At 72.8% G+C, this 113,437-nt stretch carries 108 protein-coding genes, 2 tRNA genes and 2 pseudogenes (2 of these 112 cut by a window edge); 66 read left to right on the forward strand and 46 right to left on the reverse strand.

Annotation, left to right across the window (positions count from 1 at the left end):
- The 3 genes from OG990_RS34395 to OG990_RS34405 all read left to right on the forward strand — a co-directional run.
- A protein-coding gene (locus OG990_RS34395; RefSeq protein ID WP_406078366.1) for an ATP-dependent DNA helicase UvrD2 crosses the window boundary here: on the forward strand, positions 1-215 show its 3' end. The gene continues 1,951 nt to the left of window position 1, outside the view; 215 of the gene's 2,166 nt are visible here — the last part of the coding sequence; its start codon lies off the left edge, out of view; the stop codon is at positions 213-215.
- Between the two features lie 124 nt (positions 216-339).
- Positions 340-588, forward strand: coding sequence for a hypothetical protein (locus OG990_RS34400; protein ID WP_328420095.1), 249 nt, complete (start codon positions 340-342; stop codon positions 586-588).
- A gap of 130 nt (positions 589-718) precedes the next feature.
- Positions 719-1,084, forward strand: a complete 366-nt coding sequence (locus OG990_RS34405) for a WhiB family transcriptional regulator (RefSeq protein ID WP_328420094.1) — start codon at positions 719-721, stop codon at positions 1,082-1,084.
- 301 nt (positions 1,085-1,385) lie between these two features.
- Here the strand turns inward: OG990_RS34405 and OG990_RS34410 are convergent, their stop codons facing one another.
- From OG990_RS34410 to OG990_RS34420, 3 genes are all read right to left on the reverse strand, one after another.
- Entirely contained in the window at positions 1,386-2,732 is a 1,347-nt protein-coding gene (locus OG990_RS34410) for an AarF/ABC1/UbiB kinase family protein (RefSeq protein ID WP_328420092.1), read from the reverse strand.
- A gap of 10 nt (positions 2,733-2,742) precedes the next feature.
- On the reverse strand, positions 2,743-3,840 hold the full coding sequence (locus OG990_RS34415; protein ID WP_328420090.1) for a TOMM precursor leader peptide-binding protein: 1,098 nt from the start codon (positions 3,838-3,840) through the stop codon (positions 2,743-2,745).
- Positions 3,841-4,078: 238 nt separating this feature from the next.
- Positions 4,079-4,249, reverse strand: coding sequence for a DUF5679 domain-containing protein (locus OG990_RS34420; RefSeq protein WP_167457767.1), 171 nt, complete (start codon positions 4,247-4,249; stop codon positions 4,079-4,081).
- 513 nt (positions 4,250-4,762) lie between these two features.
- Between OG990_RS34420 and OG990_RS34425 the strand changes: the two genes are divergently transcribed.
- The gene (locus OG990_RS34425; protein ID WP_328420088.1) at positions 4,763-5,293 is read left to right on the forward strand and encodes a M48 family metallopeptidase; all 531 of its coding nucleotides are present in this window, start codon (positions 4,763-4,765) and stop codon (positions 5,291-5,293) included.
- A 172-nt stretch (positions 5,294-5,465) separates the two neighbouring features.
- Positions 5,466-6,074 carry a hypothetical protein gene (locus OG990_RS34430; protein ID WP_328420085.1) on the forward strand — a complete coding sequence of 203 codons (609 nt, stop codon included), beginning with the start codon at positions 5,466-5,468 and terminating at the stop codon, positions 6,072-6,074.
- A gap of 78 nt (positions 6,075-6,152) precedes the next feature.
- On the opposite strand, the gene OG990_RS34435 is transcribed toward OG990_RS34430, so the two are convergent.
- Entirely contained in the window at positions 6,153-7,448 is a 1,296-nt protein-coding gene (locus tag OG990_RS34435; RefSeq protein ID WP_406078368.1) for a zinc-dependent metalloprotease, read from the reverse strand.
- A gap of 114 nt (positions 7,449-7,562) precedes the next feature.
- Here OG990_RS34435 and OG990_RS34440 point away from each other — a divergent pair, with 114 nt between their 5' ends.
- The 7 genes from OG990_RS34440 (at position 7,563) to OG990_RS34470 (ending at position 14,107) form a co-directional block, all read left to right on the forward strand.
- Positions 7,563-8,576, forward strand: coding sequence for a PDZ domain-containing protein (locus OG990_RS34440; RefSeq protein ID WP_406078369.1), 1,014 nt, complete (start codon positions 7,563-7,565; stop codon positions 8,574-8,576).
- A 97-nt stretch (positions 8,577-8,673) separates the two neighbouring features.
- Complete coding sequence (locus OG990_RS34445; protein ID WP_328420081.1) at positions 8,674-11,673, forward strand: UPF0182 family protein; 3,000 nt, start codon at positions 8,674-8,676, stop codon at positions 11,671-11,673.
- Positions 11,674-11,860: 187 nt separating this feature from the next.
- Positions 11,861-12,370 (forward strand): RNA polymerase sigma factor, encoded by a 510-nt coding sequence (locus OG990_RS34450; RefSeq protein WP_406078370.1) that lies wholly within the window; start codon positions 11,861-11,863, stop codon positions 12,368-12,370.
- The gene (locus OG990_RS34455; RefSeq protein ID WP_406078371.1) at positions 12,360-13,298 is read left to right on the forward strand and encodes a hypothetical protein; all 939 of its coding nucleotides are present in this window, start codon (positions 12,360-12,362) and stop codon (positions 13,296-13,298) included. Before OG990_RS34450 ends, OG990_RS34455 begins: the two co-directional genes overlap by 11 nt.
- Before the next feature lie 88 nt (positions 13,299-13,386).
- Positions 13,387-13,463 (forward strand) — tRNA-Met (locus OG990_RS34460).
- Between the two features lie 179 nt (positions 13,464-13,642).
- A tRNA-Met gene (locus OG990_RS34465) sits at positions 13,643-13,719 on the forward strand.
- A 136-nt stretch (positions 13,720-13,855) separates the two neighbouring features.
- Complete coding sequence (locus tag OG990_RS34470) at positions 13,856-14,107, forward strand: hypothetical protein (protein WP_328420078.1); 252 nt, start codon at positions 13,856-13,858, stop codon at positions 14,105-14,107.
- A gap of 77 nt (positions 14,108-14,184) precedes the next feature.
- Here the strand turns inward: OG990_RS34470 and OG990_RS34475 are convergent, their stop codons facing one another.
- Positions 14,185-15,516 (reverse strand): ABC transporter substrate-binding protein, encoded by a 1,332-nt coding sequence (locus OG990_RS34475; RefSeq protein ID WP_406078372.1) that lies wholly within the window; start codon positions 15,514-15,516, stop codon positions 14,185-14,187.
- Positions 15,517-15,664: 148 nt separating this feature from the next.
- Between OG990_RS34475 and OG990_RS34480 the strand changes: the two genes are divergently transcribed.
- Positions 15,665-16,498 (forward strand): phosphoribosylaminoimidazolesuccinocarboxamide synthase, encoded by an 834-nt coding sequence (locus tag OG990_RS34480; protein WP_328420076.1) that lies wholly within the window; start codon positions 15,665-15,667, stop codon positions 16,496-16,498.
- Between the two features lie 16 nt (positions 16,499-16,514).
- Here the strand turns inward: OG990_RS34480 and glpK are convergent, their stop codons facing one another.
- The gene (gene glpK, locus OG990_RS34485) at positions 16,515-17,999 is read right to left on the reverse strand and encodes a glycerol kinase GlpK (protein WP_406078374.1); all 1,485 of its coding nucleotides are present in this window, start codon (positions 17,997-17,999) and stop codon (positions 16,515-16,517) included.
- Between the two features lie 102 nt (positions 18,000-18,101).
- Here glpK and OG990_RS34490 point away from each other — a divergent pair, with 102 nt between their 5' ends.
- A complete protein-coding gene (locus OG990_RS34490; protein ID WP_328420072.1) occupies positions 18,102-19,040 on the forward strand; it encodes a ribose-phosphate pyrophosphokinase in 939 nt (312 codons plus the stop codon).
- A 22-nt stretch (positions 19,041-19,062) separates the two neighbouring features.
- On the opposite strand, the gene OG990_RS34495 is transcribed toward OG990_RS34490, so the two are convergent.
- A complete protein-coding gene (locus OG990_RS34495; protein ID WP_328420070.1) occupies positions 19,063-19,521 on the reverse strand; it encodes an ATP-binding protein in 459 nt (152 codons plus the stop codon).
- A 120-nt stretch (positions 19,522-19,641) separates the two neighbouring features.
- Here OG990_RS34495 and macS point away from each other — a divergent pair, with 120 nt between their 5' ends.
- Positions 19,642-20,808, forward strand: a complete 1,167-nt coding sequence (macS, locus tag OG990_RS34500; RefSeq protein WP_406078375.1) for a MacS family sensor histidine kinase — start codon at positions 19,642-19,644, stop codon at positions 20,806-20,808.
- Between the two features lie 14 nt (positions 20,809-20,822).
- Positions 20,823-21,482, forward strand: coding sequence for a response regulator transcription factor (locus tag OG990_RS34505; RefSeq protein WP_328426085.1), 660 nt, complete (start codon positions 20,823-20,825; stop codon positions 21,480-21,482).
- Positions 21,483-21,502: 20 nt separating this feature from the next.
- On the opposite strand, the gene OG990_RS34510 is transcribed toward OG990_RS34505, so the two are convergent.
- From OG990_RS34510 to OG990_RS34520, 3 genes are all read right to left on the reverse strand, one after another.
- Positions 21,503-22,075, reverse strand: a complete 573-nt coding sequence (locus OG990_RS34510) for a DUF5709 domain-containing protein (RefSeq protein WP_386987384.1) — start codon at positions 22,073-22,075, stop codon at positions 21,503-21,505.
- Positions 22,076-22,164: 89 nt separating this feature from the next.
- Positions 22,165-22,950, reverse strand: coding sequence for an ATP-binding protein (locus tag OG990_RS34515; RefSeq protein WP_406078376.1), 786 nt, complete (start codon positions 22,948-22,950; stop codon positions 22,165-22,167).
- Between the two features lie 83 nt (positions 22,951-23,033).
- Complete coding sequence (locus tag OG990_RS34520; protein WP_406078377.1) at positions 23,034-24,032, reverse strand: SDR family oxidoreductase; 999 nt, start codon at positions 24,030-24,032, stop codon at positions 23,034-23,036.
- Between the two features lie 235 nt (positions 24,033-24,267).
- Here OG990_RS34520 and OG990_RS34525 point away from each other — a divergent pair, with 235 nt between their 5' ends.
- A complete protein-coding gene (locus OG990_RS34525; RefSeq protein ID WP_406078378.1) occupies positions 24,268-25,467 on the forward strand; it encodes a glycosyltransferase in 1,200 nt (399 codons plus the stop codon).
- Here OG990_RS34525 and OG990_RS34530 read toward each other — a convergent pair.
- The 4 genes and pseudogenes from OG990_RS34530 to aroA all read right to left on the reverse strand — a co-directional run bounded on the left by OG990_RS34530 (position 25,425) and on the right by aroA (position 29,711).
- Positions 25,425-26,373: pseudogene (locus tag OG990_RS34530) on the reverse strand (hypothetical protein). The gene OG990_RS34525 and the pseudogene OG990_RS34530 overlap by 43 nt on opposite strands.
- A 59-nt stretch (positions 26,374-26,432) precedes the next feature.
- On the reverse strand, positions 26,433-27,251 hold the full coding sequence (hisN, locus tag OG990_RS34535; protein ID WP_406078379.1) for a histidinol-phosphatase: 819 nt from the start codon (positions 27,249-27,251) through the stop codon (positions 26,433-26,435).
- 28 nt (positions 27,252-27,279) lie between these two features.
- Positions 27,280-28,440 (reverse strand): ribosome small subunit-dependent GTPase A, encoded by a 1,161-nt coding sequence (gene rsgA / locus OG990_RS34540; RefSeq protein WP_328420054.1) that lies wholly within the window; start codon positions 28,438-28,440, stop codon positions 27,280-27,282.
- Positions 28,410-29,711, reverse strand: a complete 1,302-nt coding sequence (gene aroA, locus OG990_RS34545) for a 3-phosphoshikimate 1-carboxyvinyltransferase (protein WP_406078380.1) — start codon at positions 29,709-29,711, stop codon at positions 28,410-28,412. The genes rsgA and aroA overlap by 31 nt, the downstream gene beginning before the upstream one ends.
- Before the next feature lie 102 nt (positions 29,712-29,813).
- Here aroA and OG990_RS34550 point away from each other — a divergent pair, with 102 nt between their 5' ends.
- The 5 genes from OG990_RS34550 to rsrA all read left to right on the forward strand — a co-directional run bounded on the left by OG990_RS34550 (position 29,814) and on the right by rsrA (position 33,183).
- Complete coding sequence (locus OG990_RS34550; RefSeq protein WP_406078381.1) at positions 29,814-30,524, forward strand: SOS response-associated peptidase; 711 nt, start codon at positions 29,814-29,816, stop codon at positions 30,522-30,524.
- A gap of 196 nt (positions 30,525-30,720) precedes the next feature.
- Positions 30,721-31,113, forward strand: coding sequence for a WhiB family transcriptional regulator (locus OG990_RS34555; RefSeq protein ID WP_328420048.1), 393 nt, complete (start codon positions 30,721-30,723; stop codon positions 31,111-31,113).
- A gap of 52 nt (positions 31,114-31,165) precedes the next feature.
- Positions 31,166-31,783, forward strand: coding sequence for an alpha/beta family hydrolase (locus tag OG990_RS34560; protein WP_406078382.1), 618 nt, complete (start codon positions 31,166-31,168; stop codon positions 31,781-31,783).
- 283 nt (positions 31,784-32,066) lie between these two features.
- Complete coding sequence (locus OG990_RS34565) at positions 32,067-32,894, forward strand: sigma-70 family RNA polymerase sigma factor (protein WP_355613646.1); 828 nt, start codon at positions 32,067-32,069, stop codon at positions 32,892-32,894.
- Between the two features lies 1 nt (position 32,895).
- The gene (gene rsrA / locus OG990_RS34570; RefSeq protein WP_328420042.1) at positions 32,896-33,183 is read left to right on the forward strand and encodes a mycothiol system anti-sigma-R factor; all 288 of its coding nucleotides are present in this window, start codon (positions 32,896-32,898) and stop codon (positions 33,181-33,183) included.
- A gap of 119 nt (positions 33,184-33,302) precedes the next feature.
- Here rsrA and OG990_RS34575 read toward each other — a convergent pair whose 3' ends face one another.
- Positions 33,303-33,377, reverse strand: coding sequence for a 50S ribosomal protein bL37 (locus tag OG990_RS34575; RefSeq protein WP_386988480.1), 75 nt, complete (start codon positions 33,375-33,377; stop codon positions 33,303-33,305).
- Positions 33,378-33,598: 221 nt separating this feature from the next.
- Here OG990_RS34575 and OG990_RS34580 point away from each other — a divergent pair, with 221 nt between their 5' ends.
- Both OG990_RS34580 and OG990_RS34585 read left to right on the forward strand, forming a co-directional pair.
- The gene (locus OG990_RS34580) at positions 33,599-33,820 is read left to right on the forward strand and encodes a biotin/lipoyl-binding carrier protein (protein WP_355613643.1); all 222 of its coding nucleotides are present in this window, start codon (positions 33,599-33,601) and stop codon (positions 33,818-33,820) included.
- On the forward strand, positions 33,817-34,326 hold the full coding sequence (locus OG990_RS34585; protein ID WP_386987357.1) for a GNAT family N-acetyltransferase: 510 nt from the start codon (positions 33,817-33,819) through the stop codon (positions 34,324-34,326). The genes OG990_RS34580 and OG990_RS34585 overlap by 4 nt, the downstream gene beginning before the upstream one ends.
- A 44-nt stretch (positions 34,327-34,370) precedes the next feature.
- Here the strand turns inward: OG990_RS34585 and OG990_RS34590 are convergent.
- A pseudogene (locus OG990_RS34590) lies at positions 34,371-34,989 on the reverse strand (TetR/AcrR family transcriptional regulator); the annotation flags it as partial.
- A 111-nt stretch (positions 34,990-35,100) separates the two neighbouring features.
- Between OG990_RS34590 and OG990_RS34595 the strand changes: the two are divergent.
- Positions 35,101-36,678, forward strand: coding sequence for an MDR family MFS transporter (locus tag OG990_RS34595; RefSeq protein ID WP_406078383.1), 1,578 nt, complete (start codon positions 35,101-35,103; stop codon positions 36,676-36,678).
- Here OG990_RS34595 and OG990_RS34600 read toward each other — a convergent pair whose 3' ends face one another.
- Positions 36,679-38,517, reverse strand: a complete 1,839-nt coding sequence (locus OG990_RS34600) for a tetratricopeptide repeat protein (RefSeq protein ID WP_406078384.1) — start codon at positions 38,515-38,517, stop codon at positions 36,679-36,681.
- 189 nt (positions 38,518-38,706) lie between these two features.
- Here OG990_RS34600 and OG990_RS34605 point away from each other — a divergent pair, with 189 nt between their 5' ends.
- Together OG990_RS34605 and OG990_RS34610 are read left to right on the forward strand one after the other, a co-directional pair.
- Positions 38,707-39,738, forward strand: a complete 1,032-nt coding sequence (locus OG990_RS34605) for an SIS domain-containing protein (protein WP_406081972.1) — start codon at positions 38,707-38,709, stop codon at positions 39,736-39,738.
- 24 nt (positions 39,739-39,762) lie between these two features.
- Positions 39,763-41,367, forward strand: a complete 1,605-nt coding sequence (locus OG990_RS34610; RefSeq protein WP_386987349.1) for a histidine kinase N-terminal domain-containing protein — start codon at positions 39,763-39,765, stop codon at positions 41,365-41,367.
- Positions 41,368-41,549: 182 nt separating this feature from the next.
- Here the strand turns inward: OG990_RS34610 and OG990_RS34615 are convergent, their stop codons facing one another.
- Positions 41,550-43,103: a glycosyltransferase family 39 protein gene (locus tag OG990_RS34615; protein ID WP_406078385.1), complete on the reverse strand. Its 1,554-nt coding sequence runs from the start codon at positions 43,101-43,103 to the stop codon at positions 41,550-41,552.
- Positions 43,104-43,151: 48 nt separating this feature from the next.
- Complete coding sequence (locus OG990_RS34620) at positions 43,152-44,159, reverse strand: aldo/keto reductase family protein (protein WP_406078386.1); 1,008 nt, start codon at positions 44,157-44,159, stop codon at positions 43,152-43,154.
- Positions 44,160-44,221: 62 nt separating this feature from the next.
- On the opposite strand from OG990_RS34620, the gene OG990_RS34625 reads away from it, so the two are divergent.
- From OG990_RS34625 to OG990_RS34645, 5 genes are all read left to right on the forward strand, one after another.
- On the forward strand, positions 44,222-45,133 hold the full coding sequence (locus OG990_RS34625; RefSeq protein ID WP_406078387.1) for an ArsR family transcriptional regulator: 912 nt from the start codon (positions 44,222-44,224) through the stop codon (positions 45,131-45,133).
- A gap of 292 nt (positions 45,134-45,425) precedes the next feature.
- A complete protein-coding gene (locus OG990_RS34630) occupies positions 45,426-47,138 on the forward strand; it encodes a nitrite/sulfite reductase (protein WP_406078388.1) in 1,713 nt (570 codons plus the stop codon).
- Positions 47,135-47,296 (forward strand): hypothetical protein, encoded by a 162-nt coding sequence (locus OG990_RS34635; RefSeq protein ID WP_328420022.1) that lies wholly within the window; start codon positions 47,135-47,137, stop codon positions 47,294-47,296. Before OG990_RS34630 ends, OG990_RS34635 begins: the two co-directional genes overlap by 4 nt.
- Positions 47,293-48,054, forward strand: a complete 762-nt coding sequence (locus tag OG990_RS34640) for a phosphoadenylyl-sulfate reductase (RefSeq protein WP_406078389.1) — start codon at positions 47,293-47,295, stop codon at positions 48,052-48,054. Before OG990_RS34635 ends, OG990_RS34640 begins: the two co-directional genes overlap by 4 nt.
- Positions 48,036-48,848 carry a sirohydrochlorin chelatase gene (locus tag OG990_RS34645; protein WP_406078390.1) on the forward strand — a complete coding sequence of 271 codons (813 nt, stop codon included), beginning with the start codon at positions 48,036-48,038 and terminating at the stop codon, positions 48,846-48,848. The genes OG990_RS34640 and OG990_RS34645 overlap by 19 nt, the downstream gene beginning before the upstream one ends.
- Positions 48,849-48,914: 66 nt before the next feature.
- Here the strand turns inward: OG990_RS34645 and OG990_RS34650 are convergent, their stop codons facing one another.
- Both OG990_RS34650 and OG990_RS34655 read right to left on the reverse strand, forming a co-directional pair.
- Positions 48,915-49,172 (reverse strand): WhiB family transcriptional regulator, encoded by a 258-nt coding sequence (locus tag OG990_RS34650; protein WP_007072794.1) that lies wholly within the window; start codon positions 49,170-49,172, stop codon positions 48,915-48,917.
- Between the two features lie 449 nt (positions 49,173-49,621).
- Complete coding sequence (locus OG990_RS34655) at positions 49,622-50,572, reverse strand: diacylglycerol kinase family protein (protein ID WP_328420012.1); 951 nt, start codon at positions 50,570-50,572, stop codon at positions 49,622-49,624.
- A gap of 43 nt (positions 50,573-50,615) precedes the next feature.
- On the opposite strand from OG990_RS34655, the gene OG990_RS34660 reads away from it, so the two are divergent.
- A complete protein-coding gene (locus tag OG990_RS34660; RefSeq protein ID WP_355608516.1) occupies positions 50,616-51,005 on the forward strand; it encodes a hypothetical protein in 390 nt (129 codons plus the stop codon).
- A gap of 50 nt (positions 51,006-51,055) precedes the next feature.
- On the opposite strand, the gene OG990_RS34665 is transcribed toward OG990_RS34660, so the two are convergent.
- The 3 genes from OG990_RS34665 to sodN are packed head-to-tail and all read right to left on the reverse strand — an operon-like array spanning position 51,056 to position 52,427.
- The gene (locus tag OG990_RS34665) at positions 51,056-51,463 is read right to left on the reverse strand and encodes an ATP-binding protein (RefSeq protein ID WP_328420008.1); all 408 of its coding nucleotides are present in this window, start codon (positions 51,461-51,463) and stop codon (positions 51,056-51,058) included.
- On the reverse strand, positions 51,460-52,026 hold the full coding sequence (locus OG990_RS34670; protein ID WP_406078391.1) for a GNAT family N-acetyltransferase: 567 nt from the start codon (positions 52,024-52,026) through the stop codon (positions 51,460-51,462). The genes OG990_RS34665 and OG990_RS34670 overlap by 4 nt, the downstream gene beginning before the upstream one ends.
- The gene (sodN, locus tag OG990_RS34675) at positions 52,023-52,427 is read right to left on the reverse strand and encodes a superoxide dismutase, Ni (protein WP_328420004.1); all 405 of its coding nucleotides are present in this window, start codon (positions 52,425-52,427) and stop codon (positions 52,023-52,025) included. The genes OG990_RS34670 and sodN overlap by 4 nt, the downstream gene beginning before the upstream one ends.
- Positions 52,428-52,511: 84 nt before the next feature.
- Here sodN and OG990_RS34680 point away from each other — a divergent pair, with 84 nt between their 5' ends.
- The 3 genes from OG990_RS34680 to OG990_RS34690 all read left to right on the forward strand — a co-directional run bounded on the left by OG990_RS34680 (position 52,512) and on the right by OG990_RS34690 (position 55,184).
- Positions 52,512-52,862, forward strand: coding sequence for a S24/S26 family peptidase (locus OG990_RS34680; RefSeq protein ID WP_328420002.1), 351 nt, complete (start codon positions 52,512-52,514; stop codon positions 52,860-52,862).
- Positions 52,863-53,005: 143 nt separating this feature from the next.
- Positions 53,006-54,184, forward strand: coding sequence for an NADP-dependent malic enzyme (locus tag OG990_RS34685; RefSeq protein WP_328420000.1), 1,179 nt, complete (start codon positions 53,006-53,008; stop codon positions 54,182-54,184).
- A gap of 37 nt (positions 54,185-54,221) precedes the next feature.
- Positions 54,222-55,184: a zinc-binding dehydrogenase gene (locus tag OG990_RS34690; protein WP_386987329.1), complete on the forward strand. Its 963-nt coding sequence runs from the start codon at positions 54,222-54,224 to the stop codon at positions 55,182-55,184.
- Between the two features lie 108 nt (positions 55,185-55,292).
- Here OG990_RS34690 and OG990_RS34695 read toward each other — a convergent pair whose 3' ends face one another.
- Positions 55,293-56,261, reverse strand: a complete 969-nt coding sequence (locus OG990_RS34695) for an alpha/beta hydrolase family protein (protein WP_406078392.1) — start codon at positions 56,259-56,261, stop codon at positions 55,293-55,295.
- Between the two features lie 92 nt (positions 56,262-56,353).
- On the reverse strand, positions 56,354-57,262 hold the full coding sequence (locus OG990_RS34700) for an alpha/beta hydrolase family protein (protein WP_406078393.1): 909 nt from the start codon (positions 57,260-57,262) through the stop codon (positions 56,354-56,356).
- A gap of 158 nt (positions 57,263-57,420) precedes the next feature.
- Here OG990_RS34700 and OG990_RS34705 point away from each other — a divergent pair, with 158 nt between their 5' ends.
- Positions 57,421-57,588, forward strand: a complete 168-nt coding sequence (locus OG990_RS34705; protein WP_328419992.1) for a hypothetical protein — start codon at positions 57,421-57,423, stop codon at positions 57,586-57,588.
- A gap of 106 nt (positions 57,589-57,694) precedes the next feature.
- Here OG990_RS34705 and OG990_RS34710 read toward each other — a convergent pair whose 3' ends face one another.
- From OG990_RS34710 to OG990_RS34725, 4 genes are all read right to left on the reverse strand, one after another.
- The gene (locus OG990_RS34710; RefSeq protein ID WP_406078394.1) at positions 57,695-58,810 is read right to left on the reverse strand and encodes an acetate/propionate family kinase; all 1,116 of its coding nucleotides are present in this window, start codon (positions 58,808-58,810) and stop codon (positions 57,695-57,697) included.
- Positions 58,807-60,876, reverse strand: coding sequence for a phosphate acetyltransferase (gene pta / locus OG990_RS34715; RefSeq protein ID WP_406078396.1), 2,070 nt, complete (start codon positions 60,874-60,876; stop codon positions 58,807-58,809). Before pta ends, OG990_RS34710 begins: the two co-directional genes overlap by 4 nt.
- 190 nt (positions 60,877-61,066) lie before the next feature.
- Positions 61,067-61,246, reverse strand: a complete 180-nt coding sequence (locus tag OG990_RS34720; protein WP_328419986.1) for a DUF6104 family protein — start codon at positions 61,244-61,246, stop codon at positions 61,067-61,069.
- Between the two features lie 107 nt (positions 61,247-61,353).
- Complete coding sequence (locus OG990_RS34725; protein WP_406078397.1) at positions 61,354-65,091, reverse strand: multifunctional oxoglutarate decarboxylase/oxoglutarate dehydrogenase thiamine pyrophosphate-binding subunit/dihydrolipoyllysine-residue succinyltransferase subunit; 3,738 nt, start codon at positions 65,089-65,091, stop codon at positions 61,354-61,356.
- A 266-nt stretch (positions 65,092-65,357) separates the two neighbouring features.
- Between OG990_RS34725 and OG990_RS34730 the strand changes: the two genes are divergently transcribed.
- Both OG990_RS34730 and OG990_RS34735 read left to right on the forward strand, forming a co-directional pair.
- Entirely contained in the window at positions 65,358-65,705 is a 348-nt protein-coding gene (locus tag OG990_RS34730) for a hypothetical protein (RefSeq protein ID WP_406078398.1), read from the forward strand.
- Positions 65,702-66,109, forward strand: coding sequence for a hypothetical protein (locus tag OG990_RS34735; protein WP_355608544.1), 408 nt, complete (start codon positions 65,702-65,704; stop codon positions 66,107-66,109). The genes OG990_RS34730 and OG990_RS34735 overlap by 4 nt, the downstream gene beginning before the upstream one ends.
- Before the next feature lie 93 nt (positions 66,110-66,202).
- Here OG990_RS34735 and OG990_RS34740 read toward each other — a convergent pair whose 3' ends face one another.
- From OG990_RS34740 to OG990_RS34750, 3 genes are all read right to left on the reverse strand, one after another.
- The gene (locus OG990_RS34740; protein ID WP_328419978.1) at positions 66,203-67,015 is read right to left on the reverse strand and encodes an ABC transporter permease; all 813 of its coding nucleotides are present in this window, start codon (positions 67,013-67,015) and stop codon (positions 66,203-66,205) included.
- A complete protein-coding gene (locus OG990_RS34745) occupies positions 67,012-67,947 on the reverse strand; it encodes an ATP-binding cassette domain-containing protein (RefSeq protein WP_328419977.1) in 936 nt (311 codons plus the stop codon). The genes OG990_RS34740 and OG990_RS34745 overlap by 4 nt, the downstream gene beginning before the upstream one ends.
- A 141-nt stretch (positions 67,948-68,088) precedes the next feature.
- Positions 68,089-68,736 (reverse strand): hypothetical protein, encoded by a 648-nt coding sequence (locus tag OG990_RS34750; RefSeq protein WP_406078399.1) that lies wholly within the window; start codon positions 68,734-68,736, stop codon positions 68,089-68,091.
- A gap of 180 nt (positions 68,737-68,916) precedes the next feature.
- Between OG990_RS34750 and OG990_RS34755 the strand changes: the two genes are divergently transcribed.
- The 9 genes from OG990_RS34755 (at position 68,917) to OG990_RS34795 (ending at position 78,316) form a co-directional block, all read left to right on the forward strand.
- Positions 68,917-69,699: a GNAT family N-acetyltransferase gene (locus OG990_RS34755; RefSeq protein WP_406078400.1), complete on the forward strand. Its 783-nt coding sequence runs from the start codon at positions 68,917-68,919 to the stop codon at positions 69,697-69,699.
- The gene (locus OG990_RS34760) at positions 69,696-70,649 is read left to right on the forward strand and encodes a lysophospholipid acyltransferase family protein (RefSeq protein ID WP_406078401.1); all 954 of its coding nucleotides are present in this window, start codon (positions 69,696-69,698) and stop codon (positions 70,647-70,649) included. The genes OG990_RS34755 and OG990_RS34760 overlap by 4 nt, the downstream gene beginning before the upstream one ends.
- A gap of 134 nt (positions 70,650-70,783) precedes the next feature.
- Positions 70,784-71,608, forward strand: coding sequence for a DUF4097 family beta strand repeat-containing protein (locus OG990_RS34765; RefSeq protein ID WP_328419970.1), 825 nt, complete (start codon positions 70,784-70,786; stop codon positions 71,606-71,608).
- Positions 71,605-72,228 (forward strand): PadR family transcriptional regulator, encoded by a 624-nt coding sequence (locus OG990_RS34770; protein ID WP_406078402.1) that lies wholly within the window; start codon positions 71,605-71,607, stop codon positions 72,226-72,228. The genes OG990_RS34765 and OG990_RS34770 overlap by 4 nt, the downstream gene beginning before the upstream one ends.
- Before the next feature lie 98 nt (positions 72,229-72,326).
- Positions 72,327-73,028, forward strand: coding sequence for a response regulator transcription factor (locus OG990_RS34775; RefSeq protein ID WP_030336721.1), 702 nt, complete (start codon positions 72,327-72,329; stop codon positions 73,026-73,028).
- Complete coding sequence (locus tag OG990_RS34780; RefSeq protein ID WP_406078403.1) at positions 73,025-74,581, forward strand: ATP-binding protein; 1,557 nt, start codon at positions 73,025-73,027, stop codon at positions 74,579-74,581. The genes OG990_RS34775 and OG990_RS34780 overlap by 4 nt, the downstream gene beginning before the upstream one ends.
- 62 nt (positions 74,582-74,643) lie before the next feature.
- Entirely contained in the window at positions 74,644-76,254 is a 1,611-nt protein-coding gene (locus tag OG990_RS34785) for a trypsin-like peptidase domain-containing protein (protein ID WP_406078404.1), read from the forward strand.
- A gap of 180 nt (positions 76,255-76,434) precedes the next feature.
- A complete protein-coding gene (locus tag OG990_RS34790) occupies positions 76,435-77,106 on the forward strand; it encodes a BON domain-containing protein (RefSeq protein ID WP_406078405.1) in 672 nt (223 codons plus the stop codon).
- Between the two features lie 154 nt (positions 77,107-77,260).
- A complete protein-coding gene (locus OG990_RS34795) occupies positions 77,261-78,316 on the forward strand; it encodes a glycosyltransferase family 4 protein (protein WP_406081973.1) in 1,056 nt (351 codons plus the stop codon).
- 31 nt (positions 78,317-78,347) lie between these two features.
- Here the strand turns inward: OG990_RS34795 and OG990_RS34800 are convergent, their stop codons facing one another.
- On the reverse strand, positions 78,348-79,826 hold the full coding sequence (locus tag OG990_RS34800) for a protein kinase domain-containing protein (RefSeq protein ID WP_406078406.1): 1,479 nt from the start codon (positions 79,824-79,826) through the stop codon (positions 78,348-78,350).
- A 154-nt stretch (positions 79,827-79,980) separates the two neighbouring features.
- Between OG990_RS34800 and OG990_RS34805 the strand changes: the two genes are divergently transcribed.
- The 7 genes from OG990_RS34805 to OG990_RS34835 all read left to right on the forward strand — a co-directional run bounded on the left by OG990_RS34805 (position 79,981) and on the right by OG990_RS34835 (position 88,562).
- Positions 79,981-80,814 (forward strand): patatin-like phospholipase family protein, encoded by an 834-nt coding sequence (locus tag OG990_RS34805; protein ID WP_386987287.1) that lies wholly within the window; start codon positions 79,981-79,983, stop codon positions 80,812-80,814.
- On the forward strand, positions 80,814-81,830 hold the full coding sequence (locus OG990_RS34810) for a 1-acyl-sn-glycerol-3-phosphate acyltransferase (RefSeq protein ID WP_406078408.1): 1,017 nt from the start codon (positions 80,814-80,816) through the stop codon (positions 81,828-81,830). Before OG990_RS34805 ends, OG990_RS34810 begins: the two co-directional genes overlap by 1 nt.
- 9 nt (positions 81,831-81,839) lie before the next feature.
- Positions 81,840-82,160 carry a divalent-cation tolerance protein CutA gene (cutA, locus tag OG990_RS34815; protein ID WP_328419954.1) on the forward strand — a complete coding sequence of 107 codons (321 nt, stop codon included), beginning with the start codon at positions 81,840-81,842 and terminating at the stop codon, positions 82,158-82,160.
- Between the two features lie 48 nt (positions 82,161-82,208).
- Entirely contained in the window at positions 82,209-85,787 is a 3,579-nt protein-coding gene (locus OG990_RS34820; RefSeq protein WP_406078409.1) for an SCO7613 C-terminal domain-containing membrane protein, read from the forward strand.
- Positions 85,788-85,921: 134 nt separating this feature from the next.
- Complete coding sequence (locus OG990_RS34825) at positions 85,922-86,974, forward strand: fatty acid desaturase family protein (protein WP_406078410.1); 1,053 nt, start codon at positions 85,922-85,924, stop codon at positions 86,972-86,974.
- Positions 86,975-87,117: 143 nt separating this feature from the next.
- Entirely contained in the window at positions 87,118-87,411 is a 294-nt protein-coding gene (locus OG990_RS34830; protein ID WP_355608580.1) for a 4a-hydroxytetrahydrobiopterin dehydratase, read from the forward strand.
- Positions 87,408-88,562, forward strand: coding sequence for an FHA domain-containing protein (locus OG990_RS34835; RefSeq protein WP_406078411.1), 1,155 nt, complete (start codon positions 87,408-87,410; stop codon positions 88,560-88,562). Before OG990_RS34830 ends, OG990_RS34835 begins: the two co-directional genes overlap by 4 nt.
- A gap of 56 nt (positions 88,563-88,618) precedes the next feature.
- Here OG990_RS34835 and rocD read toward each other — a convergent pair whose 3' ends face one another.
- The 4 genes from rocD to OG990_RS34855 all read right to left on the reverse strand — a co-directional run bounded on the left by rocD (position 88,619) and on the right by OG990_RS34855 (position 93,763).
- Entirely contained in the window at positions 88,619-89,821 is a 1,203-nt protein-coding gene (rocD, locus tag OG990_RS34840) for an ornithine--oxo-acid transaminase (protein WP_386988466.1), read from the reverse strand.
- Positions 89,822-89,832: 11 nt separating this feature from the next.
- The gene (gene ddaH, locus OG990_RS34845) at positions 89,833-90,648 is read right to left on the reverse strand and encodes a dimethylargininase (protein ID WP_355608722.1); all 816 of its coding nucleotides are present in this window, start codon (positions 90,646-90,648) and stop codon (positions 89,833-89,835) included.
- Between the two features lie 350 nt (positions 90,649-90,998).
- The gene (locus OG990_RS34850; RefSeq protein ID WP_328419944.1) at positions 90,999-91,727 is read right to left on the reverse strand and encodes a DMT family transporter; all 729 of its coding nucleotides are present in this window, start codon (positions 91,725-91,727) and stop codon (positions 90,999-91,001) included.
- Positions 91,728-91,837: 110 nt separating this feature from the next.
- Entirely contained in the window at positions 91,838-93,763 is a 1,926-nt protein-coding gene (locus OG990_RS34855) for a ricin-type beta-trefoil lectin domain protein (protein ID WP_406078412.1), read from the reverse strand.
- A 180-nt stretch (positions 93,764-93,943) separates the two neighbouring features.
- On the opposite strand from OG990_RS34855, the gene OG990_RS34860 reads away from it, so the two are divergent.
- Positions 93,944-94,753, forward strand: a complete 810-nt coding sequence (locus OG990_RS34860) for an Fpg/Nei family DNA glycosylase (protein ID WP_406078413.1) — start codon at positions 93,944-93,946, stop codon at positions 94,751-94,753.
- Positions 94,754-94,928: 175 nt separating this feature from the next.
- Here the strand turns inward: OG990_RS34860 and OG990_RS34865 are convergent, their stop codons facing one another.
- The gene (locus OG990_RS34865; protein ID WP_406078414.1) at positions 94,929-95,795 is read right to left on the reverse strand and encodes an aminoglycoside phosphotransferase family protein; all 867 of its coding nucleotides are present in this window, start codon (positions 95,793-95,795) and stop codon (positions 94,929-94,931) included.
- A gap of 276 nt (positions 95,796-96,071) precedes the next feature.
- Between OG990_RS34865 and OG990_RS34870 the strand changes: the two genes are divergently transcribed.
- Together OG990_RS34870 and OG990_RS34875 are read left to right on the forward strand one after the other, a co-directional pair.
- On the forward strand, positions 96,072-97,337 hold the full coding sequence (locus tag OG990_RS34870; RefSeq protein ID WP_406078415.1) for an AGE family epimerase/isomerase: 1,266 nt from the start codon (positions 96,072-96,074) through the stop codon (positions 97,335-97,337).
- Entirely contained in the window at positions 97,334-98,281 is a 948-nt protein-coding gene (locus OG990_RS34875; RefSeq protein WP_406078416.1) for a carbohydrate kinase, read from the forward strand. Before OG990_RS34870 ends, OG990_RS34875 begins: the two co-directional genes overlap by 4 nt.
- A 102-nt stretch (positions 98,282-98,383) precedes the next feature.
- Here OG990_RS34875 and OG990_RS34880 read toward each other — a convergent pair whose 3' ends face one another.
- From OG990_RS34880 to OG990_RS34890, 3 genes are all read right to left on the reverse strand, one after another.
- Positions 98,384-99,364 carry a LacI family DNA-binding transcriptional regulator gene (locus tag OG990_RS34880; RefSeq protein ID WP_355608725.1) on the reverse strand — a complete coding sequence of 327 codons (981 nt, stop codon included), beginning with the start codon at positions 99,362-99,364 and terminating at the stop codon, positions 98,384-98,386.
- Positions 99,365-99,436: 72 nt separating this feature from the next.
- The gene (locus OG990_RS34885) at positions 99,437-100,816 is read right to left on the reverse strand and encodes an FAD-dependent oxidoreductase (protein WP_386987264.1); all 1,380 of its coding nucleotides are present in this window, start codon (positions 100,814-100,816) and stop codon (positions 99,437-99,439) included.
- A 23-nt stretch (positions 100,817-100,839) separates the two neighbouring features.
- Positions 100,840-101,976 carry a glutamate--cysteine ligase gene (locus OG990_RS34890; protein WP_386987261.1) on the reverse strand — a complete coding sequence of 379 codons (1,137 nt, stop codon included), beginning with the start codon at positions 101,974-101,976 and terminating at the stop codon, positions 100,840-100,842.
- Positions 101,977-102,188: 212 nt separating this feature from the next.
- Between OG990_RS34890 and OG990_RS34895 the strand changes: the two genes are divergently transcribed.
- The 4 genes from OG990_RS34895 to OG990_RS34910 all read left to right on the forward strand — a co-directional run bounded on the left by OG990_RS34895 (position 102,189) and on the right by OG990_RS34910 (position 106,355).
- Positions 102,189-102,482 carry a DUF6412 domain-containing protein gene (locus tag OG990_RS34895; RefSeq protein WP_355608605.1) on the forward strand — a complete coding sequence of 98 codons (294 nt, stop codon included), beginning with the start codon at positions 102,189-102,191 and terminating at the stop codon, positions 102,480-102,482.
- A 100-nt stretch (positions 102,483-102,582) separates the two neighbouring features.
- Entirely contained in the window at positions 102,583-103,338 is a 756-nt protein-coding gene (locus OG990_RS34900; RefSeq protein ID WP_406078417.1) for a YidC/Oxa1 family membrane protein insertase, read from the forward strand.
- Between the two features lie 71 nt (positions 103,339-103,409).
- Complete coding sequence (locus tag OG990_RS34905) at positions 103,410-104,819, forward strand: carbohydrate-binding protein (RefSeq protein WP_406078418.1); 1,410 nt, start codon at positions 103,410-103,412, stop codon at positions 104,817-104,819.
- 147 nt (positions 104,820-104,966) lie between these two features.
- Positions 104,967-106,355, forward strand: coding sequence for a chitinase (locus tag OG990_RS34910; protein WP_406078419.1), 1,389 nt, complete (start codon positions 104,967-104,969; stop codon positions 106,353-106,355).
- A gap of 43 nt (positions 106,356-106,398) precedes the next feature.
- On the opposite strand, the gene OG990_RS34915 is transcribed toward OG990_RS34910, so the two are convergent.
- Positions 106,399-107,070 (reverse strand): DedA family protein, encoded by a 672-nt coding sequence (locus tag OG990_RS34915; RefSeq protein WP_328419924.1) that lies wholly within the window; start codon positions 107,068-107,070, stop codon positions 106,399-106,401.
- A gap of 97 nt (positions 107,071-107,167) precedes the next feature.
- Positions 107,168-107,782, reverse strand: a complete 615-nt coding sequence (locus OG990_RS34920; protein ID WP_328419922.1) for a DUF1349 domain-containing protein — start codon at positions 107,780-107,782, stop codon at positions 107,168-107,170.
- Between the two features lie 94 nt (positions 107,783-107,876).
- Between OG990_RS34920 and OG990_RS34925 the strand changes: the two genes are divergently transcribed.
- Positions 107,877-109,529, forward strand: coding sequence for an alpha-amylase family protein (locus tag OG990_RS34925; protein WP_328419920.1), 1,653 nt, complete (start codon positions 107,877-107,879; stop codon positions 109,527-109,529).
- Between the two features lie 43 nt (positions 109,530-109,572).
- On the forward strand, positions 109,573-110,331 hold the full coding sequence (gene fabG / locus OG990_RS34930) for a 3-oxoacyl-ACP reductase FabG (protein WP_406078420.1): 759 nt from the start codon (positions 109,573-109,575) through the stop codon (positions 110,329-110,331).
- 96 nt (positions 110,332-110,427) lie between these two features.
- Here fabG and OG990_RS34935 read toward each other — a convergent pair whose 3' ends face one another.
- Complete coding sequence (locus OG990_RS34935) at positions 110,428-110,844, reverse strand: hypothetical protein (protein WP_406078421.1); 417 nt, start codon at positions 110,842-110,844, stop codon at positions 110,428-110,430.
- Positions 110,837-111,229: a hypothetical protein gene (locus tag OG990_RS34940; protein ID WP_406078422.1), complete on the reverse strand. Its 393-nt coding sequence runs from the start codon at positions 111,227-111,229 to the stop codon at positions 110,837-110,839. The genes OG990_RS34935 and OG990_RS34940 overlap by 8 nt, the downstream gene beginning before the upstream one ends.
- Positions 111,230-111,718: 489 nt before the next feature.
- Here OG990_RS34940 and OG990_RS34945 point away from each other — a divergent pair, with 489 nt between their 5' ends.
- Together OG990_RS34945 and erm are read left to right on the forward strand one after the other, a co-directional pair.
- Entirely contained in the window at positions 111,719-112,621 is a 903-nt protein-coding gene (locus tag OG990_RS34945) for a Gfo/Idh/MocA family protein (RefSeq protein ID WP_386987235.1), read from the forward strand.
- A gap of 427 nt (positions 112,622-113,048) precedes the next feature.
- On the forward strand, positions 113,049-113,437 hold the beginning of the coding sequence (erm, locus tag OG990_RS34950) for an ErmE/ErmH/ErmO/ErmR family 23S rRNA (adenine(2058)-N(6))-methyltransferase (RefSeq protein WP_406078423.1). The gene runs 409 nt beyond the window's last position; 389 of the gene's 798 nt are visible here — the first part of the coding sequence; its start codon is at positions 113,049-113,051; its stop codon lies off the right edge, out of view.

Genomic DNA, 113,437 nt, shown 5'->3' on the forward strand with positions numbered 1-113,437 from the left:
CCGGGGCGCAGAAGGTGCCGGCGTACGTGATCTTCACGGACGCCACGCTGACCGCGCTGGCCGAGCGGAAGCCCGGCCGGCCGGAGGAGTTGATCGCCATCGCTGGTATCGGCCCCCGCAAGTTGGGCCTCTATGGGGAGTCGGTGCTGGCGCTGGTGGGGGGCGCGGGGGTGGACGATGTCTGCCCGGAGAAAACTTTCGAAATCTCGTCGTAAATTCGTTTGCCCTCGCCCCGGCGCGAGGAATAGCCTCAGAACACACCACGCGAGCGGCGCCATTCCGGCTGCTCACGGGGGGTTGGTCCAGTCGATCCGAGGAACGTTGAGGGAGGTGGCACCCGTGAAGATCTTCACCTATGAGCGTCTGGCGGCGATGCCAGCTGTCCACGCTCCGCTGTCGGCTGTCCGGGTGGCCCTTGTGGCTGCACGACCGTCGGTTCCGCAGGTGCACCAGGTTCAGGCCGAGCTGAACCTGACCGTTGCACCCACCGGAGTCGAGGGGACCAGTGGCTTCACGGGCATGGGCATTCAGGGCGCCAAGAAGCGCATGGATGTCCGCGGCGTTCCACCTCGAGGTAGACCGGTCTGACCATCAGACACCGGCTCACTTCGAGGCCGCGGAACCCGCATACCGGGATCCGCGGCCTCAGTTTTTTGCCCTGCCGAAGTACGTCGGAATGCGATCCACGAGATCGAAGTGAGAGAGAGGTGACCGGGCGATGAGTCTGGCGTTGGCCCCCCTCGACGTGAGCGTCGAGATGGAGGCGAACCTGCCCTGCCGGAAGTTCGACCCCGACCTGTGGTTCTCCGACTCGCCTGCCGAGCTCGAGCTGGCCAAGTCGCTCTGCGGGGACTGCCCGCTGCGCGTCGAGTGCCTGGCCGGAGCGGTGGAGCGAGCGGAGCCGTGGGGCGTCTGGGGCGGCGAGATCTTCGAGCGTGGCGCGGTCGTCCCGCGCAAGCGGCCCCGTGGCCGTCCGCGCAAGGAGGACGTCGCCCGTGACGCCGAGCTCCGGGTCGAGGCCGAGGCGCGCCTGGCGGCCAGTGGGCTGTCCGAGGTGCGTGGCGCGGTCCGGCTGGCAGCCTGACATGTTCCCGATCCGTCCCAACTACGCCGGTGTCACACCGGCAGCGAGTGAGAAAACGATGTTGCACGTACCGACTGGAGCCTTTGAGATGCAACTACTCCACGAAGCGTTGTCCCGGGCTCGAATGCGGCGGCCTCAGGCCGGTCGTACCACCACGAGCACTGAGGCAACCCGATCCGCCCGTACCGTCGCCATGAACAGCCGTAACCAGTCGGCGCGCGACCTGGGCGTTCTCTAGTACCACCCCACGCAGAAGGGCGGGTGCCACCGGCACCCGCCCTTCCTGGCGTCAACGGCGTGTTCAGGCGACGGGGGCGAAGCCCGGCAGCCAGCGCTCCAGGATGCTCCGGTACGGGGCCTTCGCCTCCAACTGGCAGAGCACCCCGATCGACCCGAGCGTCACCCGGTGGATGAGCAGGTACGACGGCGGCAGGTTGAGCTGCCGGCTCAGCTGGTAGGTGGGGGAGCGGGGGCTGGCCAGTCGGGCCGCCTCGGCCCGCAGCCACGCCCGGGTGAATCGGAACCCGTCGGCGGCGATGGGCTCCAGCATCGGCCGGAGGAAGTCGAGCACCCCCTCGGCGTCGATCTCCGCCGTGGGGCTGATGAACCCCTCTGACCGCAGCCCGGCCACGACCCCGTCGGCGTCGCTGCGCAGGGCCAGCGCGGCAATGCGACCGATCGGCTCCGGTGTGCCCTCGGGCATCCGGGCCACCGCACCGAAGTCGATCACCCCGAGCCGGCCGTCGGGCAGCAGCCGGAAGTTGCCCGGGTGCGGGTCGGCGTGCAGAAGGCCGGCCCGCTGCGGCGCGGAGAGGTGCAGGGTGGCCATCAGCCGGCCAGCCTCGTCCCGCCGCTCCTCGGTGCCCTCCCGGATGATGTCGGCCAGCGGCGTGCCCGTCACCCACTCGGTGACCAGCACCCGGGGCGACGTGGAGACCACCGCCGGGATGTAGATCTCCGGGTCGTCGGCGTACGCGGCGGCGAAGGTGCGCTGCGACTCGGCCTCCAGCTCGTAGTCCAGTTCCTCGGTGATCCGCTCGCGCAGCTCGGCGAGGAGCGGCTTGACGTCCAGGCCGGGCTGGATGGCCCGGAACATCCCGCCCAGCCGGGAGAGCTGCTTGAGGTCGGCGAGCAGCGCGTCACCGGCGCCCGGGTATTGGATCTTGACTGCCACGTCGCGGCTGTTCGGTTCGCCCGCCGGGCCGTACCCCGGCTCGCGCCACCGCGCCCGGTGCACCTGCCCGATGCTGGCCGCTGCGGCCGGGGTGTCGTTGAACTCGACGAACCGGTCCCGCCAGTCCGGGCCGAGCTGCTCGGTCAGCACCTTGTGCACGCTGGCGACGGGGAGTGGCGGTGCGGCCTCCTGGAGCTTGGTCAGGGCCTGGCGGTAGGGGGCGGCGATCTCCTCCGGCAGGGCCGCCTCGAAGACCGACAGCGCCTGGCCGAACTTCATAGCGCCGCCCTTGAGCTGGCCCAACACGCTGAACAGCTGCTCGGCGGTGCGCTGCTGGATCTCCGCGGAGATCACGTCGGAGGCGAGCCCGGTGACGCGCTTACCCATGCCGAGGACGGTCCGACCGGCGAAGCCGAGCGGCAGAGCGGCGAGCTTGGCGGTCCGGGACACGGCCCGGCGCGGGATGTCGGTCACACGGTCATTGTTACCGACCGGAGGGCTCCGTTGCTGCTCTGCGGCTGGGCTGGTGCCCACGCCCGCTCCGCGAGCACCCGCACGCGGGATGTGGCGGCCAGCCCCGGCGGCGGAAGCGGCCGGCGCCGATGATCTCCATGGCACCGCCGAGCGTCTCCGGACTGCCGCCGTCGAGCTGCGCCAGCGCTTCGGCCAGCGCGTACCCGGTGGCCGCGAGGAGCGTGCCGGCCGCGCCGGCCGCCATCGGCTCGGCGGCAGCGAGTTGGGCGGCGAGCCGTGGCCAGGCCGGGTCGCGGTCGGCCCGGTGCAGCTCGACGCAGTGCAGGCAGGGCCCGGCGGGCGGGCGGACCAGCGGCCCGATGACCGGTACGCCCTCGCGCACGGTGACCAGCAGGTGCGGCTGGCGGCGCTGGGCGAGACCGGCGGCGAGCAGCGCGGGCGGACGGTCCGTGCCGAGCTGGATCACCAGGTCGAAGCGGGTCGGCCGGCCCGGGTGGGTGCCGGTCCCCGGCGCGACGCGGTTGACCGCGGCCCGTACCGCCGGTGCCAACGGCTGGCCCAGCTCGCTGGCGGGGATGCCGGTGCCGACCAGGTCGACGGGGCGTACCGGGCCGGTGAGGTGCGGGATCACCTGCCCGATGCCGGACTGCGCCAGCGCCACCGCCAGCGACCCGCCGAGCGCCCCGGCGCCGGTGAGCAGCACCCGGGCGGCCAGCCGCTGGCGGAGGACCTGCGCGGGGGTGCCGGGCAGCCGGGCCGCGGCCAGGGCCAGTGCAGCGGCCTCCGCGGCGAGCCGGGCCCGGACCGGGCCGGCCAGGTCGCGGGGGAGCAGATTGTGTGCGGGCACCAGCAGGCCCGCCGCGCGCAGGGCGTCGAGCAGGCTGTACGCCTCGTCGGTGGAGACCTGGGTGGCGGCTGGGTGCGCCAGCACGGCGCGCTCGCTACGGGTGCCGTCCAACAGGTCGAGCAGGCGGGCAGCGCGCGGGTTCGCCAGCTCCAGCAGGACGGCGGGCCCCGGGCCGACGCCGAGCTGGAGGGTGTGTCGGTCCCGCCAGAGCCGGCTGAGGCCGGGCAGCAGCGTGGGGCGGGGCAGCGCGGTACGGCTCATGATGACGAATCGTGACCGCGTCCGTGCGCTCGGTCGATCGTTGTCCACAGGTGGCCGGGCCGCTGTCCAGCGCTGTCCACAGGATTTGCCGGGTTATCCACAACCCGCCGGTAACGGTGTCGGTCACCCGACAGACCGTCGATGACCGGGCGGCCGCACGGCGGTGATCACCGTCCGATACGGCAACGGGGGCGGGGTGGCCGTCGCTGGCCACCCCGCCCCCGTCCACCCGTACGGGTCAGACCTTGGCCTTGCCGAGGATGCGGTTCACTGTTGTGCCGCAAACCGGACACTTGCCCTTGGCCATGTTCATCCCGGTCTTCGAGACCTCGACGTGCCCCTCGAAGTCCCGCTTCTCCTTGCACTTCACGCAGTAACCGTTGTAGGTCGTCTGGGCCTGGTCGGCCACGGTGCCCTCCTCGTCTCGTCCGCCGGTCAATACCGTCCCGGCGGGGTGCCCGGCGGCGGGCCACAGGGGGCGCCGGCGCTGGGTCTCACTCCGCAGCCACCATCGTGACCGCTGGTCCGCGGACCCTACCCAGGTCTGGGCGGTTCCATGTCAGCTGTGCATCGACACTGTGAGCTAGTCGACGTCGAGAGTGTGCATGGCGAATTAGGTCTGATAAGTCAGTTTGGCGGGGACACGCCGGCCAAACCCTCTCAGCCACCCGTGCGGGTGGCCCCGCGGAGGCGCGAGCGGGGGTGATCACCTACGGTGGAGGGGAGCCGCACAGCGCCGCCATCGGTGTTCACGAAGGGTGACGAGATGGCCTGGCGGCAACCCGACCAAGAAATTTTCGGGACGCCGGGCGACCAATCGCCATTTTCTGGGCGCGTGTCGTGCGGTTGACTCTTGCGGACCCCTGGTCAGTACGCATTAGCTTTCCTTCGTGACACGTAGCCGAGGCTGCGCGGGCCAGTGATGGCGGGGACGCGCAAGCCGGTCGTCGAGGTGCGGCGCAGCCAGCGCCGACGACGTACGGTGTCTGCGTACCGTGACGGTGAGCGGGTCGTCGTCCTCATCCCGGACCAGTTCTCCCGGGCCGAGGAGAGCGAGTGGGTCGACCGGATGCTGGCCCGGCTCGCGGCCAGGGAGGGTCGGCTGGCCCGCTCCGACGACGAGCTGTTGGCCCGGGCCACCCGGCTGATCGATCTCTACCTCGTCGGGTACGGCGCGAAGGCGGTGCCGGCGAGCGTCCGGTGGGTCACCAACCAGAACGGCCGATGGGGCTCCTGCACCCCCGCCGACCGCAGCATCCGGATCTCCCATCGGGTGCAGGACATGCCCGAGTGGGTCATCGACTACGTGCTGCTGCACGAGCTTGCCCATCTCATCGTGCCCAGCCACAACGCCCGGTTCTGGGCGCTGGTCGGCCGCTACCCCAAGGCGGAACGAGCCCGCGGCTACCTCGAAGGCGTCGCCGCCGCCTCCTGCGCCCCGCTCCCCACCTGATCCCCCCGCCCTGATGGGCTGGCTGGCCTCCGGCGCCCTAGATCGACTCCATGTCCGCGATATCGCGCTGTCCGCGCTCCGGGACACCCCACCATCGCCGATATGGAGTCGATCATGGGGGAGGGCCGGGTCGGGCCGGGCTGGGCCGCGTCGGGGGCGCTAGGGTCGGGGGATGGCGCGGCGGGTGGTGGTGGCGTTACTGGGGCCGGTGCACTGGTCGCCGCCCGGCGTCGACCGGGAGGACTGGCGCGCGGCGCTCGCCGAGGACGTCGTCGACCTGTTCGCCACGCTCAACGAGGTGGAGGTCGCGGTCGCGGTGACCCCGGCCGACCGTGCTCTGGCGGACGCGCTGGTCTGGCCCGGCACCGCCGTGTACGAGGTGCCCGAGCCGACGCCGAACGCGGTGTTCGCCGCGCTGGAGGGCTACGACCAGGCGGCGGTGCTCGCTGGCGACGTACCCGACCTGCCCGCGCTGACCGTCGGCAAGCTGCTGCGCCCGCTCACCACCCGGCCGGTGGCGGTCGCTCCGGTGGAGGGCGGCGGACCGGGCCTGCTCGGGGTGGCCGTACGGCTGCCCGTGCCGGGTTGGCTGCCTCCGCTGGACCTGGAGACCGCGAGCCCGGCCGACGCGCGGGCCGGTGCCCCTCGACCGCAGGACGTGGCGGTCACCGCCGGCTGGCGCCGGCTGCGCGGCCCGGCCGACCTGGCCACCCTGGACCCGGCCTTCGAGGGCTGGGAGGCCACCCGCGCTCTACTCTCGGGCTCGGGCCGCCCTGCCTGACCGGTCAACCAGCCTGACCGGCCGCGAGAAGCCCGGTGTCGGGTGCCCGCGGTGATCTGCGGGCACCCAACGCCGTCATCAGGGCTTGGCGTCGCCGTCGGTCTCGCCGTCGGTGTCGTCGGGCTGGCCCGGGGCCTTCTCCTCCACCCCGCCGGGCGCGGTGAAGTCGAAGTTGTCCAACTCGCTCAGGTCCATGTCGTTCATCGCGAACGCGACCGGGTCGGCGAAGTCGTCGTCCGACGGGAGCAGGTCCGGGTGGCCCCAGACGGCGTCCCGACCGCCGATGCCGCGGTGCTCGGTGAGCGCGGCCCAGAGCGCCGCCGCCTCGCGCAGCCGGCGCGGGCGCAGCTCCAGGCCGACCAGCGCGGCGAAGGTCTGCTCGGCGGGACCGCCGGCGGCCCGGCGACGGCGGAACGCCTCACCCAGCCGGACGACGTTGGGCAGCCGGTCGCTGGCGGCGCTGTCCACCACGTGGCACACCCAGCCCTCGACCAGGGCGAGCGCGGTCTCCAGCCGGGCCAGCGAGGCCTTCTGGGCCGGGCTGTCCTCCGGCGTGAAGATGCCCTCCAGGGCGATCGCCTGCATCGACTCCGGGTCGGTCGGGTCGACCCGGCCCATCGCCTCCTCGATCGCCTCCCGGTTGACCCGGATGCCCGCGGCGTACATCTCGACCGCGCTGAGCACGTGCCCGCGCAACCACGGGACGTGCTGGAACAGCCGCTGGTGGGCGGCCTCGCGCAGCGCCACGTAGAGGCGTACCTCGTCCTCGGGAAGCTCCAGGCCCTCGCCGTACGCCCGGATGTTGGCCGGGATCAGCGCGGCCGTGCCGGCCGGGCCGAGCGGTAGCCCGATGTCACCGGCGGAGAGCACCTCCGCGGCGAGCGAGCCGAGCGCCTGACCCAACTGGCCGCCGAAGAGCGCGCCACCGAGGGTGGCCACCATCGACTGCATCGGGCCGAGCTGGGCGCGCGCCTCCGGCGGCACCAGGTCGCCCATCGCGCCGACCATCCGGCTGGCCACCGGGTCGCAGAGCTTGCGCCAGACGTCGAGCGTCTTGAAGATCCACTCGTTCCGGTTCCACGCCACCGGGGACTGGATGCCGGAGGGCCACGCCGAGGCGGGTTCGAGCCACAGGTCAGCGAGGCGCAGGGCCTCCTCGACCGCGTTGCGCTCGTACGGCGACACCGCCGGGTCGCCGGCAGCCGCCAGTTGGCTGGCCGCCACCTGCCGGGCCAGGTCCCAGTTGACCGGCCCGCTGCCCGGCGCGGAGAGCAGGTGCTGCAACTGCGACATGAACTGCTGCATCTGCGCGGGATCGTTGGGGTCTGGTGGTTGCCCACCCGGGAGCGCGAAACCGAACGGAATATCAGGCACGACGTCTACGGTACGCGCGCCGCGCCCCAGGTCGCCGCCGCTGGCGTTGCGCTGAGGGCGAAGTCGTGCGCGCATCCGGCAGCCGCGCTCTGGGCGGTCGGTACTCTCTGGCGCATGAGACGTCGTGGCCTGACGGTCCTGCTCGGTGCCCTGTTCACCGCCCTGCTGAGCATCGGGGTGCTCCGGGTGCCGATCCCGTACGTGGTGCTCGGCCCGGGCCCGACGGTCAACACCCTCGGCACGGCCGACGGCAAGGAAATCATCCAGATCTCCGGGCGGGAGACGTCGACCTCCGCCGGCCAGCTCCGGCTGACCACGGTGGGGGTGCAGCCCACGGTGCGGCTCCGGGCGGCGATCGCCGGCTGGTTCTCGGACGACGAGGCGGTGGTGCCGCGGGAGCTGGTCTACCCGCCGGGGGAGTCGACGGAGCAGGTCGAGCAGCGCAACGCCGAGGACTTCCAGGCGTCGGAGACCAGCGCTGAGACCGCCGCACTGCGCGAACTGGGCTTCCCGGTGCAGGTAGTGGTCAAGACGGTGACCGCGGACGGCCCGTCCGCCGGGGAGCTCAAGGTCGGCGACGTGGTCACCTCGGTCGACGGCCAGCCGGTGCCGGTCGCCACGAAGCTCACCGAGCTGATCCGGGCCAAGCCGGCCGGCACGGCCCTGGCCATCGGCTACACCCGTGACGGTGTGCCGGCCACCGCGACGGTGACCAGTCGCGAGCAGGACGGCCGGCCGCGGATCGGCGTCGAGATCGACCAGCAGCAGCCGCACCCGTTCACGCTCGACATCGACCTGGAGGACATCGGCGGGCCGAGCGCCGGCCTGATGTTCGCCCTGGGCATCATCGACAAGCTGACCCCGGCCGACCTCACCGGCGGCAAGGTCATCGCCGGCACGGGCACCATCGACGACGAGGGCGCGGTCGGCCCGATCGGCGGGATCGCCCAGAAACTGGTCGGCGCGAAGCGCGCCGGGGCCAAGGCATTCCTGGTACCGGCCGACAACTGCGCCGAGGCGGTCCGCAATCCACAGCCCGATCTGCCGCTGCTGCGGGTGGGCTCATTGGACGAAGCATTGACCGCGCTGGAGACGCTGCGCGCGGGGGGCCAGCCGACCCGCTGCTGACTCGTGTGACCGTGCCCCGCCACGTTCAGGAACACCCCGTACTCTGGGTGCCTGGTCGGAGCCGATCATATTCGAGCGTGCGGAGCCAACAGTGGTAATGCGTAGCAGCAGCCCCCTTCCGAGGATGAGCCGGCGCGGACGCGTCACCATCGCCGTGCTGGTCGGGGTGTTCGTGCTCTTCACCCTGCTCGGGTGGGGTGTTCAGGCGTGGACGGACTGGCTCTGGTTCGACGAGGTCCGCTACACCGAGGTCTTCACCGGTGTGCTGGTCACCCGGCTGCTGCTCTTCCTCGCCGTCGGCCTAGGCATGGCGCTGATTGTCGGCGGCAACCTGTGGCTGGCCCACCGGCTGCGCCCGCGGCTGCGTCCGCACTCGGTCGAGCAGGCGACCCTGGAGCGCTACCGGATGGCGCTCAGCCCGCGCCTCGGCACCTGGATCGCGCTGACCGCCGCCGTGGTGGGGCTCTTCGCCGGTCTCTCCGCGCAGAGCCGGTGGAACCAGTGGCTGCTCTTCCGCAACGGCGGCGACTTCGGGATCAAGGACCCGGAGTTCGGCGTGGACATCGGCTTCTACGTCTTCCAGTTGCCGTTCTGGCGGTACCTGCTCGGGGTCGCCTTCACCGCCGTGGTGCTGGCCGTGATCGGCGCGCTGGCGGTGCACTACCTCTTCGGCGGCGTCCGCCTCCAGGGCGTCGGGGACCGGATGAGCAACGCGGCCCGGGCCCATCTGAGCAGCCTGGTCGCGGTCTTCGTGCTGCTCAAGGCCATTGCGTACGTGCTGGACCGGCGCGCGATGCTGCTGGAGTACAACGAGGGCGCCAAGCTGTACGGCGCCGGCTACGCCGACGTCAACGCGTTGCTGCCGGCGAAGGAGATCCTGGCCTACATCTCCATCGTCGTGGCGATCGCGATCATCGTGTTCTCCAACGCGTGGATGCGGAACCTGGTCTGGCCGGGCATCTCGCTGGCCCTGCTCGGCGTCTCCGCGGTGGCCATCGGCGGCATCTACCCCTGGGCGGTGCAGACCTTCGAGGTCAAGCCGAGCGCCAAGGACAAGGAAGCGCCGTACATCCAGCGCAGCATCGACGCGACCCGGGCGGCGTTCGGGCTGGCGGCCACCGAGACCACCCCGTACGCGGCGAGCAACCTCACCCCGCCGGCCAACCTGGCCACCGACACCTCGGTGGTGTCGAACGTGCGGCTGCTCGACCCGCAGCTGGTCAGTGAGACGTACACCCAGCTCCAGCAGGTGCGTGGCTTCTACGACTTCGGCCCCAAGCTGGACATCGACCGGTACGGGGTGAACGGCAAGACCTCCGACTACGTGGTCGGCGTCCGGGAGATCAACTACGGCGAGCTGACCGACCAGCAGAACACCTGGATCAACCGGCACACCGTCTACACCCACGGGTACGGGCTGGTGGCCGCCCCGGCCAACCAGGTGGTCTGCGGCGGGCAGCCGTTCTTCGTCTCCGGCTTCCTCGGCGAGAAGGCCCAGGAGGCGTGCTCCTCGCAGACCGAGCAGATCCCGGCGAAGCAGCCGCGCATCTACTACGGCGAGCGGATGGCCGCCGACGACTACGCGATCGTCGGCCAGGCCGACCCGAACAAGAAGGCCGAGTTCGACCGGCCGGTCGGTGAGGGTGGCGGCGAGTCCTACACCTACACCGGTGAGGGCGGCGTGGAGATCGGTTCCTTCCCGCGGCGACTGCTGTACGCCATCAAGGAGCAGGAGTCGAACTTCCTGCTCTCCGAGGCGGTCAACAAGGACTCCAAGCTGCTCTACGTGCGCAACCCGCGGGACCGGGTGGAGAAGGTCGCGCCGTTCCTCACCCTGGACGGCGACCCGTACCCGGCGGTGGTCGACGGCCGCGTGCAGTGGATCGTCGACGGCTACACGACGGCGGCGACCTACCCGTACGCCGAGCGGGTCAACCTGCAGACCGAGACCACCGACGAGTTGACCAACCGGGGCACCTTCCAGCTGGCCCGGGAGAACGTCAACTACATGCGCAACTCGGTGAAGGCCACGGTCGACGCGTACGACGGCACCGTGAAGCTCTACGAGTACGACGACACCGATCCGGTGCTCAAGGCGTGGAACAAGGCGTTCGGCGGTGACCTGGTGCTGCCGAAGGAAGAGATCCCGGTCGAGCTGACCGAGCACCTGCGCTACCCGGCGGACATGTTCAAGGTGCAGCGCAACCTGCTCACCAAGTTCCACGTGACCAACCCGGGCGACTTCTACTCCGCGCAGGACTTCTGGCAGGTACCGAACGTGCCGGACGCGCCGGACAGCGGCCAGAAGCAGCCCCCGTACTACCTGTTCACGCAGTTCCCGGGGCAGGAGGGCCCGCGGTTCCAGCTCACCTCCGCGGTCACCCCGAACGGCCGGCAGAACCTCGCCGCGCTGATCTCCGGGTCGTACGTCGACGGGAAGCCCCGGCTGGAGGTGCTGGAGCTACCGGACCAGACCCGGATCTCCGGCCCGGTGCAGGTGCACCAGCAGATGACGAACAACGCCAACATCCGCCAGCAGCTCAACCTGCTCTCCAGCAACCAGGCGCAGGTGCAGTACGGCAACCTGCTCTCGCTGCCGTTCGCCGACGGCATGCTCTACGTCGAGCCGGTCTACGTGAAGAGCAACCAGCAGGACGCGTACCCGCTGTTGCAGAAGGTGCTGCTCTCGTACGGCGACGGCGGCTCGTTCGTGGCGCTCGCCGACAACATCAACGACGGCATCAAGCAACTGGTCGACCAGGGCAAGCGGGCCGGACAGGGCGCGCCGCCACCCCCGACCACCGGTGGCAACCCGACGACACCGACGCCGGCACCGACGCAGACGCCGACACCGACGCCGAGCGCCGGCACCGGCACTCCGCCGCCGACCGGCGAGCTGGCCACCGCTGCGGATCGGGTGCAGGCCGCCATCACCGAGGTCCGCGCCGCGCAGACCTCCGGTGACTTCGAGCGGTACGGTCGCGCGCTGAAGGCGCTGGACGAGGCGCTCACCGCCTTCCAGCAGGCGCAGCAGGCGGCCAACCCGGCCGGTACGCCCACCGGTGGTCCGGCGCCGAGCGTCAGCCCGACCGGCTGACCCGCACTACCCGGAGCACCCTTTTCGGAGCCCTCGGCGTCGGACCCATCCGGTCCTGACGCCGGGGGCTCCGCCGTACCCGCAGCCGGTCCCGTTGTCGCCTCTCCGACAGGGTCCGGCCGGCCCGCAACCTGCGGCACCGGTTCGCCGTCCTCACTGCAACGGGGTGCGGACGAGGGGGGCAGTCGTGAGGGACGCGCAGAGCTTCGACGACTTCTACCGCAGCACCGCCCGGCGGATGTTGCGGTACGGCTACGCGGTCACCGGCGACCACACCGAGGCACAGGATCTCGTGCAGGAGGCGTTCGCCCGGGCCTGGCGGCACTGGGGGCGGCTGGTGGCGCATCCGGCGCCCGAGGCGTGGCTGCGGCTGGTGGTGGCCCGGCTGGCGACCGATCGCTGGCGCCACCTGCACCGATGGCGGGCGGTGCTGAGCCGTACCGGCCCCCCGCCGGCAGCCCCGCCACCGAGTGAGGACGGGGTGCTGCTGGTCCACGCGCTCCGCCAACTGCCGGCCGCCCAGCGGCAGGCGTTGGCCCTGCACTACCTCTTCGACATGTCCGTGGAGGAGATCGCCCGGGAGACCGAGGTCCCGGTCGGCACCGTGAAGTCCTGGCTGTCCCGGGGCCGGTGCCGGCTGGCCGCGCTGCTGCCCGACCTCTCCGCAGTGGAGCTGGAGGCGAACGATGTCAGCTGAACTCTCCGACCTGTACCGGTCGCTCACCGCTGTCGCCGACGGCCAGGAGCTGACCCAACCGGAGCTGGTCCGGCGGCGCGCCGACCGGCAGGCCCGGGTCCGGATGGCCGGCACCGCGCTCGCGGTGGCTCTGCTGCTCGGCGGGGTGGCCGCCGGGGGACGGGTGGCATTTCCGGCGGACGGCCCCGCGCCGCTGCCGCGGCCCGCCGACACCCCCGGCCCGCTGCCGAGCGGCCCGGCTCCCCGCCCGTCCCCGTCCGCGCCGCCGTCCCGGTCCCCGACGCCGCCGTCCCCGACGCCGCCTCGCAGCACGCCGAGCGCCACGCCGTCGGCCCCGACAACCGGTACGGCGACGACCCCGCAGCCCACCTCGATCCCGGACCGTGCCTTCTTCGTCCTGGCTGCTGCGAACCAGACGGGCCTGGAGTCGCAGGTGGACGGGCCAGCGCTGCCGGTGCTCTGCGCGGCCCGCTATCCCAGCGACTCCGCCGTGGTGCAGCGCCGCGGTCGGTACCTGGCCTACAAGCGGCCGGAAACCCCGCCGGGGTACGTGCCAGCGGGCAGTTACCGGCACACCATCACCATCTACCGGGCGGGCCGCGCCGACGATGCGCTGCGGGAGCTGCGGCAGGCCGTCCGCGGCTGCCCCGAGCAGAGGTTGCCCGACGACACCAGGACCTGGCGGCAGCGGCTGCTGGACTCGGGGAGGTACGGGGACGAGTCGGTGCTGTTCGAGATGCGGGCGCCGTACCCGGAGGGCAGAGGCGACCCGGGCGAGGACGAGGTCCGGTTGGTCCGGGCGGTCCGGATCGACAACGTGGTGACGGTGCTCTGGGAACAGGGCTGGGAGGACACGGCGGCCGAGCGTGCCCAGGTCGATGCCGACAGCCAGCGGGCGGTGGCGGCGATCGAGAACTGGCTCGACTGACGGAAGCCCAGGTCAAGGCGGTGGGCGGCGGCGGTATCGGGGTCGCTTTGCGGTGCCCCGGGTCGGTGCGCTACGGTTATCGAACCGACGCGGGGTGGAGCAGCTCGGTAGCTCGCTGGGCTCATAACCCAGAGGTCGCAGGTTCAAATCCTGTCCCCGCTACCACGACGAACGGCCCTCGAGGATCTGATCCTCGGGGGCCGTTTCGCATCTCCCATCCGGCTCGACCGGCCGTCGCCGACCGGCCGCCGGCCCGCCTGATGTGGCCGCTCCGCCGGCCTCCGGGGCGGATGCCGGCCCCGCTGATCATCGCCAGAACGGATGGGTTAAGGTTAACCAGTCGACGCGGGGTGGAGCAGCTCGGTAGCTCGCTGGGCTCATAACCCAGAGGTCGCAGGTTCAAATCCTGTCCCCGCTACCACGACGAACGGCCCTCGAGGATCAAGTCCTCGGGGGCCGTTCCGCATGTTCGGCCCAGTCCGGTCCGCGCGGTCTCCGTCCCGCGATTCGGCGTGGACCAACATGCCGAGGTTGCGTCCTTCGGCGAGGATGGGCGCATGTCTTCATTCAGCAAGTGGTGGGGCCGGCTCAGCGCGGTCCTCGGTGCGGTCGTGCTGGCGGTCTTCGTGCCCGTCGCGGCCTGGGCGTCCACGGGTACCGGCGAGCTGGTGGTCGAGGCCGCCCGGCGGCGGTCCCGCGGCGGCGGCTTCGGTTTCCTCGGCCTGCTCTGCTGCCTGGTGGTGGTGGCGATCGTCGTGTTCCTGCTGCTGCGGCTGACGCGCAGCCGTCGGGGTGGGCCGCCGCGCTGACCCGGTCGTTCGCGCCGTGCCCGACCGTCGGGGGGCTACCGGCTACCGGCTACCGGCGGCGGGCCACCGGCCAGCGGTCACGCCGCCAGGGCGGCGTTGGCCTGGGCGACGAAACGGGAGGTGGCCGCGCGGGTGCCGGCCCGTCCGGCGCGAATGCTCTCCGCGGCGGCGACCAGCAGGGTACGCACCGTGGCGTGCCCCTTCGGCGGTGGCGCCGGCGCCGGCCCGAGCTGGTCGGCGATGCTGGCACCGAACGCGGCGGCGCGCTGCTGGGCCGGGTCGGTGATGCTGCCCTCGGTGTACCGGCGGACGGCGAGACTGGCGTTGAGGCCACGTTCGTGGCCGAGGACGGTGCCGGCCTCGCCGTTCGTGGTCAGGAAGTCGATCACGTCGATGACGGTGTCCGGGTGACGGGTGCCGCGGAACCCGGCCCAGTACATCGAGGCCCGCGCCCACTGTGCACCAGGCGGCCCCGGGACGCCGATCACCCCAAGCTCGGCTTCGGTGAGCCGCTGCAGCTCCGGTAGCTGGTGGGACCAGGCGAAGGACGCGGCGGTCAACCCGGTGACCACCAGTTGCCGGGCCGGCTCCCCGCTGTCGGCCTGCTCGACCAGCGCCGCGCCCGGCGTGGCCCGCCCGGCGCGAGCCCGCTGCCACAGCTCGAACCAGGCGATCAGCTCGTCCGCGCCGAAGCCGAGCTGGCGCCCCCGGTAGAACTCGCCGCCCTGCGAGCGCAGCCAGAGCCAGAGTGCCCGGTAGTCGCCGGACGGGTCCGCGGTGCCGGCCACCCGGCCGTCGCTGGCGTCGGTGACCTGCTCCGCCCAGGAGATGTAGTCAGCCCAGGACATCCCGGCGCGCGGCTCCGGCACCCGGAACTCCCGGAGCAGGTCCCGGTTGAACACCACCGCCGCGAGGGTCTGCCCACCGGCGACGGCCATCGTCCGCCCCTCCACGGCGCCGTAGCGGATCAGGCCCTCCGGCAGGCCCCGCAGGTCCAATCGGTGGTCGGCCACCCGCTCACTCAGGTCGAGGACGATCTGGCGTTGGGCGTACTCGGTCAGCATGGCGTCGTCGAGCTGGATCAGGTCCGGCACGTTGCCGCCGGCGGCCTGGGTGGCCAGCCGGTCGTAGTAGCCGTCGGCGCCCTGCCAGGTGACCCGGAAGGTGACCCGGGGGTTGCGTTCCGAGTAGAGCCGCAGCACCTTCTCGGTGAGCTCGGCCCGCTTCGTCCCTCCCCACCAGAAGACCGACAGCTCGACCGGCCCCTCCTCGGTCGAGGTCGCGGTGCCGTCGCTGCATCCGGCGAGGCCGCCGGAGGCCAGCAGGGGGGCACCGAGCAGCGCGGTGAGCACTCGGCGCCGGCCCGGGTCGGCGCCGAAGCGGTCGATCGGGGGTCGAACAAAGGGCACGGGGTCTCCTGGCACCTGCGGGCGGCGGTCGGACCATTCACGCAGGAGGCGCGGGGAGGTGTCAACGTCCGTCCGGTCACCCCTGCGATCGGCCCCGGCTCGGGTGGCCGGAACGGGGCCCCCGGTGCCACGTGGTGTACTAGGGCGCGTGGAACTTCTGCACTCGGGCAAGGTCCGGGACGTCTACGCCGACGGTGACGACCTGATCCTGGTCGCCTCGGACCGCATCTCGATCTACGACGTGGCGCTGCCGACGCCGATCCCGGACAAGGGCCGCCTGCTCACCGCGCTCTCGCTGTGGTGGTTCGAGCAGCTCGCCGACCTGGTGCCGAACCACGTCATCTCGGCCACCGACGTGCCGGCGGAGTTCGCCGGGCGGGCGATCCGCTGCCAGCGGCTGGACATGGTCCCGGTCGAGTGCGTCGCCCGGGGTTACCTCACCGGCGGCGGCCTGCGGGAGTACGAGCGCACCGGCGCCGTCTCCGGCGTACCGCTGCCCCGGGGGCTCGGTGAGGCGTCGATCCTGCCCGAGCCGATCTTCACGCCGTCCAGCAAGGCGCCGGTGGGCGAGCACGACGAGCCGATCACGTTCGCCGACGTGGTGGACAAGGTGGGCCAGGCCACCGCCGAGCGGCTGCGGCAGATCACCATCGACATCTACCGGCGCGGCGCCGAGCTGGCCGCCGACCGGGGCATCCTGGTCGCCGACACCAAGATCGAGCTGGGCTGGGCGCCGGACGGCACCCTGGTCCTCGCCGACGAGCTGCTCACCTCCGACTCGTCGCGGTTCTGGCCGGCCGAGTCGTACCAGCCGGGGCGGGTGCAGTTCTCCTACGACAAGCAGTACGTGCGGGACTGGGCCACCGGCAGCGGCTGGGACAAGCAGGGCCCGGCGCCGGACATGCCGGCCGAGGTGGTCGAGGCGACCCGGGCCCGCTACATCGACGTCTACGAGAAGCTCACCGGCAACCGTTGGGAGTGATCGCCGGGACCGGCGGTCACTCCACCCAGTCGAGGGTGCGCTGTACGGCCTTGCGCCAGTTGCGCAGCTCCCGGTCGCGCAGCTCCGGGGCCATGGCCGGCTCCCACTGCGCGTCGGAGCGCCACTGCGCGCGCAGCGTGGCCAGGTCCGGCCAGAAGCCGACCGCCAGGCCGGCCGCGTACGCGGCACCCAGGCAGGTGGTCTCGGTGATCCGGGAACGGACCACCGGCACGTCGAGCACGTCGGCGAGAAACTGCATGAGCAGCCCGTTGGCGGTCATGCCGCCGTCCACCCGGAGTCGGCGCAGCGCCACGTCGGAGTCGGCGTTCATCGCGTCGACGACCTCGCGGGTCTGCCAGGCCGACGCCTCCAGCACCGCCCGGGCCAGGTGCCCCTTGGTGATGTAGCCCGTCAGGCCGGCGATCACGCCGCGCGCGTCGCTGCGCCAGTGCGGGGCGAAGAGCCCGGAGAACGCCGGCACCACGTAGCAGCCGCCGTTGTCGTCCACGGTGCCGGCCAGCTCCTCCACCTCAGCGGCCGTGGAGATCAACCCGAGGTTGTCCCGCAGCCACTGCACCAGCGACCCGGTGACCGCGATCGCGCCCTCCAGGGCGTACGCCGCCGGTTGGCCGTGGATCCGGTAGGCGACCGTGGTGAGCAGGCCGTGCGTCGAGGGGACCGGGCTGGCGCCGGTGTTGAGCAGCAGGAAGCTGCCGGTGCCGTAGGTGCACTTCGCCTCGCCCGGCTGGAAGCAGGTCTGCCCGAACAGGGCGGCCTGCTGGTCGCCGAGCGCGCTGGCCACCGGCACCCCGGCCAGCACTCCGGTGGCCGTGCCGTAGACCTCGGCGGAGCAGCGGATCTCGGGCAGCATCGCCGCCGGTACGCCCATGGCGTCCAGCAGTTCCGGGTCCCAGTCCACGGTGGCGAGGTCCATCAGCATGGTCCGGCTGGCGTTGGTCACGTCGGTGACGTGCTCGCCGGTCAGCTTCCAGATCAGCCAACTGTCGATGGTGCCGAAGAGCACCTCGCCGCGCTCGGCGCGCTCGCGGAGGCCGTCCACCTCGTCCAGCAGCCAGCGCAGCTTCGGCCCGGCGAAGTAGGTGGCCAGCGGCAGGCCGGTGCGGGCCCGGAACCGTTCCTCGCCGTACGCCGCCGCCAGCTCGCGCAGCAGCGGCCCGGTCCGGGTGTCCTGCCAGACCACGGCGTTGGCCACCGGGCGGCCGGTGGCCCGGTCCCAGACCACGGTGGTCTCCCGCTGGTTGGTGATGCCGACCGCGGCCAGCCCCGCCGCGTCGGTGCCGGCGGCCTCCAGCGCCTCCCGGACGACCTGCTGGACGTTGTCCCAGATCTCCTCGGCGTCGTGCTCCACCCAGCCGGGTTGGGGGAAGATCTGCCGATGCTCGCGCTGGGCCGCGGCGACGATCTCCCCGGCCCGGTCGAAGACGATGCACCGCGAGGAGGTGGTGCCCTGGTCGATGGCGGCGACGTACTGGGGGGTCACCGCAGCACCGTACCCGGACCTGCGGCGCCGGTCGACCGGTGTCACGGCCGGTTCCGGCCCGCTGCCGTCCGCCACCAAACGCTTCGCCTACGATGTGCGAACGTGCGCGACATCGCCGTTTTCAGTGGAACCGCCCATCCCGACCTCGCCGCCGAGATCTGCGCCCACCTGGGGGTGCCGCTGCATCCGGTGCGGGTCTCCCGGTTCGCCAACGACTGCCTGGAAGTGCAGTTGCAGGCCAACTGCCGGGAGCGGGACGTCTTCCTGATCCAGCCGTTGGTGCCGCCGGTGCAGGAGCACCTGGTCGAGCTGCTGCTGATGATCGACGCGGCCCGGGGCGCGTCCGCCGGCCGGATCACGGTGGTGCTGCCGCACTACGCGTACGCCCGCTCGGACAAGAAGGACGCGCCGCGGATCTCGATCGGCGCCCGGCTGGTCGCCGACCTGCTCACCTCGGCCGGGGCGGACCGGGTGCTCGCGCTGACCCTGCACTCGCCGCAGGTGCACGGCTTCTTCAGCGTCCCCGTGGACCACCTGCACGCGTTGCGCGAGCTGGCCACCCACTTCCGGCAATACGACCTCAGCAACACCGTGGTGGTCTCGCCCGACCTGGGCAACGCCAAGGAGGCGGCCGCGTTCGCGCGGCTGCTCGGCACGCCGGTCGCGGCCGGGGCGAAGCAGCGGTTCAACGACGACCTGGTCAAGATCAGCGCCGTGATCGGTGAGGTGACCGACAAGGACGTCATCGTGCTGGACGACGAGATCGCCAAGGGCAGCACGGTCGTCGAGCTGATGGAGCACCTGCGTGGCCTGAAGGTCCGCTCGATTCGGCTGGCCTGCACGCACGGCCTCTTCTCCGGCGACGCGCTGCAGCGGCTCGGCGATCAGGAGGGCGTACTGGAGATCGTCTGCACCAACACGGTCCCCATCCCGACCGCCAAGCGGGTCCCCAAACTGCAGGTCCTCTCGGTGGCACCGGCCCTGGCCGAAGCCATGCGGCGGATCCACAACGGGGAGTCCGTCTCCGCCCTCTTCGCCTGACCCACCACCCGTGGGCGTGGCGTCAGCGTGCGGTGTTGTGGTTGTTGCTGGTGAGGGCCGTGGTGATGCGGACGGTGGTGCCGGCGGTGCCGGTGGCGACCTCCATGGCGTCGGTCAGCTCGCGGGCCAGCCAGAGGCCCCAGCCGCCGGCGGTGTCCGGGGCCGGCCGGCGCCGGTCGCCCAGCCGCTGCGCGCTGATCCCGCGCCCGTGGTCGGCGACCTCGCAGACCAGCATCCCCGGCTCCAGCCAGAGCCGCAGCCATCCCCGCCCGCCGCCGTGCCGCACCGCGTTGGTGATCAGCTCGTTGATCGCCAGCACGAAGTCGTCCAGCCGCTGCCCGGTCAGCCCGGAGGCATGCGCGCAGGAGGTGACCGAGTGTCGAATCTCGGTCACCTGGGCCTGGTCGAAGGCCTCGGCGATCAGGAGGGCAGGTTCGATGGGCACAACCGTACGCGGTGCGTGCGGATCTGCGTTCGTCATGGCCCCGTCCCGACGGCCGATCGCGGAGTATTTCGCGGCATTTCCACCGTACGTCAGGGTTCCTCGGACCGCACTTCGCGCTCCCCGCCCGGCGGGCCCGGTTGTGACATCCTGACCGCCATGTCGTCACCGCCGGGTGGTTTCGAGGTGCCGCTCTGGCGGGCGCTCACCGTGTTCCGGCTGGCGTCCCTCGCGTACGTCTGCGCGCTCGCGGTGCGCGACGCCGACCGGTACGCCCATCCGTTCCTCGTCGGCGCCCTCGTCCTGGTGATGATGGCCTGGACCGCGGCGACCGCGATCGGGTACGCCCGGCCGGCCTGGCGGCGCTGGCCGCTGCTGCTGGCCGACCTCGGGGTGGTGATGGCCCTCGTGCTGGCCACTCCGTGGGTGGTCGGCCGCGCGGCGCTCGCCGCCGGCGTGCCCACTCTGGGGGTGGCCTGGATGGCCGGCCCGGTGCTGGCCTGGGCCGTCTCTGGCGGCCGGCGGCGGGGCACGGTGGCCGCGCTGCTGGTCGCTGGCGCGGACCTGGCGACCCGGGAGCGGATCGGCCAGTCCTCGTTCACCGGGGTCATCCTGTTGCTGCTCGCCGGAGTGGTGGTCGGGCACGTGGCCCGGCTCGCGGTGACCGCCGAGGAGCGGCTGCAACGCGCGGTGGAGTTGGAGGCGGCCACCCGGGAGCGGGAGCGGCTGGCCCGGGGCATCCACGACTCGGTCCTGCAGGTGCTGGCGCTCGTGCAGCGGCGCGGCGCGCACCTGCCCGGCGAGGCCGGCGAACTGGCCCGGCTGGCCGGCGAGCAGGAGGCCGCGTTGCGCGCGCTGATCGCCGGCGCCGCTCCGGTCGGTGACGCCGTCCCGGCGGGTGACGCCGGCCGGGGCGGCACGGACGTGGCCGATGCCGGCGCGGTGGACCTGCGGACCCTGCTCGGCCGGTACGCCTCACCGGCGGTGTCGCTCTCCGCGCCGGCCACCCCGGTGCCGCTGCCCCGGCGTACGGCCGGGGAACTGGCCGCCGCGACCGGCGCGGCCCTGGACAACGTGGGACGGCACGCTGGCGGGCGGGCCTGGGTGCTGATCGAGGACGAGGGGGAGACGGTGACCGTGTCGATCCGTGACGAGGGGCCGGGCATCCCGGACGGCCGGCTGGCCGAGGCGGCCGCCCAGGGGCGGCTCGGCGTGACCCAGTCGATCCGGGGCCGGGTGGCGGACCTGGGCGGGACGGTCCGGATCGTGTCGACCCCCGAGGTCGGCACCGAGATCGAGCTGACCGTGCCGAGGGCGGACCGGTGACCCCGGTACGGGTGATGGTGGTCGACGATCATCCGATGTGGCGGGAGGGGGTGGCCCGCGACCTGACCGAGGCCGGTTTCCTGGTGGTGGCCACCAGCGGCGAGGGACGGCAGGCGATCCGGGTGGCCGCCGCCGCCCGACCCGACGTGGTCGTCCTCGACCTGCAACTACCGGACATCTCCGGTGTCGAGGTGGTCCGTGGGCTGCGCGCGGCGCTGCCCGACGTGCGGGTGCTGATGCTCAGCGCCAGTGGCGAGCAGCAGAGCGTGCTGGACGCGGTCAAGGCGGGGGCCACCGGGTACCTGGTGAAGTCGACGGCGCCGGCTGAGTTCCTCGACGCGGTACGCCGCACGGCGGACGGCGCGCCGGTCTTCACCCCCGGCCTGGCCGGGCTGGTCCTCGGCGAGTACCGCCGGCTCGCCGCCGGCACCGGGTCGGGGTCGGGGGCCGGCCCGGCCGACGGGTCGGAGCCCGGGGCGCCCCGGCTCACCGATCGGGAAACGGAGGTGCTGCGCCTGGTGGCCAAGGGGCTGTCGTACAAGCAGATCGCGCAGCGGCTCGGGCTGTCGCACCGCACGGTGCAGAACCACGTGCAGAACACGCTGGGCAAGCTGCAACTGCACAACCGGGTCGAGCTGACCCGGTACGCGATCGAGCGCGGTCTCGACGACTGACTCGGCGGCGGGCCGACGGGTCAGACCGAGCGCGGTGGCTCCGTCTCGTGGATGGCCAACTCCTCGGCGGTCGCCCCGCCCCCGGCTGAACCGGCGTCGTACGCGACGGAGTCGGTCTCCTGGTCGGTGTGCGCCCCCTCGTCCGGTTCCACCAGCCGGCCCACGGTGGCGTCGGCCACCGTGCCGAGCTGGCCGTGGTCGTAGAGGGAGACCGGGGACTTCGGGTCCGAGGTGGGCCCCGGGTCCATCACGTCGGCGTCCAGTTGGGCCTCCGCTGCCGCCGCCTCGTTGTCCGCCTCGAAGGCGATCTTCGGGTCGACCGGGCCGGCCAGCGGGTCGTCGACCGGGCGTTCGAAGGTCTCCCGCTGGAGCTTGTAGTCCAACGACTCACCGTCGAGCTGCTCCTCGGCGGTGGTCCCGAACCGGTCCACCGCCACGGGCGTCCGGTCGCCGGGCAGCTGGGCCGGATCCGGGCCGTCCGCCTCGCGCCCGGTGAGCACGTCGTCGTTGGCGGTCGAGTCGTCGTCGGCGGTGTCGGGCAGCCCCTGCGCCTCGGTGTCGGACACGGGGGTCGGGAACTCGTTGTCGCGCATGTCTGATCACTACCCGCTGCCCTCCCGGCATAACCGGGGCACTGCCGGCCGTGCGGTGTCGAGTTGGACAACAGGGCCGCAACGGCCCGTCAGCCGAGGGCGCTCGCCTCGTCTGCGGGGTGCAGCACGCACCAGACGACCTTGCCGTCCGGTACCACGCTGCTGCCCCACCGCCGTGCCATCGTGCTGATCAGCAGCAGGCCCCGCCCTCCAGCGTGGGTCGGCGGCACCAGCCCGGCGAACGCCGGCCGCCGCGGGGAGTGGTCGCGAACCGCCAGGTGCAGGGTGCTGTCCTGCGGAGCCAGCCGGACGGTCATCGGGGTCCGGGCGTGCGCCACCACGTTGTTGACCATCTCGGTGACCGCGATGCACGCGGGCTCGGCCAGCGCCGGCATGTCCCAGCGCCGGCAACCGGTGGTCACCAGCTCGCGGGCCTGCCCGGCCGCTCCGACCGTCGGGGCCAGCTCGGCGGTGAGCACCGCCGCCAGCGGCGCTGCGGCGATCGCGGCCAGCGCGCCGGCCAGGGTGGGCCAGGCCGGCACGCCGCCCAGCGCCGTGTCCGCGCGACTGGGCCCGGGGACCGCCGGGTCACAGAGCAGCAGGTCAGCAGCGGGCCAGTCGGCGACCTCCCGGCGGACCTCGGCGAAGACGCCCCGCCCGACCGGGTCGTCGACCCGCAGCCCGGTCACGTCGGCCACCACCGGGCCGGGCCGGTCGCAGAGTCGGGCGAGCAGCGCGTCGCGGACCGTGCCGGCGCAGGGGGCGTCGAGCACACCGGTCACCCGGACCACCGCGGACGACTCGTCGATCTCCACCAGACAATGCGCGCCGGCCGACATGATCGCCCGATCGTGCTCGCTGGTGACAGACGTCACTGTTCCTTCCTTCGCTCGCGACTGCGGGGCTCGCAGCACCGGCTCACTACTCGCGCTGGCGTCCGGTCGCTCGATGCTCGGCATCACTGGTCCTGCCGGGTCCGACGGCTCATCGCCGCCATCGTGCCGACCGCGGTGCCGGCGGCGGCGAGGCCGAACGCGGCGGTCATCCGCACCAACTGCCGCCGTCGGCCGTGCCAACCGCCGTCCCGGTGGCCCTCCGCGTCGGCGTGGAACACGTTGCCGCTGCTGTCGACTCGGGCGCCCGGGCCGAACTGGGTGCGGTGGGTGTACCAGCCGAGGATGCGCTCCACCAGTGCGGGCGCCAGCCGCCACTGCAGGCCGAGGAGCCGGGCTGCGCCGCCGGCGTACGCCTCGCGGCGGGGCCGACGCAGCAGCCGGACGATGGTCTCGGCGACCACCTCCGGCGGGTAGACCGGCGGCGGTGGTACCAGCTCGCGTCCGCTGTGGTTGGCCGCGTGCCGAAAGAACGGGGTGTCGATGGTGGCCGGCAGCACGGTGCAGATGGAGATCTGCCCCCGACCGGTGACCCGCAGCTCCTGCCGGACGGTGTCGGCGAGCCCGCGGATGCCGTGCTTGGTGGCGTTGTACGCCGACTGGTACGGCATCGCCACCTCGGCCAGCATCGAGGCGTTGTTGACCAGCACCCCGCCGCCGGCCGCGCCGAGGTGCGGCAGCGCGGCCTTGAAGCTGTGCACCGCGCCGAGCAGGTTCACCTCCACCACCCGGCGGAACTCGGCGACCGGGATCTCGTCGAAAAGCCCCACCGCTCCCACGGCCGCGTTGTTCACCCAGGCGTCGATGCGCCCGAACTCGGCCGCCGCCCGGTCGGCCAGCCGCTGCACCGACTCCAGGTCGGTCACATCGGTCGGCACGACCAACGCCCGACCGCCCAACTCCCGACAGCGCTGCGCGACCTGCAGCAGCGCCGGCTCGCTTCGGGCGGCCAGCACGACGGCGGCGCCCCGGCGGGCCAGCGCGTACGCGGTGGCCGTGCCGATCCCGCTGGAGGCGCCGGTGATCACCACGGTCGAATCGTCGAGGCTGCGGGTCAGCGGCATTCCTGAGCGGTACCCCCGACCAGGCCGGGTCATACCAAAGGTCCCTCGCCGATCCTCGTGGAACCGCCTCGTCGGGGGCTGCGCAGGGCGGTTTCGTGGTTGTCGTGGCGCAAGTGTCGGTGGCACCTGCGGGGACTGTTCCCGATCTGCCAGGTTTCGGCTCCCGACCTCTGGGTTAATGGGACGCTCTGACCGGGAGGACCACCGCCGAGGAAAGATCGCAGGGAGGTGACCCATGCGCGTCGGCCTCGTCTGCGCGCACACCAGCTCGTACCGGCACGCCGACGGCCCGCCGGTCGGCACCCAACAGCACATCGCGCGGGTCGCCGCCGAGCTGGCCGGCCGAGGCCACGACGTCCGGATCTACGAGCGCCGGGACGACCCCGGGCTACCGGAGACCGTTGACGTCGATGGCTACCAGGTGCGACGGGTTTCGGCGGGGCCGCCCACCCCGCTGCCCACCGCCGAGCTGATCCCGCACGTGACCGGCTTCGGCCGCTGGCTGGCCGACGAGTGGGCCGGCGCCTGGCGGCCCGAGGTGGTGCACGGGCACTACTGGATCGGCGGCCTGGCCGCCGCGCACGCCGTCCGGGAGACCGACATCCCGGTGGTGCAGACCTTCCACTCGCTCGGCGTCGAGCAACTGCGCCACCTGGGCGGTCGGTACGACGGGCCGGGGGAGCGGATCCCACTGGAACGCGCGCTGACCCGCGCGGTGGACATCGCGGTGGCCCAGAGCAACGACGAGGTGGACGAACTGACCCGGATGGGCCTGCAGCGCAGCTCGGTGGCGATGGTGCCCGCCGGGGTGGACATCGAGCAGTTCCACCCCGATGGCGAGGCGGCGCCGCGCGAGCAGCGGGCCAGGATCCTCTCCGTGGGCGGGCTCTCCCCGGGCCACGGCCAGGAGGACCTGATCCGGGCGATGCGGCTGGTCGGTGACGCTGAGCTGGTGATCGCCGGCGGGCCGCCGGCTGACCAGTTGGCCAACCACACGGAGGCACGCCGGCTGCGCGAACTGGCCGAGCAGGCCGGGTTGACCGACCAGGTACGGCTGGTCGGGGCGGTGCCGCACGATCAGATGGCGACCTGGTACCGGTCGGCGGACGTGGTGGCCTGCACGCCGCACTACTCCTCCGCTGGGCGGGTCTCCCTGGAGGCGATGGCCTGCGGGGTGCCGGTGGTCGGCTACGCGATGGGCGGCCTGGCGGACGCCGTCGTCGACGAGGTCACCGGCCGGCTGGTGCCCCCCGGCGACGTACGGACCCTCGGGGTCTCCCTGCGCCGGCTGCTCACCGACAACGCCGGGCGGTTCGCCTACGGCCACGCCGCGGTGGACCGGGTCCGGAGCAGCTACACCTGGGAACGGACCGGCGGTGCGCTGGAGCGCCTCTACGAGCGGGTGGTGAGCCGCCGCAAACCGGTCGAAGCCTGAGTCTGAGTCGGGATCCGCCCACGCCACGCCAGTCGTGGCGTGGGCGCCTGCTCAGCCGGGTCGGCCGGCGCCGACCATGGTCCGGCCGGGGCGTTGCGCCCTCGCGGAGTGCTGCTGCGGCTCGGCGTACCGGGTCAGCCCGATCACCGCGGCCAGGGTGACCAGGAAACCGACCGCGGCCAGCCACTCCCGCCCCGGCCAGATTTTGTCGTTGAGCAACAGCAGGCCAACGATCGCCGCCGGCACCGCTCCGGCGGCGTCCATCGCGGCGACCGCGGCGGTCGTCGAGCCGCGCTGCATGGCCAGGCCGAGCAGCAGTTGACCGACGATCGAGTGGACGATCAGCAGGTAGAACAGCGGGTTGGCGAGGAACGCCTCGGCCGACGGTGCGGAGGCCAGTGGCCGGGCAGCCACCGCGGCCGAGGAGAACGCCAGCCCGGCCAGCGAGCCGAGAGCCACCGACCCGGGCGCTCCGTGCAGCCGGACGGCGAAGACACCGAGCACCGCGATCACGCCGAGCGCCACCAGCAGGGCGACCGAGCCGGCGGTGCCGAGCTGCCGGGACGGCGCCGGTCGCGCGGACAGCACCAGCGCGCTGATCCCGGCGAAGAGCAGGCCCAGCAGCACCACCTCGGCCACCGGCAGCCGCCACTTCAGCACCAGCACGCCGAGGATGGCGGTCACCCCGAGCCCGGCGGCCACGCTGGCCTGGACCAGGAACAGCGGCAGGTCCCGCCGAGCCAGGAAGGCGAGCACGAAACCGCCGATCTGGCAGCCCAACCCGACCAGGTACGTCCGGTGCCCGGCCAGCCGCAGCAGCAGCCCCGGATCGAAGGTGTGGTGCACGGTTGTGCGGGCCGCGGCCACCGACTGGAGCAGGTTGGCGAAGCCGTACGCGACAATCATCGCCGCGAGAAAGCACCAGCCGGAGGAGACCACCTGGCGAGGATAGAGGTTGCCCGGGGTCAATGCTCGGCTGGTCGATTCAGCCGGGCGAGGATGTCGGCGTGCAGCACACCGTTGGTGGCCACCGCGCTGCTCTCGGTGCCCGGCGCGCCAGCCGGAGCCGGTCGACCGGCCAGATCCGTGACCGTGCCACCCGCCTCGGTGACGATCGGCACCAGCGCCGCCACGTCCCACAGCGACAACTCCGGCTCGACCATCACGTCCAGTGCGCCCTCGGCCAGCAGCATGTAGCCGTAGAAGTCGCCGTACGCCCGGCTGCGCCAACTGTCCCGCATCAGGTCGAGCATCGCGTCGAGCCGCCCGGCGCGATCCCACCCGTTCAGGGACGAGTAACAGAAGCTGGCGTCGGCGATCCGTCGCACCGCGGAGACGCCGATCCGCTCTCCGGCCGCGGGGCCCGGCCCGGCGTACGCGCCAGCGCCCGCGCTCGCCCACCAGCGCCGGCCCAGCGCCGGGGCGGACACCACGCCGACCACCGGCCGGTCACCGTCGAGGAGCGCGATCAGGGTGGCCCAGACAGGCACGCCGCGGACGAAGTTCTTGGTGCCGTCGATCGGGTCGATGATCCACCGCCGGCCGTCCGGGGCGTTCGCCGGCTGGGCGCCGTACTCCTCGCCGAGCAGGCCGTCGCCCGGCCGGTGCTCGGCCAGCAACGCGCGAATCTCCCGCTCCACGGCGGTGTCCGCGTCGGACACCGGGGTCAGATCAGGCTTCGCCTCGACCCGCAGGTCGAGCGCCCGGAACCGGGCCGTGGCGATGGCGTCGGCCCGGTCGGCGAGCAGGTGGGCGAGGGCGAGGTCGTCGGCGTACCCGGTCATGCCGGCAACCTAGCCGACGCCGGGTGGCTCACTCGTCGGGCCCGCGCCGGTCGCCCTCGCCGGGCCCGCGCTGGTCGGTCTCACCGCGCTGGTCGCCCTCGCCGGCCCGGGAGGCGAGCAACCGGCGGTACGAGGCCAGCCGGCGCGGGTCGGCCTTGCCGGCGGCCACCCAGGCGTCCAGCCCGCAGTCGGCCTCGTCGGCCGTGTGCGGGCAGTTGGGTGGGCAGTCGGCGGTCCCCTCCACCAGGTCGGGGAAGCCGTGCAGCAGGCTGTCGGCAGAGACGTGCGCCAGCCCGAAGCTGCGGATGCCCGGGGTGTCGATGATCCAGCCCGGGTCGGTGTCGATACCGGGGATCGGTGGCAGCCGCAGCGCCACCGCACTGGTCGAGGTGTGCCGGCCACGGCCGATCGCGCTGACCACGCCGACCGCCCGAAGGGCGTCCGGGACGAGGCGGTTGACCAGTGTCGACTTGCCCACCCCGGAGTGCCCGACCAGCACCGACACCCGGCCGGCGAGCAACGCGCGCAGCGCGTCCAGGTCGGAGTCGGGGCGGTTCAGCACGTACGGCAGCTCCAGCTCCGTGTAGTAGCCCAGCACCTCCTCCGGCCCGGCCAGGTCGGCCTTGGTGAGGCAGAGCAGTGGGTCGATGTCCGCGTCGTACGCGGCCACCAGGCAGCGGTCGATGAACCCGGTGCGCGGCGGCGGGTCGGCCAGCGCGCTGACGATCACCAACTGGTCGGCGTTGGCCACCACCACCCGCTCCAGCCGGCCCTCGGCGGTGGTCTCGTCGTCGTCGGCGGTGCGGCGCAGCACCGAGCGGCGCTCGGCGATCCGGACGATCCGGGCGAGAGCGCCCTCCGCGCCGGAGGTGTCCCCGACCAGGCTGACCCGATCGCCCACCACGACCGACTTGCGGCCCAGCTCACGAGCCCGCATGGCGGTGACCGTGGGCAGCTCGGCCCCGACCACGCCGTGTTCGGCCCCGGCCAGCACGCAGGTGTAGCGCCCCCGGTCGACGGCGATGACGAAGCCGTCCACCGCGTCGGCGTGCCGGGGTCGGGTGCGGGTACGCGGACGCGACGATTTCCCGGGTCGGACCCGTACGTCGTCCTCGTCGTACTCCCGCCGTTTGGTCGCCAGGACCGCCCCCTGTCGCGTCAGCTCTTGCCGGTCACCATCGCTGACCATAGTGCCGGGAACTCCGGCATGGTCTTGGAGGTACACCCGACGTCGTCCACCTCGATGCCCGGCACGGCGAGCCCGGCCACCGCGGCGGCGTGCGCCATCCGGTGGTCGTGGTAGGTGCGGAACACGCCGCCGCGCAGCGGCCGGGGCCGGATCTCCAGCCCGTCCGGAGCCTCGGTGACGTCCGCCCCGAGTGCGGTGAACTCCCGCGCCAGGGCGGTCAGCCGGTCGGTCTCGTGGCCGCGGATGTGCCCGATGCCGGTGAAGGACGACGGCGAGTCGGCCAGCATGGCCAGCGCGGTCAGCGCCGGCGTCAGCTCGCTGACGTCGGAGAGGTCGGCGGTCAGGCCGTGCACCACGCCGGTGCCCCGGACGGTCAGCCCGGTGGTGGAGAGGGTGACCTCGCCACCCATCCGGTGCAGTAGCGAGCGGAGCTGCTCGACCGGCTGGGCGCTGCTGCGCGGCCAGCCCTGGAGGGTGACCTCGCCGCCGGTGACCAGGGCGGCGGCGAAGAACGGCACCGCACCGGAGAGGTCCGGCTCGATCTCCCAGCCGCGCCCGGTGAGCGGGCCGGGCTCGACGGTCCACACGTCGGGGGTGGTGTCGTCGACCGCCGCGCCAGCGGCCCGCAGCATCTGCACCGTCATCCGCAGGTGCGGCGCGGACGGCACCGGCGGGCCGACGTGCCGCACCACGACGCCCCGGTCGAAGCGCGGCGCGGCCAGCAGCAGCCCGGAGACCAGTTGGCTGGAGGCGGAGGCGTCGATCACCACTTCACCGCCGGCGACCCCGCCGGAGCCGAGCACGGTCAGCGGCAGGCTGCCCGCGCCGCTGGCGTCGATCCGGACGCCCAGCGAGCGCAGCGCGCCGATCAGCGGGCCGAGCGGCCGGGTGCGGGCCTGCGGGTCGCCGTCGAAGGTGATCCGCCCGTCGGCCAGCCCGGCCACCGGCGGGACGAACCGCATCACCGTGCCGGCCAGGCCCACATCCACGTGCGCCGGGCCGGCCAGCGGGTGCGGCCGGACGAGCCAGCGTTCGTCGTCGCTGATCGACACGTGCGCGCCCATCGCCCGCAGGCCGGCCGCCATCAGCTCGGTGTCCCGGGCGCGCAGCGGCCCGGCCAGGGTCGACGGGCCGGCGGCCAGTGCGCTGAGCACCAGGGCACGCGCGGTCATCGACTTGGACCCGGGCAGGCGCAGCGTGGCCGCCACCGGGTCGGACGCGGTCGGTGCGGTCCACGGCTGCGGCGGCCGGGTCGCGATCAGGTTCCCCACGGTTACATTCTGCCGTGTCGGCCGGTGGGCGGCGCCGAACGGCGGTCGTACTCCCGGTTGGCGGGACAGCCGGCGGGGCCCTCGACGGGTTAGCGTGTGCCCATGTGCGGCAGGTACGCGACGACCCGGAGCTCCGGTGAGCTGAGCGCGTTGTTCGAGTCGTCGGACGACACCGACGGCCGGGTCCTGCCTGATCACAACGTCGCGCCCACCGACCCGGTGCCGCTGGTCCGGGTCACCCCGGAGGGGCACCGCTCCCTCTGCGTCGGACGCTGGGGCCTGCTGCCGCACTGGTCCCGGTCCGCCGCTGGCGCGGCCCGCATGATCAACGCGCGGGCGGAGACGGTGGCCACCAGCCGGGCGTACGCCGGGGCGTTCGCCCGTCGTCGCTGCCTGGTCCCGGCCGACGGCTGGTACGAGTGGGTCCGCCAGCCCGACGGTGGGCGTCAGGCGTATTACATGACGCCCAACGACGGCTCGGTGCTCGCTCTGGCCGGCATCTGGTCGATCTGGGAGTCCGGTGCCGACACCCGGCTCACCTTCAGTGTGCTGACCACCGCGGCGCTCGGCGAGCTGGCCGAGGTGCACGACCGGATGCCGGTGCTGCTGCCGCCCGAGCGGTGGTCGGCGTGGCTGGCGTCGACCGACGAGCCGGACCGGCTGCTCGCCCCGCCAACGGCGGACCAGCTGGCCGGGTTGGAGATCCGCCCGGTCGGGCCGGCGGTGGGCGACGTCCGCAACGACGGGCCGCAGTTGATCGCGCGGGTGCCGGTGGCGCCAACGGTCGCGCCGCAGGAGCTGACCCTGTTCTGAGGCCCACGCGCATCGTCGGGCGCCGATTTGCCAGGGTTGCGTGCGATTCGTCTCCTAACCGTTCAGTCATGTTCCCGGCAACCCCTTGTCTCAGTGTCCGGAAGTGCGATAGAACACAGCGCCGGTAGTGGGTGTCGATTCGCACGGGGCGGACGACATCCATCGATCTTGCCGGTCCCACGGGGGAGGTGGGTGGATGACACGGGCGCGTATGCCCCGCCCGCACGAGGTGGCTGCGGCGCGGCGAGATCCGCGACTGCTGCGAGCCTTGCAGGAACGGCGACAGGATGACAGTTGGCGCACCAGAGGGACGTGCCAGAGCGTCGATCCAGAGACATTCTTTCCGGCGCCGAACGAGCCGGCAGACGCCGCTGTCGCACTGTGCCGCAGTTGCGACGTACAGGGGTCCTGTCTGGCCTGGGCCCTGGAGGTGGGTGACTGCCACGGCGTGTGGGGCGGCACCACGCCCCGGGAGCGGCGGGCGATGCTGGTCGCCTGGCGCGGCGAGGTCCAGCCGGATCCAGACGCCGTCGACGACGCGGGCCCGCCGGTGCGGGACCGCCTGCTGACCCTGGTGCCGCTGAGCTGAACACCGGCCGGGTCCTGTCCCGGGCGCCGACCTGGCGGCGCAGAATGGTGCGGTGCTGCCCAGCGACGAGATCGAGACTCCGCGCGGTCCGGCGCGGATCGACACCGACCTGCCGGCCCGGCCGGCTGCCACGCTGTTGGTGCTCGGGCACGGTGCGGGCGGCAGCGTGGACGCGCCCGACCTGCTCGCGGTACGGGAGGCGGCGGTCGCGGTCGGCCTGGCGGTGGTCCGGGTGACCCAGCCCTACCGGGTCGCCGGCCGTCGTGCGCCGGCCCCCGCCGGGCACCTCGACGAGGCGTGGACCGCAGTGCTCGCTGCGCTGCGCGAAAGGCACCCGGACGTCCCGACACTGCTGGTTGGCGGTCGGTCCAGCGGTGCGCGCGTGGCCTGCCGGACGGCCCGCGCGGTGGGCGCGGCCGGCGTCGTCGCGCTGGCCTTTCCGCTGCACCCACCCGGCCGGCCGGAACGCTCCCGGGCCAGCGAACTGGACACCGGGCTGCCGACGTTGGTGGTCAACGGCGACCGGGACCCGTTCGGGATGCCGGCGCCGGGGCCGGCCGTGCAGGTGGTGACCCGACCCGGCGAAACCCATGACCTGCGGCGGGATCCGGTCGGTACGGCGGCCGTGGTCCGGGACTGGCTGCGCGCCCAGGGCTGGGCGGCCGGCTGATCCGCGCTGCCGCGCCGAACCCGGTCGCAGCCGCGCGACGTGAACGCCTGCCACAGCACCGGTCGGTCGGCCGGACCGTGTCCGGTGCCGGGCGCGGGTCGTTGCATCCGATGGTGCCGCCGGCCCGATCCGGACGGGCGGTGCCAGTCCTCCCAGGCCCTTCCTGGTCCCAGCGCCGGCTGTCGCCGGGGCTGGGACCAGGAACGGGACGGCCGGCCGGAATGCCCCACCCGTTGTCCCGCGTTACTACCCCCGGACGACTTTTCTGCGAGGGGGGTGACGGGTGCCAACCGATACACGGAGCCTGGAACGGGACGAACGGGACGCCCGGCAGCTGAAGCGGCTGTTGGATGGCCCGGACTGGCCCGCGACGGCGGGACCGGGCGGGGCGGGTGCGGTGAGCACGAGCACACCGGCCGGAAGTGAATCTGTGGGCAGGTCCGTGCGCGTATCCTCGGCGGGAAAGCATCCGACGCGAGGGGATGTGCGGTTGACCACCGAGAAGACGGACGAGCGCAGGGCCCGTTTCGAGCGGGACGCGATGCCATTCGTCGATCAGCTCTACGCTGCTGGGCTGCGGATGACGCGCAACCCGGCGGATGCCGAGGACCTGGTCCAAGAGACCTACCTGAAGGCGTACGCCGCCTTCCACCAGTTCGAGCAGGGCACCAACCTGAAGGCCTGGCTCTACCGGATCCTGACCAACACCTACATCAACTCCTACCGCAAGCGGCAGCGCCAGCCGATCCAGGCGCCCACCGAGGAGATCACCGACTGGCAGCTCGCCGAGGCCGAGTCGCACACCTCCAGTGGGCTGCGCTCCGCCGAGACCGAGGCACTGGACCGGCTGCCGGACAGCGACGTCAAGGAGGCCCTCCAGCAGTTGCCGGAGGAGTTCCGCCTGGCCGTCTACCTCACCGATGTCGAGGGCTTCTCGTACAAGGAGGTCGCCGACATCATGGGCACGCCGATCGGCACCGTGATGTCGCGCCTGCACCGGGGCCGTCGTAATCTGCGCAAGCTGCTCGAGCGCTACGCCGCGGAGCGGGGCTTCAGCCCGGCCCGCTCGTCGAAGGGCTCGACCGCTGCCGCTGCCGGCCGGGAGGTGTGACGTGAGCTGTGGGAAGCCGCACGAGACGGACTGCCGCGAGGTGCTCGCGGAGGTCTATCTCTACCTGGATCTGGAGTGCGCCGACGAGCGGCGCTCGCTGATCCGGCACCACCTCGACGAGTGCGGGCCCTGCCTGCGCGAGTACGGCCTCGAGCAGGAGGTGCGGGCGCTGGTGGCTCGTTGCTGCGGCAACGAGACCGCGCCGGACGAGCTGCGCGAGCGGCTGCGGGTCAAGCTCACTGAGCTGGTGGTCTTCGAGACCAGCGATTCCCGCGAGTTGGCCGACTGACGTCGGCGTTCTGAACGGACAAACCGGTGGCCCGGGTCGATGTCGACCCGGGCCACCGTCGTACCCGGAGTCCCCCGGGCTGGGCTGAGCGGTGACGGGCCGTCGGCCCGTCGGCGCGTTCAGGAGTTGGGACGCTTGCCGTGGTTCGCGTTGCTCTTCTTCCGGGCCTTCTTCTTCCGGGACTTCTTCGCCATGCTGACCTCCTCGTGATGGGTCGGAACCGTCCTGCGCACGTCCTCGCGCCGGTGCACCCACCGGCGGCCCGGCGGCGGTTCCAACCCGCTGATGGTAGTGCGGCCGGCACCCGACACCTTCCCCAGGGGCGGCCGGGCACCCTTGCAACACCGCTCTGCGCCCACCGTCGTCCGCCGCATGATTGGATACGTCGGCAGGCACATCGGGAAAAGGGAGGGCCGTGCACATGGCCGAGGAGATCCGCGCCGAGATGGTGGCGAACGTCTGGAAGGTCGTGGCATCGGCCGGCGACACCGTGTCCGAGGGCGACACCCTGGTGATCCTCGAGTCGATGAAGATGGAGATCCCGGTCATCGCCGAGTCCGACGGTGTGCTCAAGCAGCTCGCCGTCAACGAGGGCGACGTCGTGCAGGACGGCGACCTCATCGCGGTGATCGATTGACCGGCCTGCGGGTCCGGCGCGCCGAGCCGGCCGACTTCCCGGCGGTGGCCCGGCTGACCGTGGCCGCGTACGAGGCGGACGGTCAGCTCAAGGGCGAGCACGGGTACGGCGCGGTGCTGGCCGACGTGTCGACCCGGGCCTCCAGCGGCGAGGTGCTGGTCGCGGTGGACGAGGCGACCGCCGCGGTGCTCGGCTCGGTCACCTTCGTGCTGCCGGGCACCCCGTTCGCCGAGCTCTCCGGCCCCGGCGAGGCGGAATTCCGGATGCTCGCGGTCGACCCGGCCGGGCAGGGTCGAGGTGTCGGCGCGGCGCTGGCCCAGGCGTGCGTCGACCGCGCGGCCGAGCTGGGCTGCACGGCGGTGGTGATCTGCGTCCGCGCGGGGATGGCCGCTTCGGCGCACCGGCTGTACGAGCGGCTCGGCTTCGTCCGGTCGCGGGAGCAGGACTGGTCGCCGGTGCCGGGCGTGGACCTGCTCGGCCTGCGCCGGGAGCTCTCCCGAGGCTGAGATGCCGGAGCCGCCCCGAGGCTGAGATGCCGGGGCTGAGCCCGCGGTCGATCAGGCGGGCGGGCCGACCGAGGTGGCCGGGGCCGCCTTCTCGTCGGGCGCGACGCCGATGGCGGCAAGCAGCTCGTCGGCCACCTCCAGGGCGATCCGGCGGCGCTCAGCGTCGGTAATGCCCGGCGCCCGCACCGCGAACCAGCTGCTGTGCACCGCGAACAGTGACAGCACGGCGCGCAGCTGGGCGGAGGGGGAGTCGTCGCCCCGGCAGAGCGCGTTGGCCAGCTGCATCATCCGGCCGCGCATCTGCTGGCCGGACGCGAGGCTCTTGAGCACGGTCTGGTTCTGCTCGAAGAAGCGCATCACCGACGGCTGGTCGCCGGTGAACATCGTGTCGGCGTACTGGGAGATCAGCTCGCGCCGGGTGGCCAGGGTCGCCGGCTGTGACTCGGCCCAGGCGGTCAGCGCGTCCATCCGCTCCAAGCGCTCCTCGACGAAGCTGGCGACGATGTCGTCCTTGCTCTTGAAGTGGTAGTAGAGCGCTGCCTTGGTGACGTTGAGGCGCTCGGCGATCTCCCGCAGCGAGGTCTTCTCGTACCCCTGCTCGGTGAAGAGCTCGAGCGCGACGACCTTGATCCGCTCCCGAGTGCCGCCTGTGCTCTCCCTCACCCATGCCCCCAAATCGGTTGACCGCCAGTTGGCACCCAACTTACCGTGCGGCTAGTAAGGTAACTAGCCGGGCGGCAAGTAAGTGTGGCATTCCTCGGGGGGAGCTTACCCATGACTCAGGCAACTCAGGCCACAGTGCGACCCAACGTACGGGTCGTGCTGTTCGGGCTGATGATCGCGATGATGCTCGCGATGCTCGACAACATGATCGTCAGCACCGCGCTGCCGCGGATCGTCGGCGAGTTCGGCGGGCTCGGCCACTTCACCTGGGTGGTCACCGCGTACGTCCTGGGCACCACCGTCTCCACCCCGATTTGGGGCAAGCTCGGTGACCTCTACGGCCGCAAGTCGGTCTTCCTGACCTCGGTCGGCATCTTCCTCCTCGGCTCCGCGCTCTGCGGCATGGCCGGCTCCGGGCTCTTCGGCGGTCCGAGCGACGGCATGGTCCAGCTCATCGCCTTCCGGGCCGTGCAGGGTCTGGGCGCCGGTGGCCTCATGGTCGGCGTGATGGCGATCATCGGTGACCTGGTCCCGCCCCGCGAGCGCGGGCGCTACCAGGGCATGATCGCCGGCATCATGGCCATCGCCATGGTGGCCGGCCCGCTGGTCGGCGGTTTCATCACCGACCACCTCTCCTGGCGCTGGGCGTTCTACGTCAACCTGCCGCTGGGCGGCGTCGCGCTGCTCGTGCTGGTCACCACCATGCACCTGCCGAAGTACCGCACCGAGCACCGGATCGACTGGCTCGGCGCCGGGCTGCTCTCGGTCGGCATCACCGCGGTCGTGCTGATCACCACCTGGGGCGGCAACGAGTACGACTGGACCTCACCGCAGATCCTCGGCCTGGCCGTGCTGGCCGCGCTCGCGCTGGTGGCGTTCGGCCTGGTCGAACGCCGTGTCGCCGAGCCGATCCTCCCGCTGGCCCTCTTCGCCAACCGCAACTTCGCACTGGTCTCGCTGATCGGCTTCCTGCTCGGTTTCGCGATGTTCGGCGCGATGAACTTCCTGCCGCTCTACCAGCAGACCGTGCAGGGAGCCTCGGCGACCAACAGCGGCCTGCTGCTGCTGCCGCTGATGTTCGGCATGCTGATCGTCTCGCTGGTCATCGGGCGGGCGATCACGAAGACCGGCAGGTACCGGGCGTACCCGATCATCGGTGGTGTGGTGATGACCGCGGGCATGGCGCTGCTGACCCTGCTCGACACCAACACCAGCAAGGTGCAGTCCTCGCTGTACATGGTCGTGCTGGGTGCCGGCATGGGCTTCCTCATGCAGACCTCCATGCTGATCGCGCAGAACAGCGTGGAGCAGAAGGACCTCGGCGCGGCCAGCGGCGCGGCAACCTTCTTCCGCTCGATCGGCGGCTCGTTCGGCATCTCCCTGTTCGGCGCGATCTTCGCGAGCCGGCTGTCCGGCTCCAGCGCGGGCGGCGCCTTCGGTGGCGAGGGCGGCGGGATGGACCTGGAGAAGCTCAAGGAGCTGCCGGCCCAGGCGCGTGAGCTGGTGCTCGGCGGTCTCGCCGACGCGATCTCGCACGTCTTCCTCTGGGCGGTGCTGTTCACCATCGCGATCCCGGTGCTCGCCTGGTTCATCAAGGAGATCCCGTTGCGCACCGCGAACGAGGCGCCGGCGCAGGCCACCACGGAGGAGGAGGCCGAGATCGCTCTCGGCAGGGCCCCGGTCGCCTGATCAGGAGCGGGGACGGAGGGCGGTCAGGCGTTGCCAGAGCCGGCGGAGTGGGTTGCGGGGCCGGGGGAGCTGGGGCGACTGGTTGCCGAGTAGTTCGGTGGCGAGTGCCGCGGTGGCCGGGTCCAGTGCCGGCGCGGCCAGCGCCAGGTGAGCCAGTGAGACGGCGATCGGGACCGGCCGCACACGGGCCACCGCCGCCGCGTCGGCCAGCCGCTCGGCGACCACCCGGGCCACGTCCGGCCGCACCGCCGGGTCCACCCAGGCGGCGGTGACCAGGGCGAACAGCGCCGCCTCGGTGACCCAGTCCTCCACCCCCCATACCAGGTCCAGCAGCACCCGGCGCCGGGTGCTGCCGTCCCACGGCTCGTCGGTCCGGTGGTGCAGCAGCCCCAGGCAGGCCCACACCTGCACGCCGCGTACCCAGACCGACGGGTCGTGGGCGGCCAGCAGTCGGCCCACCGCGTTGGCCGGCGCCGCCGGGGGGTGTACCAGCAGGCCGAGCAGGTCGGCCACATCGAGACCGGCCAGGCCCACGGCGGCGTCGTAGGCGGCCGGCGGGTGTGGCCAGGCCGGGTGCGCGACCTGCCCGATCCGTTCGACCGCCGCCGCCGAGGGTGCCGGTAGCGCGGGCGTCGGCACGGTGTCCGCGTAGTGCCACAGCCGCTGGGCGGACGCCCGCCGGGGCTCGCGCGGATCCGGGTCCGGCGCACCGGACACCTCGATCCGTAGCCCGGGCGCCACCGAGGTGGCCGTCCGCACGGCGCTCGGCGGCGGCGCCGCCGTCAGGCGTACGGCGCTGCCGAGACCGTTGTCGTCGTCGACGACCGCCTGGCGCAGCGCGTCGACCAGCGGACCGCCGGCCGGTGTCAGCTGACCGAGCCAGGGCCGGCCTCGGCAGCACTGGGCCAGGTCGCCGTGCTCGTGGCTGTCGTCCGGGTGGTCACGGACGAAGTCGGCGAGCGCCACCAGGTGGGACAGGTCACCGTCGCGCAGGTGCCGCAGGCGGTGGGCGGTGTGCACCGCGCAGTCGAACGACGGGTCCCGGGCCAGCGCCCGCTCGGTCCACTCCAGCGCCTCGTCGAGCCGGCCGGTCTCGGCCAGGGTGCCGGCGATGTCGGCGTAGATGGCCAGGTCGTCGGGGTCCAGCGCGACGGCCCGGCCGAGCGCCGCGAGGGCTTCGCGGGTCCGGCCGGCGCTGCGGTACGCGTACCCGAGCCAGACCTCGCCCATCTTCGACGGCTGGGACCGTACCCCTCGGGTGGCCCAGCGGATCGCCAGCGTGACCTCGCCGAGCCGCCGGGCCAGCGCGGACGCCGCGCCGAGCAGCAGGCCGTGCTCGGGGCGGACGGTGACCGCGTTGCGGGCCAGCGCGAGGTACGGCGCCAGCGCGCCCCGGCCGGCCCGCGGCACCGGATCGGGCAGTGCGGAGCAGACCTGCATGAGGACCCGGGCGATGTGCTCCGGGTCCAGCCGCTCGGCCAGCTCGGGCGCGGTCACCCACGGCACGCCGGCCCACTCCGTGCCGGGTGCGTACCCGGTCGCCGCGGCCAGCAGCTCCAGCCCTTCGGCGGGGCGGCCGGCGGCGGCCAGCAGGTGGGCCCGGGCGACGACGGCGCCGACGAAGGTGTGGTGATTGAGGGGGAAGAGGTCGAGCCCGCCACCGCCGACCGCGGCCAGCCGGGCCAGCGTCTCGTGCACCTCCGGCAGGGTCGGCGCCCGGGCCAGCGCGCCGGCGAGGTGGCCGGCGGCATGGTCGAGATCACCCTCGTCCAGTGCCAGCCGGGCCAGGGCCAGCTCCTCCGTCGCGGAGAGCGCGGGGTCGTCCCTTCCCTCGGGCACGTCGTCCTCTCGTCGCAGCTACACCGGGTGAAGCGGGGCAAGTCTAGTTGATATTGAGATTGGTAGGTGATCAACTGCGCACTACTGCTCGTTCGATTGCTCGGAGCGAGCCAAAGATGCAAGACTGAGCAGGAAACGCGCGGCAATCGCGCAAAGGGGGGAGTGTCCGTGACACGTGCAGGGGCCGGGATGGCCGCCGACATCGACGAGCAGCCGGCAGGCTACGCCCGCCTGCTCTCCACCACCAACGCCGGCGAGATCGCCCGGGTGGCGGCGGCCGTCGCCGAGCGTCGACCGCGGCACGTGGTCTTCACCGCACGGGGCACCTCCGACCACGCGGCCCTCTACGGGGCGTACCTCACCGAGATTCGTCTCAACCTGCCCGCCGGGCTCGCCTCGCCCAGCGCGGTCACCCTGTTCGGCGCCCGTCCCGACCTGTCCGACGCGTTGGTCGTCGGGGTCAGCCAGAGCGGCGGCTCGCCCGACCTGGCCGAGGTGCTACGCGCCGCCCGGGCCTCCGGCGCGCTGACCCTTGCCGTGACCAACGCCCCGGGGTCCCCGCTGGCCGAGGTTGCCGAGCTGAGCATCGACATCGCCGCCGGGCACGAGCGCGCGGTCGCCGCCACCAAGACGTACACCGCCGAGCTGCTCGCCCTGCTGATGCTCGTGGAGGGAATCCGGGCCGGCGACGGGGTGCTCCCGGCGGTCGAGCGCGAGGCGCTCGCGGCGCTGCCCGAGCTGGCCGCCCGCACCCTGGCCGACGAAACCCCGGCCAAGCTCGCGCCGCGCTACCGGTTCGCCCGTCAACTGGTAACCACCGGGCGCGGGTACGCCTACCCGACCGCCCGGGAGGCCGCGCTGAAGCTGATGGAGACCTCGTACCTGCCGGCGCTCGCCTTCTCCGGCGCCGACCTGCTGCACGGTCCGCTCGCCATGACCGACCCGGAGGTCCCGGTGCTCGCCGTGGTCGGCTCCGGCCCGGGTGGCCGGTCGATGGGGGAGGTGCTGCCCCGCCTCGGCGAACGCCGCGCCGACGTGGTGGTGGTCGGCTCCGCCGACGTGCCCGGTGCCACCCGGCTCGCCGTTCCCGAGGTCGACGAGCGGTACGCCCCGCTGTTGGACATCCTGCCGTTGCAGCGCCTGGCGTTGGCCCTGGCGCTGACCCGGGGCGAGGACCCGGACGCACCGCGCGGGTTGAAGAAGGTCACCGCAACGATGTGAGGCGCGGCGTGGCACGCTGTCACCGTGTCCACGCTGCGCGACCTCGCCGAGGAGCACACCCATCTCCGTCCGGCCGACATCGACCACCTGCACCGGATCGCCGGCGACTGGCAACTGCTCTCCGACCTGTCCTTCGCCGACCTGCTGCTGTGGGTGCCGGTCGACGCCGAGGGCACGTTCCTCTGCGTCGCCCAGGTCCGCCCGACGACCGCGCCCACCGCGTACCAGGACGATCAGGTGGGGCGGATCGTCGGCGGGCCGGAGGTGGCCCACCTGGGGGTGGCGTACTCCCAGGGCCGGATCTGGCGGGAGGGCGACCCGGTCTGGTACGGCGACGTGCCGGCCCGGCACGAGGCGATCCCGGTCCGGCTGCGCACCGCTGAGGGTGAGGCCGGCGAGGTGGTCGCCGTGGTCGGCCGGGACACCAACCTCTCCACCGCGCGTACCCCCAGCCAGCTGGAGCTCAACTACCTGACCACGGCCGACGACCTGGCCCAGATGATCGCGGACGGCACCTTCCCGCCGCCCCGGCACCCCGGCGAGACCACCTCCGCGCCCCGTGTCGGCGACGGGCTGGTCCGTCTGGATGCCGGCGGCAAGGTCACCTACGCCAGCCCGAACGCGCAGTCCGCGTACCGCCGGCTGGGCTACGCCGCCCACCTGGTGGGGGAGGACCTGGCCGCGCTGCACCGCCGGCTGGCCGGCGACCCGCTGGACGGCACCGAGGCGGCGAACGGCATCCTGGCCGCGCTGCGCGGCGAGGCGCCGCCCCGACGGGAGATCGACGCGCGCGGTGCCACGATGCTCACCCGGGCGCTGCCGCTGATGCCCGCCGGGGTACCGATCGGCGCGCTGGTGCTGGTCCGGGACATCACCGAGGTCCGTCGCCGGGACCGGGCCCTGATCACCAAGGACGCCACCATCCGGGAGATCCACCACCGGGTGAAGAACAACCTCCAGACGGTGGCCGCGCTGCTGCGGTTGCAGGCCCGCCGGGTGGCCATGCCGGAGGCCAAGGTCGCCCTGGAGGAGTCGGTCCGCCGGGTCGCCTCGATCGCCCTGGTGCACGAGACGCTCTCCATGTCCAGCGACGAGGCGGTCGAGTTCGACGGCATCGTCGACCGGGTGGCGAGCGCGGCGACCGAGGTCGCGGCGACCGAGGTGAGCGTCGGCATGCGCCGGCAGGGCACCTTCGGCGTGCTGCCGGCGGAGATCGCCACCTCGCTGGTGATGGTCCTCAACGAGTTGCTGCTCAACGCCGTCGAGCACGGCTTCCCGCCAGCGGATGAGGTGGACGAGGCGGGTCCCGCGTACGTCCCGGCCGTGGTGCCCGGTGCCGTGCCCGCCGTCGTCCCGGCGACCGAGGCGGTGGACCGGCCGGAGGTGGTGGTCTCGGCGCACCGGTTCCGCAAGATGCTGCACGTCTCGGTGACGGACAACGGGCGCGGGCTGCCGCCCGACTTCGACGCCGAACGCGGCAGCCGGCTCGGCCTCCAGATCGTCCGTGCCCTGGTCACCGGGGAGTTGCGCGGCACCATCGAGCTGCGTGCCGGCGCGAACGGCGGCACCGAGGCGGTGCTCGTCGTCCCGCTGGCCCGCAGCGCGCCCGAGGGCCGCTCGCAACCCTGACCTACCGGCCCCCTCCCCGGCCGGCGTTGGGTGTTCCGTGCCCGGGCGGGTCGGCTCCGGGCGTAGATGTGCGGATGAGCGCGATACCTGTGAGTCATATTTATGCCTCTGCGGTATCACGCTCACAAAGGTGGGCGTGACCCGACGAGCACACAGCCGGCCCGCCGGCCGGGGCGGTCAGGTCAGCGGTCGGGGCGGCTGGTGAGCAGGGCGACGGTCAGGCCGGGGCGCTGCCAGACCCGGGCGACGGTGAAGTCCGCGCGCAGCGCGTCACCCTTGGCGCCCGGCACGGCGGCCAGCGGCGCGGCCTGCCGCCCGGCGACGACCAGCCACACCCGTGGCGTGCCGGCCAGGCACTGCGCCGGCTGGAGGCACTCGGCGGCCCACAGGTCACCCCGGCGGGCCTCGTCCTCGGTGACCAGTACGTCCCGCGGTCGGTCGTCGAGGTGGTACCCGATGCCCAGGTCGAGGAAGAGCCAGCTCTGCCGGGGCGAGTAGACCACCGCGTCCCCGGGCCGCTGCCCCTCGGCGATCACCCGCGCGGCACCCACGTAGTCCACCGGGGCACTGCGCGGCCACTCGTGGGTCCGCCGCAGCGCCGCCTGATCGGGCAGGCCGAGCAGCCCGGCCAGGACCACCACGGCCAGCGCGGCCGGCGCGGCCACCCCGGCCAGCGCCGCGCCGGTCAGTAGGCAGGCGAAGGGCACCACGAAGACCAGGTACCGGGGTACCCACAGCGGTACGACCGTGCCGGCGGCGAAGAGCAGCAGTACCGGCAGCAGCACCGCGCTCACCGGGAGCAGGGCGCGCCGCCCGAGCCGGGCCGCGCCGAGCGTGGCGAGGCCGACCAGCAGGCCTCCCACCACGCTGCTCTGGGCCACTCCACCGGGCAACGCGGTCAGGTCGTCCAACCGGGCCGGGTCGACCCAGTCCAACTGCCGGGAACGCTGAGTGCCGGCCTCGACGAGCAGCGGGCCGACCAGCAGCGCGGCCGGCAGCAGCGCGACCACCCACCGCCACGCTCGCCGATCCGGCCGATCCCCGTCGCGCGCGTCGTCGACACCGGCCGCTGCCGTCCCGGCCACGCCGGCCGCTGCCGTCCCGGCCACGCCGGCTGTAGCGGCACCCCGCCACCAGGCGATCAGTACGACGAGCGCGTGCGCGGCGAGCAGGGTGAGCGCGACCAGGTGGGTGAGCCCGAGTGCGGCCACGGCGGCGGCGTACCCGGCCCACCGGGGCCAGCCAGGGCGCCGCAGCGCCGCCACCAGCAGCAGGGTGGCGAGCACCGCGAGCATGGTGGCCAGGGCGTACGGGCGGGCCTCCTGGCCGTAGCGGGAGGTGCTGGGGAGCACCGCGAAGAGCAGCCCGGCGAAGAGGCCCGTCCGGCCGTCGACCAATCTCGCGCCGAGCACGGCGAGCAGCCCGGCGGCGACGGCCATCGCCAGCGCCGCCGGCGCGCGCAGTGCGACCGTGGAGTCGCCGACGATCGCGAGCCAGCCGTGCATCAGCAGGTAGTACGGGCCGGTGGCGGCGTCGATGGTGCCGGCCAACCGGGCCAGGTCACCGGGCGACCGGGTGGCCGCGCTCCAGGTGGCCAGCTCGTCGCGCCAGAGCTGGGCGGAGCTCAGCCCGGTCCCGGTCACCGCCAGGGTCAGCAGCGCCGGGGGGAGCCAGACCGGGACGCGGTGCAGGCCGCTCCGCGCCGCCCTGGTCGACTTTCCGGACAATATGCCCACGCTGTGAGCCTGCCACGGCCACCCCCGGTCACGGGTGAGAGCCGGTGGTCAGCGCCAGGCGGGCAGCACGTCGTTCGGGCGGGCGGTCTTCGCCGGATCACGCTCGATGAGCTCGTCGAGCACAGCGTCGATCCGCGCCATCAGGTCGTCGTCCAGCCGGACCGCGCTGGCCGCCGCCGTCTCGGCGAGCTGCTCGGGTCGGGACGCGCCGACAATCGCGCTGGCGACGGTCGGTCGGTGCAGCACCCAGGCGACCGCCAGCTGGGCCATCGTGCAGCCGGCCGCCTCGGCGATCGGCCGGAGCTGGCGCACCCGGGCGAGCAGCAGGTCGGAGGAGTAACGGGCGATGAACGACCCGCCGAAGCCGTCGGTGGCCCGGGATCCGGCCGGGGGACGGTGGCCGGGCTGGTACTTGCCGGTCAGCACACCCATGGCGAGTGGCGCCCAGGCGAGCTGTCCGAGACCGAGTTCGGCGCTGGCGGGCACCACCTCGGCCTCCACCACCCGCCACAGCATCGAGTACTGCGGCTGGTTGGCGATGAACGGGACGTGCAGTTCGGCGGCGAGCCGCAGGCCGGCGCGCAGCTGCGGGGCGGTCCACTCGGAGGCGCCGACGTAGAGCACCTTGCCCTGGCGTACCAGGTCGGCGAAGGCGGTCATCGTCTCCTCCAACGGCACGGTGTCGTCGTACCGGTGCGCCTGGTAGAGGTCGATGTAGTCGGTGCCCAGCCGGCCGAGCGAGGCGTGGCAACTCTCCATGATGTGCTTGCGGGACAGCCCGGAATCGTTCGCTCCCGGCCCGACCGGGAGGTACACCTTCGTGCACAGCTCGATCGAGCTGCGCCGGACTCCGCTCAGCGCCTTGCCCAGCGCCTCCTCGGCCCGACCCTGGGCGTACCGGTCGGCGGTGTCGAAGGTGGTGATGCCCGTGTCGAGGGCGGCGGCCACGCAGGCCGCCGCCGCGTCCTCGTCGAGCTGGTTGCCGTGGGTGACCCAGTTGCCGTACGCGACCGCGCTCACGCGCAGGCCCGACCGGCCCAGTTGCCTGTGCTCCATATGAGGATCCTCAAGCCGTCCGGCGCTGTCGCCGAACCGTTCGAGCGTGGTCGAATCCGAGCGTGATCGACGTCGAGTTCACGCCCGACGACCTGAGCCGGGTCCGCTTCGCGCACTCGCCGCTGGCTGAGCTGGTCGCCAGCTCCTGGGCGCTGCGCAAACCGGCGAAGTACTGGCTGCACCGCCCGTGGTTGGAGCGTGCCGAGCGGCTGCTGCCGGGCGCGGGCTTGGAGCCGCTGTTGGCGGTCCTCGGATCGCCCACCGGGTACGTGCCGGACTTCCTCACCCCGATCGGGGTGGCACCGAACCTGGCGGCCGAGTTGCGGGCGGTTGCCGGCACCGATCCGGCGCGGGTACGGCGGCAACTGGAGCGGGCCGGCGTGCCCGCGCTGGCTCCGGACGACCTGGTCGCGCAACTACGCCGCTACTTCACCCTGCTGATCGCTCCGGACTGGCCCCGGCTGCGGGCGCTCGCCCTGGCCGACATCCGGCGGCGGACGCTACTCGCCGCCGAGCAGGGCGGCCGGACCCTGCTGCGTGAGCTGCACCCGTCGATCCGCTGGGATGGCGCGTCGCTGCGAGTCGCCGTCGGCACGACCCGGCCGACCGGTCTCGACGGGCGTCCCTGGACGCTGCTGCCCACCGCCTTCGCCGGACCGTCCGTGCACACGATCATCGAGGGTGAGGCGGGGCCGGCCCTCTGCTATCCGCCCGGAGGGCTGGGCGGGCTGTGGGCGTCGCCGGTGCCCAGCCCCGCGCTGGGCGCTCTGCTCGGCAGTACGCGGGCGGCGGCGCTGTCCCTGCTCGACACGCCGCTGAGCACCGGCGAACTGGCCGCGATGCTGGGCCTCGCGCCGGCGACCGCGTCGCACCACCTCACCACGCTGCGGGACAACGGCCTGATTGCCGGCGTCCGGCAGGGACGTACCGTCTGTTATGCCCGAACTGTCCTCGGTGACCAGCTGGTCGGCTAGTGCTCACCCGTCATGTGGGATCGGGCACGCGGACATTGGCCCGACCCCCTGGCGTGTGGCAGCATGAGCCCATGACCGCCGCTGTCCTTCGCCGCTTCGTGGCACGTCGCCACGTCGATTACGGCCGCGTGCGCAGCGCGATCTGTCCGGCCTACTGACGACGCCCGACCCATCTGTCTCGGGCGCGCTCCGCGCCGGCTGTCTCAGACACCGTTGTCCCGCCCGCTCTTGACGGGCCGGCCGCCGCGCCCCGCGCCTGCCCGAGACACCGCAGACAACGGAGGACGCCGCGATGGCGGTCAGCAGCATCCCGGCCCGTTCCGAGGACCCGACGACCGGCCCGACCCGGGCGCCGCGCCGGCCGCGGGGTGAGGGTCAGTGGGCGCTCGGCCACCGCGAGCCGCTCAACCCCAACGAGCGGATCAAGAAGGACGACGATCCGCTCAACGTCCGGGCCCGGATCGAGAACATCTACGCGCACCGCGGCTTCGCCTCCATCGACCCGCAGGACCTGCGCGGCCGGTTCCGTTGGTGGGGCCTCTACACGCAGCGCAAGGCGGGCATCGACGGCGGGCGCACCGCCGTGCTGGAGCCGCACGAGCTGGAGGACGAGTTCTTCATGCTCCGGGTCCGCATCGACGGCGGTCAGCTCAGCCTGGCTCAGCTGCGGGTGATCGCGGACATCTCCCGGGAGTTCGCCCGGGACACCGCCGACATCACCGACCGGCAGAACATCCAGTACCACTGGATCCGGGTCGAGGACATGCCGGAGATCTGGCGCCGACTGGAGTCGGTCGGCCTGCAGACCACCGAGGCGTGCGGCGACTGCCCCCGGATCGTGCTGGGCAGCCCGGTCGCCGGGGTCGCTCGGGACGAGGTGCTCGACCCGACCCCGGCGATCGACGAGATCGTGGCCCGGTACGTCGGCGACAAGCAGTACTCCAACCTGCCCCGCAAGTTCAAGACGTCGATCTCCTGGCTGGTGGACACGCCGTACCAGTCGAACGACATCTCCTTCCTCGGCGTCGACCACCCCGAGCACGGCCCCGGCTTCGACGTCTGGGTGGGTGGCGGTCTCTCCACCAACCCGATGCTGGCCCAGCGACTCGGCGTCTGGGTGCCAATGGCCGAGGTGCCGGACGTGTGGGCCGGCGTGGTCGGGATCTTCCGCGACTACGGCTACCGCCGGCTGCGCAACCGGGCCCGGCTGAAGTTCCTGGTGGCCGACTGGGGCGTGGAGCGTTTCCGCGAGGTCCTGGAGAAGGACTACCTCGGCCGGACGCTGCTCGACGGCCCGGCACCGGACCTGCCGGCGAAGCCGGTCGACCACGTGGGCGTGCACGAGCAGGCCGACGGGCGGCACTACGTGGGTGCCGCCCCGGTGGTCGGCCGGGTCTCCGGTGGGCAGCTCGCCCAGCTGGCCGACGTGGTCGAGGCGCACGGCAGCGATCGGGTGCGGCTCACCCCGTACCAGAAGCTGCTGGTCCTCGACGTGCCGTCGGAGCGGACCGAGTCGCTGGTCGACGCGCTGCGGGGGATCGGTCTGGAGGCCCGGCCGTCGGCCTGGCGGCGCGGCACCATGGCGTGCACCGGCATCGAGTACTGCAAGCTGGCCATCGTCGAGACGAAGGCCCGCGGCGAGGAGCTGGTGGCCCGGCTGGAGCAGCGGCTGCGCGACTTCGACGCGGACATCTCGATCCACATCAACGGCTGCCCGAACGCCTGCGCCCGCACCCAGGTGGCCGACATCGGGCTCAAGGGTCAGCTGGTGGTCGGCCCGGACGGCCGGCAGGTGGAGGGCTTCCAGGTGCACCTGGGTGGCGGGCTGGGCATGGCGCAGGGGCAGACCGCCGGCTTCGGGCGCAAGCTGCGCGGCCTGAAGACCACCGCCGATGAGCTTCCGGAGTACGTGGAACGGCTGGCCCGCCGCTACCTGGCCGGCCGGAGCGAGGGCGAGACGTTCGCCAACTGGGTGATCAGAGTCGACGAGGAGGAACTGCGATGAGCAGCGAGAACCGAGCGGCACCTCTGTACTGCCCGTACTGCGGCGAGGAGGACCTGCGGCCGCACGAGGCGGGGCACGGCGCCTGGGAGTGCCACGCCTGCACCCGGGTCTTCTCGGTGAAGTTCACCGGGCTGCTCTCGCGGGAGGTGACCCGATGAGCCTCGTCTCCGCGACTGGCCTGGGTCTGGTCGGCCCGGGCGGTCCGACGCCGGCCGACCCGGCCCGGCGCAGCCCAGAAGAGCTGCGGGCGCTGGCCGAGCAGGCGGGTCGGGAGCTGGAGGGCGCCCCGGCGCTGGAGATCGCCCGCTGGGCGGCGCAGACGTTTGGCGACCGGTTCTGCGTCACCAGCTCGATGGCCGACGCGGTGCTGGCCCACCTGGTGTCCCGGGTGGCTCCGGGGGTGGACGTGGTCTTCCTGGACACCGGCCTGCACTTCCCGGAGACGCTGCGGGTGCGCGACGAGGTGGCCCGGACGCTTCCGGTGAACGTCCGGTCGATCCGGCCCCGTCTCACCGTCGGGCAGCAGGACGGCCAGTACGGCCCGCGGCTGTTCAACAAGTCGCCGGACGACTGCTGCCAACTGCGCAAGGTGGAGCCGCTGGAGCGGGCGCTGACCGGGTACGACGCCTGGGCCGCCGGTCTGCGGCGCGACGAGTCGCCGACCCGGGCCAACACGCCGGTGGTGACCTTCGACCCGCGGCGCGGCAAGGTCAAGGTCAACCCGATCGCGGCCTGGTCGCAGGGCGACGTGGACGCGTACATCGCCCGGTGGAACGTGCCGGTCAACGAGCTGTTCAAGCAGGGTTACGGCTCGATCGGCTGCTGGCCGTGCACCCGCCGTACCAAGGCCGGCGAGGACGCGCGCGCCGGCCGGTGGGCCATGTTCGAGAAGACCGAGTGCGGACTGCACGTCTGACCTCCCCGACTCCGACCCCGACCTGGCCCGGTGTGGCCGGCGGGGCGGTTCCGATCGTGCTGGTCGCCCACGGCAGCCGCGATCCACGAGCTGCCGACGCGACGCGGGCGCTGGCCCGGGCCGTGTCGGCGGCCCGGCCCGGCACCCCGGTGTGGGCGAGCTGGCTGGACCACACCGAGCCGGGTCCGACCGAGGTGCTGCGCGCGCTGGCGGTGGCCGGCCACCGCCGCGCGGTGCTGGTGCCGCTGCTGCTGACCGCCGCGTACCACCATCGGGTGGACATCCCGGCGGCCGTCGCAGCCGCGGCGCAGACCGGGCCTCCGCTGGCGGTACGGGTGACCGACGTGCTCGGGCCGGCGGACGGGAGGGTGGACCCGGCGTTGCTGGCCGGGCTGCGCCGCCGGCTCGGTGAGTCGCGTCCGGGCCGCTTCGATGCGCTGGTGCTGGCCGCGGCGGGCACCCGGGACGCGCGGGCACGCGGCTCGGTGGGCCGGGTGGCGGAGGCGCTCGGTGCGGAGTTCGGGGTGCCCTGCCGGGTGTCGTACGCCTCGGCGGCTCCGCCGGCGACGGGTGTCGCGGTGTCCCTGCTGCGGGCGGCCGGCGCACGCCGGGTGGCGGTGTCCGGGTACTTCCTGGCGCCGGGCCTGTTTCACGATGCGGTGACCGAGGAGGCACGGGCGGCCGGCGCGGTGGCGGTGGCGGCCCCGTTGTCCGACGCCCCTGAGTTGGCCGAGCTGGTGCTGCGCCGGGTCGACGACCGGTCCGGTCGCCGCGTCCTGGCGACAGCGGTGTGACCGGGGTTGGACAGCAGAACGCCCCGGCGGGCGGACCCGCCGGGGCGTTGCAGCTGTGTCGTGGGATCAGGCGGAGTGAGCGCGCAGCACCCGGAGGCCGCCGCGCCGCTTGACAGCGCGCCGCTCCTCTTCGCTCATCCCGCCCCAGACGCCGGCGTCCTGACCCGACTCAAGCGCCCACTGCAGGCACTGGTCGGTCACGGAGCAGCGCCTGCAGACGGCCTTGGCCTGCTCGACCTGCAGGAGAGCCGGTCCGGACGTCCCGATCGGGAAGAACAGCTCCGGGTCCTCGTCGCGGCAGACAGCATGGTGACGCCAGTCCATGGCGGCAACACTCCTCATTCTGGATGGGTGGCAATTAATTGCTTGGTCGTGCTTTTCCTATATGCATCCGCAGTGCCGATGGTGACAGTTCGCGTCCGGCCATTCGGCAGTGCGTGAGCAGGCAGTTAGTCCCGTGGACCTGCTGGAACAGCTCAACCTGACGAGCATATCCAGGCAATGTCCCGGTAACTCAAGTTCGCTTGTGAATACTTTCACGAACGCTCGCGATGTCAAGGGTGACGCTCGGAAAAACTCCGGGCGGTGAGCAAGCCCACAACCCATTTGTCCGGGTTCCAGTGCCTTCCTGGTTACCCGCCGTGCCACAGTCGAGGATCAATATAGTACAGTGCGCGTGACATTGCTGACATTTCCGGCACCTGCCCCTCGGTGTGGCGGCGACTCGCGACGTGCGATGTGGCGCCGCGTCGACCTAGGGCAGTACCCGAGACCTAGCAGATTACTCTCAGTGCGGCGGGAACGGATGTGAATCTGACTTTCTCCCGCTCGCCAAGGTAGTCACCGTCGAGCTGGAACGCCTGCGGGCGGCTGGAGAACAGGGTGAACTCCGCCGTGTCATGGAGTCGTAACACCTGCCGCCCCTTGGGATCCGGCCGCCGGGAGAAAAACTGCGTCACTGTCCGTGTCGTACTGGCCACCCGGAGCTGACGGAGCGCCAGCACATCCAGCCCGAGGTCGAACGAGGCCTCCGGGTTCGGGTTGATCTCCCGATCGCCCAGGTACGTCCACGGCGCGGTGTTCTGGATGATGACGGTGGCCAACTCGCTCTCCGCCGGCTCGCCCGGTCGGTCCAGGGTGATCGCCGGGTGCCGTCGGTCGGAGGCGAGGAAGTACTGGTTCATGATCGAGCGCAGGTAGAGCGCCGGGGTGGAGACCCGACCCCGACGCCGAGCCTGCTCCACCCGGTGAATCACCGCGGCGTCCAGGCCGAACCCGGCGCAGAAGGTGAAGTAGCGGTCGTCCGCGCGGCCCAACCCCACCGTCCGCTGTCGGCCCAGGCGCAGCCCTTCGAGGATCATGCTGGTGGCCTCCGGCCACTCCCGGGGCAGGCCGAGCGCGCGGGCGAACACGTTTGTCGAGCCGCCCGGAACGGTGGCCAGCGCGGGCAGCCGCTCGGCCAGTGTGGCGCCGTCGGCGCCGGTTGGCGGCTCGGCCGTCATCAGGCCGTTCACCACCTCGTTCACGGTGCCGTCGCCACCCAGGGTGACGACGAGGTCAACCCCCTCGGCGGCGGCCTCCCGGGCCAGCGCCATGGCGTGCCCGCGCCGGCGGGTGTAGCGCACGCTGAGGTCGACTTCGCTGCGCAGCGCCCGGACAAGCACGTCCCGGCTGCGTTCGCTGGTGGTGGTGGCCTTCGGATTGACCACCAGGACGGCGCGCATGGGCGGCACTGTACCTCCCAGTAGCCCAGGTATCGTGTCGCGCGTGACCATCGACTCGGACCCGATTCCCGTCACGCTCCGCTGGGCGGTCCGGCTGCTGTGGGCGGAGGCGGTCGCCGTCGGGTTGATCGCCGCCTGGCTGGTCTGGGCCGATTTCACCGCTACCACCACGGATCTTCCGTCGGCGTTGCTGGTGACGGCGCTCGCCGTCGGGGCGGCGGTCGTGCTCTGGGCGCTTGGCCGCGCGCTGCTGCGCCGCCGGGCCGGCGCGCGTGCCCCCGCAATCGTGCTTCAGCTGATGCTGCTGCCGATCGGGTGGTTCATGATTCAGGCCGGGCTGGGCTGGCTGGGCGTGCCGCTGATGGCGCTCGGTCTGGGCGTCGGCTGGCTGCTGGTCAGCCCTCCGACGACCCGGGCCCTCGGCTTCGAGTGACGGCGCGCGGCAGGTGACGGCGCGCGGCAGGGGATCGCGCGGCGGGCCGGTCAGTATCCGCCGGAGCGGCGGGTGAGCAACGAGATCGTCGCCCGGCCGTCGGCGGCCGTGGCGGACGCCGACGTGGTCAGCGCGGTGAGCACCTTCCAGGCGAAGGACGACTCGGCGGGCAGCGTGGCACCGTGCACGGTCGGCACGGTGACCTCGACGGTCAGCGCGTCCTCGGTGACGGAGAACCGGCACTCCAACTCGGCGTCGCGGGTGGCGATGGCGAGCAGCATGGCGCACGCCTCGTCGACCGCGATCCGCAGATCCTCGATCTCGTCCAGCGCGAACTGCAACCGGGCCGCGAGACCGGCGGTGGCGGTGCGGAGCACGCCGAGGTAGCCGCCGTCGGCGGGCACCGTCAGGTGCACCACGTCGTCGTCGGTCGCTGGCTGGCCGGTCAGTTGAGTCACGCCTCATCCCCCCGGTCGGGGACTCTACCCGGTCGGTCGTCCGTACGCGTGCCGGCAGCCGCCGCCTGGCCGACCTGGCCGGCCAGGTCGCGCAGTGCGTCGCCGCTGAGCCGATAGGGGACCCACTCGCTCATCTGCTCGGCGCCGATCGAGGCGTAGAACCCGGCGGCTGGGTTCCAGTCGATCATCCACCACTCCAGCCGCCGGTAGCCGCGCCGTACGCAGATGTCGGCCAGGGTGGCGAGCAGCAGCCGGCCCGCCCCGGTGCCCCGCGCGGTCGGCCGGACGTAGAGGTCCTCCAGGTAGATGCCGTGCACGCCGGCCCAGGTGGAGAAGTTGAGGAACCACAGCGCGAAGCCGATCGGCTGGTCGTGCTCGTCGACCGCGACGTGGCCGAAGAGGGCCGGCGCAGTCCCGAACAGGGCCGAGGTCAACTGCTCGGTGGTGAGGTGGCACTGGTCGGGAGCGCGTTCGTACTCCGCCAGCTCGTGCACCATGGCGACGACGGCCGGCACATCCTCGGGACGTGCCGGCCGGATCGTCGGGATGACCGGGTTGGTCACGCCTTCTTGGTCTCCCAGAAGATCTTCGAGATCTCGTCGATCTTCGCGAGCAGCTTGTCGGCGGTGGCCGGGTCCAGGCTGCCCTTGACGCCGCCGGCGCCCGCGAGCTTGGTGGCCTCGTTGAACAGCGTGTGCAGGTTCGGGTACTTCTCGAAGTGGGCCGGCTTGAAGTAGTCGGTCCAGAGCACCCAGAGGTGGTGCTTGACCAGCTCGGCGCGCTGTTCCTTGATGATGACCGCCCGGGTGCGGAACTCCGGGTCGGTGTTCGACTGGTACTTCTCGCAGATCATTTTGACCGACTCGGCCTCGATCCGGGCCTGGGCCGGGTCGTAGACGCCGCACGGCAGGTCGCAGTGAGCGCTCGCGGTGACGCGGGGCGCAAGGATGCGTGGAAGTCGCATCGGGATCCTCCATGGGAAGTTTGCGATGATCAAAGGCGACATTACTCCTGGGAGTGCTCCCCGGACCGGGTGGAGGTGAAACCAGTGCGGGCCGATCACCCGGCGGTGCCACCCCGGCTGCGAGGGCCGCTGACCGCTGTCCTGGTGACCGGTCCGTCCATGGCGCCGGCGCTGCGGCATGGCGACGCGGTGCTGGTCCGCCCGGGCGGTCGTCCGATCCGTCCCGGCGATGTGGTGGTCGCGGTCTTCCGGACCCGTCCGGAGCTGCTGGTGGTGAAGCGGGCGGTTCGGCCGCAGGACGGCGGTTGGTGGCTGCGCGGGGACAACGACCTGATCACCGACGACTCCCGGGCGTACGGAGTGGCCGATGTGCGGGGGAGGGTGGTGGCCCGGTACTGGCCCCGCCCCGGACGGGTCCCTCGTCGACCGTTATGACCCTGCTCACATCCGAGCGGCGGTGTCGACACTATGCTCGAATGTGCCCGGGTGACCCCCCGCACCGCGTGCCACCGCTCGCCGCCAACCTCGCGGCCGGGCCGGCCGCCCCGTCTGCCTCGACAGATTCTGGAGTCACCGCCATGTCCTCGTCCACCATGGACCCTGCTGATCCGGTCTTCCAGCTGCACCTGGGCGGCAAGATGGCCGTCACCTCGACGGTGCCGCTCACCAGCCGGGAAGACCTCTCCCTCGCGTACACCCCCGGGGTTGCCCTGGTGTGTGAGGCGATCGCCGCCGACCCCGACCTGGCCGACGACTACACGTGGGCGTCGCACGCCGTCGCGGTGGTCACCGACGGCTCGGCGGTGCTCGGGCTCGGCAACATCGGCCCGCGCGCCGCGCTGCCGGTGATGGAGGGCAAGGCGGTGCTGTTCAAGCAGTTCGCCGGGGTGGACGCGGTGCCGATCTGTCTGGACACGCAGGACGTCGACGAGATCGTCGCGGTGGTGCGGGCGCTGGCCCCCTCGTTCGGTGGGATCAACCTGGAGGACATCAGCGCGCCGCGCTGCTTCGAGGTCGAGCGTCGGCTGGACGAGGCGCTGGACATCCCGGTCTTCCACGACGACCAGCACGGCACCGCCATCGTGGTGCTCGCCGCGCTGCGCAACGCGGCCACCCTGCTCAATCGCAAGCTCGGTGACCTGCGGGTCGCCGTGAGCGGCGCTGGCGCGGCCGGCGTGGCCGTGACGAAGATGCTGGTCGCCGGGGGCGTCAACCCCGACCAGGTGGTGGTCTGTGACTCCAAGGGGATCATCGGCCGGCACCGCACCGAGCTGACCGGCACCAAGGCCGAGTTGGCCGCCAGCACCAACGCCGACGGTCGCCAGGGCGACATCACCGAGGCCCTGCGCGGCGCGGACGTGCTGATCGGCGTCTCCGGCGGGCAGATCCCGGAGGCGGCGGTCGCCGGCATGGCGCCCGGCGGGATCGTGTTCGCGCTGGCCAACCCGACCCCGGAGGTGCACCCCGAGGTGGCCGCCCGGCACGTCGCGGTGGTCGCCACCGGGCGCAGCGACTACCCCAACCAGATCAACAATGTGCTGGCCTTCCCCGGGGTGTTCCGCGGCGCGCTGGACGCCCGGGCCACCCGGATCACCGAGGGCATGAAGGTCGCCGCCGCGGACGCCATCGCCGGCGTGGTGGCCGAGTCGCTGACCGCCGAGGCGATCGTTCCGTCGCCGCTGGACCCCCGGGTCGCCCCGGCCGTCGCCGAGGCCGTCGCCGAGGCGGCGCGCCGCGACGGCGTCGCCCGCCGGTAGGGACGGGCACTTCTTAACGGGCGCTCAGCTTGTTACCGTGCCGATCATGCGTGCTGCCTTCGCCTCCCGCTTCGACGACGCCGATCCGCTCGCCGCGCTCACTGTCGGTGAGCGGCCCGAGCCGACCCATCCGGCCGACGACTGGGTGACCGTGCAGCTGCGGGCCACCTCGCTCAACCACCACGACCTCTGGTCACTGCGCGGGGTGGGGCTCACCGAGGCCCAGCTGCCGATGATCCTGGGCTGTGACGCGGTCGGCGTGGACCCGCAGGGCAACACGGTGGTCGTGTACCCGGTGGTGGTCACCCCGGGTGACCCGCGCGGGGTCTCCATCCTCTCCGAGCACTTCCCCGGCACCCTCGCCGAGCGGGTCGCCGTACCCCGGTCGAACCTGGTCCCGCTGCCCGACGGGCTGGCGGCGACCGACGCGGCCTGCCTGCCCACGGCCTGGCTGACCGCGTGGCGGATGCTGACCACCAAGGGCCGCGTCGCGGACGCCGACAGCGTGCTGGTGCAGGGCGCGGGTGGCGGCGTGGCCACCGCGGCCGTCGCGCTCGCCGTCGCGATGGGCAAGCGGGTGTACGCGACCAGCCGCGACCCCGTCAAGCGCGAGCGCATCACCGGGCTCGGCGCCATCGCCGTGGAACCGGGCGCCCGGCTGCCGGAACGGGTCGACGTGGTGATCGAGACGGTCGGCGCGGCCACCTTCGACCACTCCCTGAAGTCGGCCGCGCCGATGGCCCGGATCGTGGTCTCCGGCGCCACCGCCGGGCACGAGCCGTCGGTGAACCTCCGCCGGGTCTTCGCCATGCAGCTGGAGATCCTGGGCACCTCGATGGGCACCCCGGGCGAGCTGTACGAGCTGCTGGCGTTCTGCGCCGACAGCGGCGTGCGCCCGGTGGTGGACAGCGTGATCCCGTTCAGCCGGGTCGAGGACGCCTTCGCCCGGCTGCACTCCGGCGACACCTTCGGCAAGATCGTCGTCGACCACACCGCCTGACGAGGCGTTACCTTCAAGATCCGCGCAATATCCAGGAAAGAGTGGTCTCAGCGCTGCCGGAGGCCACTCTTTCCCTGATGTTGCGTGGATCTTCAGGCGCGTCGGTGGTCAGAGGTGATCGTCGAAGGTGGCGATGTCGCCGCGGGTGGCGTCGGTGGAGATGCGGCCCTTGGCCTTCGCGTCGCCGTAGAGCGTCCAACGGAGGAACTCGACCGAGGTGTCCGAGACCACCCGCAGCGTCGCACCGTCGCTGAGCAGGGCACGCCCGTGGTCGCCCTTGGGCAGGCTCAGCATCGCCTTCGGCCAGGGCACCTTGTCGTACGCGGCCTTGCCCGCCGCGTAGTCGACCACCTCGTCCAGCTCGCCGTGCACGAACAGTTGCGGCGCGGACGCACCGGCGAACGCGGTGCCCACGCCGAGCGCCGTACCGGCGAACACCACGCCGGCGTCCAGCCGTTCGTCCCGGCTGGCGGTGAAGAGGCCGATGGTGGTCACCCCGCCGGCGGAGTGCCCGGCGGCGGCCACCCGCTCGGCGTCCAGCCGGCCGCGCAGCGGGTCGCCGGCCTTGCCGTCCAGCGCCAGCACCTGGGTCAGCGCGTAGGACACGTCGGCCGGCTGGTTGAGCACGTCGAGGATGTTGCCGTCGCTGCCCCGGGCGGTGTGCGGGAAGGTCGGCGCGGCCACCACGAAGCCCGCCGCCGCCCACCGGGTCAGGATCGTGGCGTAGTCCTCCGGCCGCCCGGTCAGGCCGTGACTGAACATCACCACCGGAAACCGGCCGTCCGCAGCCGCCGCGGACCGCTTCGTCGCGCCGCCGGCCGCCCCGACCGCCGGATACCAGAGCGTCACCGGCAGCGCCCGGCCGTCCCGGTTCAGCTTCAGCTGGCGTACGCCGACGGCGAAGCTCTTTTGTGGGGCGGTCCCGGCGGGTACCTGCGGTGTCGCCGTGACGGTGGGCTGTGGCTCGGCCGGCAGTGCCTGCCGGCTCTCGGCCGGGCGGGCATCGGCGGAGCAGCCGACCATGCTGGTCAGGAACAGGGCGCTGGCAAGCAGCGCGGGGGTGACGCGACGCGACATGAGACCGATTGTGCCTTGTCCGGCTGACCCGCTCGGCCGGGATCGGCGTGGCGTGCCCGCCCGCTGACCCAGCGCTCAGGCCCGCCGCAGCATCAGTGGGCCGGACGGGACTCGTAGTGGGTCAGGGTGGGGGAGTGGGCATCGGCGGGGAGGCGGGCACCCGCCGCCGGGTCGTCGTAGAGGGTCCAGCGGAGAAAGTCGGTCGTGGTGGCGAGGACCGGGACGAAGCCCGGGTGGCCCGGGGTGAGGTACGCGCCGTGGTCCTGGCCGAGCAGGCTGAGGAACGCGGCCGGCCCGGGGGTACGCCCGTACGCGGCTCGGCCGACCGTCACCGGCACCACCGCGTCGGCCGTACCGTGCACGAAGAGCACCGGCGCGGCCGGCCCGGCGAAGCTGCCCGGCAGTCCGCCTCCGGCGATCACGATGCCGGCGCGCAGCCGGGCCGGGTGCCCCGCGCTGAACATGCCGGCGGTGGTGAAGCCGCCTGCCGAGTGCCCGGCGGCGGCGATCCGCGCCGTGTCCAGGTGGCCGGCGAGCGGATCGCCCGGGTCGGTTGCGAGACGGAGCAGATGTCGGATCAGCCGCCAGCCGTCGGCCGGCTGGTTGCGGACGTCCGCCCGGGTGAAATGGGCCGCGCCGTGCCGGGTGTGCGGGAACGCCGGGGCGGCCACCACGAAACCGGCCGCCGCCCAGCGGGTGGTCAGCCCGGCGTGCAGGTCGGGTCGGCTGCCCAACCCGTGGCTGTAGATGACGACCGGGAACCGCCCGGCGGCGACCCCGCCCACGGCAGCCGGGTACCAGATGGTCACCGGCAGGGGGCGCGCCGAGCGCGGATCGAGGGTGAGCGTACGCACGCCGACGGCGTACGACCCCTCGGGCGCCCGGCGCGCCGACAGCGGCCCGCCCGGGGCGGCGGTGGACCCGCCCGCCACGGCGGTGGCCGGCGCGCAACCAGCCAGCAGAGCTGTCACCAGTACGGCGATCAGCCGCCCCGCCCCCATCGTTCCACGGTAGGTGCCCGAGCGTGCGCAGCGGCCCCGCCGTCCGGCCCGCCTGTACCCGCCACCCGGTCGGCTCCGCCCCGCCGGCCGGGTCGACCCGGCCCGTCGGCGTGGGTCGGGGGCGGTGCGCCGCGACCAGCTTCGCTAGGGTCACCCGCATGCCTGAGAACTACAGCGACCCCAGCGGCAACACCGAGGCGTTCCGCGCGTTCACCCAGACGCCGGAGGCCACCGCATCGGCGGAGTCGCCGTCCCGTCTACCGCTGATCATCGCTGCGGCGGTGGTCGTCGTGCTGCTGGTTGCCCTCGTCGCCTGGCTCGCCTAGAGCCGACCGTGCGGGACCGGGCGACGGCGCGTCCGCTCGCCCGGAGACCCGGGTCGGAACCGGGCCCGGCGCACCGGCAGCGTCGGGCGCTGATCCCGGCCGGTCGTCAGCCGGCCTGGACCACATCCCGGGTCTGCCGGGCGATCTCGCGTTCCTCGTCGGTGCGAATGACGCAAACGGACACCTCGGCGCCGTCGGGGGAGATCAGCCGGTCGCCGGCACCGTCGTTGCGGGCCGGGTCCACGGCGATGCCGAGCCGATCCAGCCCGGCCAGCGCCGCGGCCCGGACCGGCGCGGCGTGCTCGCCCACCCCGGCCGTGAAGGCGATCGCGTCGACCCGTCCGAGCAGCGCGTAGTACGCGCCCACGTACTCGGTGATCCGCCGGCAGTACACGTCGAAGGCCAGCTCCGCCGCCCGGTCCCCGTCCCCCCGGCGTTGGAGCACCTCGCGCATGTCGTTGACGCCGGTCAGCCCGAGCAGGCCGCTGCGGTGGTTGAGCAGGTCGTCGATGTCGTCCACCGACAGCCCGCCCTCCCGCCGCAAATGGAAGATCACGGTCGGGTCGAGGTCGCCGCTGCGGGTGCCCATCACCAACCCCTCCAGCGGGGACATGCCCATCGAGGTGGCGACGCTGCGACCGGCGGCCACCGCGCAGGCGCTCGCCCCGTTGCCCAGGTGCAGGGTGATCGTGTTCAGCTGCTCGTACGGGCGGCCCAGCAGGTCGGCGGTGCGCCGGGAGACGTACGCGTGTGAGGTGCCGTGGAAGCCGTACCGGCGGATGCCGTACCGCTCGGCGGTGTCCCGGTCGATCGCGTAGGTCGCGGCGGCCTCCGGCAGGGTGTGGTGGAACGCGGTGTCGAAGACGGCGACCTGCGGGACGTCCGGCAGCGCCTCCCGGGCCACCTCGATGCCGGCCAGGTTCGCCGGGTTGTGCAGCGGGGCGAGCGGGACCAGGTCCCGGATCGCGGCCAGCACCGCGTCGTCGATCAGGACCGGCGTGCTGAACTTCCGGCCACCGTGCACCACTCGGTGCCCGACCGCGGTCAGCCCGGCCAGGTCCAGCCCGGCAAGGATCTGCCGGACCGCACTGGCGTGGTCCGCCGGCCCGCCGCCGGGCTCACCGACCCGCTCGACCGTGCCCTGGTCGAGCACCTGGTCGCCGTCGTAGCGGCGCCACTTCACCGACGACGACCCGCAGTTGAGCACCAGCACGCAACTCACGACGCCTCCTCGGTGGCCGCCTGGATGGCGGTGATCGCCACCGTGTTGACGATGTCCGGCACGGTGGCACCGCGGGACAGGTCGTTCACCGGCCGGCGCAGGCCCTGCATCACCGGGCCGACCGCGACCGCCCCGGCGGAGCGCTGCACCGCCTTGTACGTGTTGTTGCCGGTGTTCAGGTCCGGGAAGATGAAGACCGTGGCCTGGCCGGCGACCGGGCTGCCCGGCAGCTTGGTGGCCGCCACCGCCGGGTCGATCGCCGCGTCGTACTGGATCGGCCCCTCGACCAGCAGGTCGGGCCGGCGCTCTCGCACCAGCGCGGTGGCCGTGGCGACCTTCTCCACGTCCGCGCCGGCGCCGGAGCTGCCGGTGGAGTACGACAGCATGGCCACCCGAGGCTCGATGCCGAACCGGGCCGCGGTATCGGCGGAGGAGATCGCGATGTCCGCGAGCTGGGCGGCGTCCGGGTCGCGGTTGACCGCGCAGTCGCCGTAGACGAGCACCCGGTCGGCGAGCAGCATGAAGAACACACTGGAGGCCACCGAGGCCCCCGGCACGGTACGGATGATCTCGAACGCCGGCCGGATGGTGGCGGCGGTGGTGTGCGTGGCGCCGGAGACCATGCCGTCAGCGTGCCCGGTGGCCACCATCAGCGTGCCGAAGTAGTTGGGCTGGGCCACGATGTCGTGCGCCAACTCGGCGGTGACGCCCCGGTGGGCGCGCAACCGGGCGTACTCGGCCGCGAAGTCGTCCCGCCACCCGCTGGTGACCGGGTCGACCAGGTGCGCGTCGCCGACGTCGATTCCCAGCTCGCGGGTCCGCCGGGCGATGTCGTCCGGTCGGCCGAGCAGAGTCAGCTCGGCCACCCCCCGGCGGAGCAGGATCTCGGCCGCGCGCAGGATCCGCTCCTCGGCGCCCTCCGGCAGTACCACGTGTCGGCGCCGCGAGCGGGCGCGGTCGATCAGCTCGTTCTCGAACATCAGCGGGGTGACCCGGGCCGACCGGCTGACCCGCAGCCGGCGGGCCAGGTCGTCGGTGTCCACGCAGCGCTCGAACGCGCCGAGCGCCGCCTCCACCTTGCGGGGGTTGGCCGCGTTGGGCCGACCCTCGATCCGGCTGGACGCGGCCACCGTGTCGTAGCTGTCGCTGCTCACGGACAGCACCGCCAGTCCGGTGTTCAGCCCTTCCACCAGCCGCATCACCCGCGGGTCGGGCTGCTCGCCGAGCGTCAGCACGAGCCCGGCCACCGACACCTGCCCGGCCACGTGCGCGGCGCTGGCGGCGACGAGCAGGTCGGCCCGGTCCCCGGGGGTGATCACCAGGGCGCCCTCGGTGAGGTGGCCCAGCAGGGTCGGCACGTGCGCGGCGCCGACCACGAAGTCCAGTACGTCCCGGCCGAGCGCGGCGTCGTCCCCGGCCAGCAGGGTGGCGTCGAGCGCCGCCGCCACCTCGGCCACCGTCGGCGCCGACACGGTCGGCACCTCCGGGATGGCGTACGCGGGGACCGGCAGGTCGGGCAGGGTCATCGGCTCGGCCACCCGATTGGCGATCACCGCGAGCACGGTGGCGCCCAGGTCGGCCAGATCGTGGTACGCCCCCCGCACGGCGGCCGCGACGGCCGCCGGTTCCTGCCCAAAGCCGTCCACCACCGGCACCACCACGCTGCCGAACTCGGTGGCCAGCCGGGCGTTGAAGGCCAACTCCCGGGGACGGGCCGGGTCGCCCGGGTCGTCGAAGTCGCTGCCCACCACGACCACCGCCGGGCACTGCCGCTCCACCGCCCGGTAGCGCTCGACGATGGCGGAGATCAGCTCCTCCCGCCGGCCGTCGGCTACCAGCGCAGCGGCCTCGGCATAGGTCGTCCCGGCCAACTCGGCCAACGGCAGCTCGACCCGGTAGCGCTCGCTGAGCAGGGCGAGGATCGGGTCCGGGCCGTTGTCGCCGACCAGCGGCCGGAACACACCGATCCGCCCGACCTGGCGGGACAGCAACTCGGCCAGTCCGAGCGCGATCGTCGACTTACCCCCGCCAGACCCCACACTCGTCAGATACACGCTCCTGGCCACGCCCCCCACCCTAGAAGATCGCGCCCGCCCCCCACCCGGGCCCTCCGACCCCCACCCCCAGGGCCTTTTCTCCGTTGATCATGAAGTTATGCCGCGACCCGCCGATGACACGCGCAAACAACTTCATGATCATCGGGCGGGCGGGCGGAGCGGGCGGGCGGGCGGGCCGGGGGGTGGGGTGGGTTTGGGGTTAGTCGTCTTCGGGGTCGTCTAGGCGGGCCAGGTAGGTGGCCAGGCGTTCGATGGGGGTTTCGAAGTCGGGGTTGAGGTCGACGAAGTCGCGCAGGCGCTCGCCGAGCCACTCCAGGGTCACCTGCTCGTCGCCCCGGCGCTCGACCAGTTCCTCGATGCCACGGTCGGTGAAGTACATCGGTACGTCCTCCTGCTCGGCCCGGCTCGGGCCGGGCGGGTGGACCGACGGAGGCCGGGGCAGGACCGTGGTGACGGCCCTGCCCCGGCTCTCACGGTGCGGTCAGGTCACGGGCGGGGGAGAGCCGCCTCGATCAGCGCGTTCTGCTCGACCTCGTGCGTCTTGGCCGAGCCGACCGCCGGGGCGGCCGCGGCCGGGCGGGAGATCCGCCGCAGCCGGACGTCCGTGAGGTGCTCCAGCAGGTTGAGCGCGACGAACGACCAGGCGCCCTGGTTGGCCGGCTCCTCCTGCACCCAGGCGAAGTCCTCCGCGTTCGGGTACTGCGCGAGGGCCGCCCGGATCTCCTCCACCGGCAGCGGGTACAGCTGCTCGATCCGGATGATCGCGGTGTCGGTGACCTCACGCTGCTGCCGGGCCTGGAACAGGTCGTAGTAGATCTTGCCGGTGCAGAGCAGCACGCGCTTCACCGCCTCCGGCGCCGGGGCGGCCGTGTCGCGCAGCACCGGCTGGAAGGTCCCGGTGGTGAAGTCCTCCACCGAGGAGACGCAGAGCTTGTGCCGCAGCAGCGACTTCGGCGTGAACACCACCAGCGGCTTGCGCTTGGGCGACAGGGCCTGGCGGCGCAGCAGGTGGAAGTAGTTCGCCGGGGTGGTCGGGATGGACACCCGCATGTTGTCCTCGGCGCACATCTGCAGGAACCGCTCCGGGCGGCCGGAGGTGTGGTCCGGGCCCTGTCCCTCGTGCCCGTGCGGCAGCAGCAGGGTGACCGCGGAGCGCTGGCCCCACTTCACCTCGCCGGAGGAGATGAACTCGTCGATCACCGACTGGGCGCCGTTGACGAAGTCACCGAACTGGGCCTCCCAGGCCACCAGCGCGTTGATGTTCTCCACCGAGTAGCCGTACTCGAAGCCCATCGCCGCGTACTCGCTGAGCAGCGAGTCGTGCACGAAGAACCGGGAACGCTCGCCGTCGCCGGTGAGCGACTTCAGCGGCAGGTAGTCGTCGCCGGTGCGGGCGTCCACCACCGAGGCGTGCCGCTGGACGAAGGTGCCGCGGCGGGAATCCTGACCGGCCAGCCGGACGGTGACCCCGTCGTGCAGCAGCGCCCCGAGCGCGATGATCTCGCCGAAGCCCCAGTCGATGTTGCCCTCGACGGACATCTTGGCCCGCCGGTCGAGCAGCTGCTGGATCCGCTTGTGCGGGGTGAAGCCCTCCGGCAGGTTGACGTGCGCCTCGCCGATCGCCTTCACGACGGCCGCGTCGGTGGCGGTGTCGACCTGCGGCTCCGGCTCCTCCTCGCGGCGCGGCCGGTTGAGCTGGCGCGGTGCCGCGGCGGCGTCCCGGGTGGCCTTGAAGACCTTCTCCAACTGCGCCTGGTAGTCGCGCAGCAGTTCCTCCGCGTCCTCCACGGTGATGTCGCCGCGACCGATCAGCTCCTCTGTGTAGAGCTTGCGCACCGAGCGCTTCGAGTCAATGATCTTGTACATCTGGGGGTTGGACATCGACGGGTCGTCGCCCTCGTTGTGCCCGCGCCGGCGGTAGCAGACCATGTCGATCACGACGTCCTTGTTGAACGCCTGCCGGTACTCGAAGGCCAGCCGGGCCACCCGGACCACGGCCTCCGGGTCGTCGCCGTTGACGTGGAAGATCGGCGCCTGGATCATCCGGGCCACATCGGTGCTGTAGAGGCTGGACCGGCTGTACTCCGGGGCGGTGGTGAAGCCGACCTGGTTGTTGACCACCACGTGCACGGTGCCGCCGGTGCGGTAGCCGCGCAACTGCGAGAGGTTGAGCGTCTCGGCGACCACGCCCTGACCCGCGAAGGCGGCGTCACCGTGCACCGCCAGCGGCAGCACGGTGTAGCCCTCCAGCTTGAGGTCGATCCGGTCCTGCTTGGCCCGGACGATGCCCTCCAGCACCGGGTCGACGGCCTCCAGGTGCGACGGGTTGGCCACCACCGACACCTTGACGGCGTGCTCGCCGTCGGGGGTGGTGAACTTGCCGTTCTGGCCCAGGTGGTACTTCACGTCGCCGGAGCCCTGCGTCGAGCGCGGGTCCAGGTGACCCTCGAACTCGGAGAAGATCTTCTCGTATGGCTTGCCGACGATGTTGGCCAGCACGTTGAGCCGGCCCCGGTGCGCCATGCCGATGACGACCTCGTCCAGCCCGCCCTCGGCGGAGGACTCCAGCACCTCGCCGAGCAGCGGGATCAGCGACTCGCCGCCCTCCAGCGAGAACCGCTTCTGGCCGACGTACTTGGTCTGCAGGAAGGTCTCGAACGCCTCGGCGGCGTTGAGCCGGTTGAGCACGTGCTTCTGCTCGTCGAGGGGCGGCTTCTCGTACTTGCGCTCGATCCGCTCCTGGATCCAGCGCCGCTCCTCCGGGTCCTGGATGTGCATGTACTCGATGCCGACCCGGCGGCAGTACGAGTCGCGCAGCACGCCAAGGATCGAGCGCAGCTTCATCCGCTGCCGGCCGGCGAAACCGTTCACCGGGAACTCGCGGTCCAGGTCCCACAGGGTCAGCCCGTGCTGGAGGACGTCCAGGTCGGGGTGCTTGCGGATCTTGAATTCCAGCGGGTCGGTGTCGGCCATCAGGTGACCGCGCACCCGGTACGCGTGGATCAGCTCGTGCACCCGGGCGGTCTTGTTGATCTGACCCTCGGAGTTGACCGCCACGTCGCGCACCCAGCGCACCGGCTCGTACGGGATCCGCAGCGAGGTGAAGATCTCGTCGTAGAAGCCGTGCTCGCCCAGGATCAGCTCGTGCATCACCTTGAGGAACTCGCCGGACTGCGCGCCCTGGATGATCCGGTGGTCGTACGTGCTGGTCAGCGTGATGATCTTGCTGACCGCGAGCTCGGCCAGGGTGACCTCGGACATGCCCTGGTAGGGGGCCGGGTACTCCATGGCGCCGACGCCGATGATCGCGCTCTGCCCCTGCATGAGCCGCGGCATCGAGTGCACGGTGCCGATGCCGCCCGGGTTGGTCAGCGAGATCGTGGTGCCGGAGTAGTCCTCCATGGTCAGCTCGTTGCGCCGCGCCCGCCGGACCACGTCCTCGTACGCCTGCCAGAACTGCCGGAAGTCCATCTGCTCGCAGCCCTTGATGGAGGGGACCACCAGGTTGCGGCTGCCGTCCGGCTTGGCCAGGTCGATCGCGATGCCGAGGTTGACGTGCGCCGGGCGGACCACGGCCGGCTTGCCGTTGGCCTCGGCGAAGGAGTTGTTCATCTCCGGGTGCTGGACCAGCGCCCGGACCATCGCGTAGCCGACCAGGTGGGTGAAGCTGACCTTGCCGCCGCGCCCCCGGGCGAGGTGGTTGTTGATCACGATGCGGTTGTCGACCAGCAGCTTGGCCGGGACCGCCCGCACACTGGTTGCCGTGGGCACGCTCAGCGAGGCGTCCATGTTCTGGACGATCTTCGCGGCGACACCACGCAGTGGCGTGGTCTGCGGGCCGTCGGCGCTCGGCGCCGGGGCGGCCTTCGCGGCCGGGGCGGCCTTCGTCGGGGCGGGTGCGGCGGCGGGCTTGGCCGGTGCCGGCTTCGCGGCGGCCGGCTTGCTGGCGGGCGCCGACGGTGCCGTGGCGCTCGGCTGGCTGACCTTGGCGGCCGCTTCCGGCTGGCCGTCCGGCTCCGGCGCGGCGGCCGGTGCGCTCGTCGGCTCACCAGCGCGCGGGGTGCCGGCGCCCGGCGCCGGCCGGTAGTCGGCGAAGAAGTCGTGCCAGGCCGAATCGACGCTCGTTGGGTCGGCGAGGTACCGCTGGTACATCTCCTCGACGATCCACTCGTTCGGGCCGAAACCCGCCAGTGGGTTCTCCTGCGAAGTCTGCTGGGTCGACACGGCCGGTAATCGCCTCTTTCAAGCGGGTTTGTGTGTCAAGCGGTGTCCGCCGCGCCCAGTTAGGAGCACGGACAGGACGGCTCCCAGGCTACGCCGTACTGATCCCGCAGGCATTTCCGCCTCGGCCCCGTGGTCCGTTTCACAGAAGATGCCAGAAGTTCAGCAACCGCTGCGTGGTCCGTCAACCACTGATAAAGGCGCTGACCAGCCACGACTGAGTACCGGTACGGATGTCCGCCGGAGCGATGCCGGCGAGGATCGGCCGCATGGATCACACAGAGGCGCCGGGGCGGTACGGCCGGAGCATGGCGGTCGCGTTCGGCTGGTACGCCACCGCGATCGCGGCGGTGGTGGTGGGCACGACCAGCGTGCCGAGCGCGCCGCGGCAGGACTGCTCGGCGATGTTCAGCTGCCTCTCGCCGCTGGAGTCGCTGGCACTGGCCGGGCTGTTCTGGGGCGGGCCGGTGCTCGTGGCGTTACTGATCGTCACGGCGGTCGTCGACGCGCTGCTCGTTCGCCGGATCCCCTCGGTGGTGCTGGCCGGCACCCTGTCCGTGGCGGTCAGCGTCGCGGTCGGCGTCGTCGTGGCCGGCGCGTACCTGGGTCGATCGTGAAGCGGCTCGGCCTGGGCGGGCTCTTCTTCGCCTGGCTCTACGGTGTGCCGTTCGTGCTCGTGGTGGGCCTGATCCGGCGGACGTCGACGCCGTACACGCCGACCGAGGACGCGGCGCGGGCGTTCGGGGCCACCACGGACGCCCTGCTGGCCGTCGGGCTGGTGTTGAATGTGGCGCTCCCGGCGGTCGGCCTGTTGCTGGCCGGGCTGGTCGGAGAGGAGGGCTGGCGTCGGCACTTCGGCTGGGCCTTCGGCGGGGTGGCGCTGATCTACCTGGCGGTCGCGCTGGCCGGCAGCATGGCGACCAGCGCCTTGATCGGCCACAGCCCGGCCGACCAGGAGCCGGACCCGCCGGTCGGCCACTGCGTCCCGATCAGCGGCGGCCGAAGCTGCCCGGGCGGGTAGCCGGCGACGCGTGGCGTTGGCCCGGGCGACGACCGTGCCGTTGGCCCCGGCCCCGGGCGGCGACGGCAGGTCGCCACCCGGGGCCGGCTGTGCTCAGGAAATGTCCCGCCGACGAGTCAGCAGAATGCCGACGATGCCGCTGACCAGGGCATAGCCGACCAACACCAGAGCCCCGACCCACCAGGCGGGCGTCATCTCCGACTCGCCCCCGCTGATCATGATGGTCGACGCGGCGGCCGGCCAGACGACCTGCCACTTGACGATGTCCATGTTGTCCATCCAGTTGGCCAGCAGGAGGAAGAGCACCCCCACGACCTGCGTACCCACCAGATAGAGCACCGAGGCGGTGATCACGGCGCCCAACTGGCTGGTGATGAGCGTGCCGATGCCCACCCCGAGGATGGTCCAGATGCCGTAGGCCAGCAGGTTGAGCAGCAGCGCGCGCTGGACTTCCCACTCCCCGAGGCCCGTGTCGTAGCCGTTGAGCGACAGGAACGACGCCCCGGCGGCCAGGTCGATCACGGTGGTCACCAGCCAGAACGCGAAGCCGAGCACGGCAGCCGCGAGGAGCTTGCTGATGATCACCGAGGTTCGCCGCGGGGTGGTGAGGAAGGTGGTGGTCGCGGTCTGGTGGAAGAACTCGTTCGTGACCATGAGGATGCCGATGAGCATCACGAACATCAGGCCGAGGTACTGACCCGAGGTGTAGAGGTTCGCCATCACGGACGGAGCGGAGGCGGCGTCGCCGGTGAGGCCGATGTTCTCGCCGTTGCCCTTCAGCGCCTCGCTGGCCAGCCAGGCGTTCAGCGCGAAGGCCAGGACGATCGACAGGAATGCCCCGAGGCCCAGCAGCCACCAGGTGTTGGTGGTACGGATCTTGAGCAGTTCGGCTCGGACCAGGTTCATCGGATGCCCGCCTTTCCGGCCGTCAGCTCCAGGAAGACCCGTTCCAGGTCGGGCCGTTCGGTGGTCAGTTCGTGCAGCTCCACCCCGGCGGCCAGAGCGGTCCGGCCGACCGTCGGGGCATCCACCCCGGCCACCAGCAGGACGCCGTGCTCGTCGGTGTCGACGGTGGCCGACTGCGCCTTCAGCGCGGCGGTCAGCGCCTCGGCCTGCGGGGTGCGGACCCGCACGCGGGCGCCCTGCGCCATCGACCCGAGGACCTGGTCGACCGGCCCCTGCCGGACCAACTGGCCGGCCGCGATGATCACCACGTCGTCGGCGAGCAGCTGCATCTCAGACAGCAGGTGGCTGGAGACCAGCACGGTGCGACCCTCGTGGGCGAGGTTCTTGAGGAATCCCCGCATCCACCGGATGCCCTCCGGGTCGAGCCCGTTGGCGGGCTCGTCGAGGATCAGCACCCGGGGGTCGCCGAGCATCGCGGCGGCGATGCCGAGCCGCTGCTTCATACCCAGCGAGTAACCCTTGAACTTGCGCTTCGCCGCCGGGGTCAGCCCGACCAGGGCCAGCGCCTCGTCGGCTCGCTGCTTGGGCAGCCCTGCCGCCGCGCAGATCACCCGCAGGTGGTTGATGCCGGTGCGACCCTTGTGCGCGCTGGACGCCTCCAGCACCGCGCCGACCTGCCGCATCGGGTCCGAGAGGTCGACGTACCGGTGGCCGCTGATGGTGGCCGTACCGGCGGTGGGCGTGACGAGGTTCAGCAGCATGCGCAGCGTGGTGGTCTTGCCGGCGCCGTTCGGGCCGAGGAAGCCGGTCACCCGCCCCGGTGCCACGGTGAAGGACAGGTTGTTCACCGCCCGGACGTTCTTGTACTGCTTCGTCAGACCGGACACCACGATCTGACCGTCGCTGGTGGGGCTTCGCTGCCCGTCAGTCATCGTTCTCCTCCCGCGTGTGGCGTCGAGGTACGCCGTGGCACAGCGTGACGGCCCCAGGCAACAAGGTCAATCAGGCGCGGTCCGTACGGCGTGGTCCTTCTCGAGGTGGAGGCGGGTCCGTCCTGCGGACGACGCCGTGGGTCAGCGGGCGATCCAGGTGGCCCGGGCCGCGCCCAGCAGGGCGCCGTCCGGGCCGTACAGGCTGGTGTGCACGAGCGCCTTGCGGCCGTCGACGCGAATCAGCGCACCGGTCACCACGCACTCGTCGCCCGGCGCTGGCAGCGCGGTGACCACGGCGGCGATCCGGCCCAACACGTACGGCCGGCCGGGTGCGAGCACCGTCCAGCCGCCTGGGCAGTCCAACGCCGCCCAGGCCGTGGCGCCGCTGACCTGCTCGGGTGCCCGGAACGGCGCGGCGGTCCGCCCGTCCGGCAGCCGGCCGGGGAAGATCCGCAGCCCGTCCGTCCGGTGCGGGCCGCAGACGTAGCAGTCGGGGAACGGGTGCTCGACCAGGCCGGGGTAGCGGGTCGCGGCGTCCACCGCGATGTCCCGGTCGACCGCCGGTACGACGGCGTCCACCTCTCCGGTCGGGCGGACCTCGGCCACCAGCTCGCCGGCCGGGTCACGAACCTCGCCGTCGACCATCCGCAGCGCGGTCTCCAACGGCGGCGGCCGGCGCAGCGTCACCTCGACCGGTCCGGGGCCGCCCGCGGCGGCGGCGAAGACTCCGGCGCTCCAGCCGCCGTTGCCGGAGCCGGAGGGCCCGTTGTAGCGGGACTCGATGCGCATCGTCGACCTCCGGAGGGCTGTGCCGGCACCGTCGCCGGGTCCGTCCGGCAGCCTCGCACGGGCACCGTCGGGCACCTCCGGCGGCCGTGCCGGTGGGTCATCCGGTGGTTGGGCCGGCGTTCACCCGATCGACACCGGTGGTCACCGGGGATGGCAACCCGGGGCACTTACACAGATCCCATGGCCGTTCTGCATGCCGCTGGCGCACCCCTTACGACCAGCGGATACACCCTGCTGATCGCCGACGACCCCACCCAGGTCGCGGCCGCGCAACGCCTGCGTCACCAGGTGTTCGCCACCGAGCTCGGCGCCACCCTCCGCCCGGGCGAGGTCGGGTTGGACGTGGACCCCTTCGACGCCCACTGCGACCACCTCATCGTCCGCCAGGAGAGCACCGGCGAGGTGGTCGGTACCTACCGGCTGCTGCCGCCCGGCCGCACCAACCGGCGGTACGCCGAGGACGAGTTCGACCTCGCCGCGCTCGACGCGCTCCGTGACGTCCTGGTCGAGGCGGGCCGGTCCTGCGTGCACCCGGATCACCGCTCCGGCGCGGTGATCAACCTGATGTGGGCCGGTATCACCCGTTACCTGCACCTGCGAGGCTCGCGCTGGCTCGGCGGCTGCGCCTCGGTGCCGGTGGCCGACGGCGGTCGCGCGGTCGCCGAGGTGTGGGCACAGGCCCAGGCCCGGCACCTGGCGCCGCCGCCGCTGCGGGTCCGCCCGCTGCGGCCCTGGTTCGCCGAGCCGACCGCCCTCGTTGATCCGGCGACCACCGTCCCCAGCCCGGCCGGCCGGGCCCTGGTGCCGCCGTTGTTGCGCGGTTACCTCCGGCTCGGCGCGTGGATCAGCGGTGAGCCCTCGTACGACCCCGACTTCGGGGTCGCGGACTTCTACGTGCTCTTCTCGCTCGACCGGATGAACCCGCGCTACCTGCGGCACTTCCTGGGCGGGGTGGAGCGGTGACCTCCGTGTCGGATGACCTGTGGCGGCCCTCCTCCGGCTGCGACGAGGAGTGCCTGCCGGCGGCCGGCGAGGTGCCCACGGTGCCGGTGCCCCGCCGGGTCCTTCGGTTGGTCGCCGCAGCCGGCATGCTGCTGGCCGGGGCGGGCCTGGCGGTGCTGCTGCCCGTGCTGCCGGCACCGGAGCGGCAGGCGGCGGTGCGCGGTTGGGCCCGGGGCACCGCGCGGGCGTTCGGCGTCCGGCTGGTGATCCGGGGCCGGCTGCCCCGGCGGCGCGCACTGCTGGTCGCCAACCATGTCTCGTGGCTGGACATCCTCGCGGTGCTGGCGGTCGCGCCGACCCGGATGGTGGCGAAGCGTGAGGTCCGCTCCTGGCCTGTGCTCGGCCTGCTGGCCGCGGCGGCGGGCACGGTCTTCGTGGACCGGTCCCGGCCGCGGGCGCTGCCAGCCACCGTGCGCCGGGTGGCCGACGCGCTGCGCGCCGGCCGGCCGGTTGCGGTCTTTCCGGAGGGTACGACCTGGTGCGCCGGGGACGGCGCGTCCGACTGCCGTCCCGGCGGCGGGTTCCGGCCCGCGATGTTCCAGGCGGCCATCGACGCGGGCAGCCCGGTGGTGCCGCTGCGGCTCGCCTACCGGTGCGAGGTCACCGGGACGGCCACCACGGCAGCCGCCTTCCTCGGTGCGGACACCCTGCTGCGCTCGATGGCGCGGGTGGTCGCGGCGCGGGAACTGGTGGTCTCGGTGACGATCGCCGCCGCGCTGCACCCGGCCCGCGACGCCGACCGGCGGTTGCTGGCCCGGGCCGCCGAGTCGGCCGTACACCTGCGGCCCGTGGCGGGTGGCGCGACGCGGGGCCGGCTGCACCCGGTGCCCACCTTGACGGTCGTCGCGCCGCCCGCATCCGCGCCCGCGCTGACGCCGGACGCCGGCCGGGAGCTGGACCTGGCGGCCTGATCATCCACGCCACGGGGTGGACGCCGCTCCGCCCGGCGGCCTGACAACTGGCGGCAGTCTTGTGCTGTCGCGATGTATCGCGTTACTGTCTCGTTGTCGGACGCGCGTCGGCGCGTCGTCGAGGGGAGAACGCGATGACCGGATGGACGGTCGACAGCCCGCAGCGGCTCACCGTGGACGGCCCGGTCACCCGGCTGGACGTCCGCCTGGTGAGCGGGCGGCTCAACGTGGTCGCCACCGACGGCCCGACCCGGATCGACATCACCCGGGTCGGCCGGCGGCCCGTCCTGATCACCCACTCCGACGGCCGGCTCACCCTCCGCCAGGAGCGCGGTCGGGGCTGGGCGGACGCCCTGCGGTGGCTCCGGTCGCTGACCCGCTACCCGAAGGTGGACGTCTCCGTCGCAGTGCCCGCCGACGTCCTCGCCGACCTCCGCCTGGTTGCGGGCTCGCTGGTCGCCTCCGGGTTGCGACGGGAGACCACGGTCGACGTGACCGCCGGCCAGATCACCCTGATGGGGCTGCGCGGCAGCACCTCCGCGAAGATCACCTCCGGGCCGGTGGAGGCGCTCGGGGTGGGTGGTGACCTCACCCTGGAGACGGTCTCCGGGGAGGTGATCCTCGCCGACAGTGCCGCCGACCGGGTGCACGCCCAGACCGTTTCCGGAGCTATCACCTGCGACCTGGACAACCCCCGGGGCAGCGAGATCCGGCTCACCACCATCTCCGGCAGCATCACGGTGCGGGTCCGGGAGGACAGCGACCTCGATGTCCGGCTGCACACCGCCTCAGGCCGGATCACCAGCGGGTTTCCCCAGGTGCGGACCTCGACATTCCCGCTGGCCAACAGCGAGGGGGTGCTCGGCGCAGGCGAGGGTAAGCTCTGGGCTTCCGCCACCTCGGGCAGCATCGCGCTGCTCGCCCGGCCGGTGCGCGACGACGAGAAGGAGCTGCCGTGACCGCCGTGTTCAGCCACGGCCGGCTCCGGCTCTACCTGCTCAAGCTCCTCGACGACGGCCCGAAGCACGGCTACGAGCTGATCCGCCTCCTGGAGGACCGGTTCCTCGGGCTGTACGCCCCCAGCGCCGGCACCATCTACCCCCGGCTCCAGCGGCTGGAGGCCGAAGGGCTGGTCAGCCACACCGCCGCGGGCGGCCGCAAGACGTACGGCATCACCGACGCGGGCCGCGACGAGCTGCGCCAGCGCGACGGCGAGCTGGCCACCCTGGAGGCGGACATCGCCGCCTCGGTGGCGGACCTCTCCACCCTGGCGGGCGAGATCCGCAGCGAGGTGAGCGGCTCGGTGCGTGACCTCAAGCGGGAGCTCAACGCGGCAGCCCGGCAGACCCGGCGTACCCGGTGGGAGCCTGCGGCGCCTCCCCCTCCGCCGCCGCCCGGTCCGGCGTCGGCCAATGGGCCGAGCGCGGCCCTGCTCGACGAGTTCGACCAGCGGCTGGCCGCGTTCACCGCCGAGGTGGGCCGGCTGGCGCGGGCCCGGCAGTTCAGCGACACCCAGGTGCGGACCGCGATCCGACTGCTCGACGGCGCGCTGGACGGGCTGCGCCGGCTGCTGCGCTGACCGTCGTCGCCCGCCGGGCAGAGGTGGCGGCAACGACTCACAGGGTTTTTGCAGGAAGTGTCCAGCGCCGACGCAGTGAGGTCACCGATGATGGGCACATGCCCGCTACCCAAACCGAGGCGCGACTGCTCGTCGTCGAGGACGACCCGAACATCCTCGAACTGCTCTCCGCAAGCCTGCGCTTCGCGGGGTTCGACGTGGCCACCGCGACCAGCGGCAGCGCGGCCCTGAATGCCGCCAAGGATCACCGGCCCGACCTGGTGGTGCTCGACGTGATGCTGCCGGACCTGGACGGCTTCGAGGTCATCCGGATGCTCCGCGAGGGCGGTACGCGTACCCCGGTGGTCTTCCTGACCGCCCGGGACGCCACCGACGACAAGATCCGTGGGCTGACCCTGGGTGGCGACGACTACGTCACCAAGCCGTTCAGCCTGGAGGAGTTGACCGCCCGGATCCGGGCCGTGCTGCGCCGCACCACCACGGGGGAGCAGGCCCCGTCCCGGCTCACCTTCGCCGACCTGGAGTTGGACGAGGAGACCCACGAGGTGCACCGGGCCGGGCAGCGGGTGCAGCTCTCGCCGACCGAGTTCAAGCTGCTGCGCTACCTGATGCTCAACGCCAACCGGGTGCTGTCCAAGGCGCAGATCCTGGACCACGTCTGGAACTACGACTTCCGCGGCGACGACAACATCGTCGAGTCCTACATCTCCTACCTGCGGCGCAAGGTCGACACCACCCAGCCCCGGTTGATCCACACCCTCCGCGGCGTCGGGTACGTGCTGCGCAAGCCAGCGGCGTGAACGCGGTCCAGCAGGCGAAGGGACGGCTGCGGGGCGTACCACTGCGGTTCAAGCTGGTCACCTCGGTGCTGGCGCTCGTCGCTGTCGCACTGCTGGTGATCAGCTCGCTGACCGCCTACTTCCTCCGCAACTACCTGGTGGGCCAGGTGGACGGGCAGATCAGGTCGACCGCCCAGGGTCTCGGTCAGCTGCTCCCAAAGCTGCGCAGCGGTGAGATCAACGCCATGCTGCCCAGCGACTACGTCGTGACCCTGGCCGACGACCAGCGGGTGTACCGGGCGATCTACGACGACATCAGTCTCGACCCCGAGCAGTTGCCCACCTTTCCCGCCAGCCGTGCGGGCTTCGCGGACCTGGAGGGGGAGCCGCGGACCGTCGTGTCCCACGACGGCCAGACCCGGTGGCGGGTGTACTACGCCGCCCAGCGCGACGGCTCGGTGCTGGCGGTGGGCCAGCCGCTGACCGAGGTGGACCGGGCGGTGAAGCAGCTCGTCTGGATCGACCTCCTGGTCGGCGGTGCGGTGCTGATCATGCTGGCCTCGATCGGCGCGGCCATCGTGCGGACCAGCCTCAAACCGCTGGTGGAAATCGAACGGACCGCCGCGGCCATCGCCGGCGGTGACCTGACCCGCCGGGTGCCCGACCCGGAGGAGGGGCAGGAGTACCCCACGTCCGAACTGGGCCGGCTCTCCCGTGCGCTGAACGCGATGCTCGCCCAGATCGAGGCGGCGTTCACCGCCCGGGCCGCCTCGGAGACCGCCGCCCGCTCGGCCGAGAGCACCGCGCGGGACGCGGCCGCTGCCGCCCAGGCGTCCGAGGCGCGGGCCCGGCGCTCGGAGGGGCGGATGCGGCAGTTCGTCGCGGACGCCTCGCACGAACTGCGTACCCCACTGACCACCATCCGCGGCTTCGCCGAGCTGTACCGGCAGGGCGCAGCCCGGGCACCGGAGCAGACCGCCGGCCTGCTGCGCCGGATCGAGGACGAGGCGGCCCGGATGGGGCTGCTGGTGGAGGACCTGCTGTTGCTCGCCCGACTGGACCGGGAACGGCCACTCTCGCTCGCCCCGGTGGAGCTGCCGGTGCTCGCCTCCGACGCGGTGCACGCCGCTCGGGCGATTGCGCCGGACCGGCGGATCGAGCTGGAGATCGAGCCCGGCTCGGGCCCCCTCGTCGTCTTCGCCGACGACGCGCGGCTGCGTCAGGTGATCGGCAACCTGGTCACCAACGCGCTGACCCACACCCCGCCGGACGCCGAGATCAAGCTGCGGCTGCGCGCCGAGCCGGGGAACCTCGCGGTGGTGGAGGTCGCCGACACCGGTCCGGGCCTCTCCCCCGAGCAGACGGAACGGGTGTTCGAGCGGTTCTACCGGGCCGACGCGGCGCGCACCAGGCGGGCCGACGGCAACACCGGCACCGGCCTCGGCCTGGCCATCGTGGCGGCGCTGGTCGCCGCCCACCACGGCTCGGTGGAGGTGGCCGAGACCCCCGGCGGCGGGGCCACGTTCCGGGTCCGGCTGCCTCAGGCGCCCCAGGTCGACGAGACGGGCGAGTGACTTTCAGCCAACTTCCAGGACGGATCCAGCTTGATCGCAGTGGCCGGGGAGAAGGTAGTGGCATGACCGAGTTCGAGTCCGACCCGCAGCGCCGGCCGGCCGCCACCGACGCCGAGCCGTCGCACCCCACCGCCGAGCTGCCGCGCGACGAGCGCGCGCAGTCCGACTCCCCGACCACCCCTGTTCCGGTCGTGTCGACCACCGAGGACGCGGCGACCACAGCCGTCACCCCGGCCGTGCCAGCCGCCGCCTCCGCCGGCCAGCCGGCCAGCGCGCCGCCGGCCGTTGGGCAGCCGACCGGGTACGAGCCCGGCCAGCCGGCCAGCGCGCCACCGGCCGTTGGGCAGCCGACCGGGTACGAGCCCTCGGCCGCCACCCCCTCCGCGCCGCCGTACCCGGTCTCCGGGCACCCGGCGCCCGGCCAGCACGGCTACCCGCAGCCGACCGCCGGCCGGTACCCCGGCTCTCCCTGGTACCCGGGCCAGCACCAGTCCGGCTGGGCCGGCGGGGGCCAGCCGGGCGCGGCGTACCAGCAGCACCAGCACCAGCAGCAGCACCCGGGGCAGCCGGTGCCGCCGTGGGGTCCGCAGGCCACGCCGCCCGGCACCGGGCCCCGGCCGGGCCGGATCGCCAAGTTCGCCGGCGCCGGTGTCGCGGTGTTCGCCCTGATGCTCGGCTCCGGCGTGGCGGGCGGGTCGCTCGCGCTCGCTCTCGACGACGACGGTGGCGGTGTCACCCGCACCTACTCCGCGGCCCCGGTGCTCAACAGCGCTGACCTGCCGAAGATCGCCGCCGCCGTGCAGGACAGCGTCGTCTCCATCGCCACCGACAGTGGCGAGGGCTCCGGCGTGGTGCTCAGCGCCGACGGCTACGTGCTCAGCAACAACCACGTGGTCGCCTCCGCCAGCGGGGACACCGTGCAGGTGGTCTTCGCCGACGGCAAGACCGCCGAAGCGAAGATCATCGGTACCGACCCGAAGACCGACCTGGCCGTGGTGAAGGCCAACGGGGTCTCCGATCTCAAGCCGGCCACCTTCGGTGACAGCGACGGCATGCAGGTCGGCGACCAGGTGCTCGCCCTGGGCAGCCCGCTCGGCCTGCAGGGCTCGGTGACCGCCGGCATCCTCAGCGCCCGGGACCGCACCATCCGGGCTGGCGAGGGTCAGCAGCAGGACCCGAGCCAGCAGGGCCAGGCGGTCAGCTCGATCTCCGGCCTGCTCCAGACCGACGCCCCGATCAACCCGGGTAACTCCGGTGGCGCCCTGGTCAACACCCGGGGCGAGGTGATCGGCGTCAACACCGCCATCGCCACCTCCGGGCAGAGCACCGGCAACATCGGCGTCGGGTTCGCCATCCCGAGCAACAAGGCCAAGGACGTCGCGGGCAAGCTCCAGCGCGGCGAGAAGGTCAGCCACCCGTCGCTCGGGGTCGGCGTCAACCAGGCCGAGGGCGGCGGAGCCCTGGTCGCGTCGATCACCGCGGGCAGCCCCGCCGAGAAGGCCGGCTTCCAGCGGGGTGACGTGATCACCCGGTTCGGCGACAAGGCGGTCAACGACTCCGACGACCTGGTCGGCGCGGTGCAGGCCGGCAAGGTCGGCGACCGGGTCGAGGTGCAGTTCAAGCGGAACGGCGCCGAGAAGTCGGCAACCGTGACGCTCGCCGAAACGTCCTAACCGATATCTGAACCTGCCTCCTCCCTCCGGCGGCGGGTGGCGGGGCCAAGGGGGTTGGCTCCGTCACCCGCCGCTCTTTTCCGCCCTGACGGCGGTTCACCCGGATCGGGTGAACCGCCGTCACCCGTGCGCCCGGCACGTTCGGAAGGCGAGCCCGCGACCGTATGGGGGGTGGATGCCATGAGCACGGCGACGGATGTCCGCGACGACCAGCGGATCCAGCGCGACGTCCTGGCCGAGCTGGCCTGGGACGCGCAGCTGCAACCGAACGAGATCGGCGTGACCGTCGACCAGGGGGTGGTCACCCTGACCGGATTCGTCGACGGCGCCGCCCGCAGTTGGGCGGCGACCCGCTGCGCGCAGCGGGTCCGTGGGGTGCGGGCGGTAGCCGACGAGATCGAGGTGCGGCTGCCGGGCACACCGGGGCGTACCGACGCCGAGATCGCCATCGCCGCCAGTCGGGCGCTGGAGTGGGACAGCTTCGTGCCGGCCGAGCGCCTGGACGTGACTGTCGCCAACGGCTGGCTGATGCTCCGCGGCGAGGTCGAGTTCGGCTGGCAGCGCCGCGCTGCCGAGGGGGAGCTGCGCCGGCTGGACGGCGTACGGGGGATCACCAACCTGGTCGAGGTGCGACCGTCGGCGCCGCCGGTCGCCGAGCGGCTGCGGCGCGACGTACAGCGCGCGCTGCTGCGTACGCTCGGCGCCGACCGGGTGACCGTCGAGGTGGACGGCGACACGCTGGTCCTGGCCGGGGTGGTCCACTCGTGGTGGGAACGCGACCAGGTCGAGCGGGTGGCCTGGTCCGCGCCGGGGGTGCGGGTGGTCCACGACCAGCTCCTGGTCGGCGGTTGAGCGTCCGTCTTTGTCCGGTTTACCGGAGACGCCGTGGGGAAACCGCCGCAGACCATGCCGGCGGCGACGCTCGACCGGGGATCAACGGGGAGGACTCGTGGTTGTGAACCACCCGCCCGCCGACCGCCCTCCGGAGCGGTCGTTGCGCATCGCGATGGTGGTCCCGCCGTGGCTGTCCGTACCGCCGCCCGGCTACGGCGGCCTGGAACAGGTGGTCGCAGGCCTGGTGGACGCGCTGACCGGGCACGGCCACGCGGTAACCCTGTTCGGTGCCGGCGTCGAGCACGGCACCGCCGCCGGCGGCTTCGTCTCCACCGTTCCCGAGGTCCAGTACGAGCGGCTCGGCGAGTCACTGCCGGAGCTGGCCCACCTGGCCCGGGTGAACCAGATGATCACAGCGGCGGACTTCGACGTGATCCACGACCACACCACGATCGGCCCGCTGGTGGCCGGCCGCCGGGCCGTGCCGACGGTGGCGACCGTGCACGGCAACCCGGTGGGGGAGTACGGCGACGTGCTCGGCGAAGTCGACCAGGGGGTCGGACTGGTGGCCATCTCGCACGCCCAGCGCCGGCTCAACCCGCTCCTGCCCTGGGTCGGTACGGTGCACAACGCGTTGGACATCCGGGGCTTTCCACGCAAGACCGCACCCGGTCCCGGGCCGGTGCTGTGGTTGGCCCGGTTCAGCCCGGACAAGGGCCCGGACTTCGCCATCCGGGCGTGCCGAGAGGCCGGGGTGCCGCTGCTGCTGGCGGGCAAGTGCAATGAGCCGGCCGAGCGCCGCTACTACGAGCAGGTGGTCGAGCCGCTGATCGGCGACGACGTCAGGGTCGTGTTCAACGCCGGCCGCGCGGAGACCCTGCGGATGCTGGTCGACGCCCGATGCCTGATCATGCCGATCCAGTGGGACGAGCCGTTCGGCATGGTGATGTTGGAGGCGATGGCGACCGGCACACCGGTGGTCGCACTCGACCGGGGCGCGGTGCCGGAGCTGGTCCTTCCCGGGGTGACCGGGCTGGTGTGCGAGCGGCCGGAGGACCTGCCCGAGGCCCTGCGGGCGGCGAAGCAACTGGACCCGGAGGACTGCGTGGCGCACGTCGCGGAGAACTTCTCGACCGAGCGCCTGGCGTCCGGCTACGAGGAGGTCTACCGACGGGTCGTCGCCGGCCGGCACGACGTCCGCGAGTCGGCCGGGGTCGCGGTCCGCTGATCAGCCTGCCCCGGTGCCGTTGTGGCCGCGGTCAGACCCGGGCCGCGCCCAGCTCGGCGATGGCGGCGTCCAGCCGCTCCGCGTACGCCGGGCTGATGCCGCCCTCGCCCAGCCGGACGGCGACCTTCTCGCGCAGCCGGGCCACCGGCGGAGCCAGCTCGTCCCGGCCGGAGCCGACGGCCGCGGTCAGGTTGCGCAGCTCGTTGCGCAGGTCGAGACCGACGTCGGGGCGGATCTCCCCGGCGTCCAACCCGGCGCCGATCAGCCCGTTGAGCCGGTTGGCGGCCTCCACCAGCGTGCCCGGCTCCGAGGTGGGCGAGCCGGTGCTCGACCGCGCCGACGGTGACGCGGCCGGGCCGGACGGCTCGCTGATCGACGGATCGTTCGACGCGGACGCCGACGGACCAGCCGAAGGCTGCGTCCGTGGCGCTGGCTGCCGATCGTCGGGCAGCAGGGCCGCGACGGCCAGCGCCACACCGACCGCCAGGATGGCCGGAACCAGCAGCAGGGCCGGCCGGCGACGCGACCGGCCCGGCCCACCGCCGGCCGGTCCCGCCTCCGGTGCGGCCGGTTCCGCCGCCGCCCCGCCGGTTTCGGTCGCCACGGTGTCCGGCACCGAGGGGGCCGGGGGCGGGGTCAGCGTGGGCACCCGGATGGTGGCCGTCGGCGGGTCGGCCGGCAGCAGCTGGTCGCGCAGCGCGGTGGAGACCTGCCGGGCGGTCGGCCGGTCGGCCGGATCCCGGGCCAGGCTGCGCAGGCAGATCCGGGCCACGATCGGCGGCAGCTCCGGCACCTCGGCCAGCGTCGGCGGCGGGCCGCCCGCCAGCGCTGCGCTGAGCTGCTCCCAGGTGTCCGCCGGGTACGGGACCCGGCCGGTGAGCGCCTCGTGCAGCAGCACGCCGAGCGAGTACACGTCGGTGGCCGGCTGGGCGGGCGCGCCGTCGAGCCGTTCCGGTGCCACGTATGCCGGAGTCCCGAAGGTGCCGCCGTCCTCGTCCTCGTCCGGTGCCCCGATCCGGGTGGCGATGCCGAAGTCGAGCACCTTGACGCCCACGTCGGTCATCATCACGTTGGCCGGGGTGATGTCGCGGTGCACGATGCCGAGCCGGTGCGCGGCGGCCAGCGCGTCCGCGATCTGCGCGCCGACCTGGACCGCCTCGGCCCACGGCAGCGGCCCCTCGGTGAGCCGCAGCTTCAACTCCTCGCCGCTGAGCAGCTCCATCACGACGAACGAGGTGATGGAACCGTCCGGGTCGACCGTCTCGCCGTAGTCGTGCACCGAGGTCACGTGCGGGTGGACCAACTGGGCGGCGGCCCGGGCCTCCTCGCGCACCATGCCCCGGAACCGGGCGTCGGCGGCCAGCGACGGGGCGAGCACCTTGAGCGCGACGACCCGGTCCAGCACCTCGTCCCGGGCGCGCCAGATGACCGACATGCCGCCGGCGCCGACCTGGTCGATGAGCCGGTACCTGCGGGCCAGCAACCGGCCCGGATGCAGTGCTGCCTTCACGGATCGCACCTGCCTCGGGGTGGGAGCGGTATCAGGTTGCGCGAATGTGTCCGGCCTGTCAACGCCGTCGTCGATGAGTGGCCCTGTCGTGCGCCGCCCCCTCCCGCGACGGCGGCCGACCGGTCGGCGGCGGGCCCGTGCCAGGATGAGTGGTATGGCGGGGGGACCGGTGGCGTTCGTACTCGGCGGCGGGGGAGTGCTCGGCGCGGTCGAGGTGGGCATGTTGCGTGCCCTGTTCCGGGCCGGCATCCAACCCGACCTGGTGCTCGGCACCTCGATCGGCGCGGTCAACGGCGCGTTGGTCGCCGCCGACCCGTCGGAGGCGGTGACCGACCGGCTGGTCCGGCTCTGGGCCTCGCCGGAGGCCAGCGAGGTGTACGGCGACTCGGTCGCTCGGCAGGTGCGCCGCTTCGCCGCCCGGACCCACCTGCACTCGCCCCGACCGCTGCGCCGCCTACTCGAATCCGAGTTGGGGGTGGACACCACCTTCGCCGACCTGCGGGTGCCGTTCCGTTGCTGTGCCGCGCACATCGAGCGGGCCGCCGAGCACTGGTTCGACAGCGGTCCGGTGGTGCCGGCGGTGCTGGCGTCGGCCTCGGTGCCCGGCCTGCTTCCGCCCACCGAGATCGACGGAGCGCACTATGTGGACGGTGGCATCGTCAACTCCATCCCGATCGGCGAGGCGGTGGCCGTCGGGGCCCGCCAGATCTTCGTCCTCCAGGTGGGCCGGATCGAACGGGAGCTGACACCGCCCCGGCGTCCGTGGGAGATCGCGCAGGTCGCGTTCGAGATCTCCCGCCGGCACCGGTTCTTCCGCGAGATGGCCGCGCTGCCCGAGGGGGTGGAGGTGCACGTCCTGCCGACCGGGGGGCTGAACCCGCGCGACGACACCCCGTGGGCGTACCGGGACATGGCGGCGGTGGGGCGGCGGATCAGCCGGGCGTACACCGCCTCCCGGCACTACCTGGCCACCCACGTGGTGCGGTGATGCCGTTGCCCCCCAGGTGGCTGCGCCGGCTGCTGTTCGCCCCTGCCGTGGTGCTGCTCGCGGTCGCCGTGGTGACCACGCTGCCGGTCTGGGCGCTGGTCGCCGCGGCCGCCTCCCCCCTGGTCCGGGGCCGGTTGCGCCCGCTGCGACTGCTCTGGATCGGCTGCGTGTACCTGGTCTGGGACGCCGCCGCGCTGCTCGCGCTCTTCGTGCTCTGGGTCGTCTCCGGCTTTGGCTGGCGGACCCGGTCGCCGGCCTTCCAGCGCGCGCACTACGTGCTGGCGGGCTGGTTCCTGCGGGTGCTGTTCTGGCAGGCCCACTGGACGCTGCGGTTGCGCATCGACGTGGTGGGCACCGACCCCGACACCGCCCTGCCCGGCCGGCCTGAGCTGGTGCTCTGCCGGCACGCCGGGCCTGGCGACTCGTTCATCCTGATCCACGGGCTGGTCAACTGGTTCAACCGGGAGCCGCGGATCGTGCTCAAGGACAGCCTCCAGTGGGACCCGGCGATCGACGTGCTGCTCAACCGGCTGCCCAACCGGTTCATCGCGCCGACGCCGGAGCGCGGCGAGGAGACGGTACGCCAGGTCGGGCACCTGGCCACCGGCCTGGACGACAACGACGCCTTCGTGATCTTCCCGGAGGGCGGCAACTTCACCCCCAAGCGCCGGCTGCGCGCCATCGCCCGGCTGCGCTCCCTCGGCCTGGAGCGAATGGCCCTGCGCGCGGAACGGATGCGGCACGTGCTCGCCCCGCAGCCCGGTGGGGTGCTCGCCGCGCTGGACGCCGCCCCGGACGCCGGGGTCATCTTCGTCGCCCACACCGGGCTGGACCGGATGGTCACCGTCGCCGACGTGTGGCGCGAACTGCCGATGGACAAGCGGATCGTGATGCGGTTCTGGTCGGTGCCGCCGGAGGACGTGCCGACCGGTCGGCAGGAACGCATCGACTGGCTTTATGACTGGTGGGCGCGGATCGACACCTGGATCACGGCCAATCGGGAGGTCGCCGCGTAGGGTGCGGACGTGGACCAGATCTGCGTGGTGACGACGGTGGTGGATGCGCGTTCGGTCGCCGACGTGCTGGCGGCCGCGGCCGTCGCCGGACGGCTCGCCGCCTGCGCCCAGGTCGGCGGTCAGGTGGACAGCACCTACTGGTGGCGGTCCGGGGTGGAGACCAGCACCGAGTGGTCGGTGCAGTTCAAGACCGCGCCGGACCGGCTCACCGCGCTGGTGGACCAGGTCCGGGCCAGCCACCCGTACGAGGTGCCGGAGATTCTGGTGTCCAGGGTGGAGAGCGGCGATCCCGGCTACGCCACCTGGGTACACGAGCACACGCGCCCCTGAGTACGCGCACTCTGGGCGGGCACCCCGGCCGGTCTCGATGATGACCGGGTGGATGACACCGGCTATCCCTGCCCCGCCTGCGGCGCCCCGGCCGACCTGAGTACCGGGTGCGCCGGCTGCCGTCGTCCGCCCGACCCCGTCGCCGCCGAGGTGGTCCGGCTGGGCCGGGAGGTCGCCCAGCTCGCGCCGGAGGTGGAGCGGGCCCGCCGGACGTACGTCGAGCTGGCCGGGCGGCTGGCGGCCAGTACGCAGCGGCGGGCCGAGTTGGCCGCGCGCGTCCGCGCCGGGCTGGCCGCTTCCGTCGCCGTGCGCCCGACGCCGTCCACCGGCCCGACGCCGTTCCAGGGGCCGGGAACGCCCGCCGGGCCGGGGGTTCCGGCGCCGGTCGGTACGGGATCCCCGGCACCCGGCGCGGCGGAGACCTCGACGCGGACGGTCCAGGGCCTGCTCTTCGTCCTCGGTGGACTTCTTCTGAGTACCGCGGCCGTGGTCTTCACGGCGGTGGCCTGGGCGGCGGTGGGGGTCGGTGGACGGGCCCTGATCCTGGCGGCGGTCACCGCGCTCGTCCTGGCCGCCCCGCTGCTGGCGGTTCGTCGGGGTCTGCGCGGCACGGCGGAGACGTTCGCCGCGGTGGGGCTGCTGCTGGTGGTGCTGGACGGCTACGCGGCCTGGTCGGTGAACCTGGCCGGTGTGGCCGGCTGGCCCGGCAGCAGGTACGCCGCGCTGGTCGGGGGGGCCAGCGCGGCGGTCGCCGTGGCGTACGCCCGGTTGAGCCGGTTGACCGGGCCCTGGTTCGCCGCGTTGCTGGCCGCCCAGCCGGTGCTGCCGCTGCTCGCCGTCGAGGCTAGGCCGGGGGCGGGCGGTTGGGCGCTGGTCCTGCTCGGGGTGGCGCTGCTCGACCTGGCCGTGCTGGCCGCGCTGCGCGATCGGGGGCGGCCGGCCCAGCTCGCCGGCCGTGTGCTCGCCGGGATCGGGCACGTCGCCGCGCTGGTCGGTGCCGCCGGCTGCGCCCTGGTGCCGCTGCTGCTCGGCCGGGCGGCGGGTGCACCGCTGTTGGCCGGGGTTCCGCTGTTGCTGGTCGCGCTGACCGGGCTCGGTGCGGCACGGTTGGTCGGCGGACGGGCGCTGCGGGTGGTGGCGGCCGGGCTGCTGGTGCCGGTGCTCGCCGCCGCGCTGCTGCGCCCGGTGGCCGAGCTGCGGCCGTCACTGCTGCTGCTCGCGGCGGCCACGGTGGCCCTCGGGCTGGCCGGCGCCGTACGGCTGCTGCCCGCCGGCTGGCGGACCGGCCCGCGCGTCGGGGCGCTGCTGGTCTCGGCGGGCACGGTGCAGACCGCGGTGCTGATCACCGGCGGGCTGGCGGTCGCCGCCGGTGCCCGATCGCTGCCGCCGTGGACTGGTGCCGAGACGGGTCCGGACCTGGATTGGGGCTGGCAGGTGGCACCCGCTCTGGCGGTGGCGCTCGCCGCGATGGCCCTCCTGCTGCCCCGGGGCGCGCGGGTGCCGCTCGTCACGGCCGGCGCGGCGGCCGTGCTGCTCGCCGTGCCCGTCGGCTGGGCGGCGGCCTGGCCGGTCGTGGTGGCCGTGGACCTGGTCGGCGGGGTCATGCTGCTGCTCGCCGTGCTGGCCCGTCCGGCGGCCCGACCGGCCACGCTGCTCACCGGGGCGCTTGGCGGCGCCGTCCTGCTGGGGCACGGGCTGCTGGTGGCCCTGGCTGCCCCGGCCGCTGCCCTGGTGGCGCTCGGGACGATCACCGTGCTCGGGTTGGCACTGGCCGTGCGCCGGGCCGCCGGGCAGTACCGGTGGGTGGCCGGTCCGGGGCTGCTGGTCGCGCAGCTCGCGCTGCCGGCGGTCGCCGCGCTGGCGCTGTTCGCCGCGGGTGCACCGCCCTGGTGGCAGGCCCGGGCCGCGCTGGCCGCCGCCGGGCTGCCGCTGGTCGCGGTGCTCGCGGCGCGTCGCCACCGGGTCGAGCTGACCGGGTACGCGGTGACCGGTGCCGCGGTCGCGGTGACTGCGGCCGGGCTCGCGCCGCTGGTCGTGGCGGGGGATGAGCGCCTCGGGCTGTACGCCGCGCTGGCGGCGCTGGGCGTCGTGTTCGTCGCCCGGCGGGACCTGCCGACAGCCGGCGATCAACCTGATGAGTCGCGGGTGCCGGTGGTCGGGGGGCCGCCGGTGGTCGGGGGGTCGTCGGCGGTCGGGGGGCCGCCGGCGATCAGCCGGTCGGGTCCACTGGTGGTCGCGGGCGCCGGGCTGGCGGCGGTCGCGGTGCTGGCCGCACTGCCGGCACTGCTGAGTGCGCTCGCCGCTCCGTACGGCAGCCGGGGGCCGATCTGGTCCGGGGTGCCCACGGTCGTCGCCGATCCGGCGGCGCTCCCCGCCGGGCTGACGCTGGTCGCGTTGACGGTGGCCGCCGCGCTGATCGGCCGGGGATTCCGACCAACGCTGCTGCCCGCGCTGCCGTTCGCCGCGGGTGCGCTGCCGGTGCTCCTCGTCGCGGTCCGCGCGCCCTGGCCGGTGCTGCCGGTAGCCGTCCTGCTCGCCGGGTTGGCCGCGCTGCTGCTCGCCGCCCTGGCGGTGCCTCGCCCGGCGCTCGCGCCGATGGCGGTGCCGGTGGGGGCGGTGCTGGCCGCCGCCGGTGTGGTGGGGCTGTTGGCCACCCGGGCGGGCACGCTCGCCGCCGAGGGCATGCTGCTGGTGGCGGCGGTGGCCGTCGCCGTCGGGGCGCGGATCGTCGAGGTGCGCGTCACGGGTTGTCTCGCGGCGGTGGGCGCGGCCTCCGCGCTGGCGGTGACCGTGCCGCTCGCCGGCGGGCTGCCGCTGCGGGCGGCGGCGTACCCGCTGCTGGGGGTGGCCGCGCTGGTCCTGGCGATCGCCGCCGCGATCAGTCCGACGGTCGCTGCGGTGGGAGCGCCCACCGACACGTCCGGGGCGGGTGCTTCGGCCGACTGGAGTGTGGCGGGGCGGGCCCGGGTCGGGCGGGTGCTGGACGGTGCCGCGCAGGCGGTGGCGCTGGTGGCGGCACTGCTCGCGGTCGAGGTGGCGCGGCACCTCGCGACCGTCTGCGTGCTCTGGGGGGTCGCAGTGGCGCTGCGGCTGCTGCGCCGGGGCGAGCCGGCCGGCCGGCGGTGGGCATTCGCCGGCATCGCCGGTGGCAGCGAACTGCTCGGGGCGTGGGTGCTGTTGGCCGCGGGCGGGGTGACCGTGCTGGAGGCGTACACCCTGCCGGCTGCGACCCTCGCACTCGGCGCGGGCCTGCTGGCGCTGCGCACCCGACCCGGGTTGACCAGCTGGCCGGCGCTCGGCCCGGGGCTGGTCGCGGCGCTGCTGCCGAGCCTGGTGTCGGTGCTGGCGGGTGCGGACCCGCAGCCGTGGCGGCGGCTGCTGCTCGGCGTGGCGGCGCTGGGCGTGGTGCTGGCCGGCGCCACCCGCCGCTGGCAGGCCCCGGTGCTGCTCGGCGGTGGGGTGCTGGCGGTGCTGGCGCTGCACGAACTGGCCCGCGGCTGGGACCTGCTGCCGCGGTGGATCTACCTGGGTGCCGGCGGTCTGGCGCTGATCGGACTCGCCGCCAGCTACGAGCGGCGGCGCCGCGACCTGGCCCGGATACGGGCCGTGGTGGCCCGGCTGGGCTGAGCCGAATCCCCGGGGGTAGGGCTCGCCCTACCCCCCATTCGGGGGTTGTCAGGGTTACTCAGCGCAACCAATGCCGGGAGACTCGAGATGAGCCCGGGCGCCCCGGCACGGGCGTGAGCGGGACGGGAGCACCAATGGCGCTCGGAGCGGTGGCGGAACCGCCGGTACGTCGGCGAGGCAGTGACTACGCACAGTTGTCCCGACGGATCAGCGAGGCAGGCCTGCTGGAGCGGCGCCCAGCCGCGTACGTCGCCCGCATCGTGATCACGCTCGGTGCCTTCGTGGCCGGCTGGATCGCCGTGTTCCTGGTCGGCGACTCCTGGTGGCAGCTGCCGCTCGCAGCCGTGATGGCGGTGGCCACCACCCAGGTCGCGTTCCTCGGCCACGATGCCGGGCACCGCCAGATGTTCCGTCGGCGCGGCCCCAGCGAACTGGTGGGGCTGCTCGCCGGCAACGTCGCAGTGGGGATCAGCTACGGCTGGTGGGTCGACAAGCACAACCGGCACCACGCCAACCCGAACCACGAGGACGAGGACCCGGACGTCGGCGCGGGTGCCCTGGTGTGGACGCCCGAGCAGGCGCTGGAGACCCGTGGGTTCGGCCGCTGGATGGCCAAGCGGCAGGCGTACTTCTTCTTCCCGATGCTGCTGCTGGAGGGGCTGAACCTGCACGTGGCGAGCATCCGGGCGATCGTCGGCCGGGAATCGGACGGCGGGTACAGCACCCCGATGCGGCACCGGGCCGTCGAGGCGGGGCTGCTCGTCCTGCACACCGCCGGCTACGTGGCGCTGCTGCTGGCGGTCATGTCGCCGGGGAAGGCACTGCTCTTCGCTGTTGTGCACCAGGCGTTGTGGGGCCTCTACATGGGCTGCGCGTTCGCGCCGAACCACAAGGGCATGCCGATGCCGACCGCCGAGGACGAGCTGGACTTCCTGCGTAAGCAGGTGCTGACCTCCCGCAACGTGCGGGGCAGCCGGCTGGTGGACACCGCGCTGGGCGGGCTCAACTACCAGATCGAGCACCACCTGTTCCCGAACATGCCCCGGGCCAACCTGCGCCGGGCGCAGCCGATCGTCCGCGCCTACTGCGACGAGCAGGGCATCTCGTACACCGAGACCGGGCTGGTCGAGTCGTACCGGCAGGCGCTCGGCCACCTGCACGACGTCGGACAGCCGCTGCGCGGCTGAGCACGCCGGCCGCTGCGCGGCTGAGGACGTACCTGGTGGGGGCGGTGCCGGAGGGCACCGCCCCCGCTTCGTCGTGTGGGGTCCGCCCCGACACCCCGCCACCGCTGGTCGGTGACACTCGCCGTGCCCGGTAGGGTCGGCGCATGGCAGACCTGCTCACCGCGGAGGCGGTGCGAGACGAGCTGGGCGGGCTGACGGGCTGGTCGGGCGATGGCACCGGGATCAGCCGCACGGTGGAGCTGACCAGCTTCCCGGCGGCCATCGCGGTGGTCGACCGGGTGGCCGGGACAGCCGAGGAGCTGGACCACCACCCTGACATCGACATCCGCTGGCGCACGCTGACCTTCCGCTGCGTCACCCACTCGGCCGGCGGGGTCACCCACCGCGACGTCGACCTGGCGCGTCGGATCGACGAGATCATTCGGAGCGCCCGATGAGGTTTGAGATCAGCAAGGTGCTGGACGCCATCGAGGGCCGGGTCTGCACGGACCCGTCGCTGGCCCGGGCCGTGCTCGACCTGGCTGAGGTGATCCGCTACCAGGACATCGACGGCGGCCGGCCGGCCAGCCTGCTGCGGCTCGGCATGGTCATCGACGCGCTCTCCCGCGAGCTGGAGGAGGACAGCGTCCAGGTCTACGCCGTGGTGCACCGGGCGCTGCTCTCCGACGCCGACCTCACCTCCAACGAGCGGATGGTGGTCCGCCGCTGGGCCGACGACGGGCTCGTCGAGGTGCTCGACAACCCGGGCGACCGGATGTTGGAGGTCGCCGACCTGCTCGGGCTTCCGGTGCTCAGCCGGGTCCGCTTCGACGGGCTGCGCGGGCGGTTCCCGTGGCTGGTCGAGCAGGCCGGACGGGTGCTCGCCCCGGTGCCCGGTGCCGGCGGCCCGGCGTTCATCGCGCACGTCGGTGGCGGGCACACGCCGGTTGCCGGCAAGCGCTCGCCGACCGGGGCGAAGCTGCTGGCCCGCCAGTGGCGCTGCCCCGAGCCGGGCTGCGCGCTCTTCGGCAGTGGTGGCGGAGGCGGCGCGTTCGCCGACCTGGCCCGGGTGGTGGAACGCAGCCCGGCCGGTCAGCCGCCGCCCGCGCTGCGCAACGGCGTACCGACCTGCCCCCGGCACGGCGTACGGCTCGGTGACTCCGGCCCCCGGCCACGCTCCGAGGTGCTCGCGGTCCGCGTCGGCGGCCTGGTCCGGCGGCGGTTCGTGCTGACCGAGGAGCAGCCGGTGGTGGCCGGTCGGGCCCCCGAACAGGACGGCGGGATCATGCTCGGGCAGTGGCTCAACGACGAGGCCCGGCGGTGGATCAGTCGTGGGCACGTCCGCTTCGAGCTGCGGGTCGGCGAGGTCATCGTGACCGACGTCAGCACCAACGGCTCCGGCATCCGGCCGGCCGGCTCGATGGCCGAGTCCGACCGGATCCCCCTGGCCCCGCAGCAGTCCCGGGTGCTGGGCGAGGGCGACATGGTGGAGCTCTACCCCGGGGTGCAGGTCGGCCGCGCCGAGGAGCTGCCCGCCGGCGCCCCGTTCACCCCGACCTCGGTGATGGCCGAGGCCCCCACTATGGCGATGCGCCTACCCCGCGCCTGACGTGCGGGCGGGCGCCGGGACCGTGGTCCCGACGCCCGCCCGAAGTACGTTCCGGTTCAGCTGGCCAGCACGGCGGCGAGCTGAGCCACCGCGAGGTCGATCTCCTCCTCGGTGATCACCAGCGGCGGGGCGAGCCGGATGGTAGAGCCGTGGGTGTCCTTGGCGAGCACACCGCGCTGGGCGAGCCGCTCGCACGCCTCCCGTCCGCTCATCAGCGCCGGGTCGATGTCCAGACCGGCCCAGAGACCACGGACGCGCACCCCGACCAGGCCCTTGCCGACCAGCCCCTCCAGGCCGGCCCGCAGCCGTTCGCCCAGCTCGGCCGAGCGGCGCTGGAACTCGCCGGTTGCCAGCAGCCGGACCACCTCGATCGCCACCGCGCAGGCCAGCGGGTTGCCGCCGAAGGTGGAGCCGTGCTGGCCGGGCTTGAGCACGCCGAGCACGTCGGCGTTCGCGGCCACGGCGGAAACCGGCACGATGCCGCCGCCGAGCGCCTTGCCCAGCAGGTACATGTCCGGCACGACGCCCTCGTGGTCACAGGCGAAGGTGGTGCCGGTGCGGCCCAGGCCGGACTGGATCTCGTCCGCGATGAAGAGCACGTTGCGGTCGGTGCAGACCTGGCGTACGCCCGGCAGGTAGCCCTCCGGCGGCATCACCACGCCCTGCTCGCCCTGGATCGGCTCCAGCAGCACGGCGACGGTGTTCTCGTCGATCGCGGCAGCCAGCGCGTCCAGGTCGCCGTACGGGACCACGGTGAAGCCCGGGGTGTACGGCCCGAAGTCGGCGCGGGCGTCCTCGTCGGTGGAGAAGCTCACGATGGTGGTGGTCCGGCCGTGGAAGTTGCCCTCGGCCACCACGATGTTGGCCTGACCGGCGGCCACACCCTTGACCTGGTAACCCCACTTGCGGGCCACCTTGATCCCGGTCTCCACGGCCTCGGCGCCGGTGTTCATCGGCAGCACCAGATCCTTGCCGCACAGCTCGGCCAGCTCCCGGCAGAAGTCGGCGAACTGGTCGTGGATGAACGCCCGGCTGGTCAGCGTCAACCGGTCCAGCTGCGCGTGTGCGGCGGCGATCAGTTGTGGATGCCGGTGGCCGAAGTTGAGGGCGGAGTAGCCGGCAAGGCAGTCGAGGTAGCGCCGGCCGTCCACGTCGGTGAGCCAGGCACCCTCCGCGGACGAGATCACCACCGGCAGCGGGTGGTAGTTGTGCGCTGTCCAGCGCTCGGCGTCCCGGACCGCTCCCGGCGTCCGCAGCATGTCGTCCACGATCACTTGCTTGCCTTTCCCTGACGGAGTCGCAGCGTGCAGCACTTCGGTCCGCCGCCGGCCTTACGCAGCTCGGACAGGTCGACACCGATGGTCTCGTAGCCTCGGTCGCGCAGCTTGGCGGCCAGGTCGGTGGCCTGCGCGGGCAACACCACGTGCCGCCCGTCGCTGACCGCGTTCAGCCCCAGCACCTCGGCGTCGGCCATGGTGGCGTGCACGGCGTCGGGGAAGAGCCGACGCAGCACGGCCTGGCTGCCGGGCGAGAACGCCTCGGGCAGGTACGCCACGGTCCGCTCGTCGAGCACGGTCAGCGCCGTGTCCAGGTGGTAGAAGCGGGGGTCGACCAGCTGCATGGTGACCACCGGGTAGCCGAAGACCTCCTGCAACTGGGCGTGCGAGGCGTGCGCGGTGCGGAACCCGGTGCCGGCCAGCAGGTAGTCGCCGGCCAGCAGGATGTCGCCTTCGCCCTCGTTGACGTGCTTCGGGTCGTACATCTCGAAGCCGGCGGCCTCGAACCAGGCCCGGTAGGCCGGCGCCTCGTCGGCGCGCTGCGGGTCGCGGAACTGCACGGCCATCGCCTTGCCGTCGATCACGGTGCCGCCGTTGGCGGCGAAGACCATGTCGGGCAGGCCCTGCACCGGAGTGATCTCCTCGACGGTGTGGCCCAGGTCGAGGTACGTCTGGCGCAGCCGCTCCCACTGCTGGACGGCCAGCGCGGCGTCGACCGGCGCGCTCGGGTCCATCCACGGGTTGATCGCGTAATCCACGGCGAAGTACGTCGGCCGGCACATCAACAGGCGCTGGCTGGTGGCGTCCATCGTCATTGTCCTGCTCCCAGGGGTCGGGCGCGCCCGGCCACCATGGCCCACGGGCTGGCGCCGTTGCTCAACGTTATGCGGCGCCAGCAGCAGGATCCACCACCGAGAGTTGCGCACACCGAACATTCGTTGCGTCTGAGCGGTTGACGGCTGCGATTCGTTGCGTGAGCGGTCGGCGGGGCCGTGGAAACGCCTCGGGGCCTGGCGAACCAGGCCCCGGAAACACTTCAGGGGCGGCGAACCGCCGCCCCTGAAAGGGTGTCGCCCGGCCGATGAACCACCGGAGAGTTCGGGCTGCCGGCGAACCGCCGGCTTTGCCGGTGCACCACCGGCGAGCGGAACAGTGCCCGCTAGAAACGATCGACAAACTGTGAGTCGAGCCACTCGCGGAACCGCTGCACCCAGTCGCCGTCGGTGGTCGGCCAGTCGAACTGGCCGGTCATCGCCAGCACCCCGAGCACCACCGCGGCCAGCCCGATCAGCACGCCGAACAGCGCGTCGGTCTTGCCGGCGACGTGCCGGCGGCGGGTGGCGGACAGGCCGAGCACCGAGAGCACCGCGCCGAGGGCGCCGAGCCCGATGCCGTACCCGGCCAGGGCGCCGGTCAGCACGAAGAGCGCACCGGCGACGGCGACGATGAGGCCGAACGTGGCGAGCAGGCTGGCGCGCGGCTTCGGGCCGCGCGTCACCGGCGGCTCGGTCCGCTCCGGTGCCGGGGAGACCGGCCGGTCGGTCGCGACCCGGTCCTCCGGGTCAGGCCGCCGGGTCTCGCCCTCCACCGGACGGGCGGTGGCGGCGCGGGCCACCGCGGCCCGTTCGGTCGCCCGCCGCTCAGCCTCGCCGGCGTCGCCGGCCTGGTCGTCGGTCGCGGTGGCGCTGCGGTACGTCGTCTGGTCGGCGGCCCGGTCGGTGACCACCGGGCGGCCGGGGCTGTCGTCCGACCGGCCCACGCCGGTGACCGCCGAGCTTTCCCGGCCGCTGTCGACCGGGGTGTCGCGGCCGTCAATGCGGCCGTCGAGGTTCTCGTCCCGCGTCGGTGCCGGCTCGGACCGGCGGGACAGCGAAGGAATCCTGACCACAACACACCTCCTGATGAATGCGTGGTGGCCGACGGAACGGGTGGCACCCACGCGGTATGTCACCGGAGGTACCCAGAAGCTCGATTTTCGACACCCGATCGCACCGGCGGTCAGGCCGGCACCGTCCATTTCTGGTTGGCGCCACCGGTGCAACTCCAGACCTGGGTGGGGGTGGCGTTGGCCGAGGTGTTGCCCACCACGTCCAGACACTTGTTCGCGCTGACGCTGACCAGGTCGCGGGCCGCCGTCGCGGTCCAGCGCTGGTTCGCGGCGGCGGTGCAGGTCCAGATCTGCACCCGGCTGCCGTCGGCCGTGGCGTTGTCCCGGACGTCCAGGCACTTGCCCAGCGCCCGCACGGTGCCGTCGGTGCCGAGCGTCCACTGCTGTGCGGCGCTGCCGTTGCAGTCGTACAGCTGGACGGCCGTGCCGTCGGCGCTGCTGGCCGCGGCCACGTCGAGGCACTTGCCGGCCAGTCCGACGATCGGGCCGGTCCGGCCCCCGCCGCCCCCACCGGACTGACTGCCCGACCAGGTGAAGGTGGCCGTGGTCCGGGCCGGCAGCGAGTACGTGAAGGACTGCCCGCCCCAGGCCACCTTGACCGACTGGGTGCCGGTGCCGCCGTTGTGGGCGATCAGCGCCTTGGAGCCGTCCGGGTTGACGTACGCCACGTTCGGCACCGAGCCGTTGGCGGTAGAGGCGATCCGGTACGCCCCGGGCTTGACGAACTTGGTGAGGTGCCCGGTGGTGTAGTACTCGATCGTGTAGTCGACCTGGCCGGCCCGGGAGCCGCCCTCCTGCACGGTGACCAGACCGGTGCAGACGTCACAGCCGCCGTTGTGCGGGCCCATCGACTGGTTGAGGGCGAGGCTCCACTTGACCAGGCTGCCGCTGTAGTTGCGGGCGTAGTTGACGATGTCGGCCAGGTCCTCGTTGTGCTGGTTGCCGATCCAGGTGCCACCGGAGTGTTCGGTGCTGAACTGGCGTACTGCCGGGTACTGGTTACGCACCTGGGTGCCGACCGCCGGGTCACCGAAGTAGCCGTGCCAGGCGATGCCGCCGAAGAGCGGGTCGCTGCGGACGGCGGCGTCGGCCAGCAGCACCGCGCCGAAGTTCGGATAGTCGCCGTAGTTCCAGTCGTGCACGAGCACCTTGGTGGTGAGGCCGGCGGCGCGCAGCGCCGGGTACAGGTGGTTCTTGGTGAGCTCCACCAGCCCGGACCCGTTCCAGCTCATGCCCGGGTAGTTCATCGCCGTCGGGTTGCCGGCCTGGCAGCAGTTCGGCTCGTTCTGCACCGAGAGGTAGTTCACCGGTACGCCGGCGGCCTGGTACATCTGCACGTACTTGACCAGGTACTGGGCGTACATCGGGTAGTACTCGGACTTGAGCCAGCCCATCTGGTCCATCCGGCCGTTGTCCTTCATCCAGCCCGGGGCGCTCCACGGCACGCCCATCACCCGCAGCGCCGGGTTGAGCGACCGGGCCTGCGCGGTGAGCAGCCGGACGTTGGTGTCGTAGCCGTTGGCGTGGAAGTCGTTCAGGTTGCAGCAGGTGTCGTCGAGCGAGACGTTGCCGGGGCGGGAGAGGTCTGAGGCGCCGATCGGGTTGCGGACGAAGGAGAGCCCGATGCCGTCGGTTGGGGAGAAGAGCTTGCTAATCACGGCGTCGCGGGTGGCAGCGCTGATCGGACCGCCTCGGAACAGGTACGCAGTGGTGTCGGTGATCGACGCGCCACCGCCCTCGAACTGCTGGTAGCGGGTGTTCTCGTCGACCGTGATGGTGTGCGTCGCGCCGCCGCTGGTGGCGGCGAAGGTGACCGGTGCCTGTGGTTGGAGGCCCCGGCTGACCTGGCGGCCACCGGAGTCCGAGGTGGTGGTCAGCCAGATGCTCACCGGCTCGCCGGCGGCGGACGCCGGGGCGGGCAGGGCGACCGTGGCGACGGCCGCGGCGGTGCAGAGCGCGAGCAGGCTCGCCGCGGTCGTTCGGCGTCGGGACCGTCGGCGCTGGCCCGGTGGCGGGGGTACGGGGATGGCGGCCATTTGACGGCTTCCTCTCGCGCGGCAGATGGATGTCACGGATTGCCCCGACCTGTCCGGCATCCGTTGCCTACAGTTAATATTCCTTAGTAATAGAAGTCAATGGATTCCTTGGAGTTGCTCACCGGCTGCGTGGACCGGGGCCCAGCCCTCTGAGGTCGCTGCTGACTATCCTTGGCACCCGTGCCAGAGGGACACACGATTCATCGCCTGGCGGCTCGGCACGCCGAGCTGTTCGCCGGGGACAAGCTGCACGCCGCCAGCCCGCAGGGCCGTTTCACCGAGGGCGCCGCCCTGCTCTCCGGCACGGTGCTGGACGGCACCGAGGCGTACGGCAAGCACCTGCTGCACCACTACGCCGGCGAGCTGACCCTGCACGTGCACCTCGGGCTGTACGGAAAGTTCACTGACGGGCCGGGGGAGCCGCCGGAGCCGGTCGGTCAAATTCGGCTGCGGCTGGCCAGTGACCGGCACTGGCTGGACCTGCGCGGGCCGACCGCCTGCGAGCTGCTCACCCCGCCCGAGGTGGCCGCACTGCGTGGCCGCCTCGGGCCGGATCCGCTGCGCACCGATGCCGACCCGGAGCGGGCGTACGCCCGGATCTCGCGAAGCCCGACGCCGCTGACCGCGCTGCTGCTGGACCAGTCGGTGGTGGCCGGCACCGGGCTGATCTTCGTGACCGAGGCGCTGTTCCGGGCCGGGCTGCCGCCGACGCTGCCCGGGCGGCGGCTGACCCGGGCCGGTTGGGACGCGCTCTGGGCCGACCTGGTCGGGCTGATGCGGCTCGCGGTCGAGCACGGCCGGATCGACACCGTGCGTGACGCGCACCTGCCGGCGGCGATGGGCCGGCCGCCCCGGGTGGACCGGCACGGCGGCGAGGTGTACGTCTACCGCCGCCCCGGCGCGCCCTGCCACGTCTGCGGCGGCGAGGTGAGTCGGGGCGAGCTGGCCGGCCGCAACCTCTACTGGTGCCGCATCTGCCAGGCCGCCTGATCGGCCCGGTGCCGGACGCTGCTCCGATGCCCTGTCGAGCTGCCCCAGATATGGGGCGGCTCGCAATCGCGTGCGGCTCGACAATCGCGTGCGGCTCGACAACCGTGGGGCGGCTCGACAACCGGGGTGCAGCTCGACAACCAGATATGGGGCAGCTCGACAGGGCGGTGGGCGGTCACTGCTCGTCGAGCAGCCAGCGGACCACCTCGAGCTGGTGCGCGAGCACCGCGTCCCCGTCGATGCTCCAGGCCAGCGTGTGCCCGATGGTCCAGCCTCGGACCCGCTCCCGGTCCAGCCCCAACTCGGCGCTGAGCCGGTCCAGCCGGTGCCGGACGGCGGCCGGCGAGTGGCCCAACTCCCGGCCGCGCACCATCGGCACCACCGAGAACTCCCGCTCGCCGGTCAGCGGCTTCGGGTCGATCACCAGCCACGGTTCCCGGTCGGCGGCGAGCACGTTGCCGGCGTGCAGGTCCTGGTTGACCAGCACCTGCTCGCCCTGGCTCGATGCCAGCCCGGCGAGCAGGGCGAGCGAGGCGTCGAGCAGCCGCCGCTCGTACGGCCGGCCGGCCCGTTCCCAGGCTTGGGGCATCCGGTCGATCCAGCCGGCGGCCTCCTCGGCCAGTGGGATGAACGGCGTGCCGGCCGGGCGCCACAGCCGGGGCAGCAGCCCGGTCAGCACGTCCAGCGCCCGGTCCATGGGCAACTCGTGCAGTGCCGTCCCGGGCCGGCAGCGCTCCACCAGCAGCGCCCGCCGCTGCGGGTCGTGGTCGAGCAGCCGGATCGCCCCGTCGCCGTCCCACCGAGCCAGCGCGTCGGCCTCGTGCCGGCTCTCCCCGTCCGGGTACTGGAGCTTCAGCACGGCCGCCGTGCCGTCGGGCAGGTCGGCGGGGAGCGCCAGCGAGGCGAAGGCGTACCGGAAGGGTGGCCCGAGTCGCAGCGACCACCGTTCGGCGCACTCCGCCAGCCGGCCGGGGAGCGCGGTTAGCCAGTCCCGGCCGGCGGGTGATCCGCGTACCCAGTCGAGCCCCTCGGGCAGCTCCATCCGGCCATCGTGGAGCATCCGCGGCCGCGCGGCTGACCCGGGTCGTCGCGCTGCCGATGTGATGTGGCAGGGAATTGACAGCCGACGGGTGCCGGAGCAGGGTGGGAGTCGAGACAACGATGTCAACGGGCAAATGGGAGGAATCGTACTCATGATCCTTCCCGTAGCGCGGCCGGCCGGCTCGCGGCGTCCCGTTGGCGGTTTTCCGGCGCGGACCCGGTCCGCCCGCCGATCCTGACCGTATGTCCCTTTCCTACCCGACGGTGACCAGCTGAGATGACCGACGTGCCCCGATCTGACGCCGAACTGACCCTCGCCCCGGCCGGGGCGCCCGAACTGCCCGACCTCGAAGAGTTCCTCGCCGACCAGACCCGCACCCTGCTCGACACGGTCCGCCGCGCGGTCCGGCCCGAGGGCGGCTTCTGGTGGTTGACCGACGACCGCACTCCGGACCCCACCGAGCCGCTGCACACCTGGATCACCTGCCGGATGACCCACGTGTCGGCCATCGCCTACCGCAACGGCGACCCGGACGCCGCCGCCCTGGTCGACCACGGAGTCGCCGCGCTCAGCACACTGCTGCGCGACGACCGGTACGGCGGCTGGTTCAGCGCCGTAGACCAGCAGGGGTCGCCGACCAACGAGCGCAAGGCCGGCTACGACCACGCGTTCGTGCTGCTTGCCGCGTCCGGCGCGGCGCGCGCCGGACGGCCCGGCGCGGACCGGCTGCTCGCCGACGCGCTGACCGTGGTGCGGGACCGGTTCTGGGACGACGAGGCCGGAGCGGTCCGCGAGTCCTGGAACCGGGACTGGACGGTCACCGAGGATTACCGGGGCGCGAACAGCAGCATGCACATGGTCGAGGCGTTCCTCGGCGCGGCCGCCGCCACCGGCGACCCGAGCTGGACCGACCGGGCCCTGCGGATCGGCACCCACCTGGTGCACGGGGAGGGCGCCCGGCACGACTGGCGGCTGCCCGAGCACTTCACCGCCGACTGGGCGCCGCTACCCGACTACAACCGGGACCGGCCCGCCGACCCGTTCCGGCCGTACGGCTCCACCATGGGGCACTGGCTGGAGTGGGCCCGGCTGCTGCTGGAGCTGGAGGCGGTCCTGCCGCAGCCGCCGAGTTGGCTGCTCACCGACGCCCGCGCCCTGTTCGCCGCCGCCGTGCGACGTGGTTGGGCGATCGACGGCGCCGACGGCTTCGTCTACACGATCGACTGGGACGACCGGCCGGTGGTCCGCTCCCGGATGCACTGGGTGGTGGCCGAGGCGATCGGGGCGGCGATCACCCTGCACCGGCGCACCGGGGACGCGGTCTACGCCGACTGGTACCGGGTGTTCTGGGGATACGCGCGCCGCTACCTGATCGACGACAGTGGGTGGCGGCACGAGCTGGATCCGCAGAACCGGCCCGCCAGCACGGTCTGGCACGGCCGGCCGGACGTCTACCACGCCTACCAGGCGGTTCTGCTGTCCCGCTCGGCCGACGGGCTCGGCGGCCCCGGCCCGCTCGCCCCGGGCGAGGTGCCCGCGTGATCGTGGTGGCCGGCGAGGCCCTGATCGACCTGGTGGTCTCCGCCGAGGGCGAGCGGGCGGTGCCGGGCGGCTCTCCGGCGAACGTGGCGGTCACTCTGGCCCGACTCGACCAGCCGGTGCGGCTGCTGGCCCGGCTCGGCGCCGACGGGTACGGCAAGCAGCTCACCGAACACCTGACCGCCAACCGGGTGGACCTGGGGTGGGCGGTCCGCGCCGAGCAGCCCACCTCGGTGGCGCTGGCCACCCTGGACGCCACCGGGCAGGCCAGCTACGAGTTCCGGTTGATCGGCACGGCGGACTGGCAGTGGACGCCGCAGGAGCTGCCCGAACTGGCCGGGACGTCGGCGACCGCCCTGCACACCGGGTCGCTCGCGCTCGCGCTGGCGCCCGGCGCGCAGGTGCTGGAGGACCTGCTCGCCCGCGAACGCCGCCGGGACGGGCTCACCGTCTCGATCGACCTCAACCTGCGTCCGGGCATCGTCACCGACCGGGCGGCGGAGCAGGCGAGGGTGGAACGGCAGGTGAGCCTCGCGCACCTGGTCAAGGCCAGCGACGAGGACCTGGCCTGGCTCTACCCGGACCGGACGGTGTCCGACGTGATGGCCGGGTGGCGTGCGGCCGGGGTGTGCTGCGCAGTGGTGACCCGGGGCGGGGACGGTGCCTGGCTGCTTGCCCCGGACGGGTCGATGCACGAGGAGCCGGCGGTGCCCACCACGGTGGTCGACACCGTCGGCGCCGGCGACGCGTTCACCGGCGGCCTGCTGGCCGCGCTGGCCGACCTCGACGCGCTCGGTGACCGGCCGGCCGACCGGCTCGCCGCGGTGACCGCGGAGCAGTGGGCCGCAGTGCTCCGCCAAGCCGCAACAGTAGCCGCGCTCACCTGCGGCCGCCGGGGTGCGGACCCACCCCGCCGCGCCGAGCTCGACTCCCTGCTCCGCGCCTGACTGTGGGGTCGATCATGGAGTTGTGGTGGGCGTTTGACCGCACTTCGCGGCATACGCGAGGCACCACAACTCCATGATCGACGCTGGAGAGGGGGCTGCGCCTCAGGCGGTCGGCGGGGGCAGGCCGCGGCGCAGCAGCCGGGTGGGGAGCACCGTGGTTGACGGTGGCGAGTTGTCGCCGGCGATTCGCTGGAACAGCCGCTCGGTGGCGACCCGGGCAAGCTCCCGGGTGTCGTACCCGACGACGGTCAGCGGCCGGGGCATCAGGTGGGCCAGCTCGAAGTCGTCGAAACCGGCCAGTGCGGCGTCGCTGCCTCGCCGGTGCAACTCCTGCAGTGCACCGACGGTGAGTCGGTTGTTGCCGCAGAAGAAGGCGGTGGGCGGGTCCGGCAGGTCGAGCAACTCGGCGACGGCCCGCCCGGCTTCCTCCGGTGCGATGAGCCGGTCGCGGACCAAGGACTCGTCGGGCTCGATCCCGGCGGCGGCCAGCGCCGCCCGCACGCCGGCCAGCCGCTCGCGAATGGTGGGCACGGTAGGAGCACCGAGCAGGACACCCACCCGTCGGTGCCCCTCGTCCAGCAGTGCGCCGACCCCGGCCCGGCTGCCACCCTGGTTGTCCAGCAGTACGGCGTCCGCGAGCAGCCCCTGCGGCGGCCGGTCCAGGAAGACCACCGGCATGCCCAGCTCGACCTCGCGGCGCAGGAACGAGTGGTCCAGGCCGGCCGGCACCACCAGCAGCCCGTCGACGCGGCGCTGGGTGAAGTCCTGGAGCAGGGCGCGTTCCCGCTCCGGATCCTCCTCGGAGGAGGCGGTGATCAGCATGGTGCCGTGCTCGGCCGCGATGTCGGCGGCGACGCTGGCGATGGTGGCGTAAAACGGGTTCGCGATCTCCTCGATGAGCAGACCGACGGTGGCGTTGAGCTGCCGGGAGCGCAGGTTGCGGGCGATGTCGTTGCGCCGGAACCCCAGCTCGGTGATGGCGGCCAGCACCCGGGCGACCAACTCCTGACCCACCGGCTCGTCGTTGACCACGCGAGAGACCGTCTTCAGGCTGACCCCGGCGCGTCGGGCCACGTCGACCATCGTCGGGCGGCGGCGCGCGGCCGGTCGGATCGGGGTCTGGGTCACGGGATGGTCCTCCACGGCGGACGCGGGTCAGCGGCTGGCGGCGGCCAGCACGTCGACCGCTTTTCGGGCGGCGATCAGCACCGGGTCCCATACCGGCGCGTACGGCGGAGCGTAGCCCAGGTCGAGCGCCGTCATATCGTCCACCGTCATGCCGTTCCACAGCGCCACGGCCAGCGTGTCGATCCGTTTTGCCGCCTCGGACCAGCCGACGATCTGCGCGCCGAGCAGCCGCCCGCTGGGTCGCTCGGCGATCAGCTTGACGGTCATCGGCCGGGCACCGGGGTAGTAGCCGGCCCGGTTGGTCGACTCGGCGATGACCGAGACGAAGTCGAAGCCGGCCTCGGTGGCGTCCCGCTCCCGCAGCCCCGTCCGGCCCACCTCCAGATCGCAGACCTTGGTGACCGCCGTGCCGATCACGCCCATGAAGGTGGCGTACCCGCCGCCGATGTTGATCCCGGCCACCCGGCCCTGCTTGTTGGCGTGCGTGCCCAGCGGCACGTGCACCTGCATCCCGCTGACCCGGTGCAGTGTCTCCACGCAGTCGCCGGCGGCCCAGACCCCGGGCAGCCCGACCACCCGCATCCTGCGATCCACCCGGATCCCGCCGGTCGGCCCCATCGGCAGCCCGGCCGCCTCGGCGAGCGCGGTGTTGGGGCGTACGCCCAGACCCAGGACCACGACGTCGGTCGGGATCGACCCCTCGGCGGTGACCACCGCGGACACCCGGCCGTCCCGCTGCTCCAGGCCGTTCACGGACAGGCCGGTGCGGATCGTGACGCCCAGGCCGCGCATCGCGTCGGCGACCAGCTCGGCCATGTCGCCGTCCACCGTCGACATGGGCTGGTCGCCCCGCTCGACCAGGGTGACGGAGAGGCCGCGCTGGATCAGCGCTTCGGCCATCTCGACGCCGATGTACCCGCCGCCGATCACTACCGCCCGGTGCGGCTGCGGCTCGCCGTCCAGCCAGTCGCGCAGCTCCGCTCCGTCGTCGAGGGTCTGCATGCCGAACACGCCGGCCACGTCCGTCTCCGCCCACGGCGGCTTCACCGGCACCGCGCCGGCGGCGTACAGCAGTTCGTCGAAGCGCTCGCGGACCTCGTCGCCTTGCTCCAGGTCCCGGGCGACCACCTCGCGGCGCTCCAGGTCGATGGCGACCACCTCGTGGCGTATCCGCACGTCGATGGCGAACTCGGTGCGGAACGTCTGCGGGTCCCGGGCGATCAGCTGCTCAGGGTCGGGCACCAGGCCACTGATCCAGTACGGAATGCCGCATGCCGAGTAGGACGTGAAGTGCCCCCGCTCGAAGACCACGATCTCCAAGTCCTCGCGGCCACGGCGGCGTCGGGCCTGGGACGCCGCCGACATTCCGGCGGCGTCCCCACCGATGACGATCAGTCTTTGCGCCACGGAACCATCCTGTCACGCGGTGATCAGCCGCGGGTCTGTCGCGCCACGTCCTGCACGACGTCGGTGAGCCGCCCGGCGCGGGCGAAAACCGCGCGCTGCCGCGCCGCGCCGCTGCCGTGCCGGCGCAGCCCGCCCAGCAGGTCGGTCACCTCGGCCCAGTCGTCGTGCTGCTCCAGCGCGGGTCGCATCCGTTCCACGAACTGGTCCAGCAGCTCCCAGGCGGGGCGCAGCTCGCCGGTGGTGACGTCGACGCCCTCGCCCTCCAGGCCGTCGTGGGCGGCCCGCCAGTGCGCGCCGACCAGCAGGTGGTGGTCGGTCTGCAGCGCCGGCCGGTCGGCCTCGACGTCCGCCATGGCGGTGGCCACCAGGGCCCGGACCAGCGCGGCGACCAGCACCGCGTCGTCGACGGACGGGCAGACGTCGCCGATCCGCAGCTCGACGGTCGGGTACTTCGCCGACAGTCGGGCGTACCAGTAGAGCATCCCCTCGTCGAGCATCAACCCGCTGGAGATCAACTGGCGGATCAGCCGCTGGTAGTGCTCGTGCGACTCCAGCCACGGCGTCGGCGCCACCGACGGCCAGCGCTCCCACTCCACCGAGCGCCAGCTGGCGTAGCCGGTGTCCTCGCCCCGGGCGAATGGGGAGTTGGTGGTGACCGCGTGCAGCATCGGCAGCCAGGGGCGGACGTGGTTGAGCACCTGCACGCCGGTCTCCGGGTCGGGGATGCCGACGTGTACGTGCATGCCGTTGTTGCCGGGGCCGGGGACGAGCAACCGGAACCGTTCGATCATGCGGTCGAAGCGGGGCTTGTCCACCACCGGCGGCACCGGGCCGTCCACCGGGCCGGTGCCGATGGCCAGCAGCCGTACGCCGGCCCGCTCGGCGGCGTCGGCGAGCGCCTGGCGCAGCACGCCGAGGGAGTGCCGGATCGACGAGAGTTCCAGGCCGGGCGGGCTGCCGATCTCGATCTGGCTGGTCTGGAACTCCCGCTCCACCTGCCCGCGCAGCTCCGCCGGCACCTGCTCCAGGACGAGGTCGACGGCGGGCACCGCGGCCCCGGTGTGCGGGTCGACGAGCAGGAACTCCTCCTCGACACCCACGGTCAGCAGTTCGGTCCCCGCGGTCGTCTCGTGCGGCATCTCCGCCAACTGGCCGGTCATCGACACCACCGTCCGTTCCTGCCGGTCGCGGTCCGTCCGCGTCGGTCGGTCGTTTGGTTACCCACAGTGGCGATGCCGGGAAACGTGGTGGCGGCGCGTCGCACGTCGCACCTGGCGTGTCGGCCGGCCGCTGGATTCGGGTACGCGCCTCGGCCGCACACCGGGCCCGCGATCCGGCCCGCCGACGTGACACCGGGTCCTAGGCTGATCCCGTGCCGGTGCCGCTGGGGTTCGTCTGGGTCGCGTGGATGTCCGCGTTCGCCCAGGTCACCCTGCTTGCGGACCGCCCGACTGACCTGCTCGCCGGTGCCGCGTTGACCACCCTGGCACTGCTGGCCGCGCTGCTCGCGGCGCGGGTGCTGGGCCGCATGAGCCCGCCGGGCACCGGGCGACGCTGGGTCGGGCTGCGCGCCCGCTCCCGTGGTCGCCAGGTGCCCCGACAGGTCGACCCCGACGCCGCCGGTCGGCCCCGCCCCCGCGCACCCGGTCACCCCTCGGCCGCGTAGCGCCACGCCGCCGCGCGGCCGATCCCGCCGTCACCGGTCCTCCCGCCGGCTAACGCCGCCGGGAAAGGACCCCACCGGAATCGGACCCGAGGGGTTTCCCATGCTCGCCTTCGCACCACTGCACGGCGCGGTCGGCGCCGCCGGCACCGCGCTTTCCTGGCTCACCGATCTGCTCGAACCGCTGGCCGGCGGCATGGCGACCGCCGCCGCCATCGTGCTGTTCACCATCGCCGTCCGGTTGCTCATCTCGCCGCTCACCGTCGCGCAGGTCCGCGGCGAGCGGCGCCGCGCGGCGCTCGCCCCGCAGGTGCGCGACCTGCAGCGGCGGTACGCCGACGACCCGGCGAAGCTCCAGGCCGAGGTGTTCGCCCTGTACCGCTCGGCCGGCGCCAACCCGATCGCCGGCTGCCTGCCGTTGCTGCTCCAGGCACCGTTCCTGCTGGTCCTGTACCGGTTGTTCAGCAGCACCGAGGGCGGCACCGGGCTGCTGGAGGAGCGGTTGGCCGGGGTGCCGCTGGGCCATCATCTCGGCGACGGACTTGCCGGAGCGGCCGGTCCGCTCTTCGCCATCCTGTTGGCCGTGCTGCTGCTGTTGGCCTGGTGGTCGTCCCGGCGGGCCCGCCGGGCGTCGGCGGCGGTCGGCACGGTGGCCGGTACGCCCACCGAGGGGCCGGGTGCCGCCACGCTCGCCCGGCTGCTGCCCCTGCTGCCGTTCACGACAGTGCTGGTGGCGCTGGTGCTGCCGCTCGCGGCGGTGATCTACCTGGTGACCACGACCGCCTGGTCGGCACTGGAGCAGGCGGTGCTCCGGCGTCCGCAGGCGGCTCCGGCGAGCGTCGACATAGATCGACGTTGACAACTGTCACGGTGGGACGTACAACTCTGAGAGAGCGCTCTCTCGACCCGTCCCCGCAGAGAGGCACGTCCATGCCACCTCCTCCGGCGGCCACCGCCGCCCCGCCCGTCCGACGCCGCCTGCGGCTGGCGTCCGTCCTGCTCGTCGCCACCACCACCGTCCTGGCCGGCATCACCGTGACCGCGCAGGCCGCCGTTCCGCCCCCCGCCGCCGGCTGGAGCACGGTCTGGAGCGACGACTTCACCGGCGCGGCCGGCACCCTGCCGTCGGCCGCCAACTGGATCATCGACACCGGGCACAACTACCCCGGCGGCCCGGCCAACTGGGGCACCGGCGAGATCCAGAACTACACCGCCAGCACCGCCAACGTCAGCCACGACGGCGGCGGCAACCTGCGGATCACGCCGCTGCGCGACGGTGGGGGCGGCTGGACCTCCGCCCGGATCGAAACCGTGCGCAGCGACTTCAAGGCCCCGGCCCGCGGCGTGCTGGCCATTGAGGGCCGGATCCAGATGCCGAACGTCACCGGTGCCGCGGCGGCCGGCTACTGGCCTGCGTTCTGGGCGCTCGGCGCGCCCTACCGAGGCAACTACCAGAACTGGCCGGGCATCGGCGAGTTCGACGTGATGGAGAACGTCAACGGCATCAACTCGGTCTGGGGCGTGCTGCACTGCGGCGTCGCCCCCGGCGGGCCGTGCGACGAGTTCAACGGCATCGGCGCGTCCCGGGCCTGCCCGGGCGCCAGCTGCCAGTCTGCGTTCCACACCTACCGGTTCGAGTGGGACGCCTCGATCAGCCCCCAGCAACTGCGCTGGTACGTCGACGGGCAGCTCTACCACACCGTCACCCAGAGTCGGGTCGGTGAACCGGCCTGGTCGCAGATGACCTCGCACGCGGGCTATTTCCTGCTGCTCAACGTGGCGATGGGCGGGGCGTTCCCGAACGGGGTGGCCGGCAGCGGCACGCCCACCGCGGCGACCGTCCCGGGTCGGCCGATGCTGGTCGACTACGTGGCGGTGTACCGCCGTGGGGGCGGGACCACCCCGCCGCCCACCACTCCACCGCCCGGCGGCACGAGGGACGCGTACGGGCAGATCGAGGCCGAGTCGTTCAACGGGCAGAACGGAGTGTTCGTCGAGGCGTGCGCCGAGGGCGGGCAGAACATCGGCGCGCTGCGTAACGGCGACTGGGTGCGCTACGACAACGTCGAGTTCGGCTCCACGCCGGCGCGGGACTTCGTGGCGCGGGTGGCATCCGGCGCGGGTGGCGGGGTCAGTGGCCTGGTCGAGGTGCGGCTGGACAGCCCGACGGCGGCGCCCATCGGCAGCTTCGCGATCGGCAACACCGGCGGCTGGCAGAGCTGGCGCTCGGTGCCCGGAAACGTCGGCGCGGTGACCGGCCGGCACGCCGTCTACCTCACCTTCACCAGCGGCCAACCGAACGACTTCGTCAACGTCAACTGGTTCACCTTCCGCCGCTGAGGCGGGCCTATCGGGTCTCCCGTCGTGTCGCCGCACGGCGGGAGGCCCGATCATCCGCGTCAACCCCTGGACAGAAACAGTTAACTGTCTTAATAATTAGCGCCAACGTTGACGTCCATGGATGCCCGCCCGGGCGTGGAGGGTCGCATGAAACCTGCCAGATCCCTTGTCCTGTCCCTGGTCACCGCGCTCGTCGCGACGCTCGGCGCGGCCTGGGTCGCGCTGCCCGCGTTCGCCGCCGGGGCCACCGCCAGCTTCGTCAAAACGGCCGACTGGGGCTCCGGCTGGGAGGGGAAGTACACCATCACCAACGGCGGCGGCTCGACCATCAACGGTTGGAGCCTCGCCTTCGACCTGCCTGCCGGCACCACCCTCGGCAGCTACTGGGACGCGCTGCTCAGCTCCGCCGGCCAGCGGCACACCTTCACCAACCGGTCCTGGAACGGCAGCATCGCCCCTGGTGCCTCGGTCTCCTTCGGCTTCCTGGCCAGCGGCTCCGGCTCGCCGAGCGGCTGCCAGCTCAACGGCGCACCCTGCGGTGGAGGCACCCCGCCCACCACCCCGCCACCGACCACGCCACCGCCGACCACCCCGCCACCGACCACGCCGCCCCCGACGAACCCACCGCCCACCGGTGGGCTGCCGAAGCACCTGCTCACCGGCTACTGGCACAACTTCGACAACCCCGCCGTGGAGCTGCGGCTGCGCGACGTCCCCGCTGACTACGACCTGGTGGCGGTCGCCTTCGCCGAGGCCACCGCAACACCGGGCGCACTCACCTTCGGCATCGACCCCGGGCTGTCCGCCGCGCTCGGCGGCTACACCGACGCCGACTTCACCGCGGACGTGCGCACCCTGCACGACCGGGGCAAGCGGGTGATCCTCTCGGTCGGTGGCGAGGCCGGCCGGGTCACGGTCAACGACGCCGCCTCGGCCACCGTGTTCGCCGACACGGCCGCCGCGCTGATCGCCCGCTACGGCTTCGACGGGATCGACATCGACCTGGAGAACGGGCTCAACCCGACGTACATGGCACAGGCGCTGCGCGCACTGCGGGCCAAGGTCGGCGCGGGCCTGATCATCGCGATGGCGCCGCAGACCATCGACATGCAGTCCCCGGCCGGCGGCTACTTCAAGCTGGCCCTGGACATCAAGGACATCCTCACCGTGGTCAACACCCAGTACTACAACTCCGGGGCGATGCTCGGCTGCGACCAGAACGCCGCGTACACCCAGGGCACGGTGAACTTCATCGTCGCGCTGGCCTGCATCCAACTGGAGGCCGGACTTCGCCCCGACCAGGTCGGCCTCGGCCTGCCCGCCGGACCGGGCGCGGCCGGTGGCGGCATCGTCGCGCCCAGCGTGGTCAACGCCGCGCTGGACTGTTTGGCCCGGGGCACCAACTGCGGCAGCTTCCGGCCGCCGCGCACCTACCCCGGCATCCGTGGCGCGATGACCTGGTCGGTGAACTGGGACGTCAGCAACGGCAACGGCTTCGCCCGCGCGGTGGCGCCGCACCTGGACACCCTGCCCTGACCGGTCGGCGTCCATCCGGGTTGGGCTGAGCGGCGACGCGGGATCAGCGACCGGCGGTCACCGACCGCCGGTCGTCGCGCGTCCGGCGTCGGCGCATCTTGCGGATCACCCACCAAACCACCATGACGACGAAGATCGCGACGATCCCGTAGTTGAACCAGTCGCTGTACCGCTCGACGTCCTGCCAACGGCTGCCGAGCGCGTAGCCGGCTCCGACGATGAGGGAGTTCCACACCCCGCTGCCGATCGTGGTGAGCAGGATGAACTCGCCCAGCGGCATCCGGTTCGCCCCGGCCGGCACGGAGACGAGGCTGCGGACCACCGGCACCACCCGGCCGATCAGCACCGCCCAGCGGCCGTGCCGCTCGAACCAGCGGTCGGCCTTCTCCAGGTCGTCACGATCCACCAGCGGGATACGGTCCAGCCAGCGCTTGAGCCGCTCCTCGCCCAGCGCCGCGCCGAGCCAGTAGAGCACCAGCGCGCCGACCAGCGAGCCGACCGTCGCCGCCAGCACCACGAGCACCACGTTGAACCGGCCCTCGCTGGCCAGGTAGCCGGCCAGCGCCAGCACGATTTCGCTGGGGATGGGCGGGATGATGCTCTCCAGCGCCACCAGCAGCGCCACACCGACCGGCCCCATGCTCTCGATGACGCTGGCCACCCAGCCGGTCAACCCAGTGAACTTGGACGGGTCGACATTCTGGGCGAGCGCCATGATCGTCCTTCCGTGTCGGCTGCCGGGGATCGGATGGTGATACCCCGTCGGCCGAGGGGCACACCTGCCGGTGAGCCGGGCCACCATGTCCTGGCGGTCAGTGCTCCGGGTGCAGCGCGGTGTCGGCCGGTCCCTGCCGCCAACCGGTGAACACCACAGTCAGGCCGGCGCGGACCGGAGAGCAGCAGAACGGGCCGGCCATGGCCTCGACCGCCGGGTCCAGCGGGGCGAGCCGGACCAGTCGCCACGGCTCGCCGTCGGCCCGGGCCCGGACGGTCAGTGCGTTGCCGGCGCGGCTGACCCGGACGGTCACCTCCCGGCCCGCCCACTCCGGCACCGGCGCAACCGACCAGTCGGAGAACTCCCGGGTCACCACCGCACCGAGCTGGAGCTCGCCGTCGCTCAGCTCGACGCCGGCCTTGACCCAGGTGCGTTCGTCCACCCGGACCAGCGCGCCGGCCTGGTCGAACTGCCCGCTGAGGTCGAGCCGGAAGCTCACCTCCATGGCGCTGCCGACCGGCAGCGGGGCCAGCAGGGCGGGGCCGTTGTCGTGCACGAACCCGTAGCTGGTCCGCCGCCAGAAGTCGCTCTCCGCCGCCGGTTCGACGACCAGCTCACCCGCCGGGCCTTCCTCGGCGCGGACCGGCTGGTGCAGCCAACCGCCCCGGGCCCAGTCCAACGGTTGGCTCGGCGGTACGAGGTCGATCTCCATGACCGGCACCGTACCGGCCGGAAAGAGCCGACCGCGGTCCGCCACCGGGCGGGGCGGGTTTGCGCCGATGATCAACCGGAGAAGTTCTTCCGGCATGGGTGACCGTTGGTACTCCGAAGCCGTCGTCTACTGCCTCGACATCGACACGTACGCCGACTCCGACGGCGACGGGGTCGGTGACATCCGCGGGCTGATCGGCCGGCTGGACTACCTGGCCCGGCTGGGGGTGACGTGCCTGTGGCTGCACCCGATCCACCCGTCGCCCAACCGCGACGACGGCTACGACGCCACCGACTTCTACAACGTGGACCCGCGCTTCGGCACCCTCGGCGACTTCGCCGAGCTGCTGCACCAGGCGCAGAACCGGGGCATCCGCGTGATCATCGACCTGGTGGTCAACCACACCTCCGACGAGCACCCGTGGTTCCAGTCCGCCCGCTCCTCGCCGGACTCGCCGTACCGCGACTGGTTCGTCTGGTCCGACACCGAGCCGGACGACCGGCACCAGGGCATGGTCTTCCCCGGCGAGCAGAACGAGACCTGGAGCTACGACCGCACCGCCAAGGCGTGGTTCTACCACCGGTTCTACAAGTTCCAGCCGGACCTGAACTTCGCCAATCCGGAGGTCCGGGCGGAGATCAAGAAGATCATGTCGTTCTGGCTCCAGCTCGGTGTCTCCGGCTTCCGGATGGACGCGGTGCCGTTCATCATCGAGCTGACCGAGCCGGGCAACCCGAACTCGCCGAAGGACTTCGAGTTCCTCACCGAGCTGCGCCAGCACGTGCAGTGGCGGCGCCCCGACGCCGTCCTGCTGGCCGAGGCGAACGTCGAGCCGGACCAGTTGCCCACGTTCTTCGGCGACGCCGGCGGCTCCGGCAACCGGATCCACATGCTCTTCGACTTCATGCTCAACGGCCGTCTCATCCTGGCCCTGGCCCGGCAGGACCCGGAGGCGCTGATCGAAGCGCTGCGGGACACTCCGAAGCTGCCCGTCGGCGGCCAGTGGGCGACCTTCCTGCGCAACCACGACGAGATCGACCTGTCCCGGCTCACCACCGAACAGCGCAACCAGGTGTACGCGGAGTTCGGCCCGGACGAGAACATGCGCATCTACGACCGGGGCATCCGCCGCCGGCTTGCCCCGATGCTCGGCAACGACCGGCGTCGCATCGAGCTGGCGTACGCCCTGCAGTTCTCGCTGCGCGGCACTCCGGTGCTGCGCTACGGCGAGGAGATCGGGATGGGCGAGGACCTGTCGCTGCCCGGTCGGGAGGCGATCCGTACCCCGATGCAGTGGTCGTACCAGCCGAACGCCGGCTTCTCCACGGCGGACCCGGAGAAGCTGGTCCGTCCCGTGATCGACAAGGGTGAGTTCGGCTACCAGAAGGTCAACGTCACTGCCCAGCGGGGCGACTCGAAGTCGCTGCTCGCCTGGTTCGAGCGCATGATCGGGACGCTGCGCGAGGCGCCGGAGATCGGCTCCGGCTCGACCACCCACATCGACGTGCCGATGCCGGCCGGAGTGCTGGCGCACCGGGCGGACGGGCGGACCGGGACCATGGTCTTCCTGCACAACCTGGGCACCGACGACGTCGAGGTGGACCTGAGCAGCCTGGAGGCGGAGGCCGACCTGCCGATCGACGTGCTCACCGACCGTGGCTACGGCGAGTTGGGCAAGCTCGGTGCGGTCAAGCTCTCCGGCCACGGCTACCGCTGGATCCGCCTCTGCCGGGGCCCGGCCTGCTGACGCTAAGCTCCTTCGATCGACCCCACGTTACCGGGAGGTAATCATGTCGGAGGAGCCCCGCGTCGCCATCGTCACCGGAGCCGCGCGCGGTATCGGCGCGGCCACCGCCCGGCGGTTGGCCGCCGACGGGATGGCTGTCGCCGTGGTCGACATCGAGGAGGCGGCGACCAAGGAGACGGTGGACGCCATCGCCGGTGCCGGCGGCCGGGCGCTCGGTGTGGGCGCCGACGTGTCCGACCGGGCACAGGTCGAGGCGGCCGTGGAACGGGTGGCCGCCGAGCTGGGCGCGCCCACCGTCCTGGTGAACAACGCCGGCGTGCTCCGCGACAACCTGCTGTTCAAGATGACCAGCGCCGACTGGGACACGGTCATGGGCGTGCACCTGCGCGGCGCGTTCCTGTTCAGCCAGGCGGCCCAGAAGCACATGGTGGACCGCAAGTGGGGGCGGATCGTCAACCTGTCCAGCACCTCCGCGTTGGGTAACCGGGGCCAGGCGAACTACGCCGCCGCCAAGGCCGGCCTCCAGGGCTTCACCAAGACGCTCGCCATCGAGCTGGGTCCGTTCGGGGTGACCGTCAACGCGGTCGCGCCCGGCTTCATCGTCACCGACATGACCGCGGCCACCGCCGCCCGCATGAAGGTCGACTTCGACGACTTCCAGAAGCGCGCCGCCGCCGAGATCCCGGTACGCCGCCCGGGCCGGCCGGAGGACGTCGCGCACACCATCTCGTTCCTGGCCAGCGAGGGAGCGGGGTTCGTCTCCGGCCAGGTCATCTACGTCGCCGGCGGCCCGCGGGACTGACCCGTACCCCCGCGCCTCCGCACTCCCGACGAGGGCGCTCCGTTTGCATGGAGCGCCCTCGACGCGCGCCAGGGCCGGGTCAGGCGGTGCTGCCGGTCAGGCGGCGTCGCGGCGGGTGCGCCAGAGCCAGAGCAGGCCGAGCACCGGCAGCACCAGCGGGATGTACCCGTATCCGCTGCCGAACTGCGACCAGACCGTCTCGTCCGGGAAGAGTTCCTTGTCGACCACGCTCAGGACGCCGACCGCGAGCACCCCGACCAGTTCCACCGTGCAGCAGGCCAGTGCGACCCGCCGGCCGGTGTGCCCGGCGCGGGCCAGCCCCACCGCGGCCACGATGTAGATGAGTGCGGCCAGCGCGGAGAGCAGGTACGCCACCGGCGCCTCGTCGAACTTCGTGGCGATCTGCAGGCCCGCCCGGCTGGTCGCCGCGATGGCGAAGAGCAGGTACACCGCGATCAGCAGCCGGCCCGGACCGGTGTTCGTGGCGCGCCGCGCCGGTCGTGTCTCAACCACCGAGCACCTCCCAGGTCTGCTGCAACCGGACCACCACCACCGGGGCTACCAGGCAGACCGCGCAGACGATCGCCGAACCCCAGCGGGTCGGCTCCATCCGGGCCAGTACCCAGGCCAGCGGCGGCAGGCAGACGAGCGTGACCAGGTAGCCGAAGAAGGCACCGGGCTCGCCGGGGCGGTCCCCGCCGTCGACGGCGACCAGCGCCAGCACACTCAACGCGAGCAGCGCCAACTCGAGTACGCCCAGGCCGATGAACTGCACCCGGTCCGGCGGCCGCTGGCGTAGCGCCGCCACCAGTGCCCACACCGCGACGAGCAGCGACAGCACGATGGAAACCGTCGCGAGGATCCCGTCCACCGGTGAGTCGGCGCCCACGCTGGTCACCGGACCCACCCGGTCGTTGCCTCGGTCACCGGCACAGCCTACTAACCGTCGTAGTAAACGGGTGATGCCGCCTGGCTGTCTATCGCCGCTCGCTGTCGAGCTGCCCCACAAATGGGGCAGTGATGAAGTGCGCGGGGGCGAGGGCCCAGGGCCGGGGCCGGGGCCGCGGCGCGGGAGTGGGTGTGCGGCGCGGGGCGCGGGCGTGCGATGGGGGAGTGGGCGTGTGGCGCGGGGGCCGGGCGTGCGATGGAGTGATAGCGGGCATTCGGGCGTAGGCGAGGAGCGGGTGGGGGCTCTTCATGGGGCTGGGTGTCGTTGCCCCACATCTGGGGCAGCTCGACAGGCGCCGGTCAGGCATTGGCTCTGCCCGCCCGCGCCGGAACCTCCGGGCTCCGGTTGGTCGACCCGCCGCCGGCACGCCTGGTGGGGCGACTAGCGTGGATCTCGCCCGTGGCGTCGCCGCGGTGAGGGGAAACGGCGGAGGTACACGTGCTGCGGTTCGGCTTGTTCGGCACCGGTCACTGGGCGATTGAGACGCACGGGAAGGCGCTGCACGCACACCCGGACGCGGAACTGGTCGGGGTGTGGGGGCGTAACCCGGAGCGGGCCGCCGCGCTGGCCGAGGTGTACGGGGTGCCGGCGTTCGCCGACGTCGACGCGCTGCTCGAGGTGTGCGACGCGGTCGCCGTCGCGCTGCCGCCGGACATCCAGGCCGACATCGCGGTCCGGGCGGCCACCGCCGGCCGGCACCTGCTGCTGGACAAGCCGCTGGCGCTCACCGTCGCCGACGCCGACCGGGTGGTCGCCGCCGCCGAGGCGTCCGGGGTCGCGTCGGTCATCTTCTTCACCCAGCGGTTCCAGCCGAACGTGACCGCGTTCCTCGCCGCGACCGCCGCCGCCGGAGGCTGGCAGCACGGTCGGACCACCGCGTTCGCGTCGATCTTCCAGGAGGGCAGCCCGTACGGCGGTTCGCTGTGGCGGCGCGAGCACGGCGCGCTCTGGGACATCGGCCCGCACGCGCTTTCGATCATCCTGCCGGTGCTGGGCCGGGCGACTCAGGTGGCCGCGATGAACGGCCCGAGCGGGATGGTGCACCTGCTGCTCACCCACGATGGTGGGGCCACCAGCAGCGCCTCGCTCTCCCTGGACGCACCGCGCGAGGCGATGGCCCGGGAGTTCGTGTTCTACGGCGAGAACGGCATCGAGACCGTCCCGCTCGGGGAGAACGACCCCGCGACGGCGTTCGGCGTGGCGATCGACCAGCTCATCGAGCAGGTTCAGGCGGGTACCCGGGACCACCGCTGCGACGTCCGCTTCGGCCGGGAGGTCGTCGGCATCCTCGCCGCCGCCGAAATCGCCCGCACCGAATCCCGCACAGTCCCCCTCCCGTAACCCCACCCCCACCCCCACCCACCGGGGGATGGGTCGGGGGTGGGGGAAATGGGTGGAGGGGCGGGGTTGGGGTTGGTTAGGGTGGCGGGCATGTTCACGCATGCCCTGATCGAGGGGGTCGGTACGCCGGCCGCTCGGGGCCTCTTGTTGGTGTCCCGCCCGCGAGTCCGGCGTCCGGCCCTGGCCGGCCGGGACGCGACCCGCCGCTGATCGGTTCACCCTCGCGGCGAGCCGGGGCTGAGCCCCGCCGCCGCTGATCGGCTCATTCCTGCCGCCGCACCCGGGGCTGTCGCCCCGTCGCTGCCGCACCACCGCGTTCCCGCGCCATCGTCCAGGGCCGTCCGAGTCCCGATCCACTCGGACAGGCCCGGAATCCCGGCTGCCTGTCCAGCCCGTCGCCGAACGGCGACAGACAGGACGAAGACCCGTGGCGCCCCGCAAATCCCGACCTACCGAACGCGACCGGTCCCGTCGCATACTCAGCCAGAACTTTCTCGCCGACCCGACCGCCGTGGCACGGCTGGTCCGCGCCGCCGACCCCGATCCGGACGGGCTCCTACTGGAGGTCGGCGCCGGTCGTGGCCAGCTGACCCGGCCGCTCGCCGCCCGCTGCGCGCGACTGACGGCGTACGAGGTGGATCCGGCCGCCGGCCGGGAGTTGGCCGCCGTCTGCGCGACCCTGCCCACCGTCGAGCACCGACAGGCCGACTTCCTGGCCGCCGAGCCACCACCGGAGCCGTTCGCGGTGGTCGGCAACATCCCCTGGTCGCTGACCTCGGCCGTGGTGCGGTGGTGCCTTGCCGCGCCCCGGTTGCG

It is taken from the genome of Micromonospora sp. NBC_00858, assembly GCF_045207365.1.
GTDB lineage: Bacteria > Actinomycetota > Actinomycetes > Mycobacteriales > Micromonosporaceae > Micromonospora.

Coding starts and splice junctions, on each gene's coding strand:
- OG990_RS34730 (WP_406078398.1), top strand. CDS start 65,358: ATGGATCACACAGAGGCGCCGGGGCGGTACGGCCGGAGCATGGCGGTC.
- rocD (WP_386988466.1), bottom strand. CDS start 89,821: ATGCTGCGGACGCCGGGAGCGGTCCGGGACGCCGAGCGCTGGACAGCG.
- OG990_RS34445 (WP_328420081.1), top strand. CDS start 8,674: ATGCGTAGCAGCAGCCCCCTTCCGAGGATGAGCCGGCGCGGACGCGTC.
- OG990_RS34440 (WP_406078369.1), top strand. CDS start 7,563: ATGAGACGTCGTGGCCTGACGGTCCTGCTCGGTGCCCTGTTCACCGCC.
- OG990_RS34900 (WP_406078417.1), top strand. CDS start 102,583: ATGCTCGCCTTCGCACCACTGCACGGCGCGGTCGGCGCCGCCGGCACC.
- OG990_RS34555 (WP_328420048.1), top strand. CDS start 30,721: ATGACACGGGCGCGTATGCCCCGCCCGCACGAGGTGGCTGCGGCGCGG.
- ddaH (WP_355608722.1), bottom strand. CDS start 90,648: ATGGACGCCACCAGCCAGCGCCTGTTGATGTGCCGGCCGACGTACTTC.
- OG990_RS34700 (WP_406078393.1), bottom strand. CDS start 57,262: ATGGGGGCGGGGCGGCTGATCGCCGTACTGGTGACAGCTCTGCTGGCT.
- OG990_RS34790 (WP_406078405.1), top strand. CDS start 76,435: ATGAGCACGGCGACGGATGTCCGCGACGACCAGCGGATCCAGCGCGAC.
- OG990_RS34630 (WP_406078388.1), top strand. CDS start 45,426: ATGGCGGTCAGCAGCATCCCGGCCCGTTCCGAGGACCCGACGACCGGC.
- OG990_RS34655 (WP_328420012.1), bottom strand. CDS start 50,572: ATGCGCGCCGTCCTGGTGGTCAATCCGAAGGCCACCACCACCAGCGAA.
- OG990_RS34920 (WP_328419922.1), bottom strand. CDS start 107,782: ATGGAGATCGACCTCGTACCGCCGAGCCAACCGTTGGACTGGGCCCGG.
- OG990_RS34470 (WP_328420078.1), top strand. CDS start 13,856: ATGTCTTCATTCAGCAAGTGGTGGGGCCGGCTCAGCGCGGTCCTCGGT.
- OG990_RS34510 (WP_386987384.1), bottom strand. CDS start 22,075: ATGCGCGACAACGAGTTCCCGACCCCCGTGTCCGACACCGAGGCGCAG.
- OG990_RS34805 (WP_386987287.1), top strand. CDS start 79,981: ATGGCGGGGGGACCGGTGGCGTTCGTACTCGGCGGCGGGGGAGTGCTC.
- rsgA (WP_328420054.1), bottom strand. CDS start 28,440: ATGGTCAGCGATGGTGACCGGCAAGAGCTGACGCGACAGGGGGCGGTC.
- OG990_RS34765 (WP_328419970.1), top strand. CDS start 70,784: ATGACCGGATGGACGGTCGACAGCCCGCAGCGGCTCACCGTGGACGGC.
- OG990_RS34525 (WP_406078378.1), top strand. CDS start 24,268: ATGCGCGTCGGCCTCGTCTGCGCGCACACCAGCTCGTACCGGCACGCC.
- OG990_RS34695 (WP_406078392.1), bottom strand. CDS start 56,261: ATGTCGCGTCGCGTCACCCCCGCGCTGCTTGCCAGCGCCCTGTTCCTG.
- OG990_RS34405 (WP_328420094.1), top strand. CDS start 719: ATGAGTCTGGCGTTGGCCCCCCTCGACGTGAGCGTCGAGATGGAGGCG.
- OG990_RS34905 (WP_406078418.1), top strand. CDS start 103,410: ATGCCACCTCCTCCGGCGGCCACCGCCGCCCCGCCCGTCCGACGCCGC.
- sodN (WP_328420004.1), bottom strand. CDS start 52,427: ATGCGACTTCCACGCATCCTTGCGCCCCGCGTCACCGCGAGCGCTCAC.
- OG990_RS34635 (WP_328420022.1), top strand. CDS start 47,135: ATGAGCAGCGAGAACCGAGCGGCACCTCTGTACTGCCCGTACTGCGGC.
- OG990_RS34855 (WP_406078412.1), bottom strand. CDS start 93,763: ATGGCCGCCATCCCCGTACCCCCGCCACCGGGCCAGCGCCGACGGTCC.
- OG990_RS34870 (WP_406078415.1), top strand. CDS start 96,072: ATGACCGACGTGCCCCGATCTGACGCCGAACTGACCCTCGCCCCGGCC.
- OG990_RS34910 (WP_406078419.1), top strand. CDS start 104,967: ATGAAACCTGCCAGATCCCTTGTCCTGTCCCTGGTCACCGCGCTCGTC.
- OG990_RS34550 (WP_406078381.1), top strand. CDS start 29,814: ATGTGCGGCAGGTACGCGACGACCCGGAGCTCCGGTGAGCTGAGCGCG.
- OG990_RS34595 (WP_406078383.1), top strand. CDS start 35,101: ATGACTCAGGCAACTCAGGCCACAGTGCGACCCAACGTACGGGTCGTG.
- OG990_RS34830 (WP_355608580.1), top strand. CDS start 87,118: ATGGCAGACCTGCTCACCGCGGAGGCGGTGCGAGACGAGCTGGGCGGG.
- OG990_RS34865 (WP_406078414.1), bottom strand. CDS start 95,795: ATGGAGCTGCCCGAGGGGCTCGACTGGGTACGCGGATCACCCGCCGGC.
- OG990_RS34455 (WP_406078371.1), top strand. CDS start 12,360: ATGTCAGCTGAACTCTCCGACCTGTACCGGTCGCTCACCGCTGTCGCC.
- OG990_RS34890 (WP_386987261.1), bottom strand. CDS start 101,976: ATGACCGGCCAGTTGGCGGAGATGCCGCACGAGACGACCGCGGGGACC.
- OG990_RS34425 (WP_328420088.1), top strand. CDS start 4,763: ATGGCGGGGACGCGCAAGCCGGTCGTCGAGGTGCGGCGCAGCCAGCGC.
- OG990_RS34685 (WP_328420000.1), top strand. CDS start 53,006: ATGTCCTCGTCCACCATGGACCCTGCTGATCCGGTCTTCCAGCTGCAC.
- OG990_RS34745 (WP_328419977.1), bottom strand. CDS start 67,947: ATGACTGACGGGCAGCGAAGCCCCACCAGCGACGGTCAGATCGTGGTG.
- OG990_RS34775 (WP_030336721.1), top strand. CDS start 72,327: ATGCCCGCTACCCAAACCGAGGCGCGACTGCTCGTCGTCGAGGACGAC.
- OG990_RS34505 (WP_328426085.1), top strand. CDS start 20,823: ATGGTGGTCGACGATCATCCGATGTGGCGGGAGGGGGTGGCCCGCGAC.
- OG990_RS34795 (WP_406081973.1), top strand. CDS start 77,261: ATGGTGGTCCCGCCGTGGCTGTCCGTACCGCCGCCCGGCTACGGCGGC.
- fabG (WP_406078420.1), top strand. CDS start 109,573: ATGTCGGAGGAGCCCCGCGTCGCCATCGTCACCGGAGCCGCGCGCGGT.
- OG990_RS34605 (WP_406081972.1), top strand. CDS start 38,707: ATGGCCGCCGACATCGACGAGCAGCCGGCAGGCTACGCCCGCCTGCTC.
- macS (WP_406078375.1), top strand. CDS start 19,642: ATGTCGTCACCGCCGGGTGGTTTCGAGGTGCCGCTCTGGCGGGCGCTC.
- hisN (WP_406078379.1), bottom strand. CDS start 27,251: ATGACCGGGTACGCCGACGACCTCGCCCTCGCCCACCTGCTCGCCGAC.
- OG990_RS34495 (WP_328420070.1), bottom strand. CDS start 19,521: ATGACGAACGCAGATCCGCACGCACCGCGTACGGTTGTGCCCATCGAA.
- OG990_RS34705 (WP_328419992.1), top strand. CDS start 57,421: ATGCCTGAGAACTACAGCGACCCCAGCGGCAACACCGAGGCGTTCCGC.
- OG990_RS34650 (WP_007072794.1), bottom strand. CDS start 49,172: ATGGACTGGCGTCACCATGCTGTCTGCCGCGACGAGGACCCGGAGCTG.
- OG990_RS34640 (WP_406078389.1), top strand. CDS start 47,293: ATGAGCCTCGTCTCCGCGACTGGCCTGGGTCTGGTCGGCCCGGGCGGT.
- OG990_RS34415 (WP_328420090.1), bottom strand. CDS start 3,840: ATGAGCCGTACCGCGCTGCCCCGCCCCACGCTGCTGCCCGGCCTCAGC.
- OG990_RS34785 (WP_406078404.1), top strand. CDS start 74,644: ATGACCGAGTTCGAGTCCGACCCGCAGCGCCGGCCGGCCGCCACCGAC.
- OG990_RS34880 (WP_355608725.1), bottom strand. CDS start 99,364: ATGGTCGACGTGGCCCGACGCGCCGGGGTCAGCCTGAAGACGGTCTCT.
- OG990_RS34835 (WP_406078411.1), top strand. CDS start 87,408: ATGAGGTTTGAGATCAGCAAGGTGCTGGACGCCATCGAGGGCCGGGTC.
- OG990_RS34430 (WP_328420085.1), top strand. CDS start 5,466: ATGGCGCGGCGGGTGGTGGTGGCGTTACTGGGGCCGGTGCACTGGTCG.
- OG990_RS34620 (WP_406078386.1), bottom strand. CDS start 44,159: ATGGAGCACAGGCAACTGGGCCGGTCGGGCCTGCGCGTGAGCGCGGTC.
- OG990_RS34810 (WP_406078408.1), top strand. CDS start 80,814: ATGCCGTTGCCCCCCAGGTGGCTGCGCCGGCTGCTGTTCGCCCCTGCC.
- OG990_RS34520 (WP_406078377.1), bottom strand. CDS start 24,032: ATGCCGCTGACCCGCAGCCTCGACGATTCGACCGTGGTGATCACCGGC.
- OG990_RS34750 (WP_406078399.1), bottom strand. CDS start 68,736: ATGCGCATCGAGTCCCGCTACAACGGGCCCTCCGGCTCCGGCAACGGC.
- OG990_RS34925 (WP_328419920.1), top strand. CDS start 107,877: ATGGGTGACCGTTGGTACTCCGAAGCCGTCGTCTACTGCCTCGACATC.
- OG990_RS34915 (WP_328419924.1), bottom strand. CDS start 107,070: ATGGCGCTCGCCCAGAATGTCGACCCGTCCAAGTTCACTGGGTTGACC.
- OG990_RS34755 (WP_406078400.1), top strand. CDS start 68,917: ATGGCCGTTCTGCATGCCGCTGGCGCACCCCTTACGACCAGCGGATAC.
- OG990_RS34825 (WP_406078410.1), top strand. CDS start 85,922: ATGGCGCTCGGAGCGGTGGCGGAACCGCCGGTACGTCGGCGAGGCAGT.
- OG990_RS34740 (WP_328419978.1), bottom strand. CDS start 67,015: ATGAACCTGGTCCGAGCCGAACTGCTCAAGATCCGTACCACCAACACC.
- OG990_RS34720 (WP_328419986.1), bottom strand. CDS start 61,246: ATGTACTTCACCGACCGTGGCATCGAGGAACTGGTCGAGCGCCGGGGC.